Annotated in this window: 74 protein-coding genes and 4 pseudogenes; 29 read left to right on the forward strand and 49 right to left on the reverse strand. The window is 71.9% G+C overall.

Annotated elements, in window-relative coordinates; translation table 11 throughout:
- The 16 genes from ACFZDC_RS08715 to ACFZDC_RS08790 all read right to left on the reverse strand — a co-directional run.
- A partial coding sequence (locus tag ACFZDC_RS08715; protein ID WP_391321583.1) for a flavodoxin-dependent (E)-4-hydroxy-3-methylbut-2-enyl-diphosphate synthase occupies positions 1-410 on the reverse strand: 410 nt, incomplete at its 3' end.
- A 4-nt stretch (positions 411-414) separates the two neighbouring features.
- Positions 415-1437, reverse strand: coding sequence for an adenosyl-hopene transferase HpnH (gene hpnH / locus ACFZDC_RS08720; RefSeq protein ID WP_391321585.1), 1023 nt, complete (start codon positions 1435-1437; stop codon positions 415-417).
- A gap of 5 nt (positions 1438-1442) precedes the next feature.
- On the reverse strand, positions 1443-2084 hold the full coding sequence (locus ACFZDC_RS08725; protein WP_391321587.1) for a 1-hydroxy-2-methyl-2-butenyl 4-diphosphate reductase: 642 nt from the start codon (positions 2082-2084) through the stop codon (positions 1443-1445).
- On the reverse strand, positions 2085-4136 hold the full coding sequence (gene shc / locus ACFZDC_RS08730) for a squalene--hopene cyclase (protein ID WP_391321589.1): 2052 nt from the start codon (positions 4134-4136) through the stop codon (positions 2085-2087).
- A gap of 116 nt (positions 4137-4252) precedes the next feature.
- On the reverse strand, positions 4253-5317 hold the full coding sequence (locus tag ACFZDC_RS08735; protein ID WP_391322177.1) for a polyprenyl synthetase family protein: 1065 nt from the start codon (positions 5315-5317) through the stop codon (positions 4253-4255).
- 68 nt (positions 5318-5385) lie between these two features.
- Positions 5386-6813, reverse strand: coding sequence for a hydroxysqualene dehydroxylase HpnE (gene hpnE, locus ACFZDC_RS08740; protein WP_391321591.1), 1428 nt, complete (start codon positions 6811-6813; stop codon positions 5386-5388).
- Complete coding sequence (locus tag ACFZDC_RS08745) at positions 6810-6968, reverse strand: DUF6380 family protein (RefSeq protein WP_391321594.1); 159 nt, start codon at positions 6966-6968, stop codon at positions 6810-6812. The genes hpnE and ACFZDC_RS08745 overlap by 4 nt, the downstream gene beginning before the upstream one ends.
- On the reverse strand, positions 6968-7918 hold the full coding sequence (gene hpnD / locus ACFZDC_RS08750) for a presqualene diphosphate synthase HpnD (RefSeq protein WP_391321596.1): 951 nt from the start codon (positions 7916-7918) through the stop codon (positions 6968-6970). Before hpnD ends, ACFZDC_RS08745 begins: the two co-directional genes overlap by 1 nt.
- Entirely contained in the window at positions 7915-8811 is an 897-nt protein-coding gene (gene hpnC, locus ACFZDC_RS08755) for a squalene synthase HpnC (RefSeq protein WP_391321598.1), read from the reverse strand. Before hpnC ends, hpnD begins: the two co-directional genes overlap by 4 nt.
- Before the next feature lie 361 nt (positions 8812-9172).
- Positions 9173-9970 carry an ATP-binding cassette domain-containing protein gene (locus ACFZDC_RS08760; protein WP_391321600.1) on the reverse strand — a complete coding sequence of 266 codons (798 nt, stop codon included), beginning with the start codon at positions 9968-9970 and terminating at the stop codon, positions 9173-9175.
- Positions 9963-10892, reverse strand: coding sequence for an ABC transporter permease (locus tag ACFZDC_RS08765; RefSeq protein WP_391321602.1), 930 nt, complete (start codon positions 10890-10892; stop codon positions 9963-9965). The genes ACFZDC_RS08760 and ACFZDC_RS08765 overlap by 8 nt, the downstream gene beginning before the upstream one ends.
- A 102-nt stretch (positions 10893-10994) precedes the next feature.
- The gene (locus tag ACFZDC_RS08770; protein WP_391321604.1) at positions 10995-11867 is read right to left on the reverse strand and encodes a glycosyltransferase; all 873 of its coding nucleotides are present in this window, start codon (positions 11865-11867) and stop codon (positions 10995-10997) included.
- Positions 11868-11872: 5 nt separating this feature from the next.
- A complete protein-coding gene (locus tag ACFZDC_RS08775; RefSeq protein ID WP_391321606.1) occupies positions 11873-12652 on the reverse strand; it encodes a CDP-alcohol phosphatidyltransferase family protein in 780 nt (259 codons plus the stop codon).
- On the reverse strand, positions 12630-13691 hold the full coding sequence (locus tag ACFZDC_RS08780) for an iron-containing alcohol dehydrogenase (protein ID WP_391321607.1): 1062 nt from the start codon (positions 13689-13691) through the stop codon (positions 12630-12632). Before ACFZDC_RS08780 ends, ACFZDC_RS08775 begins: the two co-directional genes overlap by 23 nt.
- Positions 13679-14431, reverse strand: a complete 753-nt coding sequence (locus tag ACFZDC_RS08785) for a sugar phosphate nucleotidyltransferase (protein WP_391321609.1) — start codon at positions 14429-14431, stop codon at positions 13679-13681. The genes ACFZDC_RS08780 and ACFZDC_RS08785 overlap by 13 nt, the downstream gene beginning before the upstream one ends.
- Positions 14428-16209 carry a DUF5941 domain-containing protein gene (locus ACFZDC_RS08790; RefSeq protein WP_391321612.1) on the reverse strand — a complete coding sequence of 594 codons (1782 nt, stop codon included), beginning with the start codon at positions 16207-16209 and terminating at the stop codon, positions 14428-14430. Before ACFZDC_RS08790 ends, ACFZDC_RS08785 begins: the two co-directional genes overlap by 4 nt.
- A 297-nt stretch (positions 16210-16506) precedes the next feature.
- Here ACFZDC_RS08790 and galE point away from each other — a divergent pair, with 297 nt between their 5' ends.
- From galE to idi, 3 genes are all read left to right on the forward strand, one after another.
- Positions 16507-17478 carry a UDP-glucose 4-epimerase GalE gene (gene galE / locus ACFZDC_RS08795; RefSeq protein WP_391321614.1) on the forward strand — a complete coding sequence of 324 codons (972 nt, stop codon included), beginning with the start codon at positions 16507-16509 and terminating at the stop codon, positions 17476-17478.
- A gap of 136 nt (positions 17479-17614) precedes the next feature.
- Complete coding sequence (locus ACFZDC_RS08800) at positions 17615-18556, forward strand: cation diffusion facilitator family transporter (RefSeq protein ID WP_391321616.1); 942 nt, start codon at positions 17615-17617, stop codon at positions 18554-18556.
- A gap of 183 nt (positions 18557-18739) precedes the next feature.
- The gene (gene idi / locus ACFZDC_RS08805) at positions 18740-19333 is read left to right on the forward strand and encodes an isopentenyl-diphosphate Delta-isomerase (RefSeq protein ID WP_391321618.1); all 594 of its coding nucleotides are present in this window, start codon (positions 18740-18742) and stop codon (positions 19331-19333) included.
- Between the two features lie 30 nt (positions 19334-19363).
- On the opposite strand, the gene ACFZDC_RS08810 is transcribed toward idi, so the two are convergent.
- The gene (locus ACFZDC_RS08810; RefSeq protein ID WP_391322178.1) at positions 19364-19858 is read right to left on the reverse strand and encodes an ATP-binding protein; all 495 of its coding nucleotides are present in this window, start codon (positions 19856-19858) and stop codon (positions 19364-19366) included.
- A gap of 247 nt (positions 19859-20105) precedes the next feature.
- On the opposite strand from ACFZDC_RS08810, the gene ACFZDC_RS08815 reads away from it, so the two are divergent.
- The gene (locus tag ACFZDC_RS08815; protein WP_391321620.1) at positions 20106-20855 is read left to right on the forward strand and encodes an enoyl-CoA hydratase-related protein; all 750 of its coding nucleotides are present in this window, start codon (positions 20106-20108) and stop codon (positions 20853-20855) included.
- Here the strand turns inward: ACFZDC_RS08815 and ACFZDC_RS08820 are convergent.
- Positions 20833-21296, reverse strand: a pseudogene (locus ACFZDC_RS08820) (DJ-1/PfpI family protein); the annotation flags it as partial. The gene ACFZDC_RS08815 and the pseudogene ACFZDC_RS08820 sit on opposite strands and share 23 nt — an antisense overlap.
- A gap of 96 nt (positions 21297-21392) precedes the next feature.
- On the opposite strand from ACFZDC_RS08820, the gene ACFZDC_RS08825 reads away from it, so the two are divergent.
- Positions 21393-23789, forward strand: coding sequence for a helix-hairpin-helix domain-containing protein (locus tag ACFZDC_RS08825; protein WP_391321622.1), 2397 nt, complete (start codon positions 21393-21395; stop codon positions 23787-23789).
- A 212-nt stretch (positions 23790-24001) separates the two neighbouring features.
- On the opposite strand, the gene ACFZDC_RS08830 is transcribed toward ACFZDC_RS08825, so the two are convergent.
- Together ACFZDC_RS08830 and ACFZDC_RS08835 are read right to left on the reverse strand one after the other, a co-directional pair.
- On the reverse strand, positions 24002-24457 hold the full coding sequence (locus ACFZDC_RS08830) for an SRPBCC family protein (protein ID WP_391321625.1): 456 nt from the start codon (positions 24455-24457) through the stop codon (positions 24002-24004).
- Between the two features lie 46 nt (positions 24458-24503).
- Positions 24504-25076, reverse strand: coding sequence for a TIGR03086 family metal-binding protein (locus ACFZDC_RS08835; RefSeq protein ID WP_391321627.1), 573 nt, complete (start codon positions 25074-25076; stop codon positions 24504-24506).
- A gap of 92 nt (positions 25077-25168) precedes the next feature.
- Here ACFZDC_RS08835 and ACFZDC_RS08840 point away from each other — a divergent pair, with 92 nt between their 5' ends.
- Together ACFZDC_RS08840 and ACFZDC_RS08845 are read left to right on the forward strand one after the other, a co-directional pair.
- On the forward strand, positions 25169-25492 hold the full coding sequence (locus ACFZDC_RS08840; RefSeq protein WP_391321629.1) for a metalloregulator ArsR/SmtB family transcription factor: 324 nt from the start codon (positions 25169-25171) through the stop codon (positions 25490-25492).
- On the forward strand, positions 25489-25926 hold the full coding sequence (locus ACFZDC_RS08845) for an SRPBCC domain-containing protein (protein WP_391321631.1): 438 nt from the start codon (positions 25489-25491) through the stop codon (positions 25924-25926). Before ACFZDC_RS08840 ends, ACFZDC_RS08845 begins: the two co-directional genes overlap by 4 nt.
- A gap of 7 nt (positions 25927-25933) precedes the next feature.
- On the opposite strand, the gene ACFZDC_RS08850 is transcribed toward ACFZDC_RS08845, so the two are convergent.
- The 3 genes from ACFZDC_RS08850 to ACFZDC_RS08860 form a co-directional block, all read right to left on the reverse strand.
- Positions 25934-26692, reverse strand: coding sequence for a flippase-like domain-containing protein (locus tag ACFZDC_RS08850; protein ID WP_391322180.1), 759 nt, complete (start codon positions 26690-26692; stop codon positions 25934-25936).
- Between the two features lie 170 nt (positions 26693-26862).
- The gene (locus ACFZDC_RS08855; RefSeq protein ID WP_391321633.1) at positions 26863-28503 is read right to left on the reverse strand and encodes an ATP-binding cassette domain-containing protein; all 1641 of its coding nucleotides are present in this window, start codon (positions 28501-28503) and stop codon (positions 26863-26865) included.
- Positions 28504-28956: 453 nt separating this feature from the next.
- Entirely contained in the window at positions 28957-29985 is a 1029-nt protein-coding gene (locus ACFZDC_RS08860) for an oxidoreductase (protein ID WP_391321635.1), read from the reverse strand.
- A gap of 90 nt (positions 29986-30075) precedes the next feature.
- Here ACFZDC_RS08860 and ACFZDC_RS08865 point away from each other — a divergent pair, with 90 nt between their 5' ends.
- Positions 30076-31068: an FAD-dependent oxidoreductase gene (locus ACFZDC_RS08865; protein WP_391322182.1), complete on the forward strand. Its 993-nt coding sequence runs from the start codon at positions 30076-30078 to the stop codon at positions 31066-31068.
- A 4-nt stretch (positions 31069-31072) separates the two neighbouring features.
- Here ACFZDC_RS08865 and ACFZDC_RS08870 read toward each other — a convergent pair whose 3' ends face one another.
- Positions 31073-33034 carry a Xaa-Pro dipeptidyl-peptidase gene (locus ACFZDC_RS08870; RefSeq protein WP_391321637.1) on the reverse strand — a complete coding sequence of 654 codons (1962 nt, stop codon included), beginning with the start codon at positions 33032-33034 and terminating at the stop codon, positions 31073-31075.
- Between the two features lie 186 nt (positions 33035-33220).
- On the opposite strand from ACFZDC_RS08870, the gene ACFZDC_RS08875 reads away from it, so the two are divergent.
- Positions 33221-34714, forward strand: coding sequence for a M1 family aminopeptidase (locus ACFZDC_RS08875; protein WP_391321639.1), 1494 nt, complete (start codon positions 33221-33223; stop codon positions 34712-34714).
- 13 nt (positions 34715-34727) lie between these two features.
- On the opposite strand, the gene ACFZDC_RS08880 is transcribed toward ACFZDC_RS08875, so the two are convergent.
- A complete protein-coding gene (locus ACFZDC_RS08880) occupies positions 34728-35645 on the reverse strand; it encodes a PfkB family carbohydrate kinase (protein ID WP_391321641.1) in 918 nt (305 codons plus the stop codon).
- Positions 35646-35987: 342 nt separating this feature from the next.
- Positions 35988-37457, reverse strand: coding sequence for an amino acid permease (locus ACFZDC_RS08885; protein WP_391321643.1), 1470 nt, complete (start codon positions 37455-37457; stop codon positions 35988-35990).
- A gap of 222 nt (positions 37458-37679) precedes the next feature.
- On the opposite strand from ACFZDC_RS08885, the gene ACFZDC_RS08890 reads away from it, so the two are divergent.
- On the forward strand, positions 37680-38414 hold the full coding sequence (locus tag ACFZDC_RS08890; RefSeq protein WP_391321645.1) for a MerR family transcriptional regulator: 735 nt from the start codon (positions 37680-37682) through the stop codon (positions 38412-38414).
- Here ACFZDC_RS08890 and ACFZDC_RS08895 read toward each other — a convergent pair.
- The 3 genes from ACFZDC_RS08895 to ACFZDC_RS08905 all read right to left on the reverse strand — a co-directional run bounded on the left by ACFZDC_RS08895 (position 38400) and on the right by ACFZDC_RS08905 (position 43073).
- On the reverse strand, positions 38400-40583 hold the full coding sequence (locus ACFZDC_RS08895; protein ID WP_391321647.1) for a 3-hydroxyacyl-CoA dehydrogenase NAD-binding domain-containing protein: 2184 nt from the start codon (positions 40581-40583) through the stop codon (positions 38400-38402). The genes ACFZDC_RS08890 and ACFZDC_RS08895 overlap by 15 nt on opposite strands.
- Positions 40584-40624: 41 nt before the next feature.
- Complete coding sequence (locus tag ACFZDC_RS08900; RefSeq protein WP_391321649.1) at positions 40625-41839, reverse strand: acetyl-CoA C-acetyltransferase; 1215 nt, start codon at positions 41837-41839, stop codon at positions 40625-40627.
- Positions 41840-41912: 73 nt separating this feature from the next.
- A complete protein-coding gene (locus ACFZDC_RS08905; RefSeq protein WP_391321651.1) occupies positions 41913-43073 on the reverse strand; it encodes a CoA transferase in 1161 nt (386 codons plus the stop codon).
- A 204-nt stretch (positions 43074-43277) separates the two neighbouring features.
- Between ACFZDC_RS08905 and ACFZDC_RS08910 the strand changes: the two genes are divergently transcribed.
- The gene (locus tag ACFZDC_RS08910; RefSeq protein WP_391321653.1) at positions 43278-44465 is read left to right on the forward strand and encodes a saccharopine dehydrogenase NADP-binding domain-containing protein; all 1188 of its coding nucleotides are present in this window, start codon (positions 43278-43280) and stop codon (positions 44463-44465) included.
- A gap of 10 nt (positions 44466-44475) precedes the next feature.
- Here the strand turns inward: ACFZDC_RS08910 and mmpA are convergent, their stop codons facing one another.
- Positions 44476-44622 (reverse strand): morphogenic membrane protein MmpA, encoded by a 147-nt coding sequence (gene mmpA / locus ACFZDC_RS08915; RefSeq protein WP_391321655.1) that lies wholly within the window; start codon positions 44620-44622, stop codon positions 44476-44478.
- 102 nt (positions 44623-44724) lie between these two features.
- The gene (locus ACFZDC_RS08920) at positions 44725-45432 is read right to left on the reverse strand and encodes an endonuclease V (RefSeq protein WP_391321657.1); all 708 of its coding nucleotides are present in this window, start codon (positions 45430-45432) and stop codon (positions 44725-44727) included.
- Between the two features lie 62 nt (positions 45433-45494).
- On the opposite strand from ACFZDC_RS08920, the gene ACFZDC_RS08925 reads away from it, so the two are divergent.
- Entirely contained in the window at positions 45495-45791 is a 297-nt protein-coding gene (locus ACFZDC_RS08925) for a YciI family protein (protein ID WP_391321659.1), read from the forward strand.
- 10 nt (positions 45792-45801) lie between these two features.
- On the opposite strand, the gene ACFZDC_RS08930 is transcribed toward ACFZDC_RS08925, so the two are convergent.
- Both ACFZDC_RS08930 and ACFZDC_RS08935 read right to left on the reverse strand, forming a co-directional pair.
- On the reverse strand, positions 45802-46140 hold the full coding sequence (locus tag ACFZDC_RS08930; protein WP_391321661.1) for a plasmid stabilization protein: 339 nt from the start codon (positions 46138-46140) through the stop codon (positions 45802-45804).
- Positions 46141-46199: 59 nt separating this feature from the next.
- The gene (locus tag ACFZDC_RS08935; RefSeq protein WP_391321663.1) at positions 46200-47303 is read right to left on the reverse strand and encodes a WD40/YVTN/BNR-like repeat-containing protein; all 1104 of its coding nucleotides are present in this window, start codon (positions 47301-47303) and stop codon (positions 46200-46202) included.
- 191 nt (positions 47304-47494) lie between these two features.
- Here ACFZDC_RS08935 and ACFZDC_RS08940 point away from each other — a divergent pair, with 191 nt between their 5' ends.
- Positions 47495-47911 (forward strand): SsgA family sporulation/cell division regulator, encoded by a 417-nt coding sequence (locus ACFZDC_RS08940; protein ID WP_391321665.1) that lies wholly within the window; start codon positions 47495-47497, stop codon positions 47909-47911.
- Between the two features lie 4 nt (positions 47912-47915).
- On the opposite strand, the pseudogene ACFZDC_RS08945 reads toward ACFZDC_RS08940, so the two are convergent.
- Positions 47916-48731: pseudogene (locus ACFZDC_RS08945) on the reverse strand (isocitrate lyase/phosphoenolpyruvate mutase family protein).
- A 399-nt stretch (positions 48732-49130) separates the two neighbouring features.
- On the opposite strand from ACFZDC_RS08945, the gene ACFZDC_RS08950 reads away from it, so the two are divergent.
- From ACFZDC_RS08950 to ACFZDC_RS08960, 3 genes are all read left to right on the forward strand, one after another.
- On the forward strand, positions 49131-50756 hold the full coding sequence (locus ACFZDC_RS08950; RefSeq protein WP_391321666.1) for an ATP-binding cassette domain-containing protein: 1626 nt from the start codon (positions 49131-49133) through the stop codon (positions 50754-50756).
- A gap of 136 nt (positions 50757-50892) precedes the next feature.
- The gene (gene ddaH, locus ACFZDC_RS08955; protein ID WP_391321668.1) at positions 50893-51669 is read left to right on the forward strand and encodes a dimethylargininase; all 777 of its coding nucleotides are present in this window, start codon (positions 50893-50895) and stop codon (positions 51667-51669) included.
- A 226-nt stretch (positions 51670-51895) separates the two neighbouring features.
- Complete coding sequence (locus ACFZDC_RS08960; protein ID WP_391321670.1) at positions 51896-52873, forward strand: acyl-ACP desaturase; 978 nt, start codon at positions 51896-51898, stop codon at positions 52871-52873.
- A gap of 435 nt (positions 52874-53308) precedes the next feature.
- Here the strand turns inward: ACFZDC_RS08960 and ACFZDC_RS08965 are convergent, their stop codons facing one another.
- Complete coding sequence (locus tag ACFZDC_RS08965; protein WP_391321672.1) at positions 53309-53554, reverse strand: WhiB family transcriptional regulator; 246 nt, start codon at positions 53552-53554, stop codon at positions 53309-53311.
- A 317-nt stretch (positions 53555-53871) separates the two neighbouring features.
- Here ACFZDC_RS08965 and ACFZDC_RS08970 point away from each other — a divergent pair, with 317 nt between their 5' ends.
- Entirely contained in the window at positions 53872-54663 is a 792-nt protein-coding gene (locus tag ACFZDC_RS08970; protein ID WP_391321674.1) for a VOC family protein, read from the forward strand.
- A gap of 109 nt (positions 54664-54772) precedes the next feature.
- On the opposite strand, the gene ACFZDC_RS08975 is transcribed toward ACFZDC_RS08970, so the two are convergent.
- The gene (locus ACFZDC_RS08975; RefSeq protein WP_391321676.1) at positions 54773-55813 is read right to left on the reverse strand and encodes a substrate-binding domain-containing protein; all 1041 of its coding nucleotides are present in this window, start codon (positions 55811-55813) and stop codon (positions 54773-54775) included.
- A 441-nt stretch (positions 55814-56254) separates the two neighbouring features.
- Positions 56255-57274 (reverse strand): non-homologous end-joining DNA ligase, encoded by a 1020-nt coding sequence (gene ligD, locus ACFZDC_RS08980; protein WP_391321678.1) that lies wholly within the window; start codon positions 57272-57274, stop codon positions 56255-56257.
- Between the two features lie 74 nt (positions 57275-57348).
- On the opposite strand from ligD, the gene ACFZDC_RS08985 reads away from it, so the two are divergent.
- Complete coding sequence (locus ACFZDC_RS08985) at positions 57349-58428, forward strand: ATP-dependent DNA ligase (protein WP_391321680.1); 1080 nt, start codon at positions 57349-57351, stop codon at positions 58426-58428.
- Positions 58429-58636: 208 nt separating this feature from the next.
- Here the strand turns inward: ACFZDC_RS08985 and ACFZDC_RS08990 are convergent, their stop codons facing one another.
- Positions 58637-59827, reverse strand: a complete 1191-nt coding sequence (locus tag ACFZDC_RS08990) for an alcohol dehydrogenase catalytic domain-containing protein (RefSeq protein WP_391321683.1) — start codon at positions 59825-59827, stop codon at positions 58637-58639.
- A 234-nt stretch (positions 59828-60061) separates the two neighbouring features.
- Between ACFZDC_RS08990 and ACFZDC_RS08995 the strand changes: the two genes are divergently transcribed.
- From ACFZDC_RS08995 to ACFZDC_RS09005, 3 genes and pseudogenes are all read left to right on the forward strand, one after another.
- The gene (locus tag ACFZDC_RS08995; RefSeq protein ID WP_391321685.1) at positions 60062-61036 is read left to right on the forward strand and encodes a DUF3048 domain-containing protein; all 975 of its coding nucleotides are present in this window, start codon (positions 60062-60064) and stop codon (positions 61034-61036) included.
- Positions 61037-61079: 43 nt separating this feature from the next.
- A pseudogene (locus ACFZDC_RS09000) lies at positions 61080-61478 on the forward strand (carboxymuconolactone decarboxylase family protein); the annotation flags it as partial.
- A 69-nt stretch (positions 61479-61547) separates the two neighbouring features.
- On the forward strand, positions 61548-62339 hold the full coding sequence (locus ACFZDC_RS09005) for an SDR family NAD(P)-dependent oxidoreductase (protein ID WP_391321687.1): 792 nt from the start codon (positions 61548-61550) through the stop codon (positions 62337-62339).
- A gap of 142 nt (positions 62340-62481) precedes the next feature.
- Here the strand turns inward: ACFZDC_RS09005 and ACFZDC_RS09010 are convergent, their stop codons facing one another.
- On the reverse strand, positions 62482-65166 hold the full coding sequence (locus tag ACFZDC_RS09010) for an AAA family ATPase (protein ID WP_391321689.1): 2685 nt from the start codon (positions 65164-65166) through the stop codon (positions 62482-62484).
- A gap of 181 nt (positions 65167-65347) precedes the next feature.
- Here ACFZDC_RS09010 and ACFZDC_RS09015 point away from each other — a divergent pair, with 181 nt between their 5' ends.
- From ACFZDC_RS09015 to ACFZDC_RS09025, 3 genes are all read left to right on the forward strand, one after another.
- Entirely contained in the window at positions 65348-66670 is a 1323-nt protein-coding gene (locus ACFZDC_RS09015) for an MFS transporter (RefSeq protein ID WP_391321691.1), read from the forward strand.
- Entirely contained in the window at positions 66661-67812 is a 1152-nt protein-coding gene (locus ACFZDC_RS09020) for an anhydro-N-acetylmuramic acid kinase (protein ID WP_391321693.1), read from the forward strand. The genes ACFZDC_RS09015 and ACFZDC_RS09020 overlap by 10 nt, the downstream gene beginning before the upstream one ends.
- Positions 67813-67992: 180 nt before the next feature.
- On the forward strand, positions 67993-68997 hold the full coding sequence (locus tag ACFZDC_RS09025; RefSeq protein WP_391321695.1) for a DUF2510 domain-containing protein: 1005 nt from the start codon (positions 67993-67995) through the stop codon (positions 68995-68997).
- A 136-nt stretch (positions 68998-69133) separates the two neighbouring features.
- Here ACFZDC_RS09025 and ACFZDC_RS09030 read toward each other — a convergent pair whose 3' ends face one another.
- Positions 69134-69748 carry a TetR/AcrR family transcriptional regulator C-terminal ligand-binding domain-containing protein gene (locus ACFZDC_RS09030; RefSeq protein WP_391321697.1) on the reverse strand — a complete coding sequence of 205 codons (615 nt, stop codon included), beginning with the start codon at positions 69746-69748 and terminating at the stop codon, positions 69134-69136.
- 225 nt (positions 69749-69973) lie between these two features.
- On the opposite strand from ACFZDC_RS09030, the gene ACFZDC_RS09035 reads away from it, so the two are divergent.
- Together ACFZDC_RS09035 and ACFZDC_RS09040 are read left to right on the forward strand one after the other, a co-directional pair.
- Positions 69974-70774, forward strand: coding sequence for a phosphatase PAP2 family protein (locus ACFZDC_RS09035; RefSeq protein ID WP_391321699.1), 801 nt, complete (start codon positions 69974-69976; stop codon positions 70772-70774).
- Positions 70771-71727 (forward strand): hypothetical protein, encoded by a 957-nt coding sequence (locus ACFZDC_RS09040; protein ID WP_391321701.1) that lies wholly within the window; start codon positions 70771-70773, stop codon positions 71725-71727. Before ACFZDC_RS09035 ends, ACFZDC_RS09040 begins: the two co-directional genes overlap by 4 nt.
- 90 nt (positions 71728-71817) lie before the next feature.
- Here ACFZDC_RS09040 and ACFZDC_RS09045 read toward each other — a convergent pair whose 3' ends face one another.
- Together ACFZDC_RS09045 and ACFZDC_RS09050 are read right to left on the reverse strand one after the other, a co-directional pair.
- The gene (locus ACFZDC_RS09045) at positions 71818-72681 is read right to left on the reverse strand and encodes a phospholipid scramblase-related protein (RefSeq protein ID WP_391321703.1); all 864 of its coding nucleotides are present in this window, start codon (positions 72679-72681) and stop codon (positions 71818-71820) included.
- Positions 72682-72756: 75 nt separating this feature from the next.
- The gene (locus ACFZDC_RS09050; RefSeq protein ID WP_391321705.1) at positions 72757-74805 is read right to left on the reverse strand and encodes a phosphocholine-specific phospholipase C; all 2049 of its coding nucleotides are present in this window, start codon (positions 74803-74805) and stop codon (positions 72757-72759) included.
- Positions 74806-75468: 663 nt separating this feature from the next.
- Between ACFZDC_RS09050 and ACFZDC_RS09055 the strand changes: the two are divergent.
- A pseudogene (locus ACFZDC_RS09055) lies at positions 75469-75819 on the forward strand (flavin reductase family protein); the annotation flags it as partial.
- 12 nt (positions 75820-75831) lie between these two features.
- On the opposite strand, the gene ACFZDC_RS09060 reads toward ACFZDC_RS09055, so the two are convergent.
- The 7 genes from ACFZDC_RS09060 to ACFZDC_RS09090 form a co-directional block, all read right to left on the reverse strand.
- Complete coding sequence (locus ACFZDC_RS09060) at positions 75832-78009, reverse strand: discoidin domain-containing protein (protein ID WP_391321707.1); 2178 nt, start codon at positions 78007-78009, stop codon at positions 75832-75834.
- Positions 78010-78064: 55 nt separating this feature from the next.
- A complete protein-coding gene (locus ACFZDC_RS09065; protein ID WP_391321709.1) occupies positions 78065-79672 on the reverse strand; it encodes an alpha-amylase family glycosyl hydrolase in 1608 nt (535 codons plus the stop codon).
- Between the two features lie 33 nt (positions 79673-79705).
- Positions 79706-80581 (reverse strand): ABC transporter permease subunit, encoded by an 876-nt coding sequence (locus tag ACFZDC_RS09070; RefSeq protein ID WP_391321712.1) that lies wholly within the window; start codon positions 80579-80581, stop codon positions 79706-79708.
- Complete coding sequence (locus ACFZDC_RS09075; protein WP_391321714.1) at positions 80578-81531, reverse strand: ABC transporter permease subunit; 954 nt, start codon at positions 81529-81531, stop codon at positions 80578-80580. Before ACFZDC_RS09075 ends, ACFZDC_RS09070 begins: the two co-directional genes overlap by 4 nt.
- 5 nt (positions 81532-81536) lie before the next feature.
- Complete coding sequence (locus tag ACFZDC_RS09080) at positions 81537-82889, reverse strand: extracellular solute-binding protein (RefSeq protein ID WP_391321716.1); 1353 nt, start codon at positions 82887-82889, stop codon at positions 81537-81539.
- A 121-nt stretch (positions 82890-83010) separates the two neighbouring features.
- Complete coding sequence (locus tag ACFZDC_RS09085; RefSeq protein ID WP_391321718.1) at positions 83011-84009, reverse strand: substrate-binding domain-containing protein; 999 nt, start codon at positions 84007-84009, stop codon at positions 83011-83013.
- Positions 84010-84131: 122 nt separating this feature from the next.
- Positions 84132-84806 (reverse strand): hypothetical protein, encoded by a 675-nt coding sequence (locus tag ACFZDC_RS09090; RefSeq protein WP_391321720.1) that lies wholly within the window; start codon positions 84804-84806, stop codon positions 84132-84134.
- A gap of 240 nt (positions 84807-85046) precedes the next feature.
- Here ACFZDC_RS09090 and ACFZDC_RS09095 point away from each other — a divergent pair, with 240 nt between their 5' ends.
- Together ACFZDC_RS09095 and ACFZDC_RS09100 are read left to right on the forward strand one after the other, a co-directional pair.
- A complete protein-coding gene (locus tag ACFZDC_RS09095; protein WP_391321722.1) occupies positions 85047-85703 on the forward strand; it encodes a helix-turn-helix domain-containing protein in 657 nt (218 codons plus the stop codon).
- A 14-nt stretch (positions 85704-85717) separates the two neighbouring features.
- A complete protein-coding gene (locus tag ACFZDC_RS09100; protein WP_391321724.1) occupies positions 85718-86281 on the forward strand; it encodes a toxin-antitoxin system, toxin component in 564 nt (187 codons plus the stop codon).
- Positions 86282-86329: the final 48 nt, after the last annotated feature.

The following is an 86329-nucleotide window of genomic DNA, read 5'->3' on the forward strand; positions in this document are numbered from 1 at the left end:
TTCGCGGCCTTGGCGATCTCCTTGACCTTGTCGTCGAACTGCTTGATGTTGCCGGGGTTCACCCGGACCGCGGCGCAGCCGGCCTCGATGGCCGCAAAGACGTACTTGGGCTGGAAGTGGATGTCCGCGATGACCGGGATCCGTGACTTGCGGGCGATGGTCGCGAGGGCGTCGGCGTCGTCCTGGGTGGGGCAGGCGACGCGGACGATCTGGCAGCCGGACGCGGTCAGCTCGGCGATCTGCTGCAGGGTGGCGCCGACGTCGGACGTACGGGTCGTGGTCATCGACTGCACCGAGACGGGCGCGTCTGCGCCGACCGCCACCGGCCCGACCTGGATCTGCCGCGCCACGCGCCGCGGTGCGACCGGCCGGGCCGGTACCTCGGGAACGCCCAAGGGAACGGCGGTCACGGCGTCACTCCCGGTTTCCGGAGACGGTCTCGCGCATGGCCCGCAGCGACTCCTTCAGGGAGCCCATGGTGGCGAGGACGGCGGTGGGCTCGTAGCCGCAGTGCGCCATGCAGTTGGCGCAGCGCGGGTCCTTGCCGCGGCCGTACTTGTCCCAGTCGGTCTCATCGATGAGTTCGCGGTACGTGGGCACGTACCCGTCGCTCATCAGATAGCAGGGACGCTGCCAGCCGAAGAGCGAGTAGTTCGGGATCGCCCACGCGGTGCACGGGAAGTCGACCTTGCCCTCGAGGAAGTCCAGGAAGAGCGGGGAGTGGTTGAGCCGCCAGCGCCTGCGGTTGCCGCCCGCGAAGGCCTTCTTGAACAGCTCGCGGGTCTGCTCGACGCCGAGGAAGTGCTCCTGGTCGGGCGCCTTCTCGTAGGCGTAGGCGGGCGAGATCATCATCTCGTCGACCTTCAGGTCGTCATTGAGGAAGTTGAGCACCTCGATGATGGTCTGCGGGGTGTCGGTGTTGAAGAAGGTCGAGTTGGTGGTCACCCTGAAGCCGCGCCGCTTGGCCTCCTTGATGGCCTCGACCGCCTCGTCGAACACACCTTCCTTCGCAACGGACTCGTCGTGCCGCTCGCGCAGCCCGTCGATGTGCACCGCGAAGGCGAAGTAGGGCGACGGCTTGAACTTGTCCATCTTCTTGCGCATCAGCAGGGCGTTGGTGCACAGGAAGACGTATTTCCTCCTCGCCACCAACTGCCGCACGATCTCGTCGATCTGAGGATGCATCAACGGCTCGCCGCCGGCGATGGACACCATCGGCGCACCGGACTCCAGCACCGCGCCGACGGCCTGGGCGACCGGCATGCGCTGCTTGAGCACACCGGCCGGGTGCTGGATCTTGCCGCAGCCCTCGCACTTGAGGTTGCAGGCGAACAGCGGTTCCAGCTCGACGATGAGCGGAAACTTGTCCCGCCTGCGGAGCTTCTGTTCAGCCAGGTATGTAGCGACCTTGATGGACTGACGCAACGGCATGGCCATCTGGCTCACCTCCGGGGGAGCAGCAAGGAACGGTGCCATTCGAAAAAAGCAGGAAGGATGGAACGAAGAACGCGGAAAGCTGATATTCCACCGCGCACCGTGCCGATCCGGACGAGTTCGTGTTCTGGAGCGTCCACGACCACCCGTACGGCCGCAACCGGGCGCTCGCCCGTGCGGACGGCGCTCAGGAGCGTGGCCGCCGATTCCATGTCGACGGCCATCGCGCCCGTCGCGAGCAGGTCGGACCGCTCCATTCCGCGGACGACGTGGTCGGAGCCGGTGAGCGGGCCGGTGTGGACCGTGCGTCCGGGCAGGATGCGCACGAGTTCCTTGACCAGCAGGTCGGTTCCCACGCACGGGACGGTCCCGCGCGGGTCCCGGGTCTCCTCGGCGACGACCAGGTCGCCGGGGTGCATGCCGGGCGCGAGGCCGGCACAGAAGCCGGTGGCCAGTACGGCGGCCTGGGTGAGGGCCGGGCCGGCCAGGTGGCCGGTGATGGAGCGTTCCGCCGCCTTGGAGCCCATGCCCGTGCGGACGAAGGTGACCGGCCCGCCGGCACCGCCGCGGTCGCCGGTGCGCAGGGCGAGGTGCTCGATGCCGAGCGCGCAGGCGATCAGCAGCGGGGCCGGGGCGGACTGGGCGCTCATTCAGCTCGCCTTGGCCTCGGACAGCGGTTTCTTGGCCTCGGGGAGATGCTTCCTGGTCGTCGCGAGCGGCGGGCGGTCGAAGGGGTCGCCGTGCAGGTACCGGCCGAGCGCGGTGAGCGGGAACACCTGCCGGTAGAGGTGGTAGTTGATGGAGAAGTCCCAGGGGAAGCCCGTGCCCGTGAAGTAGGGCTCGTCCCAGGAGCCGTCCTCGCGCTGGGTCTCGGCCAGCCACCGGATGCCGCGCTCGACGGCCTTGGAGCCCTTCTCCCCGGCCGCGAGCAGCGCCATCAGCGCCCAGGCCGTCTGGGAGGCGGTGGAGGCACCGCGGCCGCTCCACTCCTTGACGTACTTGTAGGAGCGCAGGTCCTCGCCCCAGCCGCCGTCGTCGTTCTGGACGCCCTCCAGCCAGGCCACCGCCCGCCGGATCGCCGGGTGGGAGCCGGGCAGGCCGACGGCGGTCAGGGCGGGCACCACCGAGCCGGTGCCGTAGATGTAGTTGACGCCCCAGCGGCCGAACCACGAGCCGTCCGGCTCCTGTTCGGCGAGCAGCCAGTCGATGCCGCGCCGAGTGCGCGGGTCGTGGGCGAGGCCCTCGGCGGCGAGCATCTCGACCACGTGCGCGGTGACGTCGGCGGACGGCGGGTCGATGACCTCGCCGAAGTCGCAGAACGGCAGCCGGTTCGGGAACGGGCTGGTGTTGTCGACGTCGAAGGCGCCCCACGCGCCGTTCTTCGACTGCATCCCGAGGTTCCAGCGGACGGCCCGCCCGATGGCCCGGTCCACGCGCTCCGGGTCGTGGTGTTTGACCCGGCGCAGTGCGAGGGCGACCTCGGCGGTGTCGTCGATGTCCGGATAGTTGTCGTTGTGGAACTCGAAGGCCCAGCCACCGGGCGGCAGTAGGGGACGTTTCACGGCCCAGTCGCCGGGCCGGACGATCTCCTCGCCGAGCATCCAGTCGGCCGCCCTCACCAGTTGCGGATGGTCGACGGGCAGGCCGGCGTCGACCAGGGCGATGGTGGCGAGGCAGGTGTCCCAGACCGGGGACTGGCAGGCCTCGATCATCCGGGCGCCGTCCTCGCGCCACACGGCGAAACGGTCCAGCGAGGCGAGGCCCTCGCGGATCACCGGGTGCTGGAGGTCGTAGCCGAGCAGGTGCAGCGCGATGATCGAGTACACGGCCGGGGGCTGGATGCCGCCCCAGCAACCGTCGTTCTCCTGCCGTTCGATGATCCAGCGGGCGGCCGAGTTCAAGGCGGCCTTGCGGAGTCTGCGCGGGGCGACCTTGCGCAGTCGGTGCAGCGCCTTGTCCAGGCGCTGGAAGGCGCCGTCCCAACTCGCCACGGGGGCGACGGGCTTGGCCGGGTTGGGGTCGGCCGGGTCGGTGTGCAGCTCGTCCAGCGGGAAGGGTGCCGGGCGGACCGGGCGCTTGGCCGAGACGATGGTGAGCGGCACGATGGTCTGCCGGGCCCAGCATCCGAAGTCGTAGATGTTGAGCGGCATCCAGGCGGGGAAGTAGATCAGCTCCGGCGGGAGTTCGGGCAGGTGCTCCCACTTCCACCAGCCGAACAGGGCGAGCCAGATCCGGGTGAAGACCCGGGAGGCCGCGATGCCGCCGCGCTCGCGGACCCAGGCCGAGGCCTTCGCCATGTGCGGGGCGTCGGGCGCGTCGCCGGCCAGCCGGAGGGCGACGTACGCCTCGATGGTGGTGGACAGTTCGCCGGGACCGCCGTAGAAGGTGGCCCAGGTGCCGTCCTCGCGCTGCTCGCCCCGGATGAACAGGGCGGCGGCCTGCGTCGTCGCCTCGTCACGGATGCCCAGGAACTGACGGAGCAGCAGGTCCTCGGCGTCCATCGTGACGTTCGTCTCGAGGTCGCCCTTCCACCAGCCCTGGGCGTCCTGCCGGGCGAGCAGGAAGTCGGTGGCGCGCCTCGCGGCGTGTTCGGCGGCTTCTTGTACCCCGGCCGCCGCGGGGATGGTGACGTCGGTGTCGCTGGCCGCGGCAGCGCGGGGCGGCAGGGTCGCCCCGGTGCTTCCGTCGGTCGTCGCTGTCATGGCTTCCCCTTCGTGCAGTCGTGCGAGTCGTGCTGCTGTGGGTCCGCCGTCGGCCGGTGTCCGTCGTCCCAGGACACCGGCCGGCGACTACGCGAGGGCTGTTCGACCGATAAAGATCATCTCTTTCGTACGACGACGAAGTCGGCGAGCGCCGCGAAGGCGGCCCGTACCCGGTCGGGCATGTCGACCCCGTCGAGGGCCTCGACGGCGATGGTGTGCTGACGGCGGGCTTCCTCGGCCGTCCACTCACGGCCGCCGGCCTCGTCGATCAGGGCGGCGCGGGCCGCGAACTCCTCCTCGGAGAAGTTCTCGAAGTCGCTGCTCTTGGCGTCGGCGGCGAGGATCTCGCCGAGCCGCTCGGAGGCGGAGCCGCCCGCCGCGAGCGCGGCCACCACCGGCAGGGACTTCTTGCGCTGGCGCAGGTCGCTCCAGGTCTGCTTGCCGGTGGCCTCCGGGTCGCCCCAGATGCCGAGGAGGTCGTCGACGGCCTGGAAGGCGAGGCCCAGGTGGTAGCCGTACTTCTCCAGGGTGTCGGCGGTGCGGTCGTCGGCGCCGCCGAGCACCGCGCCGACGGAGCTGGAGGCGGCGAGCAGGGCACCGGTCTTGTTGCCCTCCATCTCCAGGCACTCCTCGACGCTGACGCGGTCGCGGTGCTCGTAGGAGATGTCCTGCGCCTGACCGTCGATCAGGGCGCGGGTGGCGGTGGTCAGCCGGCGGGTGGCCCGGCCGGCCTCGACGGTGCCGAGTTCGAGGAGGACCTCGTTGGCGAGGGCGAACAGGGCGTCGCCGACCAGGATGGCCTGGGCGGGGCCGTGCACCTTCCAGACCGTGTCGCGGTGCCGGCGCTGCTCGTCGCCGTCCATCAGGTCGTCGTGCAACAGCGAGAAGTTGTGGACGAGTTCGACGGCGACGGCCCCGGGGATGCCCACCTCGGGTGCGGCGCCTGTGACCTCGGCGGAGAGGACGGCGAGTGCCGGGCGCACGGCCTTGCCGCCGTCTCCGTCGGCCGGGTTGCCGGCGGCGTCGATCCAGCCGAAGTGGTAGGCGGCGACGGTGTCCATGGGAGGCGCCAGGCGGTCGACGGCCGCACGCAGGACCGGTGTGGCCAGGGTCCGGCCGCGCTCCAGAAGCGCGGTCACGTCCACCGCGGTCCTCCGAGCGGGCGTCGAGGCCGGGGGCACAGTGGGCACAGTCTCTCCTCTTGTCGCGGTACCGGGGGTGCGGGGCCGGGCCGCGCGCTGATCGGGCATCAGGCCGCCTCCTCGAACGCGAAGAGGCGGCTCGGGCGGGGCCGGCCCAGGGCGCTCAGCGCGGCGTCGGCCGCGCTCACTCCACTGCGGACCGCACTCTCCATGGTCGCGGGCCACCCGGTGGCGGTCCACGCTCCGGCCAGGTACAGGCCGGGGGCCTTGGTGCGGGCGCCGGGCCGCAGCCGCCCGACGCCGGGGGCGGGGGCGAACGTGGCCGTCCGCTCCCGAGTGACGAAGAAGTCCTTCACCACCGCGCCGCGCGTACCCGGAATCAGTCGCTCCAGCTCGGGCAGGTATCGCTCGCGCAGCGCGGCGACCGGCGCGTCGATCTCGTCCCGAGCGGCCGACTGGGACAGCGCCAGGTACTGCCCCGCGCCGAGCCCGGACGCGTCGGTCCGGTCGAAGACCCACTGCACGGGGGTGCCGAGGGCCGCGAAGAAGGGCCTGGCGAGCACCTTGCGGTCATAGACGACGTGCACGTTGAGGATCGGCGCGGTGCCGATCCTCAGCAGCTGTTCCGGGGCGTCGAGGGCCCCGGACGGCAGCAGGTCGTACGCCTCGCGCTGGGGTACGGCGAGGACGACCGCGTCGGTCCGGAGCGTCTCGCCGGGAACCTGAACGCTCCAGCTCCCGTTTTCGTTGTAGGAGACGGAGGTGACGCGTGTACGGACCTCGGTACGGACGCCCGCGGAGTCGAGCGCCTTGCGGGCCAGCCGGTCGTGCAGTTCGCCCAGGGGAACGTGGGCCCAGCCGATGTCGGCCGCGCCCGGGTCGGACAGCAGACCGGTCTTGAACACCATCGCGGCGAGCCCCAGCGAGGCGTCGCCCGCGACCGCGTTGAGGGTGGCGACCCCGACCAGGTCCCACAGGGCTTCGACAGCACGCGCCGACTGGCCGTGGGCGGCCAGCCAGCTGCCGAAGTCCTGGGTGTCCAGGGCCGGATCGGCGAGGTCGAGCCCCTTGAGCGCGAGCGCGGCCCGCCCGACCGCGGCCCGCTCGGCGAGCGAGAGATGCGGATAGGTGGCCAGGCTGCGCCCCAGGTGGAGGGGGACGAGCAGCGGGTCGCGCCGCAGCCTGCCGAGCCGCCGTCCCTCGGGCCTCGCGACGTCAACGACGGGCACGTCCAGACGGTCCTGCAGCGGTGCCAGCGCCGCGCCCTCGATCCGGTCGAGGAACCACCGGTAGGCGGTGCAGCAGCGCAGGTACACGTGCTGGCCGTTGTCGACGGTCAACTCGCCGCGCTGGAAGGAGAAGGCGAGGCCGCCCAGCCTCGGCCTGCCTTCGAGCAGGGTGACCCGGACACCCGCGTCGGCGAGCGCGAGCGCCGCGGTGATCCCGGCGAGGCCGCCGCCGACCACGACGGCGCTGCGCCCTTCCGGTGCCGGGGTGTCGGCGTGCGCCTCCGTGTGGCATGAGCCGTCGCTCATCGTGCGTCCTTCCGTGCGGGACGAGCGTGCTGGATGAACGGTGCACGGTCGGCCGTCGCAGTCAGGGACGCCACGCCGCAGCGGAGGGTTGCCCGCCGCACCGGGTCGTCGGAGCCGACTGGTGCCCCGGCAGGCACCAGCTCCAGGGAGCCCATCAGGCGCGCCTCCTGACGGTGCGCCGGGAAACGTGCCGGGTGTCGAGTCCGGACAGTCCGCGTACGGCGACGTAGGCCTTCTCGCGTCCGGGCAGCGAGACCCGGCCGCGCAGCACGGCCTGCGGGTCGCGCTCGATGCGGTCGAGGAGCCGGCGGTAGATGCCGGCCATGGCGGCCACGCAGGCGCCGCTGCGCCGGTCGAGCATGGGCAGCAACCGGTAGCCCTCGGCGAAAAGGGCGCGGGCCCGTCGCACTTCGAAGTGCACGAGGCCCGCGAAGTCGGAGCCCTCCGGTGGTGTGGGCCCCTCGAACCCGGCCGAGCAGCCGAACTTGGCCAGGTCGTCGGCGGGCAGATAGGTACGGCCGCCCTGGCCGTCCTCGCGGACGTCCCGGAGGATGTTGGTGAGCTGGAGCGCGAGCCCGAGCGTGTCGGCGTACTCGGGCGCGCGCTCGGCGCCCCGCGCCCCCGGTTCCGTACCGAACACGCCGAGCGAGAGGCGGCCGATGGCACCGGCCACGCAACGGCAGTAGACCTTCAGGTCGTCCCAGGTCTCGTAGGTCTCCCCGCGCACGTCCATCTGAACGCCGTCGATCAGCTCGTCAAGACCGCCGAGCGGGATCGGGAAGGCCCGCGAGGCGTGGGTGAGGGCGACGGCCACCGGGTCGGTGTCGTCCTCCTCGACCGCGTCCTCGCGGATTCGGTCGAGCAGCGCCCGGGTGTCCTCGAGGCGCGCCACCTTGACCTCACCCGGCAGGTCGCCGTCGCCGATGTCGTCGACTCGTCGGGAGAAGGCGTACAGCGCCGACATGGCCCGGCGCTTGGGTGTCGGCAGCAGCCGGATGCCGTAGGCGAAGTTGCGGGCCTGCTGTCCGGTGATGGCCTCGCAGTAGCTGTAGGCGGCGAGTACCGGTGCCGACACGTGCGGCGGAGACTCCACGGTCCGGATCACCCCTCTCCTCGCAGGATCACGCCCACCTCACGCAGCAACTGGACCGTGCCGGGCTTGGGCGGGCCGGGAAGTACGTCGTATTCGGCGGCGGCGATCGCCCTGATCGCCGCCCTTCCCCCCGCCACGAACCCTGCGAGCAGCAGCTTCAACCTGCCGTGGACGCTACCCACCAGGGGGGCGCCTTCATTCAGCAGATCGCGGGCGCGTTGCGCTTCGTATGCAACCAGGGCGCGCACCGATGCGCCCGCGGTTTTCACGGAGAGATCCGTTTCCCGCACGTGGAAGCGCTTCATGTCCTCGGCGGGCAGATAGATCCGGTCGCGGCCGAGGTCCTCGGCGACGTCCTGGAGGTGTTCCACGATCTGCAGCGCCGTGCAGATCGCGTCGGAGAGACGGATCCGCTCGGGTGTCGAGGTGCCGGTGACGGCGAGGACGAGACGGCCGACGGGGTTGGCGGACAGTTCGCAGTAGGCGAGGAGGTCGTCGTGGGTCTCGTACCGTGCGACGAGCTGGTCCTGCCGGTTGGCGGCGATCAGGCCGAGGAAGGGCTCGGGAGTGAGCCGGTGGCGGCGGACCGTGGGCTGTAGCCGGCGCAGCAGGGGGTGACGGGGTGTGCCGTCGAAAACACGCCGCAGGTCGGCCTCGAAGGCGTCGAGGAGGACCAGGCGGTCCTCGGCGTCCGTGGCCGACACGCCCAGCACGCGCGCGTCGGCTCCGCCGGGGGCCAGATCGCCGTCGCCGATGTCGTCCACGAGGCGGGCGAAGCCGTAGACGCCCATGAGGTCGTCGCGCCAGGCCCGGGGCAGGAAGAACGGGGCCACGGGGAAGTTCTCGCTCGCGGCCTTGTCCAGTGTGGCGCGCTCCAGATCGGGCGCCGTGTCGGTTCCCGTCACCGCGCGCTGCCCGGGGCGGGGACGGCACATGCTGCGTTGAGCTGGGGAGTTTCCGTAGCCATTGCCGTCACATCTCCCGTTCTACACTGCCGACCCAATACACACTATTTCGGACACGCCGCCCGGCCGTCCGTGGGGCTGCCCCGGCGCGGGGTGCCGCGCATTATCGCCCTACTTGCCGCTTTCCGGCACCGGTACAGCTTACGTTGTACAACGCAGCGTGGTCCGTCGGGGTGTCCTGCACATCACAACAACACACCGATTGGCGTCAAGATTCCTAAGGCTGACCGGAGTTGACGTTTCCTTTCCAGACGCAGGGCCCCGCCGGACGGTTGCCGACGGGGCCCTGGCCGAAACCGGGCTACTTGCCCGTGAACTTCTCGTACTCCTTGAGGACCTCTTCGGTCGGGCCGTCCATGCGCAGTTCGCCGCGCTCCAGCCACAGGACGCGGTTGCAGGTGTCGCGGATGGACTTGTTGTTGTGACTGACCAGAAACACCGTGCCGGCCTCCTTGCGCAGTTCCCGGATCCGCTCCTCGGAGCGCTTCTGGAACTTGCGGTCACCGGTGGCCAGCGCCTCGTCGATCATGAGGACGTCGTGGTCCTTGGCGGCCGCGATGGAGAACCGCAGCCGGGCCGCCATGCCGGAGGAGTAGGTGCGCATCGGCAGGGTGATGAAATCGCCCTTCTCGTTGATGCCGGAGAAGTCGACGATGTCCTCGTAGCGCTCCTTGATCTGCTCCCGGGACATCCCCATGGCGAGCCCGCCGAGGATGACGTTGCGCTCACCGGTGAGGTCGTTCATCAGGGCCGCGTTGACACCGAGCAGCGAGGGCTGGCCGTCGGTGTAGACCTTGCCCTTCTCGGCGGGCAGCAGGCCGGCGATGGCGCGCAGCAGCGTGGACTTGCCGGAGCCGTTGGAGCCGATCAGGCCGATGGCCTCGCCGCGGTAGGCGACGAAGGACACCCCGCGCACGGCGTGCACCTTGCGCACACCCCGCTCCGCCTCGTCGGAGCCTCGCTTCAGGATGCGGCTGAGGGCGGCCGTGGCACTGCCCTTGCCGGTCTTCGCGCCGTTGACCCGGTAGACGATGTGCAGGTCGTCCGCGACGACCGTCGGGCGTCGCTCCGCGCCGTCCTCGGGATTCAGCTCAGCCACGGCCGTACCTCTCCTCCGCCTTCCAGAAGTACACGAAGCCGCCGGCGAAGACGACCACCGCCCAGAACAGGGCGATGGCCCACACGTGCGGCGGCAGGTTGGAGGCGCCGTATCCGTCGATCAGCGCGAAGCGCATCAGGTCCATGTAGACGGCGGCCGGGTTGACCTGCAGCAGGCGGACCACCCACTCGGGACGGCCTTCCATCATCTTGCTGATGGAGAACATCACGCCGGAGGTGTACATCCAGGTGCGCAGGACGAACGGCATCAGCTGGGCGAGGTCCGGTGTCTTGGCGCCCATGCGGGCCACGATCAGCGCGAGCCCGGTGTTGAACAGGAACTGCAGCACCAGCACCGGGACGATCAGCAGCCAGGACAGGCTCGGGTAGCTGCCGAAGCCGATCGCCACGATGAACATCACGATCATCGAGAACAGCAGCTGCTGCAGTTGCTGCAACGAGAAGGAGATGGGCAGCGAGGCCCGCGGGAAGTGCAGGGCGCGCACCAGGCCCAGGTTGCCGGAGATCGCCCGGACGCCCGACATCACCGAGCTCTGCGTGAAGGTGAAGACGAACACGCCCGTGACCAGGAACGGGATGTACACGTCCTTGGACATGCCGCGGCTGGCGTGCAGGATGACGCCGAAGATGAAGTAGTAGACCGCCGCGTTCAGCAGCGGGGTCGCCACCTGCCACAGCTGGCCGAGCTTGGCCTGGCTGTACTGGGCGGTCAGCTTCGCCTGGGAGAAGGCGAGGATGAAGTGGCGCCGCCCCCACAGCTGACGGACGTACTCGACGAGGGTGGGCCGGGCGCCGCTCACGGCGAGCCCGTACTTGGCGGCGAGCTGGGCCGCCGTCAGTCCCTCGTCGGGCGACGGGGCCGCGCTCACCGCGACACCGCCGTCGTGCGTTGTCTCACTCACAGGTGGAAGCTTTCGTCTTCGAGTGCGTCGTGTTCGTCGTTCGAGTGCGTCGGATCCGTCTCCGGGTGCGCGGTGCGTGCGCTGCCCACACGGTCGAGCTTGTCAGATGACGGGGGGCCGGCCCAGTCGGGTCAGCCGCCACACCGTACGCCACCGCATGGGGCGGCGGGGCCCGCACGAGGTGGTCCAGCCCTCCTTGAAGCCGCCGAACCAGGCCTTCAGGGCCGGTCCCGAGGGGCGGCGCAGCAGGGTGAGCAGCAGCCAGACCCCGAGGTAGACGGGGACCAGAGGCGCGGGAAGGTTGCGGCGGGCCAGCCAGACCCGGTTGCGGGCGACCATGCGGTGGTACACCGCGTGCCGCGAGGGCGCGGTCGTCGGGTGGTACAGCACCATGTCGGACCGGTAGTCGATCATCCAGCCCGCGTCGAGGGCCCGCCATGCGAGGTCGGTTTCCTCGTGAGCGTAGAAGAATGCGTCCGGGAGTACGCCGGCTTCGGCGAAGACGCGGGTGCGGACGGCGTTGGCACCGCCGAGGAAGGTGGTGACCCGGGAGGAGCGCATCGGGTCGGAGGCGCGCAGCCGGGGCACGTGCCGGCGCTGGGTCTCACCGGTCTCGGGGTCGGCGATGCGGAAGCTGATGATGCCGAGCTTCGGATCGGCCTCGAACGCCGCACGGCACAGCTCGGCGGTGTCGTGACGGGCGAGCAGGCCGTCGTCGTCAAGGAAGAGCAATATGTCGACATCGCGGCCGCTGGGGCCGAAGGCCTCTATGCCGACGTTGCGGCCCCCGGGGATGCCCAGGTTCTCGGGCAGTTCGATGGTGCGTACGCCCTCGGGGACGTCCGGGACGGGCGAGCCGTTGCCGACGACGACCACCTCGACACGGTCGCCGTCCTGCTTGGCGACGGAGTCGAGGAGGGCCCGCAGCTCCTCGGGCCTGTTGCCCATGGTGATGATGACCGCGCCGACCTTCATGCCGCTCACCTCAGCCTGCTGGAGGCCAGGATGGACACCAGGTGCAGCACGGTCTGCAGCATGGCGACGCCGGCGAGCACGGCGGTGCCGAGCCGGGTGAAGAACAGGTCGCCGTGGATCTGGTCCGCGATCGCGAGGACCAGGATCAGCAGCGAGGCCTCGATGCCGAGGATCAGCCGGTGGAACTTCAGCGCCGAGGCGGCCCGGCGCGCCAGCGCCATGCCGGAGGAGCGTGGCTCGGCGGCGGCCTCCTTGACCGGCGGCATCCCGGCCTGGTGCCGGGCGACACCGACGAGGTCGGTCTCGGCCTTGATCAGGATCGCGCCGAGGGCGGCGAGGGTGCCGAGGAAGGCCCACAGCCAGTCGATACGGCCGCTCCCCCACAGGTCGGCGGCGCGCAGGCCGAGGCCGACCAGGACGGCTGCGTCGGTGAGGTAGGCGCCGACGCGGTCCAGGTAGACCCCGCCGAGCGAGTACTGCTTCCTCCAGCGGGCGATCTCGCCGTCGACGCAGTCGAGCAGCAGGTACAGCTGGGTGGCGACCACGCCGAGCACGGCACCCGCGATCCCCGGCACCAGCAGGGCCGGGGCGGCGAGCACACCACAGAGGGTCATCAGGTACGTGAGCTGGTTGGGCGTGACCCTGGTGTTCACCAGGTAGCGGTCGACGCGCAGGGACACCTCGCGCATGTAGAGGCGTCCCGCCCAGTGCTCACCGCTGCGCCGGTCCTTCACCCCCGCGGGGTGGACGACCGGACGGAGTTCAGCTACCGATGGCCTTGACATAGTCGGCGTAGATGTCCTTGATCTGGTTCGTCTTGAGGTCGAGGTGCTCGAGGATCGTGTAGCGGCCGGGCCTGGTCTCCGGGGCGAACTCCACGGCGCGGACGAACTCGTCCATGGTGAAGCCGATCTCCTCCGGCAGTACCGGCAGCCCGTGCCGGCGCAGCACCTCGGCCATGTACGCCGACTCCTCGTGCGCTCCGCGCAGGTACATCGCGAAGGCCGCGCCCAGACCGCACTGCTCGCCGTGGGCGGCCGCCCGCTGCGGGAAGAGCAGGTCGAAGGCGTGATTGATCTCGTGGCAGGAGCCGGAGCACGGGCGGGAGTCGCCCGACACCGACATCGCGATACCGCTGAGGACCAGCGCCTCGGCGAGCACCTGGAGGAAGTCGTTCTCGCCGATGCCGCCCGGGTGCCGGAGCACGGCTTCGCCGGCCTGGCGGGCCATGGCCGCGGCGAGACCGTCGATCTTCTCGCCGTGGACGCGGTTGGACAGCTCCCAGTCCGCGATCGCGTTGATGTTGGAGATGGCGTCGCCGATGCCCGCCCGCACGAAGCGGGCCGGCGCCTCGCGGATCACGTCCAGGTCGATGACGACCGCGATCGGGTTGGGCACGCCGTAGGAGCCGCGTCCCGCGTCGTTGTCGAGGGTGGCGACCGGCGAGCACAGGCCGTCGTGCGCGAGGTTCGTCGGCACCGCGACCAGCGGCAGGCCCACGCGCGCCGCGGCGAACTTGGCGCAGTCGATGATCTTGCCGCCGCCGAGACCGACCACCGCGTCGTAGCGGCTGGACTGCATTTCGCCGGCCAGGCGGATGGCGTCGTCGAGGGTGCCGCCGCCGACCTCGTACCAGGTGGCACCCGGCAGCGAGGGGGCGATGCGTTCGCGCAGCTTCGCGCCGGAGCCGCCGCTCACGGCGACGGCGAGCCGGCCCGACTGCGCGATGCGCTCGTCGGCGAGGACACTGGCCAGGTCGTCCAGGGCACCCGGGCGGATGTCCACGACGACCGGCGAGGGAATCAGCCGGGTCAGTAGTGGCACGCGATCGTCCGTCCCTTGGCGAGGTCGTCGTGGTTGTCGATCTCCACCCACGGGACGTCGCCGATCGGCGCGACGTCGATCTTGAAGCCCCGGTTCACCAGCTCCTGGTATCCGTGCTCGTAGAACTGCTGCGGGTCGGTCTCCCAGACCGTCTTCAGCGCGTCGGCGAGCTCCAGGGCGGCGTCGCCCTCGATCAGGGTGACGCCGATGTACTCGCCGGTGGCCTCCGCCGGGTCCATCAGCTTGGTGATCTTCTGGACGCCCTTGTCGGGGTCGACGACGACCTTCATCTCCTCGTCGGCGAGGGATTTCACGGTGTCCAGGGCGAGGATGATCTTCCTTCCCTCGCCACGGGCGGCGAGGAGCGTCTTCTCGACGGAGACGGGGTGGACGGTGTCGCCGTTGGCGAGGATCACGCCGTCCTTGAGGGCGTCACGGCCGCACCACAGGGAGTAGGCGTTGTTCCACTCCTCGGCCTTGTCGTTGTCGATGAGGGTGAGCTCGAGGCCGTACTTCCGCTCCAGGGCCGCCTTGCGCTCGTAGACGGCCTCCTTGCGGTAACCGACGATGATCGCGACCTCGGTCAGACCGATCTCGGCGAAGTTGCCGAGCGTCAGGTCCAGGACCGTCGGTTCGCCTTCCATGCCCGCCGGCCCTACCGGCACCAGAGCCTTGGGCAGGGTGTCGGTGTAGGGGCGCAGGCGCCGTCCGGCGCCGGCCGCCAGCACAAGGCCGATCATGCGGGTTCTCCTTCATCGTGTACGGCGGGCGCCCCAGCGGACACCCAGAAGCGGATGCTCTCGACGAGCACCACCAGGGCGACGGCCACGGCGAGTACCGTGAGCGCGACCTTGAACTGCGAGGCGGTGAGGACCGCTGCCAGGACGGTGACGAGCAGCGTCCGGCCTTCTTGCCCCCCGATGGCGCGCACCAGCCAGGCAGGCGACGCTCCGGCGTTGCCGCGGATGCGGTACACCGTGTCGTAGTGATGGTAGGCGACTGCGGCCACCAGGCCGAAAGCCGCAGGGAGGGCCCCGTTCACCCCCGCTTTGCTCGCTAGGACGAGCACGGTGCCGTACTCGGCGGCCCGGAACAGCGGCGGGATCAGCCAGTCGAGGGCGCCCTTGAGGGGGCGGCACAGCGCCCAGCCGGAGGTGGCTGCGTAGACCGCGGCACCCACGGCGGGGTCACCGGTGATCAACAGGTTCAGGGCGAGGACGGCCACACCACCGAGCGCCACCAGGAGCGGGGCGCCGGGGCGGACGCGCGTCAGGCGGACCACGAGGGCGGCGAGCGGTCCGTTGTCGGCGAGGTCCGCCAGCGCCTGGGCCGCCCGGTCGGTGCGCCGGGCCTTGCGGGTCACCGAGCGCAGCACACGGCCGGCCGTGGTGTAGGTCGCGGCGAAAGCGCAGCCGATGAGCAGCACGGAGAAGGTGATGCGGGGCGTGGTGGCCGCCGTCAGGACGGCGATCATCGCCCAGCGCTCGCCGATGGGCAGCACGATCATGCGGCGCACCCAGACCGTCCAGCCGACGCTGTCGAGCTTGCCGGAGAGGGCGGCGGTGGGGCTGGTGTTGGCGGTGGCGTCGTGGTTGGCCTCGTTGAAGGAGAAGTCCACGACGTGGCGGCAGGTCTGCAGGATCATCGCGCCGAGGGCGAGGGCCCACACGTCGTCGCCGCCGCGGGCCGCGCCGAGGGCGAGTCCGGCGTAGTAGGCGTACTCCTTGGCCCGGTCGAACGTGGCGTCGAGCCAGGCGCCGAGCGTGGAGTACTTCAGGGCGTAGCGGGCGAGCTGGCCGTCGGTGCAGTCCAGGACGAACGAGGCGATCAGCAGCACACCGGCCGCGATGAAGCCGCCGCGGGTGCCCGTCGCCGCGCAGCCGGCCGCTATCAGGGCGGTGAGCAGCGAGGCCGTGGTGACCTGGTTGGGCGTCAGCCCCCGGCGGGCGCACCAGCGGGCGATGTACCGCGAGTACGGGCTGATGCAGAACGTGGTGAAGAAGCCGTCGCGGGACTTCACGGCCGACTTCAGGCGTACCGCCTCGTCGTCGACGGAGGCGACGGCCTGCCGTGCCTCGTTGCGGGCCTGCGGGTCGGCCGGGACGGCGGCGACCAGGCTGCCCAGCTCGGGCCGGTGGACCTCGCTGCCGTCGGCGCCGAGGGCGGTGACGACGCGGTCGGCGACGCTGTCGAGGGCGAGTGCCGTGCCGCCGCCCGTCGAGGTCTCGCGGGCCAGCGCCCGGGTCAGCGCCTGCCGGGCGGCCGGCTGGGCGGTGACGGCGCCGGGGACGGCGGCGAGCGGGAAGCGCGGGTCGGTGAGGCCGAGACGCAAGGCGTGCGGATGGCCGACGAAGCGGGCGTCCACCAGGGCCACGCGCCGGTCGGCCGGGACGGCCGCGAGCAGGGTCTCCGCCTCGGAGGCGTCGCCGGCCACGCGCACGTCGAAGCCGAGGGACCGCAGATCGTTCTCGAGCGACGATCCGGGGACCGGCTGACCGGTGACGATGGCGGTCGACAACCGAACTCACTCCCTGATTGCCGGCGCATCCGCGCCGGTCCTCTGCATCGTGGGGCGCCCCTGCCTGCGGCACGCGGGCGGCATGTCGGCAGAGGCTATCGGATGACCGGAAGCCCGTGTTCACCGGCCGTTCACGACCCGGTCCACGGGGGCTGCCCCGGCCTTTGCCGCGATCATCATCGGGGATCCGGCGCCGCCCCACAAACCACGGGCACAAACCGCGGGCGCAGACCCGGGCACTCTCGGGCATGAGGGGCATGAGGGGCATGCGGACGGCTCGGCATAGGGTGGGCGACCATGACGTGGCTGATCACCGGCGGAGCCGGATACATCGGGGCGCACGTGGCACGGGCCATGGCGGGCGCCGGGGAGAGCGTCGTGGCGCTGGACGACCTCTCGGCCGCCGTGCCCGAGCGGCTCCCGGCAGACGTCCCGCTCGTCCGGGGCTCGACGCTGGACGGGGACCTGCTCGGGGGGGTCATCGCGGAGTACGGCGTGACGGGCGTCGTCCACCTCGCGGCGCGCAAGCAGGTCGCCGAGTCCGTGGCCCAGCCCACCCGCTACTACCGCGAGAACGTGGGGGGTCTGGCCACGCTCCTGGACGCGATCGCCAAGGCGGGCGTCCGCCGGCTGCTGTTCTCCTCGTCGGCGGCCGTGTACGGCAACCCGGACGTCGACCTGATCACCGAGAGCACCCCGTGCGCGCCGGTGAACCCCTACGGCGAGACCAAGCTGGCCGGGGAGTGGCTGGTACGGGCGGCGGGCCGGGCCCACGGCATCTCCACGGCATGCCTGCGCTACTTCAACGTGGCGGGCGCGGGCGCGCCGGAACTCGCGGACACGGGCGTGTTCAACATCGTGCCGATGGTCTTCGACCGGCTCACCCGTGACGAGGCCCCGCGGATCTTCGGCGCCGACTATCCGACGCCGGACGGCACCTGCATCCGCGACTACATCCACGTCGCCGACCTCGCCGAGGCCCATCTCGCGGCGGCCCGGCGGCTCGCGGACGGTGACCTCATGGGCGACCTGACGCTGAACATCGGCCGTGGCGAGGGCGTCTCCGTGCGCGAGCTGATCACGGTGATCGGCGAGGTCACCGGCGACCGGCGGCCACCCGTGGTCGAGGGGCGCCGCCCCGGGGACGCGCCGCGTGCGGTCGCCTCCGCCGAGCGGGCCGCCGAGGCGCTGGGCTGGCGGGCTCGGCGCGGGGTGCGGGAGATGGTCGCCTCGGCCTGGCAGGGCTGGCGGCTGCACCACGCGAAGTGAGTTGGCAGCGTCCTGACCAGCGGTTCGTTTCCGCAGGTCAGGGCACATGACAACGGTGTTCAGTGCCGCGTTGCCCGATACCCCCCACCCGTAGTTGACTGTGAGCCCGGGCGCAACACGGAAGGGCGGTCTTCTCATGGGGGCAGGGCACGACCACGGGCACGCACACTCCCATGGGCCGCCCACGGGTACGGCCGCGGCCGCCTACTGTGGCCGGCTGCGGGTGGCGCTGGGGATCACGCTGACGATCATGGTGGTCGAGATCGTCGGCGGTCTCCTCGCGGACTCGCTGGCGCTGATCGCGGACGCGGCCCACATGGCGACCGACGCGGTGGGTCTGGGCATGGCACTGCTCGCCATCCACTTCGCGAACCGGCCGCCGAGCACCAACCGCACCTTCGGCTACGCCCGCGCCGAGATCCTCGCCGCCCTGGCCAACTGCCTGCTGCTGCTCTGCGTCGGCGGTTACGTCCTGTACGAGGCGGTCCAGCGGTTCGTCACGCCCGCCGACACCCGGGGCGGCCTGATGATCGTGTTCGGTCTCATCGGCCTGGTCGCGAACACCGTCTCGCTCACCCTGCTGATGCGCGGGCAGAAGGAGAGCCTGAACGTACGCGCGGCCTTCCTGGAGGTCGCCGCGGACGCGCTGGGCTCGTTGGCGGTGCTGATCTCGGCGACCGTGATCGTGACCACGGGCTGGCAGGCGGCCGACCCGATCGCCTCGCTGGCCATCGGGCTGATGATCGTCCCGCGGACGCTGAAGCTGCTGCGCGAGACGCTGGACGTGCTGCTGGAGGCGGCCCCGAAGGACGTCGACATGGCCGAGGTGCGGGCGCACATCCTGGCCCTGGACGGCGTGGAGGACGTGCACGACCTGCATGCCTGGACGATCACCTCGGGGATGCCCGTGGTGTCCGCGCACGTGGTGGTCAGCTCGGAGGTGCTGAACGCCATCGGCAACGAGAAGATGCTGCACGAACTGCAGGGCTGCCTCGGCGGCCACTTCGACGTGGAGCACTGCACCTTCCAGCTGGAACCGGGCGGCCACGCGGAGCACGAGGCACGGCTCTGCCATTAATCCCGCGTACTGCTGTTCGACGCACCCTCGGACGGTTCCCGGCGACGGGTGCCGGGCACGATGACCTACCGGATCCCACTTCGGCGCCGCACCGCGCGGGACATGCGGACGGGCGGGGAAGTGCCGGGAGTGCCGGATTCGTACGGCAGACTTGGGGTGCGAAGACCGAGGCGAAGGATGGGTATGCCGATCACACCTGCCACCGAGACGCACAGCTCGTCGAACGGCACCGCAGAGGCGATTTTGCTGGAACTGGTCGACGAGAAGGGCGTGACGATCGGCACCGCGGAGAAGCTCGCCGCCCATCAGCCGCCGGGACAGCTGCACCGGGCGTTCTCGGTGTTCCTCTTCGACGAGCAGGGCCGGCTGCTGCTGCAGCAGCGGGCGCTCGGCAAGTACCACTCCCCCGGTGTGTGGTCCAACACCTGCTGCGGCCACCCCTACCCCGGCGAGGCGCCCTTCGCCGCGGCGGCCCGGCGGACGTACGAGGAGCTGGGCGTCTCGCCGTCACTGCTGGCGGAGGCGGGCACGGTCCGGTACAACCACCCGGACCCGGCCTCGGGCCTGGTCGAGCAGGAGTTCAACCACCTGTTCGTCGGCCTGGTGCAGTCGCCGCTCGCGCCGGACCGGGAGGAGGTCGGGGCGACCGCCTTCGTGACGGCGGCCGAGCTGGCGGAGCGGCACGCCCGGGACCCGTTCTCGGCGTGGTTCATGACCGTGCTGGACGCAGCCCGTCCGGCGGTCAGGGAGCTGACGGGCCAGTCGGCGGGCTGGTAGGCCGCCGGTAGCCCCCGCCGCCCCGTGCACTCAGGAAAAGGTCACGGGTTTGAGGGGCAGGGCTGCCCAGATCACCTTGCCGCCGCTCGCCGTGTGCTCCACGTCGACCACCCCGCCCGCCTCCTGGGCCACCTCGCGCACCAGGAGCAGTCCCCGGCCGCCGGTCTGCCCGTGGTCGGCCTCCAGGGCGGTCGGGCGGTAGGGGTGGTTGTCCTCCACCGACACCCGCACCCACTCGGCGCCGACGGCCACCTCCACGGCGAGCATCGGCGACAGCAGCGCCGCGTGCCTGACCGCGTTCGTGACCAGCTCGGAGACGATCAGCAGCAGTCCGTGCACCAGGTCGTCGGAGACCGGCACGCCCTGGCGCAGCAGCAGGTCCCGCACGGCGTGCCGCGCCTGCGGGACCGAGGCGTCCACGGCCGCCGCGGTGAACCGCCAGACTCCTTCGTAGGGCAGGGGATCGGGCGGCCGCTCGGCGCCCCCCGCTGGGCGCGGGCCGTCCCCGCGCCCGTGGTTGTCCATCGTCCGGTCGCCACCCTCGCGCTCGATTGTCACCACACGTCGAGTGTTGGTAGCGATCCGCTCCGCTCCGTATGACTGAACACAAGTCAGCTGGTATCGAACGGTTCTGACCATTGGCGTATGACATGGTCAGTTGTAGGACTGTTCCTGTCCCTTCGGCGCGCCGGTTCGCGAACTCTTCGTGTTGTACGGGTTTGGTCTGCGGCCGCCCGGCGGCGTGCTGCACGCCCCCGATACGATCCCGCGCATGGACCCCCAGCTCTCGCACCAGGTCACCGACGCCGTCGCCACGGTCGTCATCCGCCATCCGGCCAAGCGCAACGCCATGACGGCCGCGATGTGGCGGTCCCTGCCGCCGCTGCTGGAGGAGCTGGCGGGCGATCCGGACGTGCGGGCGCTCGTGCTGACCGGCGAGGGCGGGACGTTCTGTGCGGGCGCGGACATCTCCACGCTGCGGGGCTCGGCCGCCGAGGCACAGGCGCTGGCCGTGGCGGCCGAGGAGGCGCTCGCCGCGTTCCCCAAGCCGACGCTCGCCGCGGTGCGCGGTCACTGCGTGGGCGGCGGGGCCCAGCTCGCCGCGGCCTGCGATCTGCGGCTGGCGGAGGAGGGGGCGCTGTTCGGAGTGACACCGGCGAAGCTCGGGATCGTGTACCCGGCGTCCTCCACCCGGCGCCTGGTGTCGCTGGTGGGACCGGCCACCGCCAAGTACCTGCTGTTCACGGCGGAGTTGCTCGACGCTCAGCGGGCGCTGCGCACCGGGCTCGTGGACGAGGTGCTGCCCGAGGGCGAACTGGACAAGCGGATCGCCGAGCTGACCCGGATCCTCGTGTCGCGTTCCCAGCTCACCCAGGCCGCCGCGAAGGAGTTCGCGAACGGCCGCACCGACCGGGACGCCCACTGGACGGAGCAGGCACGCGGCAGCGGCGACACCGCGGAGGGGGTCGCCGCGTTCCTGGAGCGCAGGCAGCCGCGGTTCAGTTGGACTGCGTCAGGATGAAGCGGCTCCGCGCCCGCAGCCTGTCGACGAGCCGGGCGGGGGCCTTGCGCGGGGATCCTGCGTCGTAGGGCGGTGCGGGTCCTACTCGGTGGCCAGTTGGACGGTCTGGGCGGCCTCGTCGCCCGCGATCCGGCCGAGCAGGGTGAGGCCCATGTCGATGCCCGCGCAGACGCCGGCGGCGGTGACGTACTTGCCGTCGCACACCACCCGCTCCTCAGCCCGTTCGGCGCCGAACCGCTGCAGCTGGTCGGGAGTGAGCCAGTGCGAGGTGGCACGGCGGCCGTCCAGGAGCCCGGCGGCGGCGAGCAGCAAGGACCCCGTGCACACCCAGGTCGTCCAGGTGCTCGTGGCGTCGACGGCGCGCGGCCAGTCCAGCAGGGGCCGGTGTTCCATCAGGGCGCTCCGGCCGGGGCCGCCCGGGACGAGCCCGACATCTCGGGCCCGGCGGCCCGCCGAGGGTGCCGACCTGATCCCCGGTTGTCGGTGTCACCTGCCACAATTGCCGCGCAACCTCAGTGGAGAAGGCGGTACGGGATCGTGACGACACCCGGGTCCCTTGAAGTAGGGTCCATCGAAGGCAGGATCGCCGAGGAACTCGGCGTACGGCAGCGGCAGGTGAAGGCCGCGGTGGAGCTGCTCGACGGCGGTTCGACGGTGCCCTTCATCGCCCGCTACCGCAAGGAAGCGACCGAGATGCTCGACGACGCGCAGCTGCGCACGATCGAGGAGCGGCTTCGCTACCTGCGGGAGCTGGAGGAACGGCGGACCGCCATCCTGGAGTCGGTGCGCGAGCAGGGCAAGCTCACCGAGGAGCTGGAGGCGCAGATCCGGGGCGCGGAGACGAAGGCGCGCCTGGAGGACATCTACCTCCCGTACAAGCCCAAGCGGCGCACCAAGGCGCAGATCGCGCGCGAGGCGGGCCTGGAGCCGCTGGCGGAGGGGCTGCTGGGCGACCCGACCATCGAGCCGTCGGCCGCGGCTGCCGCGTTCGTGGACGCCGACAAGGGCGTCCCCGATCCGCAGGCCGCGCTGGACGGCGCGAGGGCGATCCTCACCGAGCGGTTCTCGGAGGACGCCGACCTGATCGGCGAGCTGCGCGAGCGGATGTGGGTGCGCGGGCGGCTGACCGCCAAGGTGCGGGAGGGCAAGGAGGAGGCGGGTGCCAAGTTCGCCGACTACTTCGACTTCGCCGAGCCGTTCACCGAACTGCCCTCCCACCGCATCCTGGCCATGCTGCGCGGCGAGAAGGAGGACGTCCTCGACCTCGTCCTGGAGCCGGAGGAGCCCACGGAGGGGCCTTCGTCGTACGAGGGCATCGTCGCCTCGAAGTTCGGCATCGCCGACCGGGGCCGCCCCGCCGACAAGTGGCTCAAGGACACCGTCCGCTGGGCCTGGCGCACCCGGATCCTGGTGCACCTCGGCCTCGACCTGCGGCTGAGGCTGCGTACGGCCGCCGAGGACGAGGCGGTGAACGTGTTCGCGGCGAACCTGAGGGACCTGCTGCTGGCCGCGCCCGCGGGCACCCGCGCGACGCTGGGCCTGGACCCCGGCTTCCGTACGGGCGTGAAGGTCGCCGTGGTCGACGCCACCGGCAAGGTGGTCGCCACGGACGTGATCTACCCGCACGTCCCGGCCAACAAGTGGGACGAGGCGCTCGCCAAACTGGCCCGCCTCGCCAAGGAGCACGCGGTCGAACTGGTCGCCATCGGCAACGGCACGGCGTCCCGGGAGACCGACAAGCTCGCCGGTGAGCTGATCAGCAGGCACCCGGAGCTGAAACTCACCAAGGTGATGGTGTCCGAGGCCGGCGCGTCCGTGTACTCGGCCTCACAGTACGCCTCGCAGGAACTGCCCGACATGGACGTCTCGCTGCGCGGTGCCGTCTCCATCGCCCGCCGGCTGCAGGACCCGCTGGCCGAGCTGGTGAAGATCGACCCGAAGTCGATCGGTGTCGGCCAGTACCAGCACGACCTGTCCGAGGTGAAGCTGTCCCGTTCGCTGGACGCGGTGGTCGAGGACTGTGTGAACGGCGTCGGCGTGGACGTCAACACCGCCTCCGTGCCGCTGCTCTCGCGGGTGTCCGGCGTCTCCGCGGGGCTCGCCGAGAACATCGTCGCGCACCGGGACGCCAACGGGCCGTTCACGTCGCGCTCCGAACTGAAGAAGGTGGCGCGGCTCGGCCCCAAGGCGTACGAGCAGTGCGCGGGCTTCCTGCGGATCCGGGGCGGCGACGATCCGCTGGACGCCTCCAGCGTGCACCCGGAGGCGTACCCGGTGGTGCGTCGCATGGTGAAGACGACCGGCCAGGAGGTCGCCTCCCTCATCGGCAACACCGGGGTGCTGCGCTCGCTGCGGCCGGCGGACTTCGTGGACGACACGTTCGGTCTGCCGACGGTCACCGACATCCTGAAGGAACTGGAGAAGCCGGGGCGCGACCCGCGGCCCGCGTTCAGGACGGCCACCTTCAAGGAGGGCGTGGAGAAGATCTCCGACCTGTCCGCCGGGATGGTCCTGGAGGGCGTCGTCACGAACGTGGCGGCCTTCGGCGCGTTCGTGGACGTCGGTGTCCACCAGGACGGCCTGGTGCACGTCTCGGCGATGTCGAAGACGTTCGTCAAGGACCCGCGGGACGTGGTGAAGCCGGGCGACATCGTCAAGGTGAAGGTCGTCGACGTGGACATCCCGCGCAAGCGGATCGCGCTGACGCTGCGCCTGGACGACGAGGCCGCGCCGCAGGGGCAGGGCGGCCGGCAGCAGCGCGGCGGCGGTGCCCGGCCGCCCCAGCAGCGGCAGGGTCAGGGCCAGAGCCAGCGGCAGTCCCGTGGTGGCGACCGGGGCGGCCGGCAGGCACCGGCACCGGCACCGGCCAACAGCGCGATGGCGGACGCGCTGCGCCGAGCGGGTTTGCTGAACCCGAAGGACGGTCGCCGCTGAGCCGGGGCTCCGCCCCTGGCTCGTTTCCCACCCGCCCACCTGGCTCGGTGGGCGGAGAAGCTCCCTCACGGGGCTTCGCCCCGGACCCCGGCGGGGACGCGCTCGTGCGTCCCCGCCGGGTCCGCGTCGAGCCGGCTTCAGCGCAGCTCTCCCTGTGAGGGACAGCATCGAGGTGACCCCGTTCGGAGTGGTCGGCCGACCGGTGCGGGCGGTCACCTCGGCGAGGGCTCCGTCAGCCGGCGTTCCAGGTCCCGCAGGTCCTTGCCGATGGACGAGCGGACCTTTCTGGCCATCACCGGGGCGGCCAGGCGGTAGAGCGAGCCCGCGTCGCCGCGGACCCGGATGCGGGCCAGGGTGCCCCGCGGGTGTTCGTCGAAGGTGTAGGTGACGTGCATCGGCATGGGTCCCGCGACGGACACCATGTCCAGCAGCCCAGGCGGCTCGTGCGCGGCGACCCGCAGGACGTAGTCGATGCGCCGGCCGAGGAAGTGGGCGGTGCGGGTCACCTCGGCGCCGACGCCGAAGCCGCCCGCGGCCGCCTCCCTGGTCAGCTCCGCGCTGCGGATTCCCTGGGTCCACTCCGGGTCGTGGCGCCAGTCCATGGCGTACGCGGCCACCCTCTCGGGTGGCAGCGCGATGACGCGTTCCGCCGTCTCGTCGATCGTCATACCACTCTCTCTCGGTCTCCTTGCGGGACTCCCCTCCTCCGGGTGATCAGCCGTTCCACCCAGGATTCCGTCCGCTGGCGCCGAGCGCCCGCTGGAAGGCCGGGGCGTCGTCCGGTACCGGCACGGCCGGGCCGTATCCGCCGTTGCCCCGGACCTGCTCGGCGATCTGCTCGACGACGCCGAGCGCGATCCGTGCGGTCTCGTCGCTGACGCCGAACGGCTGACCGGTGGCGCGTGCCAGGTCCCAGCCGTGCAGGGCGAGTTCCTGCAGCGTGATGGAGGCGGCGACGCCGGCCGGCAGCTCCCCCGGGCCGAACTCCGTCGTCCCCTCGTAGGCGGCGGGGTCGGACCAGGCCGTCGCGGCAAGCCCCGCGGAGTCGGCCAGCGCCCGCGGTGAGACGGCCGCGCCGGCGCCGGCACCGGGCTGTGCCTCCTTGCGAGCGGCCCGCGCCGCGGACTGCAGGGTCGAGCCGAGGTGGTCGACGAGTTCGGCGACGGTGAACCTCTCGCACGGGGTGCGGTCCTGAAGCTGTTCGTCCCGGATGCCGGAGGCGATCGCGGCGACGGCGTCGACACACTCCCGGATGGCGGGCTGGAACGCGCTGTGCTGGGTGCTCATGGGTCCTCTCCCTGCGGTTCGTTCTCGTTTTAGTACACACTAAAATGACTCGCGAGTTCTGGCAAATTCAAGTGGCGACTAAAATGACCTCCATGGATGCGGTACGAGCGGTCGCCGAGCCCCGGCGGCGCGAGATCCTCCGGCTGGTGTGGGACGTGGAGCTGTCCGCGGGCGAGATCGCGGAGCGGTTCGACGTCACGTTCGGGGCGGTCTCCCAGCACCTCAAGGTGCTCAGGGAGTCCGGCCTGGTTACGCTGCGCCAGGACGGCAAGAAGCGCTTCTACCGGGCCGACCGCGAGGCCCTCGGTCCGCTGGCCGCGTATCTGCAGTCCATGTGGGCCACCAAGCTGGACACGCTCGCCGAACTGGCGGAGGCGGCGGAACGGGCGGAGCGCTCCGAAGGGACGGACTCGTGAGCAGCAACGCGGTCACCGTGGAACGGCGCATCGCGGCGCGCCCCGAGACGGTGTTCTCCTTCTTCACCGACCGGGACAAGTGGCTGTCCTGGATGGGCAAGGACGGCGAGTTCAGCTTCGAGCCCGGCGGCGTCTACCGAACGCTGGTCAACGCCGAGAACGTCGCCGAGGGCCGCTTCGTCGAGATCGACCCGCCCAGGCGAGTCGTCTTCACCTGGGGCTGGGCCACCGGCGAGATGCCCGTGCCGCCCGGCTCCTCGACGGTCGAGATCACCCTGGAGCCGGTGCCCGAGGGCACCCTGCTGCGGCTGGTCCACCGGGACCTGCCGTCCTCCGAGGCGTGTGCCGCGCACGAGGAGGGCTGGACGCACTACACCGGCCGGCTCGCCGTCGCGGCGGCGGGCGGCGATCCCGGTCCCGACCCCTGGATGTGAGTCGGCGTCACACGTACCCGCGCCGCTGGACGAAGCCGAGGGCCAGCGCGCCCAGGGGGACGTTGAGCCAGAACGTGAGCAGCCGGTAGACCAGGACGGCCGAGGTGGCGGGCCCGGCCGGCACGCCGAGCGCGGTCAGACCGGCGATGAGTCCGGCTTCGAGCGCGCCCAGGCCGCCGGGAACGGGAGCCGCGTTGGCCAGCAGCCGGGCCGCCATGTAGGCGGCGCCGACCTGGATGAACGGGAGGTCGCCGCCGAGCGCGTGAACGCTCACGGCGAGACCCACGACCTGGACGAGGGGCAGGCCGAGCGCACCCACGGTACCGAGGGTGATCTTCAGGGGGTCGGTGGCGATGCCCTTGATGGTCGATCCGGCCGAGCTCAGGAAAGGCCACACCTTCTCGTGCAGAAAGCGCCGGCCGGGCGGGGTGAGGCCGATCAGCCCTGCGGCGGCGAGCGTGAGCGCGATGGCGGGCAGCGCGTACCGGCCGACGGGCACGTCCAGATGCACTCCGGCGTGGTGCCCACCGGCCCAGGCGAAGAACACCGCGGCGACCACGGCGTTGGCGAGGGCTCCAGCCAGACTCTGCCGCCCGACGGAGGCCGTGGCCGCGCCGGTCTCGATGCCCGTCTTCTGCAGATAGCGCAGGTTCAGCGCCATGCCGCCGACGTTGTTCGGGGTGATCCGGTTCAGGAACGAACTGGCGAACTGCACCTGGTAGGTGGGTCCGAACGGCAGCCGGTCGGGGATCGAGCCCAGTTGCAGACAGGCCGAGAACGCCGATCATCGACGTGGAACCGCCGTCAGCGTACGTGGCGCGAGCCCGATGCCCGCGTCGACCGACCGTGGACACGCCCGAATACGACACGCGGCGCAGCGGTGCGGGGCCGGGTGCGCTCAGCGCACGCGGCGCAGCGGTGCGGGGCCGGGTGCGCTCAGCGTTCCGTGACCTTGCCCGCCGCCACCTCCAGGCGGCGGGTCACCCGCACCGCGTCCAGCATGCGCCGGTCGTGGGTGACCAGCAGGAGAGTGCCCTCGTAGGCGTCGAGAGCCGACTCCAGCTGCTCGATGGCGGGCAGGTCCAGGTGGTTCGTCGGCTCGTCGAGGACGAGGAGGTTCACCCCCCGGCCCTGGAGCAACGCCAGGGCGGCGCGGGTGCGTTCACCCGGCGAGAGGGTCACCGCCGGGCGCAGTACGTGGTCGGACTTCAGGCCGAACTTGGCGAGCAGGGTGCGCACCTCCACCGGCTCGGTGTCGGGGACGGCCGCGCGGAACGCGTCGAACAGGGACTCGGGGCCGTGGAACAGCTTGCGCGCCTGGTCGACCTCGCCGACCAGGACGCCCGAGCCGAGGGCGGCATGCCCGGAGTCGAGCGGGACACGGCCCAGCAGTGCGCCGAGCAGGGTCGACTTGCCGGCGCCGTTGGCCCCGGTGACCGCGACCCGGTCCGCCCAGTCGATCTGCAGCGACACCGGGCCGAAGGTGAAGTCGCCGCGCCGGACCTCGGCGTCCCTGAGGGTCGCCACGACCGCTCCGGAGCGCGGGGCGGCCGCGATCTCCATGCGCAGTTCCCACTCCTTGCGCGGCTCCTCGACCACCTCCAGCCGCTCGATCATCCGCTGGGTCTGCCGGGCCTTGGCGGCCTGTTTCTCGCTGGCCTCGCTACGGAACTTGCGGCCGATCTTGTCGTTGTCGTTGCCGGCCTTGCGCCGGGCGTTCTTCACGCCCTTGTCCATCCAGGCCCGCTGCGTCTGGGCGCGGTCCTGGAGGGCGGTCTTCTTGTCGGCGTACTCCTCGTAGTCCTCGCGGGCGTGCCGACGAGCGACCTCCCGCTCCTCCAGGCAGCCCGCGTAGCCGCCGCCGTAGAGGTTGACCTGCCCGTGCACGAGGTCGAGTTCGAGCACCTTGGTGACTGTGCGGGTGAGGAACTCGCGGTCGTGGCTGACGACCACCGTGCCCGCGCGCAGTCCGGCGACGAAGCGCTCGAGGCGCTCCAGGCCGTCCAGATCGAGGTCGTTGGTGGGCTCGTCCAGGAGGAAGACGTCGTACCGGGAGAGGAGGAGGGAGGCGAGGCCGGCCCGGGCCGCCTGGCCGCCGGAGAGGGAGGTCATCGGCTGGTCCAAGTCCACGGCAAGGCCGAGGGAGTCGGCGACCTCCTCGGCGCGCTCCTCCAGGTCGGCGCCGCCGAGGTCCAGCCAGCGCTCGAGGCTGGTCGCGTACGCGTCGTCGGCGCCGGGCGCCCCGTCGACCAGTGCCTGCGTGGCCTCGTCCATCACCCGCTGTGCCTCGGCGACACCGGTGCGGCGGGCCAGGAACTCCCGAACCGTCTCACCCGGCCTGCGCTCCGGCTCCTGCGGCAGATGACCGACGGTCGCGGTCGGCGGGGACAGCCGCAACTCGCCCTGCTCGGGCCGGGTCAGTCCGGCGAGCAGGCGCAGCAGGGTGGACTTGCCCGCGCCGTTGGCGCCGACCAGCCCGATCACGTCGCCGGGCGCGACGACGAGATCCAGCCCGGAGAAGAGCGAGCGGTCGCCGTGCCCGGCGGCGAGATTCTTGGCGACAAGGGTGGCAGTCATCAGGACGCCGATCCTAATGTCCCGCGCGCCGGGCGCTCAGCAGGGTATTCCCGTCCTCCGGGCACCGCCGGGCCGCCCCGTCCAGCGGTACGAGGTCCACGCACTGCGGCCCCGCCACCTGGCCACCCGAACGCCACCCGCACCTCGGCCCACGCACTGCGCGGCCCGCCCGCCCGCTTGCCCGCTTGCCCGCCCGAACGTCACCCTCACTCGGCCCACTCGGACGCGGGCACATCCCGGCCACACCACCCGCTACCAGGCCCCGGAAGCGTCCCTCGCACCCCGGCCCACCCCGACACCGCAACCACACCAGCCCGCCCGCGCGCCGCCCACGCCGGCCGGCTCCACCCCCGAGACGAACCGATCGGGTCGGCCCGACCTGACGGCGCCCCCGGGGACGCGCCCCGCCCGTAGGACGGCCACCGAGCCCCGTCCCCCACACCTCCCCTCGCCTCACTTGACCACCGGCTCCACCAGGACGCTCCCCGACGTCCGGGCCACCACGAACGACTCCCCCTTCACCGCCTGGGGGTCCAGCGGAATGCGGTGCCGGCCGGGCTCCAGGATGCCGTCGAAGATCTCCTGGGTGTGGGTGCGGTAGAGCCGGTCGAGGCGGTACGCGGTAACGCGGACCCGGCACGGCGAGGTCACCTCGATGCCCGCCTCGCCGTCGGCGGCGACCAGGCCGGTCAGCCTGCGCTGCGGGAGCGGACTGCGATCCAGCGCGTGCTCGATCTGCGCGACGAGCAGCGGCACGATCGGGGCGAGGCCGTCCACATAGGCGACCTCGACCCCGGCACGCTCGAACGCCTGTCGCACTGCGGCCCGTTCGGCCTCGCCGACCGCGCGCCCGAAGGCCACGGCGCCGTAGCCGCGCAGCTCCTCGGCGGGGACCGCACGGGCGTCCTGGGTGATGTCGGCGCCTATGCCGATGGTGCGCAACGCGGCGGCGAGTTTGGCGAGGACGGCCACGCGGGCGCCGATCAGCAGCACCCTGCGGCGGGGCGCGGGCGGGCCGTCGGCGTCCTCGATCAGGGCGGCGAGAGCGGCGCGGTACTCGGACCCGTGGAAGCGGAACGGCCCTATGCCGTGGTAGCCGTTGAGTGCCAGGTCGGCACGCTCGTCGGTCTGCCAGGCGAAGTCGCGCCAGACGTAGTCGTCCCCGTCCCGCTCGATCACGGCGGTGACCGCACCGCAGCCCAGGTCCGCGCACTCGGGGCAGCCGTAGATCACGAACCGGCCGTCCGGGAGCGGCGGTGCCGTCTCCAGCAGCAGGCTGCGCACCTGCGCGGTGAAGATGGCGGGCGGGACGTCGGAGGCGAGCGGGGAGACGGCGTCCAGGTCGGAGAGCTGGAACAGCAGCGGACGTCCGTCCACGACGAAGTCCACGAAGTCACGGTGGACCTGGTAGCCGCCGTCGGCGAGGACACCGCCGGCGCGCATCGCCGGTGCCAGGCCGAAGGTCGCGTATGCGGCAGACATGCTGTGAGTATTCCCACACCGGGACGGATGTGAGCGCGGCATGACATGTTCCGTTAGCGTCCTGGCGTGGAGCGCGGGTCGAAGGACGAAGTGATCGTGGTCGGTGGCGGGGTCGCCGGGCTGACGACGGCCGTGGTGCTGGCCGAGTCGGGCCACCGGGTGCGGGTGTGGGCCCGGGAGCCCGCCGAGCGCACGACCTCGGCGGTCGCCGGCGGACTGTGGTGGCCGTACCGCATCGAGCCCGAGCCGCTGGTCGGCGCGTGGGCGCTCGAGTCCCTGAGGGTGTACGAGGAGTTGGCGGCACGCCCCGAGGAGACGGGCGTACGCCTGGTCGAGGGCGTACACCGGGGGACGCGGCTGGACGAGCTGGGTGAGTGGGCGGCCCGGGTGCCGGGTCTTCGGGCGGTGGCCGACGGGCTGGCGGCCCGGCTGCCGTTGATCGACATGCCGGTCCATCTGGCATGGCTGCGGGAGCGGTTCGCGAGGGCGAGCGCAGCGAGATGGGGGTCCCCCGGGGCGATGTCCGGGGCGGGCACGGTGGAGGAGCGGGAGGTCACGGACCTGGCCGCCGTCCCTGCCGGTGTGGTGGTCAACTGCACGGGGCTGGGGGCGCGCGCGCTGGTGCCCGATCCGGCGGTGCGTCCGGTGCGCGGGCAGCTGGTCGTGGTGGAGAACCCGGGGATCACCACCTGGTTCACGTCCGTCGATCACTTCTCCGACGCCTCGACCTACTTCTTCCCGCAGCCGTACGGGCTGGTCCTGGGCGGTACGGCGGAGGAGGACGCCTGGTCGCTGGAGCCGGACCCGGCGATCGCCGCTGCCATCGTCTCGCGGTGCGCGGCGGTCCGGCCGGAGATCGCGGGGGCGCGCGTGCTGGCGCACCGCGTGGGCCTCAGGCCCGCCCGGGACGCGGTACGGCTGGAGCGTCAGCTCCTGCCGGACATGGGGGTGCCCCCTGCTGGAGCGCGGTCGGGAGCTCGGGGGAGGGTGCTGGTGCACAACTACGGGCACGGCGGGGCCGGGGTGACGGTGGCCTGGGGATGTGCGCGGGAGGCGGCCGGGCTGGTGGGCCCGGCCGCCTGAGCGGTCAGCTCGCGGGGAGGTGCCGTGCGGAGCGCGGTGCCCGGACGCCGTCCAGGGCCCCGCCCTCCGGTGCGGTGAGCGTGCTGCCGGACATGGCCCGGGCCAACGCCGCCGCGCCACCGACCAGCGGAACCCTGGCCGCCGTACGCGCCAGGTCCAGGGTCAGCGTCGGCTGGGTCGCCGGCGGGTCGATGAGGTCCTTGTCCGTGCCGGCGATGACCAGCGCGAGCCGGTGGCCCTTCGGGACCACGTGGTCGGTGGCCGCCAGATCCAGGGTGATGGTGTACTCCTTGCCCGGGGTGAGCGGGACCCCCTTGCCGAGCGAGGCGTAGTGGCCGAGGTCGGCCCAGCCGCGGCTGAACACCGTGTAGTCGACCTCGGCCGTCTTCGCCTTGGTCGCCTTGAAGCAGGCGCTGTCCCCGGCCGTGCTCCGGCCCCAGCAGGTGCGGTTGCCGAGCGTGGTGATGCCCTCGGCACCGTCGGCGTAGTCGCGGATGGTGTCCGGTCCGAGGTCCACCAGCACGGCGGACAGGTGGGCCGAGGAGGTGGTCGGGGTGGCGGTCACGGTCACCTTGGCGGAACCGGACAGGCGCAGGTCGCGGGTGAGCGGCGGGGTGAGGAAGCCGGCTTTCTCCGGTGTGGGCGTGGTGAGGTGGGCCGCCCAGTCGGTCTCGCTCAGCTTCGGGTCGTCGGTGAACGCCTCGGTGCCGGTGGCCGGGCGCGGGCCGAGGGTGCCGACGCCGGCCCGGGCGCCGGGGGCCGGGTGCAGGGTGGTGGCCCGGGTGCCGTGCGGCGGCCAGACCCTGGAGGTGACCCACTGGTCGGGGTGGCGTTCGATGTCGGCCATCGGCCGGCGGTCGATGCCGTTGTCGTAGCCGAGGAGTTCGTGGTCGAACCAGCGGTGGAGGGTGTCGACCCAGGCGCCGCGCCGGTAGTCGAAGGGGTCGACGTGCCCGGTCTGGGAGAGCCAGATCTTGCGCTGGACACCCCGCTCGGCCAGGGCGTCCCACCACTGGCCGAAGTGCTTGGTGCGCACGTTGAGGTCCTGCATCCCGTGCACGAGGAACACGCTGGCCCGCACCTTGGCCGCGTTCTTGACGTAGTTCCGCTCGGTCCACAGCGGAGTCCAGTCGCCGGTGCGCGGGCTGCCGTCGGCGAGCTTCTTCCGTACGGCCGCGCAGTGGGCGTGCGCGGCGTCGCTCTCGACGTATCCGGCCAGTTCGTCGGGGCCGCCGTCGTACAGCGGGGCGCCCTGGGCGAAGTAGTAGTCGTACCAGGAGGAGATGCCGCTGATCGGGACGATGGTCTTCAGGCCCTTGACGCCGGTGGCCGCGACGCCGTTGGCGATCGTGCCGTCCCAGCTCTTGCCGATCATGCCGGTGGTGCCGTTGGTCCAGGTGGCCCTGACGGTCGTGGTGCCCGTCCGGGTCGTGTACGCCCTGGCCCGGCCGCCCAGCCAGTCGATGACGGCCTTGGCGGACTGGATGTCAAAGCGGCCGCCGACGTCGACGCAGCCGTCGGAGCGGTTGGTACCGGCCAGGTCCACGCCGACGAAGGCGTAGCCGCGGGGCACGAAGTAGTTGTCGTAGAACAGCGGCATCTGGACGACGTGACCGTGCGCGTCGTACGTCTTGAGCTGGCTCTCGTTGCCCCGTCCGCAGCAGGAGTAGTAGGGGCTGGCGTCCATGATGACCGGGACCTTGCGGCCTTGGCGAGCCGGTTCGGCGGGCCGGACGATGTCGGCGGCGACGCGGTCCTTCTTCCCGTCGCCGTCCTCGTCGAGGCCGGTGTCCACCCAGACCGCCTCGCGGATGGCGTGTGCGTACGAGTAGACGGGGCGGCTCTCCCGGGGCGCGGCCTGTGCGGCGGCGGGAGTGAGGAAGGCGGCCAACAGGGCTGTGACGGCCGCGGTCGCGAGCACTCTCCAGATCGTGAAGCGCCTGCGTATCGGCGTGCGTATCGGCATGCGCGGACGGTACCCCGCTCAACTCCCGTGCAGAAGAGTGCTTTACGGCACCGCATGTGGCTGTGACGGCCGAATGGCGATCGTGTGACGGCGGGGGCCATGGACAGGCCTGGGGCCCCAGCGACTGAATAGGCTCCGAACGGACTTCTCCGAACGGACCTACGGTCCCGACGACTTGGAGCTGACGTGCACCGCAGAATCATCGCGCCGGGCGCACTCGCGGCGGCCTCCCTCCTGCTGGTGATCCCGGCATCGGCCGCGAGCCACTCCCCCGGCGCGCCGGGCATCGGCGACCCCTACTACCCGTACTACGGCAACGGCGGCTACGACGTCTCGCACTACGACCTGAGGCTGCGATACCAGCCGAGGACGGACGAACTGCAGGGCACCGCCACCATCTCGGCGAGGACCACGCAGGACCTGTCCAGCTTCGACCTGGACTTCCTGCTGGACGTGAGGGAGGTGCGGGTCGACGGCGCCAAGGCGTCCTTCGCGACCTCCGGCCAGCACGAACTGGTGGTGACCCCGAAGACCCCCCTGGCCAAGGGCACACCGATCACCGTCGTCGTCCGCTACAGCGGGGTGCCGTCGACGAAGAGCGCCTACGGCTTCACCACTTGGCACCGCACTCCGGACGGCGCGGTGGCCGCCGACGAACCCGAGGCCGCCTGGTGGTGGTTCCCGAGCAACGACCACCCGAGCGACAAGGCCACCTACGACGTGTCGGTGGCCGTCCCGGACGGCACCCAGGCCATCTCCAACGGCACACTGCAGTCGGCTGCTTCGAAGCTGGGCTGGACCCGCTACAACTGGCGGCAGAACAAGCCGCAGGCGACCTATCTCACCACGCTCGCGCTCGGCCGGTTCGACATCACCACCGGCACCTCCGACGGCGGGGTGCCGGTCGTCAACGCCTACAGCAAGGACCTCGGCGACAACGACGGGGCCGCGCGCGCGAGCGTGGAGCGCACCGGGGAGCTCGTGGACTGGCTGAGCGGCTACTTCGGGCCGTATCCGTTCGGTTCGGCCGGCGGGTACGTCCCCAACACCACCACCGGCTACGCGCTGGAGACGCAGACCCGCGTCTACTACAGCCCCAAGCAGTTCGCGAACGGCTCCAACACCTCGGTGGTCGTGCACGAACTGGCCCACCAGTGGTACGGCGACGACGTGTCGCTGAAGGGCTGGAAGGACATCTGGATCAACGAGGGATTCGCGCGCTACGCGCAGTGGCTGTGGTCCGAGCACGAGGGCGAGGGCACCACCCAGGAACTCGCCGACTACGTCTACGGCTCGCACCCGGCCGACGACGCGTTCTGGACGGTCAGGCCCGGCGACCCGGGTCCGGACGACCAGTTCGACATCGCCGTCTACGACCGGGGCGCGCTCGCCATCCAGGCGCTGCGCAAGGAGGTCGGCGACGACGCGTTCTTCGCCATCCTGAGGGGCTGGCCCAAGGACCACGCGTACGGCAACGCGTCGGTGGCCGACTTCCAGAAGTACGCCGAACAGGTGTCCGGCAAGCCGCTCGCCACGCTGTTCGACACCTGGCTGTTCCAGCCGTCGAAGCCGGCGGCGCCCGCCGCACGCGCGGCGTCCCTGGTGAAGCCAGGCACGGCGGTCGCACAGCCGAAGTCGTGGAAGAGGATCGAGGCGACGAACGAGGTGCACGGGCACTGAGTGCCCGGACGCCTCACGCTCTCGACCCGGCCACCTGCCCGAGCAGTTCGTCCCGGCCCATCGCCTCCGCGCGGGTGGCCGGGACCGTGCAGGCGTACGCCCCCGCGACCGCGCCGTACCGGGCACACCGCGCGGGCGGCTCGCCGGTGAGGCGGCCGTAGAGGAACGCGGCGGCGAAGGCGTCGCCCGCGCCGTTGGAGTCGACCACCGGCGCGGGCGGGGTCACCACCGGTATCCGGGTCAGCTCGCTGTCGGCCAGCAGATACGCGCCTTCGGCACCGGCGGTGGCGACGACGACCTCGGCCCGGCCGCGCTCGGCGATGCGCCGCATGGTCCGCTCGGGGTCGGCCAGTGCGGCCGTGGAGAGGAAGACGACGTCCGCGGCGAGGGCGAAGGGCTCGTGATAGGGGTTCTCGCCGTCCCAGTCGTGCAGATCGGTGGAGAGGGGGACGCCCGTGTCGATCAGCACGGGCAGGGCATCGGCGCAGGGCTGGGTGATGGTCACGTGCACGTGCCGGCCGGCCCCGGCCAGCATGCGCAGCAGCTCCTCCGGGAACCGGTCGCCGGGGTGGGTGCGGCTGGTGTCGTACAAGGACAGCCGCCGGCCGTCCGGGCCGACGAGGTTGACCGCACGCTTGGTCCCGGCGGGCTGCGGGAGCGCGGTGAGGCCGATGCCCCGCTCCCGGTGCAGGGCGCGGACGAGGTCGCCCTCGGGGTCGTCGCCGAGCAGGTCGAGGTGGTGGGTGCGCAGACCGAGCGCCGCCAGGCCCACCGCGACGAAGTCGCCGGTCTGCCCCGCGCGGGTGCGGATTCCTGAGTCGATCATGTAGCTGTCGGCGTACGGGAGCGGCAGCTCGGGCACGTACACGATCGTGTCCACTCCGGCTCCGCCCAGCACCAGGACATCGATTTCACCCGTTTGCGCGGTCATCCCCCGCCCTCCCCGTGTGCGTGCGCCGTCACCGCGATCCCGCGCCATCGCCCCGCGGGGTGGGCCAGGTGCCTCTCCTCGTGCGTGCCCCGGGTCATGGGTGTCCGCGGGTCGTACGTGGCTGGCCGCGCAGTTCCCCGCGCCCCTTCAGGGCGCGCCCCCCACCGTACGACACCAGGTACTGGAGCGTGCCCGGCACGAAGCCCCGCCCCCGATATCGTTGCGGACATGGGCGATCACCTTGGCGCCCCTGACGGACGGAACGGCGGCGTCACCGTGGACCTACGTGATCTCCGACCTGACGCCACGGTGGGCGATGCCACTGACAGCGGCTCTGAGCTGCTACTTCGTCAGCTGCGTGAGTTCCGTGTCGGTGTTGCGGGACACCCGGCGGCGTACCCCGAACCAGCCGCCGAGGAGCAGGAGGGCGATCACCGGGATGAGCAGCAGGGTCTTGCGGCCGACCTCGGGGTCGTTCCACATCATGCCGAGGCAGACCAGCAGGAAGGCGATCGTGGCGATCTCCGTGACGGGGCTGAACCTCAGCCGGAAGTGCGGCCGGGTCACCAGGCCCGCCCGGGCGCGGCGGACGAAGACCAGGTGGCAGACCATGATGATCACCCAGGTGCTGATGATGCCGAGGGAGGCGACGTTCAGCACGATCTCGAAGGCCTGGCTGGGCACGAGGTAGTTCAGGCCGACACCGAGCACGCAGACCGCGCAGGTCAGCAGGATGCCGCCGTAGGGGACCTGGCTGCGGTTCATCCGGGCGGTGAACTTCGGCGCGGAGCCCGCGGTGGCCATGGAGCGCAGGATGCGGCCGGTGGAGTACAGGCCGGAGTTGAGCGAGGACATGGCGGCGGTCAGCACGACCAGGTTCATCACGTCGCCCGCGGCCGGGATGCCGATCTTCGACAGGACCGTGACGAACGGGCTCTGGTCGGCGGAGTACACAGAGCCGGGCAGCAGCAGGGCGAGCAGCACGACCGAGCCGACGTAGAACAGGCCCACCCGCCACATGATCGAGTTCACCGCGCGCGGGACGACCTTCTCCGGCTCGGCGGTCTCGCCGGCGGCGACACCGACCAGCTCCAGGGCGGCGTACGCGAAGATCACGCCCTGCATGACGAGGACGACGGGCATCAGGCCGTGCGGGAAGACACCGCCGTGGTCGGTGATGACGCTCAGGCCCGGCTTCTGGCCGCCGACCTCGTGCTGGGTGGCGAGCAGGAAGATGCCGACGAACATGAAGCTCACCAGGGTGGCGACCTTGATGATCGCGAACCAGAACTCCATCTCGCCGAAGATCTTCACCGAGATCAGGTTCACGGCCAGCACCACCGCGAGGGCGACCAGCGCCAGCACCCACTGCGGGATGGACGTGAACATGCTCCAGTAGTGCGTGTAGAGCGCGATCGCGGTGATGTCGGCGATGCCGGTGGTCGACCAGTTCAGGAAGTACATCCAGCCGGCGACGTAGGCGCCCTTCTCGCCGAGGAACTCGCGCGCGTACGACACGAACGAGCCGGAGGAGGGGCGGTACAGGACCAGCTCGCCCAGGGCCCGGACGACGAAGAAGGCGAAGACGCCGCAGACCAGGTAGGCCAGGGCGAGCGCCGGGCCCGCGTGGTGCAGGCGGCCGCCGGCGCCGAGGAAGAGCCCGGTGCCGATGGCGCCGCCGATGGCGATCATGTTGACGTGACGGGCCTTGAGGTCCTTGCTGTAACCGGCGTCGCCCGCGTCGGCCGGTGTCCCGGCTGCCGCGTTGCGGGAATCGGCCTGTGCGGTGGTGTGCACGGCGTCCTTGCTCACGGGTGGTTCCACTTCCTGGTGCGCCCCGGACGTCGTGGGTCCGGGTGTCGTGCAGGTCCCGGCCCGCACCAGCAGGTGTGTCGCGGCACAGACCAAGGCAGCATTTTCCCAGGGGATCACCGGGCACGCGATGGCCCATGTCACACAGCGGTGCTTGTCACAGGCACATCGCTCCGCTCCGGCGGGTTTCACAGCAGTGGTGAGACAGCGATACTGCTGCGCATGACGACCGATGCCGAGGACCAGACGGAGCCGGGTGGGCCGGCCCTCACGATCGACGAGCTGGCCGCGCGGGCGGGCGTCACGGTCCGCACCATCCGCTTCTACGGCAGCAAGGGGCTGCTCCCGCCGCCGGTGATCGGTCCGCGCCGGGTCGGTCACTACGGGCCGGGGCATGTGGCGCGGCTGGCGCTCATCGAGGAGTTGCAGCAGCAGGGCATGACCCTCGCGGCGATCGAGCGGTACCTGCGGCAGCTGCCGCCGGAACTCACCCCGCACGACCTGGCCATCCACCGCGCGGTGGTCGCCTCGTGGGCGCCGGACGCGGTGGAGACGGTGTCGCGCCGGGAACTCGAGCGGCGGGCGGGACGGTCACTCGCCCCCGGGGACATCGAGCGGCTGGCGGCGATGGGCGTCGTCGCACCGGGAGACGAGGCAGACGCGGACGCCTTCCGTGTCGACTCCGGGCTGCTCCGGCTCGGCGTCCAGCTCCTCGACGTACCCCTGTCGCAGGATGCGATCCTCGCGGCGCGCAAGGTGCTCATCGAGCACTCGCGCGCCGCGGCCCACGAGCTCTCTCAGCTCTTCCGAGGCGAGGTGGCGGAGCGTGACACCCGGGATGTGAAGTCCCTGTCGGCGCACATGCACCCCCTGGTGGTGCAGGCGCTGCTGACGACGTTCCAGCGATCGCTGCGGGAAGAGCTGAGCGAGTGGCTCACCAGGTCACGAACGGACTGAGTCGCTGAACCGCTCCCCCTTCTCCGCCTTCTCCACCAGCAGCGCGGGCGGGGTGAAGCGGTCGCCGTAGCGCTCGGCGAGCTCACGCGCGCGTGCCACGAATCCCGGCAGGCCACCCTCGTAGCCGTTGATGTACTGCAGCACACCGCCGGTCCAGCCCGGGAAACCGATGCCGAGGATGGAGCCGATGTTGGCGTCGGCGACGGAGGTCAGGACGCCCTCTTCGACGAGGCGTACGGTGTCGAGGGCCTCGGAGAAGAGCATGCGCTCCTGCATGTCCCGGAACGGGATCTCGTACCCGGGCCTGGTGAAGTGCTCGCGCAGGCCCGGCCAGAGCCCGGCCCGCTTGCCGTCCTCCGTGTAGTCGTAGAACCCGGCGCCGCCGCTGCGACCGGTGCGGCCGAACTCGTCGACCAGGCGGTCGATGACCGCCTCCGCCGGGTGCGCGGACCAGGTGCCGCCCGCCTCCTCCACGGCCCGCCTGGTCTCGCCCCGGATCTTGCGCGGGAGGGTGAGGGTCAGCTCGTCCATGAGGGAGAGCACCTTGGCCGGGTAGCCGGCCTGGGCGGCGGCCTGCTCCACGGAGGCGGGCTCGATGCCCTCGCCGACCATGGCGACGCCCTCGTTGATGAAGTGCCCGATCACCCGGGAGGTGAAGAAGCCGCGCGAGTCGTTGACGACGATCGGCGTCTTGTTGATCTGCCGGACCAGGTCGAAGGCCCGGGCCAGGGCCTCGTCGCCGGTCCGCTCGCCCTTGATGATCTCGACCAGCGGCATCTTGTCGACGGGCGAGAAGAAGTGCAGCCCGATGAAGTCGGCCTGGCGCTCCACGCCCTCGGCGAGTGCGGTGATGGGCAGGGTCGAGGTGTTGGAACACAGCAGCGCGTCGGGGGCGACGACGGACTCGATCTCCTGGAACACCTTGTGCTTGAGTGCCGTGTCCTCGAAGACGGCCTCGATCACCGCGTCGCAGCCCGCGAGGTCGGCGGCGTCGGCGGTGGGGGTGATACGGGCGAGGAGCGCGTCGGCCTTCTCCTGGCTGGTGCGGCCCTTGGCGACGGCCTTGGCGCACAGCTTCTCGGAGTAGCCCTTGCCCTTGACGGCCGCCTCCAGGGAGACGTCCTTCAGGACGACGTCGATGCCCGCGCGGGCGCACGAGTAGGCGATGCCGGCGCCCATCATGCCGGCGCCGAGGACGGCGACCCTGTGGACCGTGCGGGGCTCGATGCCCTTCGGGCGGTTGGCGCCGGAGTTGACGGCCTGGAGGTCGAAGAAGAACGCCTGGATCATGTTCTTCGAGGTCTGGCCGGCGGCCAGCTCCACGAAGTAGCGGGCCTCGATGACCTCGGCGGTCTCGAAGTCGACCTGGGAGCCCTCGACGGCCGCGGCGAGGATGTTGCGCGGCGCGGGGTAGGGGGCGCCTCCCGTCTGCTTGCGCAGGGTGGCCGGGAAGGCGGGCAGGTTGGCTGCGAACTTGGGGTTGGCCGGCGTACCGCCCGGGATCCTGTAGCCCGGCTTGTCCCAGGGCTGCTGCGACTCGGGGTTGGCGTCGACGAAGGCGCGGGCCTTGGCTAGCAGTTCCTCGGGCGTGGCGGCGACCTCGTGGACGAGACCGTTCTCCTGGGCGCGTCGCGCGGTGTACTGCGTTCCCTGGAGGAGCACCTTGAGCAGGGCGTCCGCGATACCCAGCAGCCGTACCGTGCGGACGACCCCGCCGCCGCCGGGGAGCAGGCCGAGGGTGACCTCGGGGCAGCCGATCTTCGTGCCGGGGGTGTCGAGAGCCACCCGGTGGTGGCAGGCGAGGGCCAGTTCGAAACCGCCGCCGAGGGCCGCGCCGTTGATCGCCGCGACGACCGGCTTGCCGAGGGTCTCGATGCGGCGCAGGTTGCGCTTGATGGCGAGGCCGCCGTCGAACAGCTCCTGCGCGGTCTCGGGCGTGACCCGGATCAGGTCGCGCAGGTCACCGCCCGCGAAGAAGGTCTTCTTCGCCGAGGTGAAGATGATGCCGCGGATCGAGTCCTGCTCGGCTTCGAGCCGGTCGGTGATGGCGGCGAGGGAGTCGCGGAACGCCTGGTTCATGGTGTTCGCGGACTGGGCGGGGTCGTCGAGGACGAGGGTGACGACACCGGTGTCGTCCTGCTCCCAGCGGATGGTGGTGCTCTCGGTCATGACAGTCGTCTCCGTTGAGGTCTCGTGATTCCGCGGGGAGTTCAGATGCGCTCGACGATGGTGGCGATGCCCATGCCGCCGCCCACGCACAAGGTGGCGAGGCCGTAGCGCTTGTCCTGGCGCTCGAGTTCGTCGATGAGGGAACCGAGGATCATCGCGCCGGTGGCGCCGAGCGGGTGGCCGAGGGCGATGGCGCCGCCGTTGACGTTGACCTTGTCCAGGGACAGGCCCATGTCCTTCACGAAGCGCAGCACGACCGCGGCGAACGCCTCGTTGATCTCGACCAGGTCGATGTCGTCGATGGTCAGGCCGGCCTTGGCGAGCGCCTTGCGGGTGGCGGGGGCGGGCCCGGTGAGCATGATGGTCGGCTCGGAGCCGGAGACGGCGGCGGAGACGATCCGCGCGCGCGGGGTGAGGCCGTGGCGCTCGCCGACCTCCTTGGAGCCGATCGCGACCAGGGAGGCGCCGTCCACGATGCCGGAGGAGTTGCCCGCGTGGTGCACGTGATCGATCTTCTCCACCCAGTGGTACTTCTGCAGCGCGACCGCGTCGAAGCCGCCCAGCTCGCCAATGTCCGCGAACGAGGGCTTGAGCTTGGCGAGGGAGTCGGCGGTGGTCCCGGGGCGCGGGTGCTCGTCGTGGTCGAGGACGACCAGGCCGCTGCGGTCCTTGACGGGGACGACGGAGCGGTTGAAGCGGCCCTCCTTCCAGGCGGTGGCGGCGCGCTCCTGCGACAGGGCCGCATACTCGTCCACGTCACGCCGGGAGAAACCCTCGATGGTGGCGATGAGGTCGGCGCCGATGCCCTGCGGCACGAAGTTGACGGCCAGGTTGGTCATCGGGTCGTTGAACCAGGCGCCACCGTCCGAGGCCATCGGCACGCGGGACATGGACTCCACGCCACCGGCCAGCACCAGGTCCTCCCAGCCCGAGCGGATCTTGACGGCGGCCAGGTTGACGGCCTCCAGGCCGGAGGCACAGAAGCGGTTCTCCTGGACGCCGGCGACCGTGTCCGGCAGTCCGGCGGCGATCGCGGCGATCCGGGCGATGTCGGAGCCCTGGTCGCCGACGGGGCCGACGACGCCGAGCACGATGTCGTCGATGGCGGCCGGGTCGAGGCCCGGGAAGCGGTCGCGGATCTCGTGGATGAGACCGACGACCAGATCGATGGGCTTCGTGCCGTGCAGGGCGCCGTTCGCCTTGCCGCGGCCGCGCGGGGTGCGGATCGCGTCGTACACGTACGCTTCGGTGCTCACTGGGTGTGCCTTTCGGGAGGGCGCGCCGAGCAGGGTCGGTCGCCGAGGGCGGAGGGTCGTCGGAGGGCCGGGGTCAGTCGCCGTCGGCGACGAGCTCGTCGTTCACAAGGTCAGGTATGCCCCAGTCCCGCGCCACCGTCCCCGTGTGGGCGCCCGGAAGGGCCGGGCCGGTGCGCACGGCGGTCGGGGTCGCGGAGAAGCGGGGGGCGGGGGCCGGCTGGGTGAGGCCGGCGTGCTCGGTGAAGGTGCCGCGGGCGGCCAGGTGCGGGTGGTGCGGGGCCTCGCGCAGGGAGAGGACGGGCGCCACGCAGGCGTCGGAGCCCTCGAAGACGGCCGTCCACTCCTCGCGGGTACGGGACTTGAAGCGGGCGGCGACGCGTTCGCGCAGCTCGCCCCAGCGGGTCCAGTCCGTGCGGGCCGGGGCCAGGTCGTCCAGGTCGAGCAGGTGCAGGAACTCCTCGTAGAACCGGGCTTCCAGGGCACCGACCGCCATGTGCCGGCCGTCGGCGGTCTCGTAGGTGCCGTAGTACGGGCAGCCGCCGTCCAGGAGGTTGGCGCCGCGCCGGTCCTGCCAGCCGCCGGCGGCCAGCATGCCGTGGATCATCGCGGACAGGTGCGCCGCGCCGTCCACGATGGCCGCGTCGACGACCTGCCCGGTGCCGGACGCGCGCGCGTGGTGCAGGGCGGCGAGGACGCCGACGGCGAGGTAGAGGGAGCCGCCCGCGTAGTCGCCGAGCAGGTTGGCGGGGACGGCCGGGGGCTGGTCGGGCCGGCCGATCATGCCGAGGGTGCCGGTGAGGGCGATGTAGGCCACGTCGTGCCCGGCGCGGTCGGCGAGGGGGCCTTCCTGGCCCCAGCCGGTCATCCGGCCGTAGACCAGACGGGGGTTGCGGGCGTGGCAGGCCTCAGGGCCGACGCCGAGGCGTTCGGCCACTCCGGGCCGGTAGCCCTCGATGAGGATGTCGGCCCGGCCGGCGAGGTCCAGGACGCGTGCGGGGCCGTCCGGCGACTTGAGGTCGACGACCACCGAGCGCTTGTTGCGGTTGGTCACGTCGTACGCGGGCTCGATCCCGAGGCCCGGGCCGCCCGGGCGGTCCACCCGGACCACGTCGGCGCCGAGGTCGGCGAGGAGCATGGCGGCGAACGGGCCCGGCCCGATGCCGGCCAGCTCCACCACGCGCACGCCGGAGAGCGGACCGTTCCCCGACGTCCTCGGCGTCTCTGCCGTCGTCATGCCGTCCTGCCCCCAAGCACATGTGACACCGATGATGTAACACCGGTGATGCTAAGAACACGTTCCACCGGACACAAGACCTGAACGAGCAAGCGCTTAGCCAAGTGGCCGGCCGGTCCCGCCGAGGCCGTATCCACGGGACCGCACTCCTCACGCTAGCCTCAGCCACCGACAGCGGCGCGGGCTGCAGGACCAAGGGGTGTCATGAGCAGGCTGAAAAGGACGGACCGTCCCTACGACATCGTGCTCTTCGGAGCCACCGGCTTCGTCGGCACGCTCACGGCGGAGTACCTCGCCGCGCACGCCCCCGGCGACCTGCGCTGGGCGATCGCGGGCCGCGACGGGGAGAAGCTGGAGCGGCTGCGCGAACGGCTGTCCGGCGGCTCCGGCGGCTCCGCCATCGGGGTGCTTCGGGCCGACGTGACCGAACCGGCCACGCTGCGCGCGCTCGCCGAGCACGCGCGCGTGGTGGCCACGACCGTGGGGCCCTACCTCACCTACGGCGAGGAACTCGTCGCGGCCTGCGCGGACACCGGGGCCGACTACCTCGACCTGACCGGCGAGCCCGAGTTCGTGGACCTGATGTACGTCCGGCACGACGCACGCGCGCGTGAGACCGGAGCCCGCCTCGTGCACGCCTGCGGCTTCGACTCCGTACCGCACGACCTGGGCGTGTACTTCACGGTCCGGCGGCTGCCGGAGGGCGTGCCGCTGACCGTGGACGGGTTCGTGACCGCCGACGCGACCTTCTCCGGGGGCACGCTGGCCTCGGCGCTGAACCAGTTCGCTCGCGGCCGGCACCTGGTGGCGGCGGCCCGCGAACGCCGCCGGCACGAGCCGCGGCTGATGGAACGCCGGGTGGCGGCACCGACGGGCGTGCCGCGCTTCGCCAGGGAGGTCGGCGCCTGGGCGCTGCCGCTGCCGACCATCGACCCGCAGATCGTGCGCCGCTCGGCGAAGGCCCTGGACCGGTACGGGCCGGACTTCCGCTACCGGCACTACGCGGCGGTCAGGCACCTGCCGGTCGCCGCGGGGGGTGTCGCCGCCGTGGGCGCGGTCGCGGCCGCCGCCCAACTGCCGCCCGCCCGGCGCTGGTTGTCGAACCGGCTCAGGCCCGGCGACGGGCCCGGTGCCGAGAAGCGGGCGAAGAGCTGGTTCAAGGTGCGCTTCGTCGGCGAGGGCGGCGGACGGCGTGTCTTCACCGAGGTCGCGGGCGGCGACCCGGGCTACGACGAGACGGCGAAGATGTTCGCCGAGGCGGCCCTCAGCCTGGCCTTCGACGAGTTGCCGCCGACCGCCGGGCAGGTGACCACGGCTACCGCCATGGGCGACGCGCTGACCGAGCGGCTGCGCGCGGCGGGGATCATCTTCCGGGTGGCTGCCGAGCGGTAGGCCGCGGGCACTACCCCTGCCACGCGAGCAGGGTCCAGAGCATCCCGCCGATCCAGCCGAGCCCCGCCACGACGGCGAGGACCAGCGCGGCCGTCACGGCGCGCTCGACGGGCTGGGCGGGGCGGGTCAGGGGCTTCGCGGAGCGGTGCGTCGTCATGCGGGCCAGCCTGCCGGTGGGGTGGCGCGGGCACATCCGTACGCGTACTCACACGACGTACTCACCGTCCGGCGGCATGCTCCCGGCCGCAGGGGCGTCGTGTCAGGAGGTCGGCGCCCAGCGCGTCGCCGCTTCCCGAAGCACCCGCCGGCACAGGGCGTCCGCCCTGCGCGTGGTCTCCGGCAGCCGGTACTCGGGTGTCAGCGCCAGGGTGTGCGCGAGGGCGTTGTCCAGGCTCACCCGGTGGCCGACCGAGACGAAGACCGGCTTGACGCCGTCCCGGGTGCGCAGCGCGCGGCCGACCTCCTCGGTGCCGGCCAGGAGAGGCGCGGCACTGCCCCGGGCGGGCCCGGGGTCGTCGTACGCGAAGGTGAACGGGTTCTTGGCGACGCCGATGGTCGGCAGGTCCGTGAGCACGCCGAGGTGGCTGGCGAGGCCGAAGCGGCGGGGGTGGGCGCGGCCGTAGCCGTCGCACACGACCACGCCCGGCGGGCAGGGCAGGGCGTCCAGGGCGGCCCGCACGGTAGGGATCTCACGGAAGGCGAGCAGCCCGGGAACGTACGGGAAGGAGATCCGGCCGACGGCCGTCGTCTGCGCGACGACCTCCAGCGTGGCCGCGTCCAGGACGACGGCCGCCGCGGCGACGAGGTCGCGGTCGTCGTCGTAGGCGACGTCGACACCCGTGACATGGCCCGTCCCCGGCGGCGGCCCCGGCTCGTCGAGCACCACCCGCCCGCGCAGTTCGTCCTGTACGGCGCGGGCCTCTTCCTCGGTCGCGGGCCAGCCCGCGGGTACGCCTACGGTCGACATGATGGCCAAGACTGTACGGTCCGCCGACGCCGGGTCGGGCCACCGGGGGTAGGCTCGCGATCATGTTCGTACTGGAGCTGTCCTACACCGCCCCGCTCGACGCCGTGGACGGGGTGCTCCCGGCACATTCGGCCTGGCTCGACGAGCAGTACGACAAGGGCTTCTTCCTCGCCTCCGGGCGCAAGGACCCCCGCGACGGCGGGGTGATCCTGGCCGTCGCGGAGGACCGCGCCCGTATCGAGGAGGTCGCCGCCGGCGACCCGTTCGTGGTCGCCGGGGTGTGCGAGTACCGCATCACGGAGTTCATCGCCACGAAGACGGCCCCCGAACTGGCGCACCACCGGCAGACGCTGAGCTGAGCCCTCGGGGTCAGCTCTTCTTGCCTTTCAGCGCGCGCTGCAGCTCGTCCTTGTTCATGTGCGAACGGCCTTCGATGCCGCGCTGCTTGGCCTCGTTGTACAGCTGGTCGCGGGTCGGGCCCTGGGAGCCGGCCCGATTGCCCGACCGCTGCCCACCGCGCTTGCTGGACGACATGTCCTGCGTCGAGCTGCGGCTCGCGGTCTTGGACTCACCGGCGCGGGCGCGTTCCTTGTTCACGGTCCGCGCGGCGATCTCCTTGGCGCGCTTGGTGCTCTCGCCCCGGTCCTGCGCGCTTTCCTTGATGTGTTCGTACTGTCGCTCCCGCTTGGAGCTGGAACCGGCGGGCATGATCGCTCCCTTCCTCCTGTGCGGTGGGGACACGAGTACCCGGGTTCCCGGCGCTTACGTCACCGCTCCAGCCGGGCCACCCGTCCCTGCTCCCCGGCTGCCCAGCAACTCAGGTCGGGGGTGCAGTCCACGGTGTCGTAGGAGCCGGTGTCGATGGTCCGCCAGGTGCGGCCGCCGTCGGTGGTCAGGTCGGTGCCGGTGGGGCCGACGGCGAGCGCGGCGCTGCGGGTGTGCGGAAGCCAGGCGGCGCCTGAGCGGTAGGCGGGCGGCGGCGTGGCGGCGGTGCGCCAGGTACGGCCGCCGTCGGCGGTGACCGCGGCGGCCAGCGGCGAGGGCTGGTCCGCTCGGTAGTCGCCGCCGACCGCGATGCCGTGGGTGCGGTCGCGGAAGGCCAGCGCGAAGACGCCCTTGGCCGAATCGCCCCCGGGGACAGGCGTATCGGCGGCCGTCCAGGTCAGTCCTCGGTCGGCGGAGTGCAGCACGCGCGCGTGCGCACCGCCGCCGGTCGCCAGCCAGACGTCCTTCGGCCCGGAGGTGACCAGGCACTGGCCGCTCGCCGCGAAGCCGGCCTCGCCGTCGAGGGCGGCCGGCATGCCGTCGTCGGGCAGCACCCGCCAGGAGCGGCCGCCGTCGCTGGTGGACAGGATGCGGAACCTGCCGTCCACCGGGTCGCTCAGGGCGAGTCCGTGGCGTCGGTCGAAGAAGGCGAGGCAGTCGTAGAAGGCCTTCGGGTCGGTGTTGCGGAAGGACTCGGTCCAGGTCGCGCCGCCGTCGTTGGTGCGGTAGACGCGGGAGGCCTCGCCCTCGCCGATGGCCAGCACCACCGCGTGCCGCGCGTCGAACGCCTCGACGTCCCGGAACTGCAGGTCGGCCGCGCCGGGCGGGGAGACGTTCCGCCAGCCGGCCCCGCCGTCGGTGGTGCGCAGCACGGTGCCTGCCGTGCCGGCCAGCCAGGCGGTGTCGCGGTCCACGGCCGCCAGGCCGCGGAAACGTACCTGCGGTGTGCCGCTGTTCTTCGCCGCCCAGTGCACGGCCCCGTGCCCGAGCGGCCCCGCCTCGGCGACCGGCACCGTCAGCGCGGCCAGCGCCGCTCCGCACGCCACCCCCGCCGCCACCAGCCGGCCTGTCCGTCCCCTGTGTCGCGTGCTCCCCAAGCGCCTCATGGCGGGCGAAGCTAGCCCACCGGCCTTCCGCCGTCCAGAGGACCCCACGGCCGCGGGCCTGCCCGCGCATGAACGCGGTGACCGAGGTCACTCGTTCCCCGTGTGCACGGATTGGCCGATTCCGTCGTCTCTTCCAGTGCCAGGTGCCACACACCCGGAAGTACGTCCCGCCGTCACGAGGGAGCAACGCGTTGTCCACCGTCATCGAGCAGCCCGTAGAGGCGCGCCTCGTCGCCGCCGCACCGCGCATGCCGAGCATTCCCGCGACGCTGTGCTACGACCGGCGCGACCCGTTCGCCGTCCGCATGACCTTCCCGGCCCCGGCCACGCTGGAGGGTGTCGAGGTCTGCTGGACCTTCTCCCGCGAGCTGCTCACGGCCGGGCTGCAGGGACCGGAGGGCTTCGGGGACGTGCGCGTGCGACCGTACGGCTACGACCGCACCGTTCTGGAGTTCCACGCGCCCGAGGGCACCGCGGTCGTGCACGTGCGTTCCGGCGAGATCCGGCGGTTCCTGGAGGCGACCGGCGACGTGGTGCCGGTCGGCCTCGAACATCTCCAGCTGGACCTCGACCACGACCTGGCCGAGCTGATGCGGGACGCCTGCTGACGCACTACCCGCGGGTGCGCGGCGTGTTCAGCTCGCCGTAGGCGAACCCGCCGGCCGGCGTCCCGTAGGTCCCCTCCCGCAGCAGCTCCCGCGTGGCGCGGCGGACCAGGGCGTGGACGGCCCGGGCAAGGCCCGCCCCCGTGGTGATCCGGGCGACACCGAGCGCGGCCGGCTCGGCGACCGTCGGAGCGCCGGGGTCCACCATCACGCTGAGCCGCCCGTCGATGCCCGCGACGAGCGCCTTGACCGTCCCTGGGTCGACGGCCCCGGGGACGAAGATCCCGTCGGCGTCCGCGGCGAGGCAGGCGGCGGCCCGCTCCACAGTCGGATCCACTCCCCCGGCACCGCACAGGAACGTGCCGATGCGCGCGTTGACGAACAGCGGCACGCCCATCCCGTCGGCGGTCGCACGGGCGGCGGCGATCCTCCCCCGGACTTCGTCCGCGGGGTCCCCCCTTTCGCTTCGCTCGCCTGCTCGGCGACCGGCCGCAGCGGCTCACCGCCCGCCTCATGTCGCGCGTCCTCGTTGTTGACGCCGACCGCGCCCGCGACGACCGCCCTCCATCTCGGCGACCCCGGCGGCGTCCTCGGCGTAGCCGCCCACGGCATCGGCGCTGACCGGGATCCCCGGTACCGCGTCCGCGATGCGGGCGGCGGCCTCCCGTGCACGGTCGCGGTCGAGCCGGTCACCGTCGGCCGCGCCGAGCGCCCAGGCGAGGCCCGTGCTGGTGGTCGCCACGGCCGGCGCGCCGGCCTCCACGACGACGGCGGCACTCACCGGGTCCCAGGCGTTCGGCAGGACCAGGGGGCGGCCGGGCACGTGCAGTGCGCGGCAGGTCCGGGCGAGGGCGACGAGCGTACGGAGGCGTCATGAGGGCAGCTCAACGGGCGGGAGCCGGGCGGGCGCCGGCAGGAATCCGACAGGAACGTGGGCCCGCCGGGACACGCGAGTAATCGCGTTGACACCCTTCCCGCGCCGTTCGTACGGTGTATGAGGTTCTGTTGCCGTCGATTGGAGAAGGACGTTGCTCGTCTGAGGTCCTGAGACACCGCGCTCACACCGGTGAGGTGTGCGTGGCGTACGGCCTCGGCGTTCGAGCCGTCCTCCGGCACAGGCCCTTCTTCCTTGGCTCTTTCGTGCCCCAGGCCTTTCGGCTTCCGCCTCGCGGTGTCTCGACGCGCGCCCGCCCAGACCGCACCCAGCAACCGCGAGGCCTCCATGTCCACATCCGTCACCTGTACCTCCCTGTCCTTCGCCTGGCCCGACGGCACCCCCGTCTTCGACGGCCTCGACATCGCGTTCGGCCCGGGCCGGACCGGTCTCGTCGGCGTCAACGGATCGGGGAAGTCCACCCTGTTGAAGCTGCTCGCCGGCGAGCTGACTCCGGCCGACGGCACCGTCAGGGTGACCGGCGAGGTCGGCCACCTGCCGCAGAACGTCACGCTCGACACCACGCTCCGCGTCGACGAGGCCCTCGGCATCGCCGCCCGGCGGGCCGCCCTGCACGCCATCGAGGCGGGCGAGGTGTCCGAGGAGCACTTCGAGACCGTCGGCGACGACTGGGACGTCGAGGAACGCGCCCTGGTCACCCTCGGCGAACTCGGTCTCGGCCACATCGGCCTGGACCGCACCGTCGGCGAGGTGTCCGGCGGCGAGTCGGTGCTGCTGCGCCTGGCCGCACTGCTGCTGCGCCGCCCGGACGTCCTGCTCCTGGACGAGCCCACCAACAACCTCGACCTGTACGCGCGCCGGCGGCTGTACGCGGCGGTCGCCTCCTGGCCGGGCGTGCTGATCGTCGTCAGCCACGACCGCGAGCTCCTGGAACTGGTCGACCAGATCGCCGACCTGCGCTCCGGAGAGATCGGCTGGTACGGCGGCAACTTCTCGGCCTACGAGGAGGCGCTCGCCGTGGAGCAGGACGCGGCCGAACGGATGGTGCGGGTCGCCGAGGCGGACTTCCGCAAGCAGCAGCGCGAACTGGTCGACGCCCAGGTCAAGCTGGCCCGCCGCAAGCGGTACGGGCAGAAGATGTGGGACCGGAAGCGCGAGCCGAAGATTGTCATGGGAGCCCGCAAGCGCGCGGCACAGGAGTCCGCGGGCAAGCACCGCATCATGCACGAGGAGAGGCTCGCAGAGGCCAGGGAACGCCTGGACGAGGCGGTGGAGGCCGTACGGGACGACGACGAGATCCGCGTCGACCTGCCGTACACGGCCGTACCGCCCGGGCGGCAGGTGCTCACCCTGGAGAACCTGGAGGCGGCCTACGGGGCGCGCGTCAAGGGCATCCTCGATCTGCGCGGCCCGGAGCGGATCGCGCTCGTCGGACGCAACGGCGCCGGCAAGACGACACTGCTGCGGACCGTCGCCGGAGAGCTGGCGGCGGTGGCCGGCGAGGCAAGGACGCACGTCCCGTCGCGGTTCCTGCCGCAGCGCCTGGACGTGCTGGACGACGAGCTGACAGTCGCCGAGAACGTGGCCCGGTTCGCGCCGGGCGCCACGAACAACCGGATCCGGGCACGTCTGGCCCGCTTCCTGTTCCGGGGCACACGGGCCGACCAGAGGGCCGGGACGCTCTCCGGCGGCGAGCGCTTCCGGGCGGCCCTGGCCGCTTTGATGCTCGCCGAGCCCGCCCCCCAGTTGCTCCTGCTGGACGAGCCGACCAACAACCTCGACATGGCGAGCGTCCGTCAGCTGACCACGGCCCTGGAGTCGTACGAGGGCGCCCTGCTGGTTGCCAGCCACGATCTGCCGTTCCTGGAGTCGATCGGCATCACCCGCTGGCTGCTGATGGAGCGAGGAGAACTGAAGGAGACCACGCCCGAGACGCTCACCGATCCGGCGTAGCCGGCGCGGCGGGGAGTCCCGGGAAGGGCACAGCCTGACAACGAGGGTTTTGTCCTGGCCGGAGCGCCCTGCATGATGGCGGACCGGCGCCGCATCACGGGCGCCGGAACCGCACCGCCGATTCGAAAGGCCCCTCGTGCCCAGCAAGAAGGCCCTCGTCCGCCGCCCCAGCCCGCGCCTCGCCGAAGGCCTGGTGACGCACATCGAGCGGGAGAAGGTCGACGTGGACCTCGCCGTCGAGCAGTGGGAGGCCTACGTCGAGGCGCTGGCCACGCACGGCTGGGAGACGATCGAGGTCGAGCCGGAGGACGACTGCCCGGACTCGGTGTTCGTTGAGGACACCGTCGTCATGTACAAGAACGTGGCGTTGATCACCCGGCCGGGCGCCGAGTCCCGGCGCGCGGAGACCGCCGGCGTCGAGGAGGCGGTGGCCCGGCTCGGCTGCTCGGTGAACTGGATATGGGAGCCGGGCACCCTGGACGGCGGTGACGTCCTGAAGGTCGGCGACACGCTCTATGTCGGCCGGGGCGGGCGCACCAACGCGGCCGGCGTGCAGCAACTGCGGGCCGCCTTCGAGCCGCTGGGCGCGCGCGTGGTGGCCGTACCGGTGAGCAAGGTGCTGCACCTGAAGTCGGCGGTCACCGCGCTGCCGGACGGGACGGTCGTCGGGCACATCCCGATGGTCGACCGGCCGTCGCTGTTCCCGGGCTTCCTGTCGGTGCCGGAGGAGTCCGGCGCGCACGTGGTGCTGCTCGGCGGCCACAAGCTGCTCATGGCGGCGAGCGCTCCGAAGACGGCGGAGCTGCTGACCGACCTCGGTCACGAGGTGGTCACGGTGGACATCGGCGAGTTCGAGAAGCTCGAGGGCTGTGTGACCTGTCTCTCGGTGCGGATGCGGGGACTGTACGCCTGAGCGGGTCGTCCTTGAGTCCGACAGCCCCTGGACCTGCGCGTCCCGGGCTGTTCGACATGCCCTGGAAACGCCGATTCGAGGGTGCTGATCAGCAATCTTTACGGTGGCCTTAACCTACGGCTTCGTAACCTACGGTTTCGTAGCCTACGATCTCGTAGGTCTCCCGACACCGCTCGCCGGACCGTCCCCTTTCTCCGTCCCCTGTTGTCGTCCCCCTGGAGTTCCCGTGACGATCGCCTCCTCCCCTCACCTCGGCAGCCCGTCCGTGTGGACCGACGCGCGGCTGCTGTACGCGCTGGAGGAAGTGGTCGAGAAGGAGCTGAACCGGCATCTGACGGTCGCCAAGGACTGGATGCCGCACGAGTACGTGCCCTGGAGCGACGGCCGCAACTTCCCCGGCCTGTTCGACGACGGCGAGGCCTGGGGCAAGGAACAGTCCAAGGTGACGGATATCGGCCGCATCGCCCTCGTCGTCAACCTCCTGACCGAGGACAACCTCCCCAGCTACCACCACGAGATCGCCTCGCTCTTCGGCCGCGACGGCGCCTGGGGCACCTGGGTGCACCGCTGGACCGCCGAGGAGGGCCGGCACGGCATCGTGATGCGCGACTACCTGCTCACCTCGCGTGCGGTGGACCCGGACCAGCTGGAGCAGTTCCGCATGTCGCACATGAGCGAGGGGTTCGAGTCCGACAACCGGCACTCGATGCTGCACTCGATCGCCTACGTCGCCTTCCAGGAGCTCGCGACCCGGATCTCGCACCGCAACACCGGCCACCAGTCCGGCGACCCGATCTGCGACCGGATGCTGGCGCGCATCGCGACCGACGAGAACCTGCACATGGTCTTCTACCGCAACCTCCTGAAGGCCGCGTTCGAACTCGCCCCAGACCTGACCATGCAGGCGGTCCGTGACGTCGTGGTCAACTTCCGCATGCCCGGCCACGGCATCCCCGGCTTCGAGCGGGCCGCCGCCCAGATGGCGATCGGCGAGGTCTACAACCTGCGCATCCACCACGACGACGTCCTCCAGCCCGTGCTGCGCTTTCTGAAGATCCTGGAGATCGACGGCCTCGGCGCCGAGGGCCGCCAGGCGCAGGAGGAACTGGGCCTGTTCATGGGTGGCCTGGACGCGGAGGCCAGCAAGTTCGACGAGCGGCTGGCGGCCCGCAAGGCGCGCATGGCGGCGCGTGCAGGGAGCTGAGCGAGACCCGGGCGGCCGAGTCGATCGGGGGCCCGGGGGCCCGATGGGCCGTGACCTGAGCCGCGCGCTCGGGCAGGACGTCGCCCGCCCGGTGAGCCGGGGCGCGGACCCCGGTGGGCCGTGACCTGAGCCGCGCGCTCGGGCAGGACGTCGGCAACCCGGTGAGCCGGGGCGCGGACGGCGGGGGCCGTTGGTCCGAAGGCCGCGCTCTCGCCGCGGGCAGTGCGACCGCTCCGCCTCGATGGCGTACGCCCGCGTGCCTGTCGGCGGGGCGGCCTGTCGGAGTGTGCCGTTCGTGAGCGCGGTATTCTGCCCCGTTCTCTGCCGCCTTGGGCGGCGCCGAGCCCGACGCCCCACGGGTTACGACCCGCTGCGCCCCCGGCCCCTGCCCGCGCGCCGGAGCCCCGGCGGCGCGGCTCTCCGGTGGCCGGGGTGTCAGCGGGACGTGCGCCGTAGGGCGAGGCGCTCCTTCTCGGAGAGGCCGCCCCAGACGCCGAAGCGTTCGTCGTTGTCAAGCGCGTAGTCCAGGCAGGCGGAGCGCATCTCGCACATACCGCAGATGCGCTTCGCCTCGCGCACCGAGCTGCCGGGCTCGGGGAAGAAGAAGTCCGCCCCGGTCTGCGCGCACAGGGCCTGTGCCCGCCAGGCGGTGTCGGGCGGGGTGATCGTGTCGATGTGCATGGCCAGGATCGTGCCGCGCGGCTAAAAACGTTCGATCAACGCCGGGTCAATGGCACGGCCAGGGCCCGCGCCGCCCGTTGCCGCTCCCGTCGGAGCCCTGGGCCGAACCGATGATGCTCCGTGTCGACATGCCCGCGCACGGCGGCACGCGGGAACACGGTGAAGATCCCGGAGAACCCACTGCGGCGCGCGGGTGACCGCGGGCGTCGGTCCGGAGCGCGGCCGCACCCGGGCAGCGGTTGTCAGTGGGCGGTGCCAGACTCGGCAGTGCAGAGGACCGGACCCTTTTCACGGGCCCCCTTTCAAGGAGGGCGAAGATGCTCACCACCCGTTTCGTCAACGGCGCGCCCAACTGGCTCGACGTCGGCACCCCCGACCTCGACGGCGCCCTCTCCTTCTACGGCGGTCTCTTCGGCTGGCAGTTCCAGTCGGCGGGGCCGGACGCCGGAGGCTACGGCTTCTTCCAGTTGGACGGCAGGACCGTCGCCGGCGGCATGCAGACCGGCCCGGACCAGGGGCCGCCGGCCTGGACGGTGTACTTCCAGAGCGAGGACGCGCAGGCCACCGCGAAGGCGGCCGAACAGGCGCACGGCCGCGTGCTGTTCCAGCCCATGGACGTGATGGGCCAGGGCCACATGGCGGTCCTCGCCGACCGGGCGGGCATTCCGTTCGGGATCTGGCAGCCCGGTCGGACCAGGGGCGTGGACGTGGCGAGCGAACCGGGCGCGCTGTGCTGGGTCGAGCTGTACACGCCGGACATCGCGGCGGCCGCGGCGTTCTACCACCAGGTCCTTGGCCTCGAGACCTCGGCCGTGCCGTTCCCGGGTGGCACGTACACCTGTGTCAACCCGAGCGGCGCCGGAGAGGACGCGATGTTCGGCGGGATGGTCTCGCTGGCCGACGACCCGACGGAGGCGGAGGCGGGCCCGTACTGGCTGCCGTACTTCGAGGTCGAGGACACCGACGCCGTGGTCGAGAAGGCGCAACAGCTGGGCGGCACGGTGCGTATGCCGGCGACGACCATGGAGGGCGTGGGCCGCATGGCCAAGCTCGCCGACCCGTACGGCGTCCGCTTCGCGGTGATCAAGAGCGAGTCACCGCAGGGCTGAGGCGTCGTCTGTCGCGGGACGGCAGGCGTGGCGCCAGTCCGTTGCGAAAGTCCCGTGACGCGACGCTGCCCCGGTCACTCCGGGACTCTCGTCGGCGTCGCGAAAGGCGCTAGGCGGACGCGCGCCGTATCAGGGTCGTCGGCAGGACGACGCTCGAGGCGGCCGCGCCCGTCGGCGCCGCGCCATGCGTCCGGCCGGCCTGGCCGCGCAGCAGCAGGCGGGCCATCAGCCGGCCCATCTCCTGGATGTCCTGACGGACCGTCGTGAGAGGCGGGTCGGTCTCTTCCGCGACGGGCAGCACGTCGTCGAAGCCGATCACGGCGACGTCCTCCGGTACGCGCCGGCCCCGCTCGCGCAGCACGCGCAGGGCGCCGAGCGCGGTCAGGTCGTTGGCGGCGAACACGGCGTCCACGTCCGGGCAGCGGTCGAGCAGTTCCCGCATGGCGCGTTCGCCGCCACCCGGGGTGAAGTCGCTCTCCGCGACGAGCCGGGGATCGGCGTCGCCCATGACGTCCCGGTAGCCGTCGAGCCGGTCCACCGCCGACGTCTGGTCCAGCGCGCCGGTGATGTGCGCGATCCGGGTCCGGCCGAGGCCCACGAGATGGCGCACGGCCTCGCGGGCGCCGCCCCGGTTGTCGCTGTCGACGTACACCGGGCCGGGGGTGCCGTCGCTCCAGTCGGGGCGGCCGCCGAACACGGTGGGCACGCCCGCGTTCCGGATCAGGCCGGGCAGCGGGTCGTCGAGGTGGAGGGAGAAGACGAGCGCTCCGTCGACATGGCCTCCGGCGAGGTAGCGGGCCACGCGCGCGTGGTCGGCGCGGCCCTCGGTCAGCAGCAGCACGAGCTGGTTGTCGTGGGCCGTCAGCTCCTTGCTGATGCCGCGCAGTTGCCATGCGAAGAAGGGGTCGGCGAAGACCCGGGCCTCGGGTTCGGCGATGACGACGGCGACGGCGTCGTGCCGCTTGGTGACCAGGCTGCGCGCGGCCTGGTTCGGCACGTACCCGAGCTGCTCGACCGCCTGCCGGACCCGCTCGGCCAAGGGCTCCCTGACGCCGTTCCCGCCGTTGACGACCCGTGACACGGTGGCCCGGGACACCCCGGCCCGCGCGGCCACGGCCTCCAGTGTGGGACGCGACACTGCCTCGGTCACTTCGGGACTCCTCATCGGCGGCTGGCGATCAGGATAGCCGCGCCGGGCCGGGGCCGTGGGGGCCGGAAAAGGGGTGGCGCCCGAGCGTCCGGCCCGGTCACGGCGACGAGCCGAACACGCCGGGCCCACGCCGCTGGAGCACCACGAGCGCCCTCTGGTTGTGTACCCCGGCGCACGGCGCACGCTGGATCGACGACTGCTGCGCCGGGAGCGTGCCGTTGTCCACAGGCCGGTGGTCCACGGGGCCCGGCCCATGGTCAGATGGTCAGAGGCCTGCGGCATCCCGCCGCACCCGCACCCCGGTTGCGCGAGATGATCGCGTCCGGCCGCGCGCCCGCCGCGGCCATCGGCCTGTGGCAGGTCACCGGAGAGCCGGACGAGATCCTCCCGGTGCTTTCGACCCAGTGGTCGCGCACCCCGGCCCGAGGCCCTTGCGGCGGCTCAGGACGTCTGCTCCCGCCGTGCCCGGCTCGGCTGGACCCGCTTCGGCTCGCCCGGCATCTTCGGGTACTCCGGTGGGTACGGCAGATCGCCCAGGCCGTGGTCGTGTTCATCGCGGCGGGCCAGTTCCAGGAGGGCCTCGAGGGAGTAGGCGTGGTCGTCCATGTCGGCGTGCACGTCGCCGAGTTCGGCGAAGCGGACCGGCATGGTGGCGAGGTCGAAGTCGCGGGGGTGGGCGACGCCGACCTCCTCCCAGCGCAGGGGTGCGGAGACGGGGGCATGCGGGCGGGGTCGTACGGAGTAGGCGGAGGCGATGGTGCGGTCGCGGGCGGTCTGGTTGTAGTCCAGGAAGATGCGTTCGCCGCGCTCCTCCTTCCACCACTTGATGGTGACCTGCTCGGGCATCCGGCGCTCCATCTCCCGGCCGACCGCGATGGCGGCGCGCCGCACCTGGGTGAAGGTCCAGCGCGGTTCGATGGGGACGAAGACGTGCAGGCCGCGGCCTCCGGAGGTCTTGGGCCAGCCGCGCAGGCCGCCGAACTCTTCGAGGACCGCGCGCAGTTCGTGGGCGGCGCGGACGGCGTCGTCGTAGTCGGTGCCGGGCTGCGGGTCGAGGTCGATGCGGAGCTCGTCGGGGTGGTCGACACGGGTGCGGCGCACCGGCCAGGGGTGGAAGGTGAGCGTGCCGTACTGGGCGGCCCAGACGACGGCGGCCTCCTCGGTGGGGCACATCTCGTCGGCGCTGCGGCCGCTGGGGAAGGTGATGTGCGCGGTCGGGATCCAGTCGGGCATGCCCTTGGGGGCGCGCTTCTGGTAGAACCACTCGCCGCCGACACCGTCCGGGTAGCGTTCGAGGGTGGTGGGGCGGTCGCGCAGGGCGCGCAGGATGCCGGGGCCGACGGCGGCGTAGTACTGGGCGAGGTCCAGCTTGGTGAATCCACGTTCCGGGAAGAAGACCTTGTCCGGGCTGGACAGCCGTACGGTCCGGCCGGCCACGTTCAGTTCCACCGCATCACCCATGCCGCCACGGTAGGCGCACCCCCGACGGCTCGCACACCGGGCGGCAGCCAGGGTATGCGAGCAGAATCGGACCCATGGATCTGCCGGTGATGCCGCCCGTGAAGCCGATGCTCGCCAAGTCGGTGGCGAAGATCCCGCCCGGCATGCACTACGAGGCGAAGTGGGACGGATTCCGGGCGATCGTGTTCCGCGACGGGGACGAGGTGGAGTTGGGCAGCCGTACCGGGAAGCCGTTGACCAGGTACTTTCCGGAGCTGGTCGCGGCGCTGAAGGAGCGGGTGCCGGGGCGGTGCGTGCTGGACGGGGAGATCGTGATCGCGCGCGAGGGGCGGCTGGACTTCGACGCGCTGACCGAGCGGATCCATCCGGCGAACTCCCGGGTGCGGATGCTGGCCGAGCGGACCCCGGCCTCCTTCGTCGCGTTCGACCTGCTGGCGCTGGAGGACCGCTCCCTGATGGACGTGCCGCTGACGGACCGGCGGGCCCTGCTGGAGCGGGCGCTGTCCGGGGCCGGCGCACCGGTCCATGTGGCGCCCTCGACGACCGATGTCGAGGTGGCGCACCGCTGGTTCGAGCAGTACGAGGGAGCCGGCCTGGACGGGGTCGTCGCCAAGCCGCTCACCCTGCGCTATCTGCAGGACGAGCGGGCCATGTTCAAGGTCAAGCACGAGCGGACGGCGGACGTCGTGGTGGCGGGCTACCGGTTCCACAAGAGCGGCCCGGTGGTCGGCTCGCTGCTGCTCGGCCTGTACGACGACCGGGGTGCCCTGCAGCACGTAGGGGTGTCGGCGGCCTTCGCGATGAAGCGGCGCGCCGAGCTGGTCGAGGAGCTGGAGCCGCTGCGGATGGCGGACGTGAGCGGGCATCCGTGGGCGGCGTGGGGGGACGAGGCGGCGCATGAGACGGCCCGGCTGCCGGGAGCGCCGAGCCGCTGGTCGGGCAAGAAGGACCTGTCCTGGGTGCCGCTCAGGCCGGAGCGGGTCGCCGAGGTGGCCTACGACCACATGGAGAACGGCGCCCGCTTCCGGCACACGGCCCGCTTCCGCCGCTGGCGCCCGGACCGGACTCCGGAGAGCTGCACCTACGCGCAGCTGGAGGAGCCCGTGCGCTACGACCTCGAGGAGATCCTGGGCGCCAAGGAGGACGGTCCCTAGGGGGCCGGCCGGAGCATGCCCGGCGACGCGGGACCTGGCCCGCACATCCGCCGCGCCGGCGTCGGTTGCCGATGCCCCGCACCGGCCGCCCTCCGCCCTGCGGCCGCACGCGCCCACCTCCGCCCAGCGGCCGCACGCATCAGACGCGCTCGGGCCGGCCGGACAGGCACCGCTGCTGTCCGGCGGGCCGGATCCGGGCGGCAACCCCCTAGGGCCGCATCAGGATCTTGATCGCGCCGTCCTGCTTGTGCTGGAACATCTCGTACGCGTGCGGCGCATCGGCGAGCGGAAGCCGGTGCGTGGCGAAGTCCTCGACGCCGAGGGCGTCCTCGTCCGTGAGGTAGGGGATGATCTCGTCCGTCCACCGGCGGACGTTCGCCTGCCCCATCCGCAGCTGGATCTGCTTGTCGAAGAGGGTGAGCATGGGCATCGGGTCGGCCATGCCGCCGTACACGCCGCTGAGCGAGATCGTGCCGCCCCGCCGGACCAGTTCGATGGCCGTGTGCAGGGCGGCGAGCCGGTCGACGCTGAAGCGTTCGGCGAGGGGACCGCTGATTTTGCGCGGCAGGAGCGCGGAGGCGGTCTGGGCGAGCTTGGCGGCGGCGCTGCCGTGCGCCTCGGTGCCGACGGCGTCGATCACGGCGTCCGGGCCCCGTCCGTTGGTCTCGTCCCGGATCGCCGTGACGAGCGCCTTCTCGTCGTCGAAGGCCCTGAGGTCGTACGTCTGCACACCGCGCCGCTTCGCCCGGGCGAGCCGCTCGGGCACCAGGTCGACGCCGAACACCCGCTCGGCGCCCCGGGCCAGCGCGATACGGCAGGCCATGTCGCCGATCGGCCCGAGACCGAGGACGGCGAGGGTGCCGCCGGGCGGGACGGCCGCGTACTCGACGGCCTGCCAGGCCGTGGGCAGCACGTCGGAGAGGTAGACGAAGCGGTCGTCGGGCGGCCCCTCGGGCACCTTGATCGGACCGTACTGCGCCTGCGGGACGCGCAGGTACTCGGCCTGGGCGCCGGGCACCGCCCCGTACAGGCGGGTGTAGCCGAACAGGGCGGCGCCCATGCCCTCGCCGGTGACCTGGGTGGTCTCGCACTGGGTGGGCAGCCCGGTCAGGCACATCCAGCAGTTTCCGCAGGCGATCTGGAACGGCACCACGACCCGGTCGCCCACCGCGAGGTCCGGCACCCCGGGGCCGACCTCCTCGACGATGCCCATCGGTTCGTGGCCGAGGATGTCACCCGGGGTCATGAACGGGGTGAGCACCTCGTACAGATGCAGATCGGAGCCGCACAGCCCGGTCGAGGTGATGCGGATGACGGCGTCGGTGGGCTCCTCGATCCGCGGGTCGGGTACGTCCTCCACCCGCACGTCCCGCCTGCCCTGCCAGGTGACTGCCTTCATGGGGTCGCGCTCCCTTGGTCACGTGCGCGCCGGTTCGCCCTGGCGCGTCCGGTTTGCGGTGGCGCCCGGGTACCCGCACGCACCTGCGGCGAACCCGAGCCGGCCGGCCCGAGTCCCGCCGCGCCGGAGCCCGATCGGTCCATCGAACACGCGCTACTGGAACTGCCGGGTATGGCCAGTGCCGACCGGATGAGCACACAATCGACATATACGAACGGGGTGGCAACGGTGGGCATGGGACACAGGGCGCGCACGCGACGCACCGGGCTGGCGGCGGCACTGGTCGCCGCCACGATGACGGTCTCCCTGACGGCGGGCTGCACCCGGCACGGCCCCTCCGACGACGGGCGCGCACCGCACCGGACCCCGGCACCCAGCAGCTCGGCCGCGCCCGGCTCACCGCTAGCCGTGAAGATCGACAACGTCCCCGCGGCCCGCCCGCAGACGGGACTCGACGCGGCGGACGTCGTCTACGCCGAGCAGGTCGAGGGCGGCCTGAGCCGTCTGATGGCGGTGTACTCCACCAAGCTCCCGAAGGCGGTCGGCCCGGTGCGCAGCGCCCGCGAGTCCGACCTGGAACTGCTGCGCCAGTTCGCCGAACCGACGCTGGCCTTCTCCGGAGCCCAGCGCAAGCTGCTGCCGCTGATCCGCCGGGCTCCCCTGCGGGCCGAGTCGCCCGACGAGGCCGCCGGCGCCTACTACCGGGGCACCGGCAGGGCCGCACCGCACAACCTCTATCTGCACCCCGCCCGCCTGCTGCCCGCCGCTCCGGGCAAGGGCGCGTTGACCACCGGGTTCCACTACGGCCCGGCGCCCTCCGGTGGCACCCGCGAGTCCTCGCGCACCGTGCGCTACCCGTCCGCGCGCTTCGATTTCACGTGGTCGGCGCGGCAGGGTGGCTGGCTGGTCGCGATGGACGGCACGCCCACGGTGACGACTGACGGCAAGCGGGTGGCACCGGCGACGGTCGTCGTGCAGTACGTGAACATCCGCTCGTCCCGGTACCACGACGCCCTCGGCAACCACACGCCGTACACCGAGACGGTCGGCTCGGGGAGGGCCGAGGTGCTGCGGGACGGCCGGTCCTTCGACGCCACCTGGTCCCGGCCGGCGGCGACGGACGGTACGGCGTTCACGGCGGCGGACGGCGGCCGGATGAACTTCGCCGACGGCCAGGTGTGGGTGGTGTTCGCCGAGGAACCCTCCTGACCTGCGGCCTCAGCCCTGCGGGGCTCGCGCCGAGACCGGCGAGGTGAGCGGGATGGCGGTGCGCCGGGAGGTGCTGGGCGATGCGCACGTCGACCGGGCGCAGGCCCGGCAGACCCCGTTCACCGCCCGTTTCCAGGACTTCATCTCCCGCTGCGCCTGGGGCGAGATCTGGACCGACCCGACCCTCTCGTGCCGCGAACGCAGCATGGTCACGCTGACCGCACTGGTCGCGCACGGCCCCTACGAGGAGCTGGCCCTGCATGTCCGGGCGGCGCGGCGCAACGGGCGGACCCCGGAGGAGATCGGGGCGGTGCTGCTGCAGACCGCCGCCCACTGCGGAGTGCCCGCCGCCGACTCGGCGTTCGCGACGGCCCAGCGGGTGCTCTCCGAGGAGGACGGGGAGGACAAGGAGAACGAGGAGGACGGGGAAGCGCCCCGCTGAGGGGGACCCTGCTGGTCGTAGCTTCAGCAGCACCTCCTCCGGCCGGCGGACCGTGCCTAGGGTGGGAGCATGTCCACTGTTCTGATCACCGGCGCCACCTCCGGTCTCGGCCGTTACCTCGCCTTCGAACTGGTGCGCGGCGGCCATCTCGTCCTCGCCCACGGCCGCGACCGGGCGCGCACCGGACAGCTCGTCGAGGAGCTGTGCACCGAGGGCCGGGCGGAGGGGTTCGTCGCCGATCTGGCCTCGCTCGCGGCGGTCCGGGACCTGGGCGCCCGGGTCGCCGAGGCTCATCCCGAGCTGGACGTACTGATCAACAACGCGGGTGTGGGCGGTGGTCCGCCCGGCTCCGGGCGCGAGCTGAGCGCCGACGGACACGAGCTGCGGCTCGCGGTGAACTATCTGGCACCGGTGGCACTGACCCGCGCCCTGCTGCCGGTACTGCGCGCCAACCCGCCCGCCCGGATCGTGAACGTCGGCTCGGCCGGACAGGAGCCCCTGGACTTCGCCGACCCGGAACTCATGCGTGGCTACAGCGGTGTCTCGGCGTACTGCCGCGGCAAGTTCGCCCTCGCCGCGCACACCTTCACCCTGGCGGAGGAGCTGGCGGGCACGGGCGTCGCCGTGAACGTGCTGCACCCCGCCACCTACATGGACACGGCGATGGTCCGCGAGGGCGGGATCACCCCGTGGAACTCGGTGGCGGACGGTGCGCCGGGTGTGCTGGCACTGGCCACGCGGGAGAGCGGTTCGGGTGGCTACTTCGACGGGACACGGCCGGCGCGGGCGCACGAGGCGGCGTACGACACGGCGGTGCGCGAGCGACTGGAGACGGTCACCGGTCACCTGCTCGCCGTATAAGGCGGACGGTATGCGGCCGGCCGCCGACCGGCGGGGTACGACCTACCGCGGCCGACGTCATGCGGTCGGCGCCGGGTCCGGCCGACAACCGCGTTCCGTCGTGCGCCGCCCCGCGATAACGGCATGATCCGCCGGACAGGCCCTACCGCAGTCCCCGCCCCGTCTCCAGCACCTCCCGCGCCTGGGCCACCAGCCCGTCCGCCCCGCATGAACGGGCCAGCGCCATGCCCCGGTTGAGTTCGGCGACCGAGCGGGTCGCGATGCCGTACTCGACCCGGGCCGCCGCGTGCTCGTACTGGCAGGGCGAGGCTTCCAGATAGGCGACGGCCCGGGCGGCGAGGCCGACCGCGCGGCTGCCGGTCTCCAGGGCGGCGGCGCAGCGCAGGGCCTCGCCGATCGCGGTGTCCGTGCCGAACCGCTCGGCCTGCCGGCGGGCGTCCGCGGCGAGCTGGGCAGCCCGGGCGCGGTCCTGCGTGGCGAGGGCCTTGGCGAGGTCGATGGACCAGGGTGCGAGGACGGGGTTGTGGCCACCGCGGGACGCGGCGGTCTTCTCGGCGGCCTCGAGCTCGTTGACGCCCTCCTCGGTGCGGCCGACCGCGATCAGCAGCCGGCCGCGGACGGAGCGGATGTCGGGCAGCACGATCGTGGACGGGTACGGCGGGGCGAAGCCGTACTGTTCGGCGACCGACCAGGCCTCGCCGACCTGTCCGCGGGCCAGCAGGGTGTCGACGAGTCCGCAGGTCGCCGACCAGTACAGGGGCAGCCTGCGGCCGACCCGCTCCGCCAGGGCCAGTGCCTCGCGCAGGGTGGACTCGGCGTCCTTCAGCCGGCCCTGCCTGCGGTAGGCGAGGCCGAGGAAGGCGTTGGCCAGGGAGAGGTGGCCGCCGCGCCAGCCGGCACTGGTGTAGGCGCGCAGGGCCTCGGCGAAGAGGCTCTCGGCGCGGTCGAGCCGGTCGGCGTAGGTGTACGCGCTGCCGAGCATCATCAGCAGTTCGATGCCCCACTCGCCGTCGGTCCAGCCGAGGCCGGGCGCGAGGCGGCCGTTGACGAGGGCGCGGTCGCACAGCTGGAGGACGTCCTCGGCGTTCTCGCCGTGGGCCATCGCGTCGAAGCCGCGCAGGATCAGCAGGGCGCGCTCGGAGTTGTCCCGGCCGGTGCAGGTGCCGGCCAGTTCGGCCAGGCGCTGGGAGCGTTCCGGGGAGACGGTTTCGCCGTGGATGCCCTCCCACATGAACTGCACGGCCTGCAGCCGCAGCCGAACCGGGCCGGCCTCGTGCCGCGCGGCCTCGGCCTCGACCGTGCGGACGGCCTCCTCCAGCTGGTCGTTGTGGAGCAGTGCCTGGGAGAGCCGGACCACGGCGTCGACCCGCTGGTCGCCGTCGAGGCCGGGCATGGCCAGCGCGCTCTGCAGGTGCTCGATGGTGACGGCGGGCGCGGTCAGCAGGGTGGCCCGGCCCAGTTCGTAGAGCACCTGGGCGTGGACCTCGGGCCGGGGCGGCTCCCGCAGGGCGCGCTCCAGGCAACGGTGGGCCGCGTCGGGCGCGCCGACGGCCAGATGCTCACGGGCCGCCTCGCGCAGCTGCTCGACGAGTTCCTCGTCGTCGTCCGGGTGCACCTTCAGCAGGTGCCGGGAGGCCTCGGCGGCACCGCGTCCGGTCTCGGTCACGATCTGGGCGGCGATGCCGTGCATGGCGGTGCACACGCCGGGCGGGATGGAGTTGTAGACGGCGGAGGCGATCAGCGGGTGGACGAACTCCAGCTCGCCGGCCTCGGCTTCGGCGCCGGCCGCCGGGTCGGGTTCGGTGAGGATACGGGCGCTGCAGAGCAGCTCGGCGCAGCGCTCGGCGATGTCGGTGCGCATGCTGGCGAGCCGCGCGACCAGGTCGACGGAGATGCCGGTGCCGAGGATGGCCGCCGCCCAGGCGAACCGGGTGGCCTCGACCCCGAGTCCCTTGAGGCGGTCGACGAGGCCGCCGCCGCGGGCGGAGCGGTTCAGGGCGCGCAGCTCGCCGGCCCGTGCCTCGACCGGCTGGAGTTCGCTGTCCTGCACCTTCGCGAGGAGTTCGACGGTGTCGTAGGGGTTGCCGCCGGTGACGGCCCAGACCTCGCGGCAGAACGGGTCGTCGGCGTGCCTGCCGACGGTGGCGCGGGTGAGTCCGGCGGTGGCCTCCGGGGTGAGGGCGCTGAGGTTGTTGACGGGGCGGCCCGCCGCGTCGGCCACCGCGTCCAAGTGGCGGGCGCTGTCGCCGCTCATCTCGCCGGGGCGCCGGGCGACCACGACCAGCACGGGCAGGTCGTCCAGGCGTTCGGCGAACGCGGCGAGCCAGCGCAGGGTCTCCTGGTCGGCCCAGTGCGCGTCGTCGACGAGCAGCACGAGCGGCCATTCGCGGCGGGCGAGGCGGCGCACGGCCGCGACGAGTCCGTCGCACACGTACTGCGGGTCGACGCTGCCCTCTCGGGGGTCCACTATGCCGAGGGCGGGGCCCGCGATGTCGTACCAGTCGCCCAGGTACTCGCGGGCCTCCTCGGGCAGTAAGGAGACCAGGGCGGGCTGCAGCAGCTGCCGTACGACGTTGAACGGCACGGACTTCAGGGTCTCGCCGCCGCGTGCGGACCACACCGTGCAGCCGCGGCGCTCGGCGATGCGGCGCGTCTCGGCCAGCAGCGCTGTCTTGCCCAGTCCGGCCTCGCCCCGGAAGACCAGCAGGTTCCCCGCGGAGGTCTGGTCGGCGCACAGGACGTCGAGCGCCCGTGTGACGGTGGCGATCTCCGCGTCCCGCTCCCACAGGGAAGCCGAGCCGGCCGCGGACGGCCGTCCCTCCGTCATCCCGTTACCTCCCCAGGTCGCCCGAATGACGTACAGACCACGAGCGTAGCCGTCCGATGGGATGTGTGGTGGCCGGTCGGGACACGTGGTGCCCCGCCGGGTGAAAGTGGATGCGGCTGGGCGACGCGCATCCTGCCCGACCAGCCGGCGGGCAGCCGACGGACCGTCAACAGGGCCTGAAATGAAGCTGATTTTCGAGAACGAGGAAGACCGCGGAGACGGGTGGTCCCGCGGGGGTACCGCGAGCCGCGCGCCGGCGGTGCGGGCGGTGGCGGCGGGGTCGGTGGGCAACCTGGTCGAGTGGTACGAGTTCGGCGTCTACGGTTATCTCGCCACTGTCCTGGCCGACCGCTTCTTCACCCCGGCGGGCGGGAGCGCGGCCGAGGGGCTGGTGCGGACGTACGCCTCCTTCGCGCTGGCGTTCTTCTTCCGGCCCGTCGGGGCTGCCGTGTTCGGCGCCCTGGGCGACCGGATCGGGCGCCGGCCGGTGCTGATCGGGGTGGTCGCGCTGATGACGGCCACGACGACACTGATCGGCGCGTTGCCCACCTATGCCACGGCGGGTGCCCTGGCGCCCTGGCTGCTCACTCTCCTGAGGGCGCTTCAGGGGCTGTCGGCGGGGGGCGAGTTCGGCGGTGCGGTGGCGCTGATGACGGAGTTCGCCCCACCGGGCCGGCGCGGACTGTACGGCGCGTGGCAGTCGTTCACGGTCGCGCTGGGCCTGCTGGGCGGGGCGGGGGTCGCGGCGGCGACGGCCACCGTGCTCACCGGGACGCAACTCGCCGACTGGGGATGGCGGTTGCCGTTCCTGCTGGCCCTGCCGCTGGGGCTGGTGGCGCTGTGGCTGCGGGCGGGGCTGGAGGAGACACCGGAGTTCCGGGAAGGGCGGGCCGTCCGACCGGGGGGTGCCGGGCCCGCCGCGACGGTGGTGCTGTCGGCCGCCGGGCGGGTGGTGGGGTGGGCGGCGGCCGGATACACGTTCCTGGTCGTCCTTCCCTCGTACCTGCAGACCACGCTGCACGCGGACGTCCGCCAGGCGCTGCTCGCCACCGTGCCGGCCAACGTCGGGTTCGCCGCCGCGATCCTCCCGGCGGGCCTGCTCAGCGACCGGGTCGGACGGCGGCCGGTGATGCTGACGGGGGCGCTGCTGGTGGCCGGGCTGGCGGTGCCGTTGTTCAACCTCCTCCAGGACGACGGGACGTCGGCCGTGACCAAGGGCGTGGTCACGGGTGCCGCGGGCGCGGTGGTGGGGCTGATGGCCGGGCCCGGGCCCGCGCTGCTCGCCGAGATGTTCCCGGCGCGGGTGCGCTGGACGGGGCTCGGGCTCGCCTACTCCCTGTCGAACGCGGTGTTCTCCGGATGTGCCGGGCTGATCATCACCGAGGCCGTGCGGCGGACCGGGAACGTGGACGTGCCCGCCTACTACGCGGCGGCGGCGTGCGCGGTCAGCGCGCTCGCCCTGGTGAGGACACCCTCACACAAGGTGGTGGATGCATGCGGGTGATCGGGCTGATGTCGGGGACGTCGTACGACGCGGTGGACGCGGCGGCCGGGGATCTGCGCCTGGACGGCGACACACTGGTGCTGAGGCCGCTGGGCATGGTGAGCTCACCGTACGACGCCGGGCTGCGCGAGGCGCTCGCGGCGGCGCTGCCACCGGCCGCCGTCCCGCTCGCGCAGGTGTGCCGGCTCGACACCCGGATCGGGCAGGCGTTCGCCGCCGCGGCGGTCCGCGCCGACCGCGAACTCTGCGCACGGCGCGGCGAGTTGGTGGCCTCGCACGGCCAGACGGTCTACCACTGGGCCGACGGCGGGCGGGTGCACGGCACGCTCCAGCTGGGACAGCCCGCGTGGATCGCCGAGGCGACCGGGCTGCCGGTGGTCGCCGACTTCCGCGCCCGGGACGTCGCCGCCGGCGGTCAGGGCGCACCCCTGGTCAGCCTGGTCGACCTGCTGTGGCTGCGGGGCCGGCCGGGCACGCCGGTCGCACTGAACATCGGCGGCATCGCCAACCTGACCGCGCCGGACGGTACCGCCTTCGACACCGGGCCGGGCTGCGCGCTGCTCGACGCGGCGGCACGGGAGTACAGCGGCGGGCGCCTGGCCTACGACACCGACGGGGCCCTGGCCGCGCGGGGCCGGCCGTACCCGCCGCTGCTGGACCGACTGCTCGCCGAGCCGTACTACGCGCTTCGGCCGCCCAAGACGACCGGCAAGGAGCTGTTCCACTCCGGGTACCTGCGGGCGGCCGGACCGGGCGGCCTGCCGGCCGAGGACGTGCTGGCGACGCTCACCCTGCTGACGGCCCGGACGGTCGCCGACGCGGTACGGTCCGTCGGCGCCACGGAAGTGATCGCCTCCGGCGGGGGCATCCGCAACCCGGTGCTCATGTCCCTGCTCCGGCGGCTGCTCCCGGAGACCGCCGTCCGCACCTCGGACGAGCTCGGCCTGCCCGCCGCCGCGAAGGAGGCGTACGCCTTCGCGGTCCTGGGCTTCCTCACCGCCCATGGCCTGCCCGGCACCGACCCCCGCAGCACGGGCGCCCACCACCCGAGCGTCCTCGGCTCGGTGACACCGGGGCGGGACGGCTTGCCCCTGTCGCGAAGGGCGCGGGGCGGGCCGGCGCGTTTGGTGGTGAGGGGGTGAGGGCTCGAGCGCCGCACGCGAACGGCCTCGCAGGCGCAGGCGGTCAGCTCGGAGGCGCAGGCGGTCAGGGGGAGGCCGCCGAGGTCCTCCCGGAGAATTCCTGGGAGAAATGTCCCGGTCCGCGCGATTGGCGGCGGATCTTCTCATCCCGCTTTCACCGATGCCTCATACGGTGGGGGCATGACGCAGGTGACTCCTCCCGGGTGGTACCCCGACCCCGGGCAGACGAATGACGGTCCGCCCACCGAGCGCTGGTGGGACGGCAAGGCCTGGACGGACCAGACCCGCCCCGCCGGGGCGGCCGCCGCGTGGGGTCCCGCGCCGGAGCCGCCGGCGTACGGAGCGCAACCAGCTCCCGCGCCGTACGCGGCGTACCCCGGTTATCCGGCGTATCCGGCCCAGCCGCCGGCCGCGCCCCGGCGCGGTCTGCGCACGGGCATAGCCGTCGCCGCGGCGGTCGCGGTGCTGACGTGCATCATGGTCGGCGTGTACGCCCTCGCCAAGGGGGACGGGGACAGGGGCGGCGGCCGCGCCGGTCCCCAGCAGACGCCCGGCGGGCAGGGCGGCGGGCAGGGCGGACCCGGCGGCGGCCCGGACGAGTCCGGCGGCCCGGGCGAGTCGCCGTCCCCGGGACAGTCCGCGGCGCCCAAGGTCAAGGGGGGCGGCACGGTGCCCGACCCGGTGAACGGGATCAGCCTGCCCGTACCGCACGGCTGGACCGGGCAGACGATCAGCGTCGGCGCGCAGGTGACGTCCGACGACTCCTACAAGTGCCCCGGCAACAGCGCCCAGACCTGCACCGCGGGCGGCGCCTACACCGCGCCCGCCCTCGCACTCGGCACGAAGGGCGACACGGCCGAGGCGGTCGCCAAGGCGGACATCGCGGCCAACGCCAAGGAGTCCTACGGCGGCACCACCTACGGCAGCATCACCTCGCACGAGGAACTGGCCTCCAAGACCGTGACGGTGGCCGGCCAGAAGGGCTACCTGGTGCGCTGGAAGGCGGTCACCAGCAAGGGCGCCGACGGCTATGTCGAGTCGGTCGCCTTCCCCTCGCCCAACGACGCCAAGCAGATCGTCGTGGTGCGCTTCGGCGTGGACGTCGGACAGAAGGTGTCCGTCGTCGACGAGATCCTCGAGGGCATCAAGGTCTCGTCGGGCGGCGGGAACGGCCAGAACGTCTGAGAGGGAAGTCGGCCGGGTGGGGCTCCCCTCCGCTCAAGAGGAGCCCCACCCGGCCGGGGGGTGCGCCGCCCCCGTCCCCACGGTGCGGCGCCGGCAGGTCACCGTTCAGTCATCCCGTGAACGGTGACCCGAGTCTTCAGGTCAGTCCGAGCGCGGGCAGCACGGTGGCCTCCACGAACCCGACGAGATAGTCGCCGTCGGCGTACTGGCCGCTGAGCACCGGCCGGACGCGCAGGACGCCGAACATCATGGCGGGGATGTACTCCAGCGCCGGGTGGCCGGCGGGCACCTCGCCACGTTCCACGCCCCGGGCCAGCATCTCCTGGAGCGCGGCGATCTCGGGCAGCACCAGCGCCTCGCGCAGCGCCTGGGCCAGTTCGTGATCGGCCGTGACCGCGGGCCCGAGCGCCTGGAGAAGCCTGGTGTCCTTGCCGGACCAGTCGCCCGCGGCCCGCGCGGCCTGCCGCAGGTCCTCGGCGAGCGAGCCGGTGTCGATGCCGGCGAAGCGCACCTTGCGGTTGGCGCGCAGCGCGGCCGCGACGAACTGCGGCTTGGTCTTCCACTGCCGGTAGAGCGTGGACTTGCTGCAACGGGTGCTGGCGGCGACGCCCTCCATGGTCACGGAGTCGTAGCCGCACTCGCGGATCTGCTCCAACACGGCGTCGAAGAACTCCCGCTCACGCTCGGGCGTGATCTTGGAGCGGCGCGAGGCGGCGACCGTCTCCGGTCCGTCCGCGGCCTGCGACGTCATGCGTTGCTTCTCCTCACTCGTGTACGGCCGTTACAGCTTCGCTCAAGGTCGGCTGCAGACCCTGTTCCCAGTGTGTCGCACATCAATCGATACGCCAGTGTACCGGTACTCGAGCGTATCGGTACACTGGCGTATCGGTACGGGGACGTGTCGATAGGTTTCCGGGCCTCGGCCCGGGCTCGCACGCACCACCACACGCACGATCGTCAGCGAAGGGGCCGGGGGATGAATGCCCGAATCGAGCCTGCAGAAGCGGAGCCGGACGCGATAGCCACAGCGCGGCCGCCGCTGCTGCGTGAGTTCCTGCTCGTCGCGGGGCTCTTCCTCGTCTACAAGCTCGGGCGGCAGCTGGCCGTCGGCCACACCGCGGAGGCCTTCCACAACGGCCGCCGCGTGTGGGACCTCGAACGGAGCGCGCACCTCCCCCACGAGACCGCCGTGCAGTCCGCACTGCTGCACGGCGACACCCTCGTCCACCTGGCGAACACCTACTACGCCACCCTCCACTTCCCGGCCACCCTGGCCTTCCTGGTCTGGCTGTACCTCAGGCGCCCCGCGTACTACGTCTGGGCGCGCCGGGTCCTGGCCGCGGTGACCACCGCCGCCCTGGTGCTGCCCTTCACGTTCCCGCTGGCCCCGCCGCGGATGCTGACCGGCACCGGCCTGGTCGACACCGCCCGGGTCTACGGCCCCTCCGTCTACGGCCCGCCCTCCAGCGACCACCTCTCCAACCAGTTCGCGGCGATGCCCTCGCTGCACTTCGGCTGGGCCCTGATGGTGGCGATCGGCCTGATCGCGGCCACCCGGTCCCACTGGCGCTGGCTGTGGCTGCTGCACCCGCTGATCACCCTGCTGGTGATCGTGGGCACGGCGAACCACTACTGGCTCGACGCGATCGTGGCGACCGCCATGCTCGGCGCCGCCCTCGCACTCGTCCATCCGCCGCGGCGGACGTCGAGCACGGCGGGACGCGGCGCCCGGCGGCTCGCCCCGAAGGAGACCGTCCTGGTGGGAGCGGCCCGATGAGCGCAGCCGCCCTGATCGCCGTCGGCCTGTCCCTGGTCTCGGCCGTGGCCTACGCCATGGCCGCCGTCGCCCAGGCACGCCTCGCCTCCCGCAGCTCCGGCGCGGGCCTCGTGCGGCTGCTCGGCACCAGCACCTGGTGGTCGGCGGTCGGCCTGAACGCGGCCGCCGCGCTGCTGCACGTCGTCGCCCTCAAGTACGGCCCGCTGACACTCGTACAGCCGCTGGGGGCGCTCACCCTGGTCGCGGCCGTGCCGCTCGGGGCGCGGGCGGCGGGCCGGCGGGTCGGCGCGCAGGAATGGCGCGGTACGGCACTCACCCTGCTGGGCCTCGCCGCGCTGCTGGTGACCGCCTCCGGCCCGGCGCCCGAGCGGGTGCTGACCCTGACCGAGGCACTGGCGGTCGCCGGTACGACCACCACCCTGATCGGCATGCTGTCCTGGCCCGGCGCCCGCCCGGGCCTGAGGCACGCGACCGCCTCCGGCTTCGCCTCGGGCGTCGCCTCCGCGCTCACCCAGACGGTGACGGTGGCGGCCACACACCGCAGGGGTCCGGCGCTGAGCGTCGAGGTGGTCGTGGTCGCCGTCCTGGTCGCCGGGTTCGCCGGCGGGGGGCTGCTGCTGTCGCAGACGGCCTACCGCGGTGGCCTCGGCGCCCCGCTGGCCGTGGTGACCCTGGCCAACCCGGTGGCCGCCGCGGTCATCGGGCTCACCCTGCTCGGGCAGGGCCTGCAGGGCGGCGTCGGCGGCGTGCTGCTGGCCCTGGCCGGGGCGGCCCTGGCCGCCTGGGGCGTGGTCCTGCTGACCCGGTTCGCTCCGCCTCCGGGTCACGACGCCGTCCCTGACGAGGCCCACCCCGTGGCCGCGGTACTGGCGCTGGAGCCGGGCACGGCCACGGCCGAGCCGGCGCTGGTGCCACGGCAGCCGAAGCAGCCCGGGCATCTCACCGCACTCTGACCGGACACACGGCGGCGGCCGGTGCGCGCGAAGTCCGCGTGCACCGGCCGCCGTTGCCGTACTCCCTGCCGTACTCCCCGTGCGGGCCCCTCAGTTCCAGCCCCGCGAGTCCTGCTTGAGCGCGGTGTCGACAGTCAGGGCCGTCGCCACCACGAGGCTCAGCAGCGGCTCGGGCAGCTGGTAGTGGATCTGCAGGACGTAGTTGTCCGCGGTCGTGAACAGCGTCTTGGCGAGGCCTTCCCAGGTCTTGGTGATCCGGGCGACCTCGTTGTCCGCGTGGTCGACGATCGCGAAGTTCCACGCCCGCCAGTTCTCCGCCTTGATCGCGCCGACCTGTCGGCCGTCCGCGTTCATCGCGAAGTTGATCTTCCCGATCATGTTCTGCTGGACGATCTCACCGACCGGCGAACCGTCCGGCCGGGTCACGATCACCCGCGACTTGAAGATCTTCGCGGGCCGGGTCAGCACCAGTTGCGGCTGGCCGTAGGCGTCGCGGATCTCCAGCCTGTGCGTCATGAACTGGTCGAGGCTGGAGACGAAGCGCAGGATCTTCTTCAGCGCGCTCTGCCCGACCTCGGTGACCGCGCCGATCTCGCGGCCGCTCTGGTCCATGACCTTGTACTCGTTGGTCAGCTCGATCAGCTTGGCCTTCTGGTTCACCACCAGGACCGGCTCGGTGAAGAGGGTGCCGCCACCGGGTCCGCCCGCCGAGACCCCCGCCTGCACCTGCACCTGGCGCTGCACCTTGGGGTCGGCGGCCTGCTGCTGCGGGATGTGGAGGCCGTGGCCTGCGGCCTGCTGGGGCGCGGCCTGCTGCTGCGGAACCTGCCCGGCGGCCTGCTGCGCCGGGTTGGTGTGCTCGGTCCACTGCGCGCCGTCCCAGTAGCGGAGCGTCTGGGCCGCCCCGTGCGGATCGGGGTACCAGCCTGCAGGCGTATTCGATTGCGTGGTCACCGGGGCACACTACCGTGATGTGACCGGTACCTGACCAGTCCGCACGGAGCGGTGCTCATCACCCGTTCACCCCCTTCATCCCGTGATGATGGCCGGGTCGCTGACCCCGGGGCGACCGTTCTCGACGTGGCCGGCGACACCGCGCAGGAAGGCCGGGTCGCCGTCCCAGGTGACCGTGAGGTCGTACCACCGCCTGCTCGCCGCGAGGCCGACCCGCTGCCGCACGGTGGCCCCGGGCCGCACCGTCACGGTGACGGGGCTGCCGCCGTAGGCGTTCACGACCTTCAGCTTCACCGTTCCGGACTTCTTGTTGGTGAAGGTGAGTTCGACGTCGTCCCCGACGTGCCGGGCGGTGACCTCGGGTCCGGCCACCTTGTTCCGGCCCTTGAAGAGGCGCAGGAAGCCGTTCGGGCCGTGCACGGCGAGGTCGTAGGAGCCGCCCGAGTAGGCCGAGTTCCAGGTGTCGCAGAGGGCCTTGCCGGCCTCGGTGGTGTACGTCCAGGGGCCGTCGGTCCGGTTGTTCGAGGTGACCAGGAACGCGGCGCCCGCGTGGGCGCCGGAGGCGAAGGTGAGCGTGAACTTCCCGGTCACGGTGTCCGCCGAACCGTCGACCGCCGGAACGTACTTGAGGGGACGGGTGGGCCGGCTGCCGCGCTCCTGCCTGGGCAGGGCGGGGTTGGCGGGCGGGGTGGGCACGTAGTCGGGGTGCCGGTCGTGGTCCGGCGGCCGGTAGCCGGCCGTGGACGGCAGCACGACCGGTGCGGTGTCCTTGCGGGAGAAGTCGAAGGCGGCGGTCAGGTCGCCGCAGACGGCCCGCCGCCACGGGGAGATGTTCGGCTCCTCGACGCCGAAGCGGCGTTCGATGAACCGGATGATCGAGGTGTGGTCGAGGGTCTCGGAGCAGACGTAACCTCCCTTGCTCCACGGTGAGACGACCAGCATCGGCACCCGCTGGCCGAGCCCGTAGGGGCCCGCGGTGTGGCCGGCGTCGCCCTTGAACAGGTCGAGCGCGGGGTCCACGGTGGACCTGCCCTGGGCGGCGGAGGCCGGCGGAAAGGGCGGGATCACGTGGTCGAAGAAGCCGTCGTTCTCGTCGTAGGTGAGGAACAGCGCCGTCCTGCCCCACACCTCCGGGTCGGAGGTGAGCGCGTCCAGGACCTGCGCCACGTACCAGGCACCGTAGTTCGCCGGCCAGTTGGGGTGCTCGGTGAAGGCCTCGGGGGCGACGATCCAGGAGACCTGGGGCAGCCTGCCCGCAGTCACGTCCGCCTTCAGCTGGTCGAAGAAGCCTTCGCCCTGGCGCGCGTCGGTGCCGGTGCGGGCCTTGTCGTACAGCGGGTCGCCGGGCTTGGCGTTGCGGTACCGGTCGAAGTAGAGCAGCGAGTTGTCGCCGTAGTTGCCGCGGTAGGCGTCGTTGATCCAGCCCCAGGAGCCGTTCGCGTCGAGGCCGTCACCGACGTCCTGGTAGATCTTCCAGGAGACCCCGGCCTGCTCCAGGCGCTCCGGGTACGTCGTCCAGCCGTACCCCGACTCGTCGTTGCCGAGGACCGGGCCGCCGCCCTTGCCGTCGTTGCCGGTGTGGCCCGTCCACATGTAGTAGCGGTTCGGGTCGGTGGAGCCGATGAGGGAGCAGTGGTAGGCGTCGCAGATGGTGAAGGCGTCGGCGAGCGCGTAGTGGAACGGGATGTCGTCGCGCGTCAGGTACGCCATCGTCGTCGAGGACTTGGCGGGCACCCACTTGTCGTACTTACCGCCGTTGAACGCGGCGTGCCCGTCGTTCCAGCCGTGCGGGAGGTCCTGGATGAAGGCCAGGCCCAGGTCGTCGGCGTCCGGATGGAAGGGGAGGATGTCCTTCGTGCCGTCCGACTGCTTCCAGACGGACTTGCCGTTCTGCGTCACCGGCCGCGGGTCGCCGAAGCCCCGCACGCCCCGGAGCGAGCCGAAGTAGTGGTCGAACGAACGGTTCTCCTGCATCAGGACGACGATGTGCTCGACGTCCTCGACCGAACCCGTGCGGTGGTGGGCGGGCAGTGCGGCCGCGCGCTGGATGCTGTCGGACAGCGCGGTGAACGCCGTGGTGGCCCCCGCGAGTTGGAGGAAGCGCCGCCGGTTGACTTCGGGCATGAGTGAGGGTCCTCTCATCCTGACGTACACGATGCCGCCCGATGACGGAATCTGCGCGCAGCGAGTGTTCCAAGAGCAGCAAACGTCAGGGAAGGGTCCGGTGGCGCCCATGTGAAAGTCGTGGGTACGGCCGGCGGCGGGGACGGATGCGGCCTCTGTCCCCGGTCCTCACCGCCACGGATTCCGCAGTCGGTTGTCATACGAGAGCCTCCGATGTCCCGTCTCCGGTAAGGACGGTACGGCCCGCGCCCGCGAGATCCGCCAACCGCCGGAGGAAGGGGAAGCCACGGGCCGCGCTCCCGCCACCGGAGACGGGGCTGATTCCGTTCCGGACGCCGGGCGTCGAGGAGGGTCCCGGCCGCCCGAGCGGAGGGGCCGGATCCGGACAGGACGACCCGGCCTTCGGCATGCCCGGACGGGGTTCACGGATATCGTTGTCACCATCCGCGAGGGGGCGGACGGTGCGGCGATCGGGGTGCCATCCATGCTCGAGGTACGGCTGCTCGGGCCGCTGGAGGTGTGGGAGGGCGGCCGGCGGGCCCCGCCCGGCGGTTCCCGGCCCCTCGCCGTGCTCGGCGCCCTGGTCGTGCACCTCGGCGAAGTGGTGTCCACCGAGCGGCTCGCGGACTTCGTCTGGGACCAGCGGGCCCCGGCGACGGCGGGTTGTGCGGCGGCAGCACCCGCGCCTCCATGGCCTTCGGGGAGGAGCTGGCGCGCCACGGCGAGCGGGTCACCCTGGCCCCGCAGGACGAGACCGGACTCCTCGACCTGGACCCGGTGCTGGACGGGTCACCGACGGCACCCTGGTCTACTGCTGCGGCGGTGCGCGCCGCCGGGGCCGAGGTGCTGTACTCCTGCGCCGAGGGCACCTGTGGTACCTGCGAGACGGACGTCCTGGAAGGCGCCCCGGATCACCGGGACTCGGTCCTCGCTCAGGAGGAGCGGGCAGCGGGCGACACGATGATGATCTGCGTGTCCCGGTGCCGGGGCGCCCGTCTGGTGCCGGATCCGTGAGGCGTGACCGGCTCAGGAGGTGAGGTACGCCTCCACCTCGCTGAACTGCCCGGCGGGCCACCCCGTGTTGGCGCTGACGCTCAGGCGCAGGTAGCGCAGGTTGGTACCGCCGGGCAGGGAGACGGTGGCCGTGTTGCCGGTGGCCGGATCGAAGCGGTAGCCCTGGGAGCCGACGACCGTGGAGTAGGCCGAGCCGTCGGTGCTGCCGAGCACCGTGATGGTCTGGGTGCGGGCGCCCCAGGCCGTGGCGGGGGGCAGCTTCAGCACCAGGCGGCGGACCGCGTAGGAGGAGCCGAGGTCGACCGTCCAGGACTGCGGGAAGGCGTTGTTGGTCGACTCCCAGTACGTGTTCGCGTCGCCGTCGACCGCCTTGCCGGGCGTGTAGACGTCCTGCGAGCCGGTCGCGGTGGCCGGGCGGCCCTTGGCGAGGTTGCGGTTCGGGTCGGGATCGGGGTTGCCCGGGCCCGGCTGGGGCCAGGTGGAGCAGTCCGACCAGGTGCTGGACCAGCCGGAGTTGCCCTCGCCGTCGGTGAGCGTGAAGGAGCCGGAGTTCGCCGGGTAGGGACAGTTGTAGATGCCGGCGGCGCCGACGGAGGTGGCGGTGACATTGCGGAAGGTGGCGGCGCCCTGGGCCTCCGCCTGGACCACGACCGTCCCAGTGTTGCGCACGGTCGCGCCGTCCACGGTGACGTTGCGGACGGGGTAGCCCTGCCCGCCGCCGGAGACGAACTCGAAGGCGCTGTAGGGGCTGTCGCTGATCGTGGTGTTGGTGATGTTGACGATGGCGTTGATGGCGCTGTCGTACGAGTCGACGCGCAGCGCGCCCATCGGATGGTTCCAGTTGGGGTTCATCGCGCCGGTGCGGACGAGGGTGTTGCCGTCGACCGTGATCGTGCCGGACAGCGGGTGGAACGGGTCGAGGAACTTCTGGTTCGAGATCGCGATGCCGCTGCCGAGGGCGTTGGTGTCGGAGACCAGGTTGTTCTTCACCGCGATGTCGGTGCCGCCGTAGACGGCGATGCCGTTGGCGAGGTTGGGCTGCGAGATCGTGTTGTTCTCGAAACTGGAGTCGGTGTCCGGGGAGTACAGCGACCACATGGCGAGGGAGTCGTCGCCCTGGTTGCGCAGGAAGTTGTTCCGGACCCTGACGCCCTTGGCGGTGCCGTTGAGGTTCAGGCCGTCGGCGGTGGTGTCGAGGATGCGGTTGTTCTCGACCACCAGGTTGTCGTTGTCGCCGGTCAGCCAGAGCCCCACCTTGAGGTGCTGGATCCACATCCCGGAGACCGAACTCCCAGGACCCAGAGAACCGTTGACGAAGTTGTCCGGGTTCGAGTCGACGCGCTCGGTGACCTCGCCGAGCACCGCGAAGTCCTTGATGTGGACGCCTCCGGAGGAGCCGGCCTGGTCGATGAAGCGGGAGGTGTGCACGACCGAGTGCCAGTTGCCCGCGCCCTGCAGGGTCACGTTCTGGACGTTGCCGAGCGAGGAGGTGAGCCGGTAGTCGCCCGGCGGGATCCACACCACTGCGCCCTGGGCCGCCGCGATGGCGTCCCGGAAGGCCTGGGTGGAGTCGCCGTTGCCGCTGGGGTCGGCGCCCTTGGAGACGACGGACACCGAACCGGCGGGCTGGGATGCGGCCGCCGCGACCTGCTCGAAGTCGGCTACGTCCACGGTGACCTGGGTTCCGGTCGACTCGAAGGCGACTTTGTCGCCGGCCTGGACGTTCTGCCCCAGCAGGAGGCGGGTGTTGTCGAAGAAGTGGTGGGTCTTCGCTCCCGGGATCCAGCCGGTGTCGATGTAGGAGTACGTGGAGGTCACCGGGAGCGGCTTGGCGAGCTTGACGCCGTTGACGTACACGTTGAGCGATCCGGACTGGCCGTCCGGGACGCTGTAGGCGACGTTCACGGCGTTGGACGCACGCGGGACGGTGAACTCCACCCGCTGACCGGAGGTGAGCCGTACGGCCTGCCGGCCGGAGGCCTCCGAGGCGAGCGTGCCCTGTGTGTAGTCGGGGCCGATCTTCGTGCCGGTGGTGCTCGCGGACTCGGCCTCGACGGAGGTGAAGGGCAGTGTGGCGCCCGCGGCCGCGTGGGCGGCCGGGGCCACGGCGACGAGCATGCCGGCCGCGAGGGCGACGACCGCCCCGATCGCCGGCATGCGCCTGACATGGCTGACGGTGCTGGTGTGCATGTGCTGATCCCTTCGTGGTGGGGGTGCGTGGGATAGCAGGCGGTGCGGGTGCGGCTCAGGCGTGCAGCCAGGCCGCCGTGTCCCGCGGCAGTCGGCCGTCGTCGTCCAGCGGGCCGCTGCTGAGCAGGAGTCGGGAGTGCGCGGGCAGTTCGGCGGGTGTCGCGGCGAGGTTCACCACGCACAGCGCGCCCTCCGCGCGGGAGAAGGCCAGCACACCGTCCGGGGCGGGCAGCCAGGTCAGCGGGCCGTCGCCGAAGACCGGGCGGATGGCGATGGCCTTGCGGTAGAGGGTGAGCATGGAGTGCGGATCCCGCTGCTGACGGTCGACCGCGTACGCCGTCCAGTCGTCCGGCTGCCACAGCCACGGCTCCTCGCGCGACCCGAATCCCGCGTACGGTGCGTCGGCCGCCCAGGGCAGCGGCACCCGGCAGCCGTCGCGGCCCGGGTCGACACCGTGCGAGCGGAAGTACATCGGGTCCTGTATGCGCTCGACCGGGATCTCGGCCTCCGGCAGCCCCAGTTCCTCCCCCTGGTAGACGTACACGGCTCCGGGCAGCGCCAGCGACAGCAGGGCCGCCGCCCGGGCCCGGCGGGTGCCCAGCGCCAGGTCCGTCGGGGTGCCGAAGGCCTTGACGGCGAAGTCGAAGCCGGTGTCCTCGCGGCCGTAGCGGGTGACGGTGCGGGTCACGTCGTGGTTGCACAGCACCCAGGTGGCCGGGGCGCCGACGGGGGCGTGCTCGGCGAGGGTGGTGTCGATGGAGGCGCGCAGCCGCTCGGCGTCCCAGGGGCAGGACAGGAAGGAGAAGTTGAAGGCGGTGTGGAGTTCGTCGGGGCGCAGGTAGCGGGCGAAGCGCCCGGGGTCGGGGAGCCAGACCTCGCCGACGAAGACTCCGTCGTAGGCGTCGGCGACGGACCGCCAGGAGCGGTAGATGTCGTGGAGTTCGTCGCGGTCGACGAACGGGTGCGGCTCCGGGTGCGCGGCGAGGTCGGGCAGGTCGGGGTCCTTGGCGAGCAGGGCCGCGGAGTCGATGCGGACACCGGCGACACCGCGCTCGAACCAGAAGCGCAGGATCTCCTCGTGCTCCTGGCGTACGGCAGGGTGGGCCCAGTTGAGGTCGGGCTGTTCGGGGGTGAACAGGTGCAGGTACCAGTCGCCGTCGGTCAGGCGCGTCCACACCGGTTCGCTGGAGCCGGCGAACTGCGACGGCCAGTCGTTGGGCGGGAGTTCGCCGTGCGCGCCGCGTCCGGGCCGGAAGTGGAACAGTTCGCGCTCGAGGCTGCCGGGCCCTGCCGCGAGGGCCGCCCGGAACCAGGGGTGCTGGTCGGAGACGTGGTTGGGCACGATGTCGACGATCGTGCGCATGCCCAGCTCGCGTGCCTCGGCGATGAGTTTCTCGGCCTCGGCGAGGGTGCCGAAGGCCGGATCGACGGCACGGTAGTCGGCGACGTCGTATCCGCCGTCCTTCATGGGTGACAGGTACCAGGGGTTGAACCACAGCGCGTCCACGCCGAGTTCGGCCAGGTAGGGCAGTCTCGCGCGGACCCCGGCGAGGTCCCCGGTGCCGTCGCCGTCGCCGTCGGCGAAGCTGCGGACGTACACCTGGTAGATGACGGCCGAGCGCCACCAGTCATGGTCCTTCGGGGCATGGGTGGGCTGTCCCACTGAGCTTGCCTTTCTGTAGACGGGGCGCCGGCGTCAGCCCTTGGTACTGCCCGCGCTGATCCCGGCGATGATGTGCCGCTGGAAGACGAGGAACAGCGCCACCATCGGGATGCTGGCGATCACCATCGCGGCGATGAGGACGGTGAGCTGGATGTTCTGCGACAGCTGGACCAGGGCGACGCTGATCGGCTGTTTGCCGGTGTCGGAGAAGACCATCAGCGGCCACAGGAAGTCCTGCCACACCGCGACCAGCGCGAAGATCGACACCACGCCGAGCACCGGCCGGGACATGGGGAGCACGACCGACCACAGGATGCGCAGCTGGCCGGCGCCGTCGATCTCGGCGGCCTCCAGGACGTCGCGCGGCAGCTGGTCGAAGAACCGCTTCAGCAGATACAGGTTGAAGGCGTTGGCGACGGCCGGGAGCCAGATGGCGAGGGGGTCGTCGAGCAGGCTGGTGTGGATCAGCGGGAGGTCAGCGACGGTCAGGTACTTGGGGACGACCATCGCCTGGGCCGGGACCATCAGGGTGGCGAGGATGCCGCCGAGGACCACCTTGCCGAAGGCGGGCCTCAGCCTGGACAGGGCGTACGCGGCGGCCGTGCCGAACACCAGCTGGCACGCCCAGGCACCGGCCGCCTGTACGACCGTGTTCCACAGGTGCTGCGGCAGTTGCATCAGGTCCCAGGCGCCGGTGTAGCCGCCGAGGTGCCAGTGCTCGGGTACGAGCGTGGGTGGGGTCCGGGCCACCTCGTCGGGGGACTTCATCGCGCCGGCCACCATCCAGTAGACCGGGAAGAGGAAGGCGAGCGCGAAGAGCAGGACGACGGCCGTGAACACGGTCCAGTAGACGGCTTTGCCGCGCGGGCGGGCGAGCGTGGCCGGGGAGATCAGGGTCCGGGTGCTCATGCGTCCCCCTCGGAGCGGGTGAGCCGCAGATAGACGGCGGAGAAGGCGCCGAGCAGGACGAGGAGCATCACGCTGAGCGCGCAGGCGCCGCCGAAGTCGTTGTAGAGGAAGGCGTACTTGTAGATGAGGTAGAGCACGGTGACCGTGGCGTTCTCGGGGCCGCCGCCGGTGATGACGAAAGGCTCGGTGAACACCTGCATGGTGGCAATGATCTGAAGGAGCATCAGCATCAGGATCACGAACCGGGTCTGCGGGATCGTCACGTGCCGGATGCGCTGGAGCAGGTGGGCGCCGTCGAGTTCGGCGGCCTCGTACAGCTCGCCGGGGATGGACTGCAGGGCGGCGAGGTAGATGAGGACGGTGCCCCCCAGGTTGGCCCAGGTGGCCACGATCACCAGGGAGACGAGCGCGGTGTCGGTGCCGTTGGACCAGTTCGAGGTGGGCAGGTGTGCGAAGCGCAGCGCCTCGTTGGCGAGGCCGGCTCCGGGGTCGTAGAACCACTTCCACAGCAGGGCGCTGACCACCGGAGGGATCATCACCGGCAGGTAGACCACGACCCGGAAGAAGGCCCTCGCGTGCCGCAGCTCGTTGAGGACGAGGGCGAGCACGAAGGGGACGGCGAAGCCGATCAGCAGGGCGAGCAGGGTGAAGGTGAGGGTGTTGCGCCAGGCGGCCATGAACTCGGGGTCGTGCAGGACGCGGGTGAAGTTGGCGGTGCCGACCCACTCGGGCGAGGAGCCGGGCGTGTACTTCTGGAAGGCGATGACGACCGCGCGGATCGCCGGGTACCAGGAGAACAGCGCGAAGCAGAGCAGGCCGCCGAGGAGGAAGGCGTAGGCACGGGCCTGGTCGAGGAGGCGGCGCCGCCCCCGGCCCCCTGCCGGGAGCGGCGCCGGGACCGGGTGGACGGCGGGCTCCTCGGCGGACCGCCGCTCGGCCGTCTTCGTCATGGCGGTCAGCTCCGGGCCAGGATGCTGTCGATCTTGCCGGACGCCTCCTTGAGGAGGTGGTCGATGTCCGCGTCCTCCTTGGTGAGGACGGCGGAGACGACGCCGTCGAGGACGGAGTAGATCTGCTGGGCGTCCGGCGGCTCGATCTTCATCCGCAGCCGCTGGTTGCCGTCGAGGAAGGCCTGGTAGTTCTCCACCGGGACGTTGGCGTTGGCCTTCTTGACCTGCTGGTCCTTGGCATCGGCGGCGCCGGTGAACAGGCGCGGCTCGGGCAGGCCCACGGGCGCGTCGTTCTTCTTGGCGCGCGCGTAGTCGCCGAGGAAGCCCTCACCCGGGGTGAGGAACATGTGGTCGAGCCACTTCAGGCCGGCGCGGATCTGGGCGGGGGTGTCCTTCTTGTTGAACATGTAGCCGTCGCCGCCGATGAGGGTGCCCTTGCCGCCGGGCATGGGGGCGAGGGCGAGGTCCTCGTAGTTGCCGCCCTTCTCCTTGACCAGGATCGGGATGTTGTCGGGGGCGGAGAGGTACATCCCGAGCCTGCCCGAACCCATGAGCTGCTGGACGTCGTTGATGATGAGGAGCTGCTTGCTGCCCATCGAGTCGTCGGTCCACCGCATGTCGTGCAGGTTCCGCAGGACGGCGTGGCCCTCGGGGGTGTCGACGGTCGCCTTCCTGCCGTCGGCGCTGACGACGTCTCCGCCCTGCGAGTACAACTCGGCCGTGAAGTGCCAGCCGCCCTGGTTCTGCGCGCTGTAGTCGGCGTATCCGACGGTGCCGTCGCCGAGCGCGGCGATCCTCTTGGCGTCGGCGCGGACCTCGTCCCAGGTCGCCGGGGGCCGGTCGGGGTCGAGTCCGGCCTTCTGGAAGAGCTTGCGGTTGTAGATCAACCCCATGGAGTAACCGGTGCGCGGTATGCCGTAGACCTTCCCGTCCGCGGTGTAGATGTCCCGCAGCTGCTTCTGGATGGTGTCGTAGCTCTTCAGTTCCTTGAGGTACGGCGTGAGGTCGGCCGCCTGGTTGATGTCGACGACGTGCCGGGCGTCGGTGAAGTACGTGTAGAAGACGTCCTCCATCTGCCCGCCGGCGAGCTTGGCGTCGAAGGTCTTCGGGTCCTGGCAGGGGAAGGCGTCGTGCGCGACGACGTCGATGTCCGGGTTCTGCTTCTCGAACGAGGCGATGTCCTCCTCGAAGAACCTCCGGTCGACCTCGGCGCTCTTGGGCGGCTCGCAGTTGACCGTGATGCGTGTCTTGCCACTCGCCGTGCCGTCGTCGCCCGACCCGCAGGCGGACGCGGCGAGGGCGAAGGAGGAACAGACGCCGATCGTGGCGACGGTACGGCGGAACCCGGTGCTTCTCATCGGTGGACCCCTCAAGGCAGGAGAGCGGTGGGCGCCGCACACTCAAGCACCGCCGACATCCTGCCGCAAGATGTCGCGCGCAATATGAAATTATTTGGCAAAAGCTCGGCTCTTCCGGATGTCAGCCGCGCGGGGCTTGCGCGGTCGAGCCGCGCACCACCAGTTCGGGCTCGAACAGCAGCTCTTCGGCGGGAACGGCGCTGCCCCCGATCCGGGCGTTCAGCAGCTCGACCGCCGCGCGGCCCATGGCCTCGATGGGCTGGCGGACGGTGGTGAGCGGCGGTTCGGTGCAGTTCATGAACGCCGAGTCGTCGTAGCCCACGACGGAGATCCGCCCGGGGACGTCGAGCCCCTTGCGACGAGCCGCGCGGACGGCGCCCAGGGCGAGCGGGTCGCTGGCACAGATGAGCCCGGTGACGCCCCGGTCGATCAGCCGGGAGGCGGCCGCGTGGCCGCCCTCGATGGAGAAGATGGCCCGGGCGACGAACTCGTCCGGCAGCCCACCGGCGATGGCGTGTGCAGCGGCCAGTTTGCGCGCCGAGGGCACGTGGTCACCGGGTCCGAGGACCAGGCCGATGCGCTCGTGGCCCAGGGAGGCCAGGTGCCGCCAGGCCTGCTCGACGGCGACGGCGTCGTCGCAGGACACACCCGGGAAGCCGAGGTCCTCGATGGCCGCGTTGACCAGTACGACCGGGATGTTGCGGTCGGCGAGCAGCCGGTAGTGGTCGTGCGGCGCGTCGGCCTGCGCGTACAGGCCGCCGGCGAAGACGACGCCGGAGACCTGCTGGTGCAGCAGCAGCTCCACGTAGTCCGCCTCCGACACCCCGCCCTTGGTCTGCGTGCACAGCACCGGGGTGAGCCCCAGCTGGGCGAGTGCGCCCCCGATGACCTCCGCGAACGCCGGGAAGATGGGGTTCTGCAGCTCCGGCAGGACCAGGCCGACGAGCCGGGCGCGTTCGCCGCGCAGCTGGGTGGGGCGCTCGTAGCCGAGGACGTCGAGGGCGGTCAGCACCGCCTGCCGGGTGCCTTCGGAGACTCCGGGCTTGCCGTTGAGCACCCGACTGACCGTGGCCTCGCTGACCCCGACCTTCTTCGCCACTTCCGCAAGTCGTCGCGTCATACGCGCAAGCCTAACGCAAGTTACGCAAGCTGCTTGCGTGAACCCGGCGTGGGGTGCCCGGCCGGAAAGAGGGGTCTGTCCGGCCCGACCCCGTCGACGACCTGAACGGCGACGGAGCCGGGTCAGTCCTCGGTGGGCGCCGGGACGACCGTCAGATGCGCACCCGTACCGCGCGGCCGGCGCGGGCGGCGCGAGACGGCGGCCGGGCGCCGGGAGTCGCGCAGGACCATCGTCAGCCGGGTGAAGCCGATCTCCCGGAGGGTCGGGGACGTCTCGTCGACGATGCGGCACTCGGTGGGCCCCCGGCGCGGGTCGGGGTGGAGCAGGAGGCGTACGGCGCCGTCGAGCTGCGCCCCGGCCTCGCCGACGGCGCGGATCCAGTGCGGCAGGCCCTGACGGTAGGCGGCCTCCATGATCGGGTCCTGGGCGATGTCCCGGCGGACGGCCTGCAGTTCGTGGTCGTGGCCGTAGCGCTCGACCGCGGTCTTGAGGTGGGCCAGCATCGGCAGGCACCACCCCGGCTCGTGCTCCCCGAGGATCTCGCCGGCATCGGGGTGGAACAGGACGAAGCGCAGGAAGTTGTCCCCGGGCATGGCCGTCGGGTGGGCGCGCACACCGCGGAAGAGCGTCTCGAACGCGCCGTTGGCCATCACCACGTTCCAGCGGTGGTCGACGACCAGGGACGGGAAGGGGACGGCCTCGAGAAGCGTGGCGCAGTCCTGGAGGTATGCCTGGGCCTCGCAGCCCTGGGGGACGGCCCGCGGCGCCGGCCACTGCCCTCCTGCCTGATGTGCCATCGGGAGGTCACCCCTCTTGCCTCTGCGGCCTTCACGCGGCGAAGCGATCCTGGTGCCCCGACGAGAGCCATGTCAACTATCGTGGCATTTCATGCCGGTTGACGGCTGAAATTCGCCACAGTTGTGGCGAGACCTGGATGTGAGTTCGAAGCACCCGCTACTCTCCGGGAAGTTCACGACAACCGCTTGTGAGAAGCACGGACGCCCCTGAAGCCCTCGAGAGACGTAGGAGTTCTGTCGGTGACGGATGGCTACGAGGATCCGGGCGCCACGGGGACCGCTCAGCTACCGGCCGTCGTCGCCCGCGTCACCGCGCTCGCCGACCGGCTCGGCGTGCCGCACACCGAGGTCTTCGACGTCGGGCGGCTCTCCGTCGCCTGCGGTGTCCCGGAGCCGGTGGTCAAGGCCCTGCTCAGCGGCCGCCCGGCGGGCGAACCGGACGTCCAGGCCCGCTTTCTGCAGCGCCTGGACCTGCTGCGCCGCACCCGTCTGAAGCCGGGCGGCCGCAAGTACACCCAGCAGGAGATCGCCGACGGCGCCGGCATGTCCCGGCAGCAGGCCGGCGCGCTCATCAACGGCGACCGCCGGCCCACCATGGAGCACTGCGACGCGTTGCAGCGGTTCTTCCGGGTGCACGCCGGTTTCCTCACCGCGGAGGACCCCGAGGCGCTGGCGGGCGCGCTGCAGCGCACCGAGCAGGAGCTGCTGCAGAAACTCGCCGACCGGGAGCGGGCAGCGGCCGAGGCGGTGGTGGATCCGCTGGAGCGGTTGCTGCAGGACCACGGGGTGCGCGGAATCGCCTGGCGGGCCGCGCAACTGCCCACCGATCAGCACCGGGACAAGGTCGCGGAGTGGCTCGACATGCTCCTGGAGAGTGTCAAGCGGCCCGAGTCGTGAGCCGGGGGAGGACTGTGGGCATCGGCAGGGACATGCGCCGACTGTGCGCCGAGCTGGTCGGGGGGCTCACGCTGCCCGCACCGGCCCCGCCGCACGAGCTGTACCGCGCGCTGTGCGAGGCGATGAGCCGCCGCCGCGGCCGGCCCGTGCACTTCCGTACGGCCGCCTTTCCGCCCGGTACGGCCAGCGGACTCTGGCTGGACATGGCCGACCGCGACCTGGTCGTCGTGGAGGAACGCACCGCGCCGGACCACCAGTTGGTGATCCTCGGCCACGAGCTGTGGCACATGCAGGCCGACCACTGCGGCCACCACGTCGACGGTGCCGGTGTGGGTGTGGCCACACGGCTGCTGAGCGACGACACCGACCAGGCCGCGCTCGAGGCCACGGTCCACCGCGTCGCCGCCCGCACCCGCTTCGACCAGGCCGAGGAGCGCGACGCCGAGGCCTTCGGCCTGCTCCTCGCCAGCAAGTGCCGCACCCGGCTGACCGGCTCGGCCCTGCGCGGCCCGGTGCAACGGGACGACGTGGCGGGCCGCATCGAGGCGTCACTGGGGTATCCGGGGCCGCAGGGCTGAGCGGACGGACGGGGCGTCGCTGAGGCATCTGGGCCGCAGGGCTTGGCC

Source organism: Streptomyces sp. NPDC007905, assembly GCF_042959345.1.
GTDB lineage: Bacteria > Actinomycetota > Actinomycetes > Streptomycetales > Streptomycetaceae > Streptomyces.

Excerpts from the sequence above, each read along its gene's own strand:
- hpnH (WP_391321585.1), bottom strand. The coding sequence starts at position 1,437 with ATGGCCATGCCGTTGCGTCAGTCCATCAAGGTCGCTACATACCTGGCT.
- ACFZDC_RS08725 (WP_391321587.1), bottom strand. The coding sequence starts at position 2,084 with ATGAGCGCCCAGTCCGCCCCGGCCCCGCTGCTGATCGCCTGCGCGCTC.
- shc (WP_391321589.1), bottom strand. The coding sequence starts at position 4,136 with ATGACAGCGACGACCGACGGAAGCACCGGGGCGACCCTGCCGCCCCGC.
- hpnE (WP_391321591.1), bottom strand. The coding sequence starts at position 6,813 with ATGAGCGACGGCTCATGCCACACGGAGGCGCACGCCGACACCCCGGCA.
- ACFZDC_RS08745 (WP_391321594.1), bottom strand. The coding sequence starts at position 6,968 with ATGGGCTCCCTGGAGCTGGTGCCTGCCGGGGCACCAGTCGGCTCCGAC.
- ACFZDC_RS08770 (WP_391321604.1), bottom strand. The coding sequence starts at position 11,867 with ATGAAGGTCGGCGCGGTCATCATCACCATGGGCAACAGGCCCGAGGAG.
- ACFZDC_RS08775 (WP_391321606.1), bottom strand. The coding sequence starts at position 12,652 with ATGTCAAGGCCATCGGTAGCTGAACTCCGTCCGGTCGTCCACCCCGCG.
- ACFZDC_RS08785 (WP_391321609.1), bottom strand. The coding sequence starts at position 14,431 with ATGATCGGCCTTGTGCTGGCGGCCGGCGCCGGACGGCGCCTGCGCCCC.
- galE (WP_391321614.1), top strand. The coding sequence starts at position 16,507 with ATGACGTGGCTGATCACCGGCGGAGCCGGATACATCGGGGCGCACGTG.
- ACFZDC_RS08800 (WP_391321616.1), top strand. The coding sequence starts at position 17,615 with ATGGGGGCAGGGCACGACCACGGGCACGCACACTCCCATGGGCCGCCC.
- idi (WP_391321618.1), top strand. The coding sequence starts at position 18,740 with ATGCCGATCACACCTGCCACCGAGACGCACAGCTCGTCGAACGGCACC.
- ACFZDC_RS08810 (WP_391322178.1), bottom strand. The coding sequence starts at position 19,858 with ATGGACAACCACGGGCGCGGGGACGGCCCGCGCCCAGCGGGGGGCGCC.
- ACFZDC_RS08815 (WP_391321620.1), top strand. The coding sequence starts at position 20,106 with ATGGACCCCCAGCTCTCGCACCAGGTCACCGACGCCGTCGCCACGGTC.
- ACFZDC_RS08830 (WP_391321625.1), bottom strand. The coding sequence starts at position 24,457 with ATGACGATCGACGAGACGGCGGAACGCGTCATCGCGCTGCCACCCGAG.
- ACFZDC_RS08835 (WP_391321627.1), bottom strand. The coding sequence starts at position 25,076 with ATGAGCACCCAGCACAGCGCGTTCCAGCCCGCCATCCGGGAGTGTGTC.
- ACFZDC_RS08840 (WP_391321629.1), top strand. The coding sequence starts at position 25,169 with ATGGATGCGGTACGAGCGGTCGCCGAGCCCCGGCGGCGCGAGATCCTC.
- ACFZDC_RS08855 (WP_391321633.1), bottom strand. The coding sequence starts at position 28,503 with ATGACTGCCACCCTTGTCGCCAAGAATCTCGCCGCCGGGCACGGCGAC.
- ACFZDC_RS08860 (WP_391321635.1), bottom strand. The coding sequence starts at position 29,985 with ATGTCTGCCGCATACGCGACCTTCGGCCTGGCACCGGCGATGCGCGCC.
- ACFZDC_RS08870 (WP_391321637.1), bottom strand. The coding sequence starts at position 33,034 with ATGCCGATACGCACGCCGATACGCAGGCGCTTCACGATCTGGAGAGTG.
- ACFZDC_RS08880 (WP_391321641.1), bottom strand. The coding sequence starts at position 35,645 with ATGACCGCGCAAACGGGTGAAATCGATGTCCTGGTGCTGGGCGGAGCC.
- ACFZDC_RS08890 (WP_391321645.1), top strand. The coding sequence starts at position 37,680 with ATGACGACCGATGCCGAGGACCAGACGGAGCCGGGTGGGCCGGCCCTC.
- ACFZDC_RS08895 (WP_391321647.1), bottom strand. The coding sequence starts at position 40,583 with ATGACCGAGAGCACCACCATCCGCTGGGAGCAGGACGACACCGGTGTC.
- ACFZDC_RS08905 (WP_391321651.1), bottom strand. The coding sequence starts at position 43,073 with ATGACGACGGCAGAGACGCCGAGGACGTCGGGGAACGGTCCGCTCTCC.
- ACFZDC_RS08910 (WP_391321653.1), top strand. The coding sequence starts at position 43,278 with ATGAGCAGGCTGAAAAGGACGGACCGTCCCTACGACATCGTGCTCTTC.
- mmpA (WP_391321655.1), bottom strand. The coding sequence starts at position 44,622 with ATGACGACGCACCGCTCCGCGAAGCCCCTGACCCGCCCCGCCCAGCCC.
- ACFZDC_RS08920 (WP_391321657.1), bottom strand. The coding sequence starts at position 45,432 with ATGTCGACCGTAGGCGTACCCGCGGGCTGGCCCGCGACCGAGGAAGAG.
- ACFZDC_RS08925 (WP_391321659.1), top strand. The coding sequence starts at position 45,495 with ATGTTCGTACTGGAGCTGTCCTACACCGCCCCGCTCGACGCCGTGGAC.
- ACFZDC_RS08930 (WP_391321661.1), bottom strand. The coding sequence starts at position 46,140 with ATGCCCGCCGGTTCCAGCTCCAAGCGGGAGCGACAGTACGAACACATC.
- ACFZDC_RS08935 (WP_391321663.1), bottom strand. The coding sequence starts at position 47,303 with ATGAGGCGCTTGGGGAGCACGCGACACAGGGGACGGACAGGCCGGCTG.
- ACFZDC_RS08950 (WP_391321666.1), top strand. The coding sequence starts at position 49,131 with ATGTCCACATCCGTCACCTGTACCTCCCTGTCCTTCGCCTGGCCCGAC.
- ACFZDC_RS08965 (WP_391321672.1), bottom strand. The coding sequence starts at position 53,554 with ATGCACATCGACACGATCACCCCGCCCGACACCGCCTGGCGGGCACAG.
- ACFZDC_RS08970 (WP_391321674.1), top strand. The coding sequence starts at position 53,872 with ATGCTCACCACCCGTTTCGTCAACGGCGCGCCCAACTGGCTCGACGTC.
- ligD (WP_391321678.1), bottom strand. The coding sequence starts at position 57,274 with ATGGGTGATGCGGTGGAACTGAACGTGGCCGGCCGGACCGTACGGCTG.
- ACFZDC_RS08985 (WP_391321680.1), top strand. The coding sequence starts at position 57,349 with ATGGATCTGCCGGTGATGCCGCCCGTGAAGCCGATGCTCGCCAAGTCG.
- ACFZDC_RS08990 (WP_391321683.1), bottom strand. The coding sequence starts at position 59,827 with ATGAAGGCAGTCACCTGGCAGGGCAGGCGGGACGTGCGGGTGGAGGAC.
- ACFZDC_RS08995 (WP_391321685.1), top strand. The coding sequence starts at position 60,062 with ATGGGACACAGGGCGCGCACGCGACGCACCGGGCTGGCGGCGGCACTG.
- ACFZDC_RS09005 (WP_391321687.1), top strand. The coding sequence starts at position 61,548 with ATGTCCACTGTTCTGATCACCGGCGCCACCTCCGGTCTCGGCCGTTAC.
- ACFZDC_RS09010 (WP_391321689.1), bottom strand. The coding sequence starts at position 65,166 with ATGACGGAGGGACGGCCGTCCGCGGCCGGCTCGGCTTCCCTGTGGGAG.
- ACFZDC_RS09015 (WP_391321691.1), top strand. The coding sequence starts at position 65,348 with ATGAAGCTGATTTTCGAGAACGAGGAAGACCGCGGAGACGGGTGGTCC.
- ACFZDC_RS09020 (WP_391321693.1), top strand. The coding sequence starts at position 66,661 with ATGCGGGTGATCGGGCTGATGTCGGGGACGTCGTACGACGCGGTGGAC.
- ACFZDC_RS09025 (WP_391321695.1), top strand. The coding sequence starts at position 67,993 with ATGACGCAGGTGACTCCTCCCGGGTGGTACCCCGACCCCGGGCAGACG.
- ACFZDC_RS09030 (WP_391321697.1), bottom strand. The coding sequence starts at position 69,748 with ATGACGTCGCAGGCCGCGGACGGACCGGAGACGGTCGCCGCCTCGCGC.
- ACFZDC_RS09035 (WP_391321699.1), top strand. The coding sequence starts at position 69,974 with ATGAATGCCCGAATCGAGCCTGCAGAAGCGGAGCCGGACGCGATAGCC.
- ACFZDC_RS09040 (WP_391321701.1), top strand. The coding sequence starts at position 70,771 with ATGAGCGCAGCCGCCCTGATCGCCGTCGGCCTGTCCCTGGTCTCGGCC.
- ACFZDC_RS09050 (WP_391321705.1), bottom strand. The coding sequence starts at position 74,805 with ATGCCCGAAGTCAACCGGCGGCGCTTCCTCCAACTCGCGGGGGCCACC.
- ACFZDC_RS09060 (WP_391321707.1), bottom strand. The coding sequence starts at position 78,009 with ATGCACACCAGCACCGTCAGCCATGTCAGGCGCATGCCGGCGATCGGG.
- ACFZDC_RS09070 (WP_391321712.1), bottom strand. The coding sequence starts at position 80,581 with ATGAGCACCCGGACCCTGATCTCCCCGGCCACGCTCGCCCGCCCGCGC.
- ACFZDC_RS09075 (WP_391321714.1), bottom strand. The coding sequence starts at position 81,531 with ATGACGAAGACGGCCGAGCGGCGGTCCGCCGAGGAGCCCGCCGTCCAC.
- ACFZDC_RS09080 (WP_391321716.1), bottom strand. The coding sequence starts at position 82,889 with ATGAGAAGCACCGGGTTCCGCCGTACCGTCGCCACGATCGGCGTCTGT.
- ACFZDC_RS09085 (WP_391321718.1), bottom strand. The coding sequence starts at position 84,009 with ATGACGCGACGACTTGCGGAAGTGGCGAAGAAGGTCGGGGTCAGCGAG.
- ACFZDC_RS09090 (WP_391321720.1), bottom strand. The coding sequence starts at position 84,806 with ATGGCACATCAGGCAGGAGGGCAGTGGCCGGCGCCGCGGGCCGTCCCC.